The sequence below is a fragment of the Nocardiopsis potens DSM 45234 genome (genome assembly GCF_000341105.1).
In the GTDB taxonomy this organism is placed as follows: domain Bacteria; phylum Actinomycetota; class Actinomycetes; order Streptosporangiales; family Streptosporangiaceae; genus Nocardiopsis_A; species Nocardiopsis_A potens.
In genome coordinates this window covers 1-115343 of the sequence record NZ_ANBB01000025.1, presented here as the reverse complement: position 1 = coordinate 115343, position 115343 = coordinate 1, and the positions used below count along the sequence as shown (strand labels likewise).

Here is a 115343-nt window from a genome sequence, read left to right as displayed (position 1 = left end):
CGCGGTCGTCCACCGCCGAGGGGAGGGGCCGGGCGGCCGCGGACCGCCGGGAGCGGAGAGGGCGGGCCCCTCCGCTCCGGGCCGCGGGCAGGGCCCTAGCGGCGCGGGCGGCGCCGGCCCCGGGACGCCCTGGGCGCCGGGGACGCGGGGGCCGCCTCGGGAATGCGGGCCGGAACGCCCGAGGGGGCGCGGGCACCGGTGAGCCGGGCCAGTTCGGGGTCGTCCGGCCGGACCCGTGCGACCTGCGCGTCGATGCCGGCGCGCTCCATCAGCCGCGCCATTTCCCGGTGCTGCTGCGGCAGTACGAGGGTGACCACGGTGCCCGACTCTCCGGCCCTGGCGGTCCGGCCGCCGCGGTGCAGGTAGTCCTTGTGGTCGGCGGGCGGATCGACGTTGACCACGAGGTCGAGGCCGCCCACGTGGATCCCTCGGGCCGCCACGTTCGTCGCGACCAGCGCGGTGACCTCGCCGTCCTTGAACTGGCGGAGGGTGCGGGTGCGCTGCGGCTGCGAGCGGCCGCCGTGCAGCCTGCCCGCGCGGACGCCGCTGGCGAGCAGGTGATCGACCATCGCGTTCACCGCGCGCTTGGTGTCCAGGAACATGATCACCCGGCCGTCGCGGGCGGCGATCCGGGTCGCGGCCGCCTTCTTGTCCGCGGCGGAGACCTGGAGCAGGTGGTGCTCCATGGTGGTGACCGCGCCGGCGGAGGGGTCCACCGAGTGCACCACCGGATCCTGCAGGAAGCGGCGTACCAGGGCGTCGACGTTGCGGTCCAGGGTCGCGGAGAAGAGCATCCGCTGGCCGTCCGCGGGGACCTGCCGGAGGATGGCGGTGACCTGCGGCATGAAGCCCATGTCGCACATCTGGTCGGCCTCGTCGAGGACGGCGGCGTCCACGTCGTCCAGCATGCAGTCGCCGCGCTCGATCAGGTCGCGCAGCCGCCCCGGGGTGGCCACGACCAGCTCGACGCCCTGGCCCAGTGACCGGGCCTGGCGGGACAGGGACATGCCGCCGACCACGGTGGCCAGGCGGACCCCCACCGAGCGCGCATAGGGCTCCAGGGAATCGGTCACCTGCTGGGCCAGTTCGCGGGTGGGGGCGAGGACCAGTGCGCGGGGGCGCCGGGACCGGGCGCTTCCGCCGCGGAGCCGGGCGAGCAGGGGCAGGCCGAAGGCCAGGGTCTTGCCGGAGCCGGTCCGGCTGCGGCCCAGGACGTCCCGTCCGGTGAGCGAGTCCGGCAGGGTCGCGGCCTGGATGGCCGACGGGGTGCTCAGGCCTTGGCGGCCGAGCGTGTTCAAAAGCGGTGCCGGGAGACCGAGCTCCTGGAAGGAGGCGGCCGGGGGCAGCGCCGGGGTCACCGGCTGCGGGGCCGCGAAATCGTCCCGGGTGACGGGGCGGGACGGCCGCCGGCCGCCCCTCGGCCTTCCGCCGCCGCGCCTCTTGTTCGTACGGACCGTGTCGTGCATATGGGACCTCTCAATGAGCGGCGCCCACCAGCTAGAGGAGGAGTACAGAACCCTCTGCGCTTGGAGATGTCGGGTGATGCGCCGGGAGAATGCGCCTGAACTGGGCGCATGGGCGCCCGTGGAGGGCGCGGGGGAACCCGCCGGCCGGCACCGTTTCTCGGCGGCCGGAGCCGGGCGGGTTCGGGCAGAACGAACGGGGCCCGCCCTCCGAAGAGCGGGCCCTGCGAAGACCGGGAGCTCGAAACGCCCCTAGGCCAGAGTGATGTTCTCGGCCTGCAGCCCCTTGGGGCCCTGGACGGAGTCGAACCGGACCGCCTGGCCTTCGGCCAGCTCACGGTATCCGGAAGTCTGAATGTTGGAGTAGTGCGCGAAGACGTCGGCGCCGCCGCCGTCCTGCTCGATGAAGCCGAAGCCCTTTTCCGCACTGAACCACTTGACCGTACCGGTCGCCATGTCTTCTCTTCCCTGCTCTGCTGATTTCAGGAAGATCCGCACCGTGCGGCCCTCCCATCGCTACGGCGATGATTTCCCGAGTCGAGATAACGATGGAGAGGACCTGGCCACCGGGCCGGTCGAAACAAAAGTCAAGCGGGAACCACTACTGCAACTCCGGCCAACCTAGCACACGGATCCCGATCCGGACGGCGGCACCGCGCCGCGGTGGGATGACTCACCCCGGCGGAACGAGGCGGCCTTCTCCGCGGCCGGGGAACTCCTCGGCCGCACCGGCGCCCCCGCCGCAGAGGCGGCCCCTCCCCGGAAGCGGCCCGGAAACCGGGGCACCACGGCGAGTTCGGTCACCTCACCGGAGTGACCGCGGTGCCGTTCGGGTTCGGCGGCGGGTTCGTCACCGCCCCCGCCGGGCGCGGTCCTGGCCCATGCGGTGCCGAGCACCCCGGCCCCGCCCCTCGCCCGCGACCCGCGCAGCGGCACCGGGAGGCCCCGGCCGAATTCGACAGAGAAAAGGGTGACGCACATCCGGAAAAACGGATTACATATTTTACCGAAAATGGATGTGATTCACAACACAGTATTTTCCGGTGATTTCACCGAACGATTTTCAGCGCCCCCGTGTCGCACCGTTCACCTGCACCTGACACGGGAACAGAGGGAGCGCACAATGGTGAACCGGAACAGGATCGCACTTCTCGCCGCCGCCGGGGCCGCTGCCGCCCTGCTCGGTTTCGCCGGGGCTCCGGCCGCGCTGGCCGACGGCCCGGACACCCCCCGGAGCACGGTCGTGGAGATCGAGGCCCTGGAGTGGCCGGAGTTCCGGGGCGGCGCGAGCGCCTGGCAGATCGGGGTGGCGCAGCACCTGCTCAGGGCGTACGGCCACTACGACGGCGGGGCGACCGGGGACTTCGGCGCGGAGACCGTCGACGCCGTCCTCGCCTACCAGGAGGCCGAGGACCTGCCGGACAGCGGCGCCCTGGACGCCGAGACCTGGAACGACCTCCGCGACGACCTCGGCGAGGTCGGCCCGGGCGCCACCGGCGACCGGGTCGCGGCGGTGCAGTACGCCCTGGTCCACGGCTACGGCTACGACCTGGAGGTCGACGGGCGGTACGGCCCCGGCACGGCGGGGGCGGTCACCGAGTTCCAGACCGTCCAGGAGATCGACGCCGACGGCGTCACCGGGCCGATCACCTTCCGGGCCCTGATCGCCGGCGGAGTCTGATCCCGGACGGGCGGAGGGGGAGGGGCCGGGCGGTCCCTCCCCCTCCGCCCGGCGGGGGCGCCCGACCTGCCGGGAAGGGCGGGCGCCCCCGGGTCAGCCGACCCTGATGACGTGCTTGCCGCGGACCCCGCCGGCCTCCAGGGCGCGGTGCGCGGCGGCGACGTCGGCGAGCGGGCGGACGGTGTCCACCACCGAGCGCAGCTCGCCGCGCTCCGCGTACCCCTCCGGCTCGGCCGGGTCGAGGCCGTCCGGCGCGTAGGCGAGCCTCCGCGGCCGGACCACGACGTACTCCGCCGTGCTGCCCGAGCCCGCGCCGCTGCGCCTGACCCGGGTGGGCGGTCCGCCGCCGCGGCGCTGAACCGGCGCCGGCCCCTTGCCGGGCGGCACTGCGCCGTCTACCGTTGCATGAACACAACGTTTGCAGGCTCACAAGAGAGGTGCGGATGCGCGGCGAGGAGCGGGAGCGGCTGGCCGGGGACATGATCGATCTCTGGCGGGCCGTGCCCTCGGAGGTCGTCGCGGCGCTGCAGAGCGCCGAGGGGGACGGCATGTCGATCCGCGAGTTCGCGGTGCTGTACCTGATCTCCGAGTCCGGCCGGCCCACGCAGCGGATGCTGGCCGAGCGGATCGGCCGCTCGGACTCGGCGGCCAGCCGGCTCGTCGACCGGCTCGCCGGGCAGGGCCTGGTGCGCCGGGAGGAGGATCCGGACAGCCGCCGCTCGCGCCGGGTCGCCATCACCGAGGAGGGGGCGGCGCTGCTCCGCAGGCTGGAGCGGATGCGGGTGGAACCGCAGGTGCGGATGGTGGAGGAGCTCGGCGCCGAGGACCGCGCGGCGGTGGTCCGGGCGTTGGGCCTGCTCGCCGACGCCGCCCGGAAGCGCAGCGGGGCGCGCCGGGCCGCCGCCGAAGGGGCCGGGGAGGCCGAAGAGTAGCGGAGGACAGGAGGCAGGACGATGACCGAGCGGACGACCTGTGCGATCGTCGGCGGCGGCCCGGCCGGAATGGTGCTGGGGCTGCTGCTGGCCCGCGGCGGCGTTGAGGTGACCGTGCTGGAGAAGCACGGGGACTTCCTCCGCGACTTCCGCGGCGACACCGTGCACCCGACCACCATGCGGCTGCTGGACGAGATCGGCCTCGGCGAGCGCTTCGCCGAGCTGCCGCAGAGCAGGATCGACGAGGCCGCCTTCCGCGGCGCCGACGGCCGCCGGCTGGTCCTCGCCGACTTCAAGCGGCTGCGCGTCCCGTTCCCCTACATCGCGATGGTCCCGCAGTGGGACCTGCTCGACCTGCTGGCCCGCGCGGCGTCCGAGGAGCCGTCCTTCACCCTGCGGATGGACGCCGAGGCCACCGGGCTGCTCCGGGAGGGCGGCGGGGTGGCCGGTGTCCGGTACCGGAACCGCCGCAGCGGCGAGGAGCACGAGCTGCGCGCCGCCCTGACCGTGGCCGCGGACGGGCGGCACTCGGCGCTGCGCGCCGCGGCCGGGCTGGTGCCGCGGGAGTTCCGGGTCGCCTTCGACGCCTGGTGGCTGCGGCTGCCGCGGCGGCCCGGGGACGAACTCGGGGCGCTGCAGCCCAACATCGGGGCGGGCCGGATGGCCGTGGCGATCCCGCGCGAGGGCTACTTCCAGATCGCCTACCTCGGCCCCAAGGGCGACGACGCGCGGATGCGCGCGGCGGGGCCGGAGCGGTTCCGCGAGCAGATCGCGGCCTGCCTGCCGCAGTTCGCCGACCGGGTCGGCGAGATCGCGTCGATGGACGACGTCAAGCACCTGGACGTCCGGCTGGACCGGCTGCGCCGCTGGCACACGCCGGGGCTGCTGTGCATCGGGGACGCCGCGCACGCCATGTCCCCGGTGGGCGGGGTCGGGATCAACCTGGCGGTGCAGGACGCGGTCGCCGCCGCGTCCCTGCTGGCCGGGGCGCTCCGGCGCGGCCGACCGTCCCCGCGCGAGCTGTCCCGGGTGCGCCGCCGCCGGCTGCCGCCCACGGTGCTGGTCCAGGGGATGCAGCGGCTGCTGCACCGGGCCATGCTGGAGCCCGTACTGGCGCGGCGGCGCTCCGGCCCGCCGGCGGCGGCCCTCCGCCTGGTCCAGCGGCTGCCCTGGCTGTCGGCGCTCCCGGCCTTCCTGATCGGCACCGGAGCCCGCGCCGAACCCACCCCGCCCTTCGCCCGCCGCCGCCCGACCGCATCCCGCTGAACCACCGGTGCCGCCCCTCCCGCAACGGCCGAACCGGGACGGGCGGCGGCGGGCCGGGCGGACGCCCCGCCGGCCCTGCCCCGTCTCGCAGAGGCACCGGGCCGACCGGGGCACGGCCCGGCCCCGGATCAGGGCAATGGCAGCAGGGCGGGACGGACGGGACGGGCGTCCCGGACGACCCCGCCCGCCCTGCTCGATCCCCCACCCGACCTGCGGAGGAACCGGTCCGGCCGGGACACGGCCCCTACCGGTGTCCCCCTCGCCCCGGACCGGCGCCGTGACCGTCCCTCCCGGCCCGCGCGGGCCGGGGCCCGCTCCGGTCCGCGCCCCGGCGGACCGCGGGCACGGGCGGCGGCCGCGCGGGTCGGGCGGGAGCCCCACCGGTCCGCGCGGCCCCGGCGGGAGCCGGGAGCGGTCGGCTCCGCCGCATCCCACCCACCCGCCCCGCTTCGGCGGTTCCGCCGCCGGCACGGGCGGAGCGGCGCCGGCGCGGCCCTTCGCTCCGAACGGGCCGACCGGCCGGTCAGCGGGCGGGGCGGCGTGCCATCCTTGCCCTGGGCGGTCCCCGGCGCGGTCGGAGGTGCGGCGGGGCGGATCCCGCCCGCGGAGGAGAGAGAGCATGCTGCTCGGAGAGCCGACCGGAGTACGGAGCGACCTTCCCGCGGTGCGGGTGGGCGAGGACGCCCTCGACCGGGAGGGGCTGTGGGAGGCGGCGTCCGCGGTGGCCGCGCGGATCGGCGGGGCCGCCGCAGTGGCGGTGCACGGCGAGGCATCGCTGCGCACGGTCGTCGCCGTCGTCGGCGGCCTGCTGGCGGGGGTGCCCGTGGTGCCGGTCCCCGCCGACGCGGGCACCGCCGAGCGGCGGCACATCCTGCGCGACTCGGGAGCGGCCCTGTGGGCCGGGCCCGACCTGGACGAGGTGGACCTCCCCCGGCTCCCGGTGGACCCGGCCGAGCGCGCCCCCATCCGCTCCGGCGCCGAGCCGGACCCCGGCGCCACCGCGCTGATCATGTACACCTCCGGCACGACCGGGGCGCCCAAGGGCGTGCTGATCCCCCGGCGGGCCGTCGCCGCCTGTCTGGACGGCTTGGCCGAGGCGTGGGCATGGACCTCCGGCGACGTCCTGGTGCACGGGCTCCCGCTGTTCCACGTGCACGGCCTGGTCCTGGGCATGCTGGGCGCGCTGCGCACCGGCAGCCCGCTGATCCACACCGTCCGCCCCCGGCCCGCGGCCTACGCCGCCGCAGCCGAGGCCGGGGGGACGCTGTTCTTCGGGGTGCCGACGGTGTGGTCGCGGATCGCCGCGGACCCGGCGGCGCTGCGTCCGCTCTCCTCGGCCCGGCTGCTGGTCTCGGGCAGCGCGGCGCTGCCCGAGGGCGTCGCCCGCGCGGTCCGGGAGGCCACCGGCCGGGCCGTGGTCGAGCGGTACGGCATGACCGAGACGCTGATCACCCTGGCGGCCCGGGCCGACGAGCCGCCGCTGACCGGGTGGGTGGGCCGCCCGATCGCCGGCGCCGAGGCGCGGCTGGTCGGCGAGCGGGGCGAGGAGGTCCCCGCCGACGGGCGGAGCATCGGCCACCTGCAGATCCGCGGCGCCACGCTGTTCGACGGCTACCTCGGGCTGCCCGAGGAGACCGCGAAGTCGCGGACCGCCGACGGCTGGTTCGCCACCGGCGACGCGGCCGCGACCGACGCCGAGGGCCGGTACCGCATCGTCGGCCGCACCTCGGTGGACCTGATCAAGAGCGGCGGGTACCGGGTGGGCGCCGGGGAGGTGGAGGCCGCCCTGCTGGACCACCCGTCGGTGCGCGAGGCCGCCGTGGTCGGCGAGCCCGACGACGACCTCGGCCAGCGCATCGTGGCCTACCTGGTCGGCGACGGCATCGTGGAGAAGGACGTCATCGACTTCGTCGCCGCCCGCCTGTCGGTGCACAAGCGCCCGCGCGAGGTTCGCGTGGTGGACGGGCTGCCCCGCAACGCCATGGGCAAGGTGCAGAAGTCCCTGCTGTGACCCGCCCGTCGCCGCGCTCTTCCGCCTTCCCTCCCAGGGCGATGATCTCGACGTTGCCTCCCTATCAGAGCGCCTCGTCGTCAAGTGGCCGTTGCAACGGTGAAGGTCCAAACGGGCGGCGACGGCACAGGAAGGGACGAGGCCGGGCACCCCACCCGAGCGCGGCGCCCCGCGAAGCGAAGGTCAAGACGAGCGGCGACGGCAGCGGTAGGGACGGGGCGCGGGTGTCGGCCGGGCACAGCGCCTCACGGGGCCAGGGTTCAAGCAGGCAGCGACGACGGCGGTGGGGAACCAGCCGGTCGGTCCAGCGCGGCGCCCCGCGGAGCGAAGGTCAAGACGAGCGGCGACGGCAAGGGTAAGGGCGGGGCGCAGGCCTCACCCGAGCGCAGCGCCTCACGGGGCCAGGGTTCAAGCAGGCGGCGAGGGCGGGAGGGGGCGGGCGCCGCGTTCACCGGCCCGGCCCGGTACGTGGCCCCGACGGGAAGAGGCGGCGCCCCGGCGAAGGCGGGGGGTGGGCCCGCCCGCGCCCCGCCCACCAGGGGGCCTTATTCCTGTATGCCCGGTTCGCGGCGGGGAACGGGCGCAGGCGGGGGCGCCCTGCGCACCTCCGCAGCACCCCGATTACATCTACCAGCGAGTAGTAGCCCCCGAGGGCCCCACCACCCCCTCGCCGGTTACCCAGAGTGGCCAAACGAGGCCTCCCGGGAGAACAAAAGCGGCATTCCGCCCCCACTCCCGCCCCTCCCGGGTTCCGGCCCCTGCTTTGCGACCTTGCGGGCGGCTCGAACCCCCGATCACCGGCCCGATCAGAGCGATTCGGGCCGCCAGGGGCCTGTTCCGGGCCGGGATGCGCGCCCGGGAATCACCGGGGTGCTCTCGCGGTGCGCAGGGCGCCCCACCCCACCATCACCCTACGTATTCACCCAGGTCGGAGAAGGGGGGTGGTTTCAGCGGCGGCCGGCCCCGGACGCCCGGGGCGGCGCAGGCGCGGCGATCCCGCCCCTCTGCCCGCCCCGACCACTCCCGCCCCGCTCTGCCGCACCGGACCGACCAGCCGGTCCCCCTCTCGCCCTCGCCGCCAGTCTGAACCGCCACCCCGTGAGGCCCGACACTCGGGCGACCACCTGCACCCGGCCCCTACCGGCGCCGTCGCCGCCCGTCTTGACCTTCGCTCCGCGAGACGCCGCACCCGACCGACCAGCCGGTCCCCCACCACCGCCTTCGCCGCCAGTTTGAACCCTCGCCCCGCGAGGCGCCGCACCCGACCGACCGGCCGGTGCCCCTCCCCGCCTTCGCCGCCAGCTTGAACCCTCGCCCCGCGAGGCGCCGCACCCGACCGACCGGTGCCCCTCCCCGCCTTCGCCGCCCGTCTGAACCTGCACTCCGCGAGGCGCCGCGCCCGGGTAGGGCCCGACCACGCCCCCACCGCTGCCGTCGTCACCGCCGTCCCCTGCAGTAAGTACGTCCGCGGAAAGGAGGACCACGGCCGGGAGACCCGCCGAGGAGAGACCGCAGAGTCAAGACCGCCAAGGGCGGCCTCAGGCGGTGATGCCCGTGAGGACCGTCTCCTCGAAGGACTGCAGGGCGTGGTGGACCGCGCCCAGGACGGCGCCCTGGTCGCCGGTCTGGGAGAGGGCGACCTCGGGGGTGAAGAGGAGGCGGTCGGCGAGTTCGGCCTCCAGCGGGGTGCGCAGCAGGTCGCCCATGAGGGAGACGCCGCCGCCCAGGACCAGCATCTCCGGGTCGAGGACGAGGAGCATGGGGGCGATGCCCTCGGCGAGGCGGCGGGCGAGGCGGGCCAGGACGCGTTCGGCGGCGGGGTCGCCGGCGCGGGCGGCGTCGGCCAGGGCGGGCAGCCGGGCGCCGCCGGCGGCCTCGCGCAGCCGGCGCAGCGCGGCCGTGCCGCCGGAGCGGTCCAGCTCCTGCTCGGCCATGGCGGCGATCGCGTCGGCGTTCACCCGGGCCTCCAGGGCGCCGAACCCGGCGGGCGGGCGCCGCCGGCCGGGCATCCGGGTGTAGCCGACCTCGCCGCCGGCGCCGTGGTGGCCGCGGAGCAGCCGGCCGCCGACGGTGACACCGGCGCCCAGGCGCTCGCCGAGCAGGAGCAGCACCACGTCGCCCCGGCCCCGGGCGGTGCCGATCGCGTGCTCGGCGAGCGCGGCCAGGTTGGCGTCGTTCTCCATCCGCAGCGGGCAGGGCAGGACGCCGGCCGCCCAGCCGGCGAAGTCCGCCCGCTCCCACCCCGGCAGGGCCGGGGCGACCGCCACCCCGCGGCCGTCCGCGGCGACCACGCCGGGGGTGGCCAGGGTGGCGGCGTAGACCGGGGCCGCGCCGTCCGCGCCGCGCATCGCGTCGGCGACGGCGCACCGGGCGAGCTCCAGGCGCTCGGCGGCCGGGGTGGCCGGGTCGGCCGCCCGCCGCCCCCAGGCGCGCGGCCCGCCGCGCAGGTCGGCCCGGCAGGCGGTGACCTTGTGCGCGCCGACGTCGATCCCCAGCACCCAGCCGGCCTCGGCGTTGAACGCGTAGGTGCGCGCCGGGCGGCCCGGCGAGCGGCGCCCGCCCTGCGGGACACCCTCGGCCTCCACCAGCCAGCCCTGCCCGGTCAGCGACTCGGCCAGCGCCTCCACCGTGGGCCGGGACAGGCCGGTCTCGGCGGCGATCCCGGCGATCCGCTGCGGTTGGGCGGACCCGCGCAGCAGCCGCAGGACGTGCGCGGTGTTGGCCCGGCGGATCCGGGCCATCGATCCGGCCGGCGGTCGGGGCACGGCTTCCTCCTCCACTCCGGTGCGCGGGCGCTGTGACCGTTGACACATCCGCGCCGCTCCTGTTCGATTAGTAAACCCTTTTTCGTAAATGCGCGCTCCCCCCAGGAGGCTCCATGGGCCGCCCGCGACCCCCCGCGCGAATCCGGACCGCGGCCGCCGCGCTGGCCGCACTCGCCCTGACCGGCGCGGCCGGCTGCGCCGGCAGCCTCCCCGACGCCGGCGAAGGCGCGGTGGTGACCTTCGCCGTCACCCGCGCCTCCGGCGGGAACATGGCCGGGATCATCGAGGACTTCAACGAGGCCAACCCGGACGCCAAGGTCCGGCTGGTGCACCTGGCCGCCGACGCCGACGCCCAGCGCACCGCGATGGTGCAGGACCTGCAGGCCCGCACCGGCCGCTACGACGTGCTCTACACCGACGCGGTGTGGACCGCCGAGTTCGCCGCGCGCGGCTGGCTGGAGCCGCTGGACGCCGAGCGGTTCGCCGGGTCCGACATCCTGCCCGCCGCGGCCGAGACCGGGATGTACCGGGGCCGGCTGTACGCGGCGCCGTTCGCCACCGGGACCGGGATGCTCTACTACCGCAGCGACCTGGTCGAGGACCCGCCGACCACCTGGGAGGAGCTGATCGAGGGCTGCCCGATCGCCGAGGCCGAGGGGATGGACTGCTACGCGGGCCAGCTCAGCCGGTACGAGGGGCTCACCGTGAACGCCACCGAGGCGATCGCCTCGGCCGGCGGCGAGATCATCGACGAGCGGGGCCGGGTGGTGGTGGACTCCGCCGAGGCCCGCGCCGGCCTGGGCTTCCTCGTCGACGGCCTGCGCGAGGGGCGCATCCCGCGGGCCGCGCTGACCTACATGGAGGACGAGTCCCGGCTGGCGTTCCAGCGCGGCGAGCTGCTGTTCATGCGGAACTGGGCGTTCGCCTGGCCGGCCATGCAGGAGCCCGGCCCGGAGTCGGAGGTGCAGGGGAGGTTCGACGCGGTGCCGCTGCCCGGCGACGGCGGCCCCGGCACCGGCACCCTGGGCGGCAACAACCTGGCGCTGTCCGCCTACAGCGGGCACAAGGAGGAGGCGCTGCGGTTCATCGAGTACCTGCAGAGCGAGTCGGTGCAGCGCGACTGGATGGCCGAGACCAACACCCCCACCTCCTGGGCGTCCAACTACGGCGACGAGGAGCTGATGGCGGGCGCCCCGCACCTGGTCCGGCAGTACGCGGCGCTGCAGTCGGTGCAGCCGCGGCCGGTCTCGCCCCGCTACAACGACGTGACCAACGCGGTGCAGCGGCACGTGCACGCCGCGCTGACCGGCGAGAAGTCGGTCGATGAGGCGGTCACCGACCTCCAGGAGGAACTGGAGACCGCGGTGGAGGGGGTGGCCGGACCGTGAGCGCGCCCTCCGCTTCCGCCCGCGCCCGCCGCGGCGAGCGCGCCGCCGAGCGCCGCCTGGCCTTCTGGCTGCTGGTGCCGGCCCTGGCCGCGCTGGGGCTGGTCGTGGCCTACCCGGTGGCCTCGGCGGTGTACCGGTCGTTCTTCGACGACCCGATCGGCGCCGAGCCGTCCTTCGTCGGCCTGGCCAACTACGCCCAGGCGCTCATCGGCCACGACCGGGAGGAGTTCTACGCGGCGCTGTCCAACACCGTCTTCTTCACCGCGGTCAGCGTGGTGCTGGAGACCCTGATCGGGCTGGGCATGGCGCTGGTGATGCACCGCGCCTTCCGCGGCCGGGGCATCGTCCGGGCCGCGGTGCTGCTGCCCTGGGCGCTGCCGACCGCGGTCAGCGCGGTGATGTGGGGGTGGATGCTGCAGCCGGACGGGATCGTCAACGCGCTCACCGGGGCCGAGGTGGTCTGGGGCGGCGGCGAGTGGCCGGCGAAGTGGTCGATCGTCTTCGCCGAGGTGTGGAAGACCGCGCCGTTCGTCGCGATCCTCATCCTGGCCGGGCTGCAGACCATCCCGCCGCACCTGTACGAGGCGGCCGCGATGGACGGGGCCTCGGCGTGGCGGCGGTTCACCTCGATCACGCTGCCGCTGGCCAAGCCGGCCCTGGTGGTCGCGGTGCTGTTCCGCACCCTGGACGCGCTGCGCATGTACGACCTGCCGCAGATCCTCACCGGCGGGGCGAACGACACGGCGACGCTGTCCATGCTGGTGGTGCAGGCCGCCACCGGGGAGCTGAAGCAGGGGTACGGCGGCGCGCTGTCCACCATCACCTTCCTGTTCGTGTTCGGGTGCGCGTTCCTGCTGATCCGCACCCTGGGCGCGAACGTGTTCCGCCCGGCGGAAGGAGCCTCCCGATGACCGCGACCGCACCGGCGCGCGCACCGCGCCGCAGCGCCGCGCGCCGCCGCCTGCCCGGCTGGGAGAAGTGGGTGATCGGGGCCGGGATCGTGCTGCTCGTGCTGTACTGCCTGGCGCCGTTCTACTGGATGTTCGTCTCCAGCCTGAAGGGCCCGGCGGAGATCACCACCGACCGGCTCTGGCCCGAGGACCCGACGCTGGTGAACTACCGGGGCGTGTTCGGCGGGGCGAACGACTTCGGCTACGCGGTGCGCAACAGCGTCGTGATCGCGGTCTCCACCACGGTGCTGGCGATGGCGATCGCGACGGCGTCCTCCTACGCCCTGGCCCGGCTGCGGTTCCGCGGCCGCAACCTGCTGCTCGCCCTGGTGCTGGCCTGCTCGATGTTCCCCGGGGTGGCCATCGTGACCCCGCTGTACCGGCTGTTCAGCGACTGGCGCTGGATCGACGAGTACCAGGCGATGGTGGTGCCCAACATCAGCTTCGCGCTGCCGCTGGCGATCTTCGTGCTCACCACGTTCTTCCGGGAGATGCCGTGGGAGCTGGAGGAGGCGGCGCGGGTGGACGGCTGCGGGCCGGTGGGCGCCTTCGCCCGGGTGATCCTGCCGCTGGCCGCGCCCGGGGTGGCCACCACCTCCCTGCTGGTGTTCTTCGCGGCCTGGAACGAGTACCTGATCTCCAGCGTCGTCTCGATCACCCTGGCCTCCACGCCGGTGACGGTGGCGCTGGCCAAGTTCGCCGGGGACACCGAGTTCCAGCAGCCGTTCGGCTCGCAGATGGCGGCCGGCGTGGTGGTGACGCTGCCGCTGGTGGTGCTGGTGCTGCTGTTCCAGCGGCGCATCGTGCAGGGCCTCTCGGCCGGGAGCCACCGGTGAGCGGCGGGCCGGGCCGGGCGGGATCGGGAACGGACGGATCGATGGGGAGGTCGGCCATGGCGCCGGTTCGGGTACTGGTGGTGGGCGCGGGGTCGCGGGGCTCCGCCTATGCGCGCTGGATCCGGGAGCACCCGGAGGCGGCGGAGGTGGTGGCGGTCGCCGAGCCGCGGAGGGAGTACCGGGAGCGGCTGGCCGGGCTCGCCGGGCTGGGGCCCGAGGCGTGCTTCGCCGACTGGCGGGAGGCGGCGGCGCTGCCGCGCCTGGCCGACGTCGCGCTGGTCTGCACCCTGGACGACGCCCACCTGGAGCCCGCCGTCGCGCTCGCCGGGCGCGGCTACCACCTGCTGGTGGAGAAGCCGCTGGCGCAGACCCGGGCCGACTGCGAGGCGATCGTGGACGCGGCGCGGCGCGCCGGGGTGCTGCTCGGCGTCTGCCACGTGCTGCGCTACGCGCCCTACACCCGGGTGCTCAAGGGCATCCTGGACTCCGGTCGGATCGGCGAGATCGCGAGCGTGGAGCACCTGGAGCCGGTGGGGTTCTGGCACCAGGCCCACTCCTATGTGCGCGGGAACTGGCGGCGCACCGACGAGGCCGCCCCGATGCTGCTCGCCAAGTCCTGCCACGACCTGGACTGGCTGCGGTACGTCGTGGGGCGGGAGGCGGTGGCGGTCTCCTCCTTCGGGTCGCTGCGGCACTTCCGACCGGAGGCGGCTCCGCCGGGCGCCGGGGAGCGGTGCCTGGAGTGCGCGGTCGAGCCGGACTGCCCCTACTCCGCGCCGCGCATCTACGGCCGGTTCCTGGAGCAGGGGCGCACCGGCTGGCCGCTGGACGTGCTCGCCCCGGACCCGACCCCGGAGCGGGTGGCCGAGGCGCTGCGCACCGGCCCCTACGGCCGCTGCGTCTACCACTGCGACAACGACGTGGTGGACCGGCAGGTGGTGGCCCTGGAGTTCGAGGGCGGGGCGACGGCGTCGTTCACCATGACCGCGTTCAACCGACCCCGCCCGCGGCGCACCACGGTCTTCGGCACCCGCGGGGAGCTGCACTGCGACGGCGAGGCCATCACGGTCCACGACTTCCTGACCGACTCCGCCGAGACCGTCGAGGTCTCCGCGGAGAACGACGGCCTGATCGACTCCGGGCACGGCGGCGGCGACGGCGGGCTGCTCGCGTCCTTCCTGGGCGCCGCCGCCCAGGGCGACCCTGGCCTGGTCGAGACGAGCGGCGAGGACGCGCTCGCCTCGCACCTGCTGGTCTTCGCGGCCGAGCGGGCCCGGACCGAGCGGCGGGTGGTCTCCCTCCCCGAGTGAGCCCCTCCGCCGCGCCGGTTCCGCGCTCCCGCCGCCTTTGCGCCGGCCGGGGGCGCGGGACCGGCGCGGACGCGGAGCACCGGACGCGGACCGCCGCCGGCCGGTCACCGCCCGGAAAATGCGAAACCGACTAACCGCGCTAAACGCAAAACAATGCATTTTCTTCCGAAGATACGACTTTCGGGACATCGACGGTTTTCCGTATCAGTCCGTTTATGGCAGGGTGTGACCCGTCCGATTCGGCGGCCAGGCCGCCGAAAAAGGCGCCGATAAGGGCGCGGCCGACTCCGGAGCGCTCCAGCCACCCCGCCCACCACGGGTTTCTCGGCGTTTTCCGGCGCAGCGAACCGAATACGAGACGAAGTAAGGAAGCCGCCGCGCATGTCCCCTTGCGGAGACCCCCGTACCCGCCTGCCCGGCGCGACTCCGGAACGGCGCCGGTGATCCGCTCGCGACTGCGCCGCCTCTTCGACGGCCGCACCCCCGAGCGCCCCTCCGGCCCGCCCGCCGCACCGCCCGCGGCGGCCCCTCCCCCGGCGGCCCCCGCCGCACCGCAGGCCCCCGCACCGCCCGCGCCCGCCGCCCCGGCCCCCTCGGCTCCGGCCCCCGCTCCGGCCGCGCCCCAGCCGCCGCCCGGGCGCACCGCCCCGGCCGCGCCGCCCGCCGGCCCCGCCCCGCTCTCCGCCCTGTGCGACCGGTTCGCGATGCGCATCCTGGTCCTGGCCGAGCAGCAGCGCGAGGCGCTGGACGGGCTGGAGCGCGACGAGCAGGACGCCGACCGCCTCAAGCGGCTCTACGACATCGACCACGCCACCGCCCAGATGCGGCGCGCCGCCCGCGAGATGCGCGTCCTGTCCGACCAGGGCGACGACGACCTGGGCGGCCGGGACGCCTCGCTGATCGACGTGGTGCGCATGGCCGCCGCCTCCATCGAGGCCTACCCGCAGGTGTCGGTGGGCAGCGTGGCCGACCTGTCGGTGCCGGCCTACGCCGCCGACGACGTGGCGTCGCTGCTGGCCCCGCTGCTGGACAACGCCGCCCGCTACTCCCCGGGCCCGGTGAACGTGAGCGCGCACCCGCTGGAGACCGGCGGCGCGGTGTTCCGCATCACCGACTCCGGCATCGGCATCGGCGAGGCCCGGCTGGAGGCGCTCAACGCCGAGTTCGCCGGCCCGGTCCCGCCGGTGGATCGGCTCACCGACAACCACACCGGCTTCGCCGTGGTGCACCGGCTGGCCCGCAGGCACGGCGTCACCGTGCACCTGGCGGCGCGCGCCGCCCCCGGCGGCACCACCGCCTCGGTCTCGCTGCCGGCCCGCCTGGTCGGCGAGGCGGTGGACCGGCCGCAGGTGCTGGGCGACCGGCCCGGACCGGCGCCGGGCCGCCCCGCGCCGCCGAGCGGCCCGCTGCTCTCCCCCGCCCTGCCCGGCCCGGGCGGCGCGCCGCCGCCCGAACCGCCGCCCCCGCCCCGCCCGGCCGCCGGCGAGCTGCCCCGGCGCACCCCGCGCAGCCTGCGCGCCGACGGCGCCGGGACCCGGGAGCGCCCGCCGCAACAGGGCGGCCCGGTGCCGGACGGCCCCGCGGCGGCCGGGTCGTTCGCCGACGACCTGGAGGCGTTCGCCTCCGGCGGAGCCGCGCCGGAGGCCCCGAAGCCCCACGACCCCCCTGAGAACGAGGTGCCCTGATGGACGGCGCGCTGGACGGGCCGCGCAGCCCCCGAGACTTCGCCTGGCTGGTGAAGGACTTCGCCGCCTCCACCCCCGGGGTGGCGCACGCCCTGCTGGTCTCCTCCGACGGACTCCCGCTCATCGTCTCCGAGGGGCTGCACCCCGACACCGCGGACTCGCTGTCCGCGATGACCAGCGGGCTGCTCAGCCTCGGCCGGAGCATCGCCGAGCACGTCGACGAGCCCGGGTGCGACCAGATCATGCTCAAGTTCCCGGCCGGGCACTTCCTCTTCATGGGGATCGGCGGCCTGGCCGGGCTGGCGGTGCTGGTGCGCGAGGGCGCCGCCCTCGGCGCGGTCGCGCACGAGATGACCCGCCTGGTGGAGAGCGTCGGCCACGTGCTCACCCCGCGGCTCCGCGACGACCTGCGCGGCCTGGCGACCGGTCAGGGCGCCTCGTGAGGCCGCCGCACGGGCCCGGCCCCGGGGGCGCCAACCCGTGGGTGCGCCCCTACGTGCTCACCGGCGGCCGGACCCGAACCCGGCAGCGGCTGCACGTGCACACCCTGGTCTCGGTGCCCTACTACGACCCCGGCTACGCCGACCTGCTCCCGCCCGAGGCCCGCTCGCTGTACGACACGGCGCACACCGCGGTCCAGTCGATCGCCGAGCTCTCCGCGCACTGCAGCGTCTCGCTCGGCGTGGCCCGGGTGCTCCTCGGCGACATGGCCGCCCGCGAGCGGCTGGTGGTCAACCCCGAGGCCTACACGTCCCCCTACGACCCCCGCCTCCTGGAGAGAGTCATCGATGGGCTTCACCAGCTCGCCCGCTAGCGCCCCGCGGCTCGCCTCGGCCAAGATCGTCGTCGCGGGCGGCTTCGGGGTCGGCAAGACCACCATGGTGAGCGCGGTGTCGGAGATCCCCCCGGTGAACACCGAGGCGTGGATGACCCAGGCCGCCCGGACCGTCGACCCGCTCACCGGCGGGTCGGGCAAGGTCACCACCACCGTCGCGATGGACTTCGGCCGGATCACCCTCGCCGAGGACCTGGTGCTCTACCTGTTCGGCACCCCCGGCCAGCCCCGGTTCTGGCAGATGTGGGACGACCTGAGCCGCGGCGCCAGCGCCGCCGTGGTGCTGGTCGACACCCGCCGGCTCGACGCGTCCTTCCCCGCCGTGGACTACTTCGAGAACGACTCCGACGTGCCGTTCGCGGTCGCGGTCAACCTGTTCGACGGCGAGCAGACGCACCGGCTCGACGACGTGCGCGAAGCGCTCCGGATCTCCCCCGGGGTGCCCCTGCTGGCCTGCGACGCGCGCAGCCGGGAGTCGGTGGTGCGGACCCTCGTCGCGGCGCTGCGGCACACCATGGACACGGCGGCCCCCGAGCGCGGCGGCGCGGCGGCCCGATAGCGGTGCGGGCCCTTCGGAGCGGCCCGGTGGACAGGAGGAGAGCGCGATGCGCAGAGTACTGGTGGTCGGTTCCGGGCAGTCGGGCATGCAGCTGGCCCTGGGGCTGCAGGCGCACGGCTACGAGGTGACGGTGATGTCGGCCCGCACCCCCGAGGAGATCCGCGAGGGGCGGCCGATGTCGACGCAGCTGATGTTCGCCCCGGCGCTGCGGATCGAGCGGGAGATGGGCCTGGACTTCTGGGCCGACCGCACCCCCCGGTGCGTGGGGTCCCGGCTGAGCATGGCCCCGGCCCCCGCGCACCTGGCCGCCCGGTTCCACCTGACCTGGGACGAGGAGGACTACGCCCAGTCGGTGGACCAGCGGGTGAAGATGTCGGCCTGGCTGGAGCTGTTCGAGTCCCGCGGCGGCGAGGTCGTCTACCACACCGCGATGACCTCGGAGCTGGAGGAGCTCACCCGGCTCTACGACCTGACCGTGATCGCCGCGGGCAAGGGCGAGCTGGTCGAGCTGTTCGACCGGAACGACGCGCACTCCCCCTACGACCGCCCGCAGCGGATGCTGTCGGTGATCTACCTGGAGGGGATGCGCCGCCCCGCCGACGACCCCGACCCGCGGCTGCACGTGACCTTCTTCCCCGGCACCGGCGAGGTGGTCAGCATGCCCGGCCTCACCACCGGCGGCCGGCCCTGCGAGATCCTGATGTGGGAGGCGGTGCCCGGCGGGGCGTTCGACTGCTGGCAGGACCGGCCCTCGCCGGAGGCGTTCCTGGACCGCACCCTCGGCATGCTCGCCGAGTACGCGCCCTGGGAGCACGAGCTGTTCACCGACGCGGCCCCCACCGACCGGCGGTGCACCCTGTTCGGCGGCTACGCCCCGATCGTGCGCCACCCGGTGGGGCGGCTGGCGGCCGACTCCCACGTGCTGGGCATGGCCGACGTGGTGGTGGCCAACGACCCGATCTCCGCCCAGGGCGCCAACAACGCGGCCCGCTGCGCCGACGTCTACCTCAAGGCGATCCTGGAGCACGGCGACCGCCCGTTCGACCCCGCCTGGATGCAGCGGACCTTCGACCTGTTCTGGGAGCACGCCGAGCACTCGACCCGGTTCAGCAACATGATGCTGAACCCGCCCGAGCACGTGCAGAAGGTGCTGGGCGCCGTCGCGGACAACCCCGCGGTCGCCCGCCGCCTGGTCTACGGCTACAACGAGCCCTCCGACCTCCAGCACTGGCTGTACACCCCGGAGCAGGTCGACGCCTACCTCGCGTCGGTCGCCGACCAGGCGACGACCCCGTCCGCCTGATTGCGCATAGCAGAACTCATTGCGTCATGGACAACTCTCGCTGAGAATGTGCGTGTGGTACCCGGCCGCTCGTCGTCGGGTCCCGGGCGGTGCCGCCGGCGCCGCCCGGGGCCGTCAGGGGTGTTGTGCATGACGCTGCCAAGTGACCTGGAGATCGCGCGCGAGGCCGCGCCGGAGCCGCCGGCCCGGATCGCCGAGCGCATCGGCATCGGACCGGAGCTGGTCGAACCGTACGGCGACGGGGTGGCCAAGATCCGGCTCGGCGCCCTCGACCCGGCGGGGCCGCTCGGCTCCCGGCCGCGCGCCAAGTACGTCGTGGTCACCGCGGTGACCCCCACCCCGCTGGGCGAGGGGAAGACGACCGTCACCGTGGGCCTGGGCGACGGGCTCAACCGGATCGGGCGCAGCACCGCGGTGGCGATCCGGCAGCCGTCGATGGGGCCGGTGTTCGGGATCAAGGGCGGCGCCGCGGGCGGCGGCTACAGCCAGGTGGTGCCGATGGAGCGGCTCAACCTGCACCTCACCGGGGACATCCACGCGGTGGGCGCCGCGAACAACCTGCTGGCCGCGCTGCTCGACAACCACCTGTACCGGGGGAACGCCCTGGGCATCGACCCGGACACGGTCTCGCTCCGGCGGGCGCTGGACGTCAACGACCGGGCGCTGCGCACGGTCGACACCGCCGTCGGCCCGGCCGTCGAGGGCGAACCGCGCCGGACCGGGTTCGACATCACCGCCGCCTCGGAGGTGATGGCGCTGCTGGCGCTGGCCCGCTCGCTGCCGGACGTGCGGGAGCGGCTGGGCCGGATCATCGTGGCCGAGGACCGCGCGGGGCGGCCGGTCACCGCCGAGGCGCTGGGCGCGGCCGGCGCGATGGCCGCGGTGCTGCGCGAGGCGGTCAAGCCCAACCTGATGCAGACCCTGGAGCACACCCCGGCCCTGGTGCACACCGGGCCGTTCGGCAACATCGCGACCGGCAACTCCTCGGTGATCGCCGACCTGATCGGGCTGCGCGCCGCGGAGTTCCTGGTGACCGAGGCGGGGTTCGGCGCCGACATGGGCGCGGAGCGGTTCTTCAACATCAAGTGCCGGGTCTCCGGGGAGGCCCCGGACGCCGCGGTGGTGGTGGCGACGGTGCGGGCGCTCAAGGCGCACTCGGGCCGGTACGAGGTGGCCGCGGGCCGGCCGCTGCCGGAGGAGATGCTCAAGGAGGACCCGGAGGACGTCCGGGCGGGCGGGGCCAACCTGCTCAAGCAGATCGAGAACTGCCGGCTGCACGGCGTCACCCCGGTGGTCGCGGTGAACGCCTTCCCCACCGACCACGCGTCGGAGATCGAGGCGGTGCGCGACCTGGCCGCCGAGGCGGGGGTGCGCAGCGCGGTGTGCACCAACGTCGCCGACGGCGGCGAGGGCGCCCGCGACCTCGCGGCGGCGGTGGCCGAGGCGGCCGAGGAGCCCTCGCGCTACGCGCCGCTCTACCCGCTGGACGCGTCGCTGAAGGAGAAGGTGGAGACGGTCGCCCGCGCCGTCTACGGCGCCTCCGGCGTCACCTACTCCGAGCGCGCCGAGCGGCAGCTGCGATCCTGCGAGCGGAACGGGCTGGGCACGCTGCCGGTCTGCATCGCCAAGACCCACCTCTCGCTCTCCTCCGACCCGGCCCTGCGCGGCGCCCCCACCGGGTGGACCCTCCCGGTCCGCGAGGTCCGCCCCTCGGCCGGCGCCGGGTTCGTCTACCTGATCTGCGGTTCCATGCAGACCATGCCCGGCCTGGGCCGCACCCCGGCGGCACTCGGCATCGACCTCGACGACCAGGGCCGCATCACCGGCCTGTTCTGACCGGGGGCGCCCCGCCTCTCCCGATGATCTCGACGTCGTCGCCCCGGGGCGGGGCCGTCCGTCCGCCGATCCCGGTGCGGACTGGACGGACAATCCTGGACATGTATCATCCAGGACCATGCGGATGGGAGAAGGCGTCGAATGGGCGCTGCACACCTGCCTCAACCTCACCTGGACCGAGGCGGGCCGGGCGGTGCCCGCGTCGCGGCTGGCCGCCTACTACGAGCTGCCCGCCGCCTACCTGAACAAGCAGCTCCAGGCACTGGCGCGGGCCGGCCTCGTGGTCTCCGCGCCGGGGCCGCGCGGCGGCTTCCAGCTGGCCCGCCCGCCCGAGCGGGTCACCCTGATGGACGTGGTCGCGGCCATCGAGGGCGCCGAGCCCGCCTTCCGCTGCACCGAGATCCGCGGGCGGGGGCCCGCCGAGGGCGGCCCCTTCCCCACCTCGTGCGTGATCGACCGGTCGATGCGGACCGCCGAACTCGCCTGGCGGCGCGAGCTGGCCTCGCGCACCCTCGCCGACATCAAGGCGGAGGTGGAGCGGGAGGCCCCCGAAGCCCCGGCGCGCTTCCGCGACTGGCTGTCCCGGAAGGGGGCCTGACCGGCAATGCCCCGACCCCGACACTTCGGCGCGGAGCCATCCGGGACATTTCCCATCCGGGTAGTGGGTTCACTGGAGGGCGGAGCCCGGTGCGGCCGCGCGAGCCGGACGGCGCCCCGCCCTCAGCCCGATCCGCCGCTCTCCGCACCGGTGCGAACGCCCCGGCCCCGAGGACACTCCCCTCCCGGCGACCCGGACGGCCGGACCTCGCCGCACCTTCCCCGAACGAACACCCCCGCTCACTCCCCTTTTTTTGAAAGGAAATCCTGGATGTTCCCTATCCAGATGATCGGATCGAGCCGCGGACCGGCGGCACCGGACAGCGCGAGGAAGGCCGCATCGTGAAGCGGAGCACGGGAACCGCCGCACCCCGCGCGACCCCCGCGTCCGCCCGGCCCGGGCACCGGGGCGGGAGCCCCGCCGTATGGACCGTCGCACTCGGCATCTTCACCCTGATGACCTGCGAGCTCCTCCCGGTCGGCCTGCTCACCCCGGTCGGCTCCGAACTGGGCGTGGCCTCCGGCACCGCCGGGCTGATGGTCACCGTGCCCGGGCTGGTGGCCGCGGTGAGCGCGCCCGCGGTCAGCGTCGCCGGAGGCAGGTTCGACCGGCGCGCGATCCTCGCGCTGCTGATCGGCGGCACGGCCGCGGCCAACCTGGTGTGCGCGCTCGCCCCGCACTTCGCCGTGCTCCTCGCGGCCCGGATCGCGGTGGGGGTCGCCATCGGCGGCTTCTGGGCGCTGGGCGGCTCACTGGCGACCCGCCTGGTCCCGGCGGAGAAGGCGCCGCGGGCCACCGCGGTCGTCTTCGGCGGGGTGTCGGTCGCCTCCGTCGCCGGGGTGCCCGCCGGAACGCTCCTCGGCGACCTGGCCGGCTGGCGGGCCTCGTTCGCCGCCCTCGCGGTCCTCGGGGCGCTGGCCACGGTCCTGCTGGTCTCGCTGCTGCCGGCGCTGCCGCCCGAGCGGCCGGTGGACCTCGCGACGCTGGGCCGCCTGCTCACCGCCGACCCGGCGGTGCGCACCGGGGTGGCGGTCACCCTGCTGCTCATCGGCGGCCACTACGCGGCGTTCACCTTCGCCCGGCCGCTGCTGGGCGGGTTCTCCGGGCTGCAGGCCGAACACATCGGGCTCGCCCTGTTCGGCTTCGGGGCCGCCGGGATCGCGGCCAACTTCGTCCTGGGCCCGCGCACCGCGCGGGCGCCCAAGACCGTCCTCGTGCTGATCTCCGGCGCGCTCGCCGCGGTGCTCGCGCTCTTCGCCCTGTTCGGCGGGGCGGCACCGGCCGGGGCGGCGCTGATGCTCGGCTGGGGGCTCGCCTACGGCGCGGTCTCGGTCGCCCTGCAGAACTGGATGCTCGCCGGCGCACCGGAGGCCGCCGAAGCGGCGACCGCGCTGATGGTGTGCGCCTTCAACCTGGCGATCGCGCTGGGGGCACTGGCCGGCGGGGCGGTGCTGAACGCCTCCGCCGAGCCGGCCGTGCTCTGGTGCGGCGCCGGGCTCGCCCTCGCCGCGGCGGCGGCCATGGCGGCGGCCCGCCGCCCCGGGACCGCACCGTGATCCCGCACCGCGAACCCATCGGGGCGCGGCCGGACCGCGCCCCGCACACCCCCGAATCCTCTCGAAAGCACACGGAAGACAGGAGCACCGCAATGGCACCCGCCATCTCCAACCCCGACGGCCTGCACGACCCCACCGGCTTCGGCTACAGCCACATCGCCGAGGTCTCCGGCGGCCTGGTCCTGATCGCCGGGCAGTACGCCTCCGACGCCGAGGGCGGCGTCGCGGCGGAGGACTTCGCCGCACAGGTCGAACTGGCCTTCGCCCGCCTGGGGACCGCGCTGGAGGCGGCCGGGCTGGGCTACGCCGACGTCGCGGCGCTGCGCACCTTCGTCGTCGACCACGACCTGGACCGGCTCGCCGTCATCGGGCGGGTCATCGCCGGCATCTGGGGCGACCGGCCGCCGGTGCAGACGCTCACCGGCGTCGCCTCGCTGGCCCTCCCCGGGATGCTCTTCGAGGTGGACGCCACCGCGGAGCGCCCGCCCCGGACCGGCCCGTCCCAGGAGCGGGCCGACGGCTGACACGGCCGGAGGGCGGCCGGACCGCCCCCTCGCACCGAATCCTGCTCCCCTGCGACCGACCCGGGAATCCTCGCCCGGGGGCGCCGCCCCGCTGAGAGACTGTTGGGTATGCGGTCGGTCGCTCAGGGTGTTCGGCCGCCCCGGCCCGCAGCGCCGCAGCGACCCGCGGCACAGCGCCACCTCGTTGAGCCCGGGGTTGCTGCTTTTTCCCGGCCCTGACCGCACGTCCTGCACGGGGCGGCGGGGCCGGTGGGCCGGGCAAAAGCAGCAAGCCGGGGCTCAACACCGTCGTGGCCTCCCGATGACGTTGAGCTCCGGCTTGTCGTCTTTGCCCGGCCCACGGAAGCGACCGCGCTCCACCGGGTGGAAAGGGGGCCGGGAAAAGACGACGACCCTGAGCTCAACAAGGCAGCGCCGTGGTGCGGGGATCAGGGGAGGGCCGGGGCCCCGTGGCGGGCGGAAACCCCCACCGACCCAGGGGCCCGGCCGGGTGACCACCCGCATACCCAACAGTCTCTGAGGCGGCGCCCCCGGGCCGCTGCGGGGCCGGAGAGCACGGAAGCGGCCCCGGTGTTCCGGCTCCACCGGGCCGGTGGAGCCGACCGGGCGCCGCTTCCGAGTCCGGTCAGCTGTAGACGCGCTCCACGAAGTGGGCGAGCTGATCATCGCTGAGGTGGCGGGCCAGGTCCGCCTCGCTGATCATGCCGATCAGCCTCTTGTCCGCGTCGATGACGGGCAGGCGGCGGATCTGGTGGCCCTCCATCTCGGAGAGGACGGCGCCGACGTCGGCGTCGCCGGAGATCCAGCGCGGGGTCCCCTGGCACAGGTCAGCGGCGGTGACCTGCGCAGGGTCGTGCCCGGCGGCGACGCAGCGGACGACGATGTCCCGGTCGGTGATGATGCCGCACATCCGGTCGTCGGAGCTGTCCGGGTCGGAGACCGGGAGGGCGCCCACGTCGAACCGGCGCATCAACTGGGCGGCCCGGTCCAGCGTCTCGTTGGCGGGAATCCAGTGGGCCCCAGGGCTCATGATTTCGGCTGCGGTGGTCATGGCCTTCTCCTGTCGCTGCTCGGGGCGGATGCGGCCCGCCGTCGATGCGGTCGCGCTGCGAGAAGCGGCGGGTCGGGTCTTCCGCCGGTGTCGTTGCACCCCGGCTCCGCACCGGGGCCGGGTGGCGCCACTGCGCCGGAAGGACGTGCTCGTCCCGCTGGTCATCCTCCCCACCGCGGCCGCCGGTCATGGGCGGACCGGCTCCGAAGTGGGCTCCCACTGGCGAAGAGTTGGCGGAGGCGTGGTGCTGCGGGCCGCCGTTCCGGCCGGTCCCGCCGGAGAAGGCGCCGCGGGGGCTCCGCGGCCGGGGCGCGGGCGGGTGTCGCCGGGGGCCGCTAGGGTGCCCGGCATGTCTGACCTCACCTTCCCTCCTGCGCTGGAGGACCTGGCCGGGTTCGGTGGCTCCGACGAACCCGAGTTCGAGATGTTCGACGAGTTCGAGTCGCCCGAGGAGACCGCGGACTGGCTGGACATGTGGACCGGCAACGACGGCGTCGACGGCCGGGAGTTCCGCTGCTTCGGCAAGGACTTCGGCGGCGGCTACCTCGCTCTGTGGCCGGTCCGGGAGGGGCGGCCCCCGGAGGAGCAGCCCGTGGTCTACCTCGGGTCGGAGGGGGACGTGGCGGTGCTCGGCCGCGACGTGGGCTCCTTCCTGTGGCTGCTGGCCCAGGGGGTCGACCCGCACTCCTGCCCCGGGAAGGCGGAGAGCGGGGACCCCGTCGAACCCCGGGAGACCCACCCCGAACTGGCGGAGATCGCCGAGCGGCACGCCCCCGGCGCCCGGCGAGCGCCCAAGGAGATCCTCGCTCGGGCCCGGGAGGAGTTCCCGCACTTCCAAGCGGTGATCGACGCGATGTGCCGCTGACCGGCACCGCGTGATCGGCCCTCCTGAGCGTCTTGCGGAGCGGGAGGCCCCTGCCGAGCCGGGGGCGCCGCCACGGCGCGGAGGTTCTCCGAACGCGGTCCCGCCGCTCACCGTCTCCTGGACCTGTGGGCGGCGGGACCGCGGTGGAGCGCGGAGCGGCCTCAGCCGAGCTCCGCCGACAGGGTGATCTCCGTCCCCGTCAGGGCCTGGCTGACCGGGCAGTTCTTCTTGGCGTCCTCGGCGGCGGCGGTGAAGCCCTCCTCGTCCAGCCCCGGGACCTCTCCCCGGACCGACAGGTGGATGCCGGTGATGCCCTCACCCGGCTGGAAGGTGACGTCCGCCTTGGTCTCGAGCCGGGTGGGCGGGGTGCCGGCACCGGTCAGACCGTGCGAGAGGGCCATGGAGAAGCAGCTGGAGTGAGCCGCGGCGATCAGCTCCTCGGGACTGGTCTTCCCGTTCGCCTGCTCGGCCCGCGAGGGCCACGACACCGGCTGCGAGCCGATGCCGGACGAGTCGAAGGAGACGGTGCCGCTGCCCTTGAGCAGCTCGCCCTCCCAGACGGTGTGCGCGGTGCGAGTGGTCGCCATGTTGGATCCTCCGTTATCTCGTGGACCGCCGCTTCGCGGCCCGCCTCCGGGGCATGCCCGGTCCGGCCGCATCCGGAACCGCCCCGCCGCCGGATCGGCGGCACCCGGGACCTGAAGCCGGCTGAATCCTGCCTCGGCCGGGCAGCCGAGTCACGGCGGATCGCCGTGCGCGGACCGTCTCCGGTCAGCCGAAGGGCAGCCAGTAGGCCTTCTGGTAGTTGGTCGAATTCACGTTCCCGTAGCTGTACACCTTGAATTCGACGGTGGTCCCCTTGTTCACCGGCACGGTGAAGGTGCCCGCGTTCTCGTCGTCGTCGCACTTGGTCTCCACCTCGAAGGAGTCCAGCCCTGGGATGGACACTTTCGCCCACAGCCCCCTCGCGGCGGCCGAACCGCTCGAGTGGGCGATGAAGGCCCGGCCGACGACCAACCCGGCCGTGTCGGCGGTGAAGGTCTGGCCGATGTCCAACTCCGTCATCCGGTTGACGAGGCCGTTCTTGATGTCGAGCGCACCGCTCCAGCCGATCGTCGCGCGGTTCTTGATCCAGATGTCGCCCTCGGACATGCCGTCATAGCCGCTGAAGTAACCGATCAGCGTCCTGCCGTTGACCGCAAGGTCCCCCCTGGCGTAGATCTGCCGGTCGGCGTTGAGCCCCTGGGGGAATTCCACCGCGTTCTGCCCTGCGGCCTGGAGCGTGACCTTGTCCCCGGATTTCACCATGAGGTCGCTATAGGCGTTGACCTTCCCATTGGAGTCCAGGCCCTGCGGAAAGACGACCTGGTTCTGGCCGGACGTCTGGAGCTTGAGCGTATTGTCGTACTTCACCGTGAGGTCGCCGTTGGCATTGGTCTTCCCGGCGACGTCGAGGTTGCCGTTGACGGTGACGTTGCGCGCGGTGATATCGCCCCCGACGACGTGCACCTCGGTGAGGAGGGTGTGCTTCAGCGCAGAGTCGTCGGCGTGGGTGGCGGTGAGCTGATAGGTGGCGGTGGAGCGCAGCCGCCCGGTGTTGAAGATGGTCTGGGTGTTGGCGAGCGGCCGCGGGTCGCCGCCGTTGACGCTCATGGTGTAGGTCACGGTGGGGTCGGGCTGAACCGTCCAGGTCAGGGTGGTGCCGTTCTTCTCCGCCTGGCCGATCGACATGACCGGGGCGACCGCCCGGAAGTCGCGGAGGTAGTAGCCGCTGGGGAACTTTCCCATGGTGAAGGTGCGCTCGGCGATGAGGTCGTTGTCCTCCTTCAGCAGCTGCACACTGGCGGTGGTGACGCCCAGCTTGGCACTGACCGGGATGTCGTGCAGGTGGAAGCGGAAGGTCTCCCCGTCCTTCAGCCCCGTCTTCCCGCCGCCGATGTCGGCGGCCCTGTAGACGCACCGGCCGATTCCGGTCTCGTCGGGGTTCTTCTTCCACGTGTCCGGCGGGGCGGCGGTCCACTTGCACCTGTCCCACTCCGGGGTGAGCAGCGCCGCGTTGTCGTTCCCCCAGTTCGACTTCTCCGCGGTGAAGACCAGGGCGAGCTTGGCGAAGGAGACCGCCTCTCCGGTGTCGTTGGCGACCAGGATCTCCAGCGAGGCGATGCTCGGGTTCTCCCTGGAGGGCGAGACGGCGAGCGGCTCGGGCCGGGAGGCGGCGACGGCGCTGAGCGGGAAGTCGTCGTCCGCGTCGGGGCGGCCGCTCTCGGACTGTGCGGTGGTCGAGTACATCCGGGTTCTCCTTCTCCTCGGTCGGGTTCTCCGTGCGGGCGGCGGGGTCAGGGCTTCTTCCGCTCCGGGCGGAGCCGCAGCAGGCCGGTGCGGACGTGGGTCCGGTTCCTCGGCGCGATGCGCGCCACCGGGTCGGCCGGGGTGAGCGGCACCGGGGCGGTGGAGCCGGCGTCGGTCCAGCTCCAGGTGCCGTGCTCCACTGCGGGCAGGGGCAGGGAGAACGCGTCGACGAGGGGGCGGCCGTCCTCGCCCTTGCGCTCGGAGGCGCGCAGCGTGCCGACGGCGGGGCCGACGTGGAAGACGGCCTCCATCCGGGCCAGCGCGGCCTGCACCGCCTCCGGCTCCAGCCGCAGCTCGGCGGCGGGCAGCACGTGCGTCCAGGCGTGCACCGGCGCCCACGGGTCGGCGAGCAGGGTGAGCGTGTGCGGCGCGGCCTTCAGGCTCTGCCCCAGCGCGGCGCCGTTGGCGCGGGAGCGGGTGTAGACGGTCCCCTTGGCGGGCTCGGGGACCGTGTACAGCGCCTTGTAGGTGTCGGCCCCCGAGGCGATGTAGTAGCCCACCAGGCCGTCGTGGGCCGACCGGGTGGAGCCGAGCAGGACCGGCCAGGTGTGGTCCCGGTAGTCCGGGACGGGGGCGGGGTCAGCGGCGGCGAGCAGCGCCGGGTGGATCGGCACGGCGGCTCCTGCGTCGCCCTCCAGGTCGAGGCGGGCGCGGACCACCGCCAGCGGGCGCCCGAGCATGTGCAGCGACGGGTGGCGGGCGGAGGACTCGGCCTCGGGGCCGATCGTGGTCCGGGCGGCGCCGGCGGCCAGCAGGAACTCCTGCATGGCGGTCCAGGGCGCGGTGTGCCCGGTCAGCCCGTCGCGGATGCCGGCCAGGTGGGTGCCGGGGTCGGCGGCCGCGTACTTCTCCCAGACCAGCTTGGCCGGGGCCGCCGGATCCCGGCGCAGCCCGCCGAGGAGCAGCCCTTCGTGGTCGTAGAAGAGCAGCCCCTGATCGAAGTCGTTGGGGAGCAGCCATCCGCTGATCTGGTCGCCGTCCAGCGGGCGGGTGACCGGGGTGTCGCCGGTGCGGGAGAGCGCGTCGAAGTTGAGCCGGGCCGGCTGGACCAGCCGGGGGCGCAGGTGGACCAGTTCCTTCTTGCGGTACTCGGCGTCGCCGGTGAAGACGATGGCGTCGGCCTTGCCGTTCGGTTTGCCGTTGTCCAGCCTGTCGTCGGGGAGCAGGGTCGCCGAGCGGGTCGGCTTGTCCCGTTCGGCGGGGCCCTGGTGCGGGTTGACGATGTCGATGCTGCGGCCGAACCGGTCGACCACTGCCACTGCCTCGAAGTAGAACTGCCCGGCCCGCAGCGGTTCGAAGGGCGGCGGGGAGAGGTAGTCCTCCGGCTTCGGGTTCTCCGGCCTGTTCATGTTGGGGATGAGCCCGTCGGGCGCCTGCCCGTGCCGGTCCGCGATCAGGGAGGCGATCAGGCCCCGGGAGGGCCGGGTGAGCAGCGGGGTGCGGCCGGTCAGCCGGGCGGTGAAGCCGTCGAGCGCCTGGGCGATCAGGTCGAGGTCGGGGCCGGAGTCCATCAGCTTCTTCAGCGCGGCGGTGAAGGAGGCGGGCTGGGCGGGGACGTCCTCGGCCATGCCGCCGTAGCGGCGCCTGATGTTGTGCACCGCGTTGGCCGACAGCAGGATGCGGCCCTTGATCGCCCTGGGGACCAGCTCGGTGTCGTCGCCGGAGGGGGTGTGCCCGGCGCCGCGCCACTGGTACATGCCGTCGGTGAACTCCCAGTTGCGCTCCTTCTCCTTGCCTTTGCGGCGGTCGTGGTAGGGCACCGCGTAGTAGCGGACCCGCCATTCCAGGTAGATCGGGGTCCAGGGCTGGCGCCAGGACGCGCGCTGGGCGCGCAGCGCCGCGAGGCGGACGTCGCCCGCGGCGTTCCAGTCCACGGCGGTCTCCGAGCTCCGGAAGGTGACGGTGGCGGGCGGGCGCCCGGCGTCGAGCGCGGTGAACTCGGTGAGCAGCGCCTGGAACAGGCCGGAGGGCAGGTCGCGGGCCCCGGGCAGCGCCGCCGCCTTGTCGAGGCCGGTGAGTGCGGGCACCGCGGGGGCGGCACCGTTCACCTTGGCGGCGAGCTGGTGGTCGTCGGCGGCGGTGACGGTGCGGCAGGGCTGGGCGGTGGGGTGCTCGACGAGCCGGTCGGCCTTGGCTCCGCGCAGCATCACCACCGGTTCGGTGGCGGTGTGGAAGGGCGGGCGGGACAGCCGGGTGATGGCGCCCGAGGGGGCGTGCCCCCACTTCTTCGTGAGCTCCTCCGTCTTGGCCTTGACCGCTGCCTTCAGCGCGGCGGGATCGGTGGCGGTGAAGATCTTCTCGTAGCCCTTCAGCTTCTTCTGCAGTTCGGCGACCCGCCAGGCCGCGCTGTCCTTCTGTGCAGGGTCGAGCTGGGGCGTGTACGTGCTGAGGACGGTGCCGAGCCTGGCGTTGTAGGTCTTGCGGAGGTTGGCGTTGGAGATGTACAGGTGCAGCCGGGAGCGCAGCCATGCCACCTGGGCCAGGTACCACCACAGCTCGTAGAGGCGCTCCTGCCGGCGGGCGAGGCTGCGGCGCTCGGCGTCGTGGGCGGCCTGGGTGGCGTTGGCGGAGGCGAGCCAGGCGCGCTCCTCCGGGCGCAGTTGCGAGAAGGGCGGCGGCGGGGTGCCCGGCTTGGCCGGGCGGGCGAGGATGTCCCAGGTGTATCCGCCGTCCACCGGCTCGAACCGGGCCAGGTGGGCGCGGCGCTGGACGGCGGCCCGGGTGGAGGGGTCGGAGTACTTGTCCAGCAGCCCGTACTGGAGGGTCTGCAGCCGGCGGAGGTTCTCCTCTTTGGACCACTCCGCCGGGTCGGTGGCCATCGCCATGGCGCTCAGCGTCTCCGCGGAGCTCTCCGCGACCGCGAAGGTGATCTTCTCGCGCTTCGGTTTCTCCTCCAGGGCGGCGGCGGGGTGGGCGTCCTTCTTCCAGGCGACGCCGACCAGGTTTCCGGCGTAGACCGCGCGCGTGCCCGGGTAGGGGTTCACCGCGGAGGCCTCGGCTGCGGTCCAGCCCAGCCGGGCCAGGGCCTTCTTCAGCTCGGCCGCGTCCTTGGCCGGGGCCAGCGGGTCGCGGGCGGAGTCGCCGTGCCAGCCGACGACCGCGTAGCTCAGGTCCAGCGCGGTGTCGGTCGGCAGTCCTTCCAGGCGGTCGTGGAGTGAGAACACGCCGAGGTTGAAGGGCTGGAACGCGGCGAACTCCAGCAGGCCGGGCCCCAGGGCGGTCAGCGGGGCCGCCTCGGAGGGCTCGGTCAGGTTCTCCGACAGTTTCAGGACGCGCCCGATCCGCTTGGGCACCAGCAGGGAGGGGTCGGAGGCCGACGGGATCGCGTAGGCGGAGTTGTCACCGGCCGGGGTGTTCTCCGGGCGCAGGCAGTCGCTCTGCACCAGCCACCCGGTGGCCGATCGGGTGCTCGCGCCGGAGGGGGTGTGCAGGCGGATCACCAGCCACCGGTCGGGCACCCGGGGCGGCTGCGCGCTTCCGGTGTCCTGGTGGCGCAGCGCGGCGGTGAGCTCCCAGTGCAGGACCACCCCGTTCTCCGGGGCGGCGGGGTCGGTCGGCAGCGGCTCCAGGCCCCGGTGCGCGCTTCCGGCCTCGGCCGCGGAGGAGAAGTCGAACCGGGTGCGGCGGAACGGGGTGCCGCGGACGGGGTCGGTGACCGCCAGGGCGCTCAGCCGGACCGGGACGACGACGGCGTTCGGGTTGGTCATCGGTTCGCCTCAGCTCTCGGGCACGGTGATCTCGGTCCGCTCCGGTGACTGGATCATCTGGAGGGCCAGTTCGGCGGGGGTCGTCCGCGCCGGGTGGGCGGGGTCGACCTCGTTCTCGTTGGAGGGGTTCTTCGGTTTGGCCTTCGCCGGCAGGGCGGCCCACAGCGTGGCGGGCAGGCCGGTGGCGGGCGCGAGGTCGATGATCCGGTCCACGGTGTCGGCCTTGGGCCGGTAGGGGACGGCGGCGAAGGAGGTGTCGTCGTTCTTGGGCAGCGCGGTGCCGAGGTTCGCCTTGTCCAGGTGGCGCATGCTCACCCAGTCGCTCTTGTCGTGCGGGGAGGCACGCTTCTCCATCCCCAGGTGCAGCCCGTGGAAGGGCTCCAGCAGCGAGACGGTCTTCGGGCGGCCCTTGAAGAGCACGAGCAGGACGTCGGGGCCGAGCCGGTCCTGGCGGAGCACGGAGCAGGGGTCCCCGGAGGCGCCGCCCGCGTGCTCGGCCGAGGCCTCGACCCGGAGCCCGGGGAAGGCCGATACCAGTTCCGAGCGGATCAGCAGCCCGGTGTCCGGGGTGGTGCGGTGCGGTTTGTAGGCGTTCCACAGCGCGGTGATCTGGGCGGGGTCATGGGCCAGGCAGAGGCCGGCGGCCAGCGCGCCCAGGGTGAGCGCGTCCAGCCAGTCCGGGTCCACCCGGAACAGGCGCAGGCTCTCCACCGGCAGCATCGAGGCGTGCGGCACCAGGTGGTCGAAGGGGACGGGCCGGAGCAGCCGCAGGCCGTCCAGCCAGGCGCCGAGGGCCGGCTCGTAGCCGGGGGCCTCTTCCTCCTCCGCCGCGTAGACGCTTCCGGTGGCCGAGGCGGGGAGCAGGGCGTGGGCGGCGACGGCGCCGGTCACCGCCGTGTTCGCGGTCAGGGACTCCACCGCCTCCTGGAGGGGCGGGGCCGCGGAGGGGAAGTTGATGTCGCCTTCGCGCAGGTACTTGACCAGGTCCTCGTAGGAGGTCTCGGCGGGGGCCGCCCCCTCCGGCCCTCCCTGCTGGGCCTCGTCCGCTCCCTCCTGCGCGGCGGCCTCGGTGAGGGCCTCCAGGTGCCGCTGCACGGGTTCCCCGGCCAGCACCCGGGCCAGGGCCTCGGCCCCCGGCCCCTCGGTGAAGAGGGCCTCCGGGAGGAGGCCGTCCGCCCCGCCGTCCTGCTCCGGGGCGTCCGCCTCTCCGCCGGCCGGCGCGGGCGGGGGCTCGGCGGCGAACACCACGGCCAGGTCGAGGAGGGTCTTGTGGGCGCGCGCCAGGTGGCGGGCGAGCGCACCGGAGAACTCCTGGTCGGCCAGGGCCAGGCCGCGCCCCAGCGTCCACGCGGCGTGGTGGCCGGTCTCCCGGACGCTGTAGGGGTCGGCGGTCGTCTTCCACCACTCGCCGGTCTGGGTGACCGGCTTGACCGGGAACGGGACGAGCGGGCCCCGGTAGAACACGTAGCCGTGGTCGGCGTCGCCGAAGTGGTGCAGCGGGGCCCAGCCGTTCTCCAGCCGGTGTGCGAGGTGCCGGGTGTAGGCGGTGGGGGTGCCCGCTTCCCGGGCGGTGGGGGACAGCAGCAGGTCGGCGGGACGCTTCTTCCCCGGCCCGACCAGCTGGGCGGCGATGTCGGCGAAGGTGCGCGCGCCGGTGTCGGCGGTGCTGGTGAAGGTCCAGGAGTGCAGGGAGAGCAGCCGGATGTTCTTCTTGCCGACCGCCCCGGTCACATGGGCTTCGTGCCCCTCCAGCGAGACGAGGTGCGCGACGTAGCGGCCGCCGGTCTTGGCGGGCAGCCGGTCGGACATGGCGAAGGCGTACTCCAGCTCGCGCCGCTCGGCGTCGCCCGCGCGGCTCTCGCCGGGCAGCGGGCTGCGCACGTGCGTGCGGTAGGCCAGCACGTCCAGGGAAGGGACGAGCGCCTTGAAGACCGCGGCGCGGGTGCGCACGGTCTGCACCCCGAGCTTCTTCTCCTCGTCGTCGGCGAGGGTGATCGCGGGCAGCGCCAGATCGGCCGGCGGGGAGGAGGGGGTGAGCAGGTCTTCTGCCTTTCCCTTCTCCACTTCGCCCAGGCAGTGCGGGTCGTCGAGCAGCTCGCCCTCGCCGAAGACGAGCAGGGCGAACCAGGGCGTCTCGGCGGGCGCCCCCTTCAGCCGGTTCTCCCAGGGGAGGACCCGCCGCTCCAGGGATATGTGGGGGAGCAGGCAGGTGTAGGCCCCGACCGACCCCCGCGGCGGGTAGACGCCGTGCACGTCGCCCTCGGCGAGGACCAGGCGCGCCCCGGCGATGTGGACGGTCTGGGTCGCGGTCGGCAGGGACGCGGCGTCGGGGTCGCCGCTGAAGACCTCGTGGTCGACGGTGACCGTGTAGGTCCCCCGGGTCGCCTTGGGGACCAGGTTGTCGGAGAACGTCAGCTTTCCCGCGGTCACAGGGCCTCCTCCAGGGCGCCGAGCTCGATCATGGCCTTGCGCAGTTCGGCGCGGGCCGTCCGGTCGTCCACCCCGCCGGGGCGCGCTTCGTCGGGTTTCACGCCGGCGGTGACGGTGAACGGGTTGGCCCGGTAGCCGGTGGGCTCGGTCTCCACCCGGGACTTCTCCACGCTGACCAGCGAATAGCGGAGGGAGGTGCTGGACAGAGCGGGCGGCGGGACGGTGACCCGGGTGCCGGCGGCGTAGGCGATGGTCTGGGTCTCCCCGGGCAGGGAGGGGGAGGTCTGCTTCGGGCCCCAGAGCGCCTGCGGGAAGGCAGCGGACTCCGTCCGGACCCCCCAGGTCACCGGTTTGCCGTCGGGCCCGGTCACCTTCACCTTGTGCGTCGCTGCCTTGCCGCTCACGCCCATCGGCCGGACGGAGAGCGAACCGGTGGCCCCGCCTTCGAGCGGCACTTTCCCGTCGTTGTAGGTGACCTTGGTGGCGGGGGCCGCGCTGCGGGTGGTGAAGGAGAAGCCGTCCACGGACACCACCCAGGCGCCGCCCTTGGAGCGGGTGGTCTTGGCCGGGTCGGTGAGCAGCCCGTCGACCGCGCTGATCCCCAGCGGCTTCTCCGGCAGCTGCTTGGTGCGGAAGTCCGGCCACTTCATCGCCGCGGTCTCGAGCTTCTTGGGTTCGCCGAAGTCCACGGTCTTGGAGAACAGCCCGGCCACCCGGACGGTGACCTCGCCGCCGGTGGGCGGCCCCCACACGTGCAGCAGGGCCTCGATCTCGCCGCGGAAGGTGTGGCTGAGGCCGAGGAAGGTCGCGGTGTAGCTGGCCCCGATGGTGACGCCGATGTCGGCGTCGAAGTAGAGCGGCGCCCACCAGACGGCCACGTTGAACGAGGCGGTGAGCCAGGCGTGCAGGCCGCCGGCGCGGTAGTCCAGGCTCAGCCGGCCGCCCACCATCGCCGCAGCCGGGGTGACGGCGGCGTAGAGCTCGCCGGTGATGGCGACGGCGTCGCTGTAGGCCCAATTCAGCGCGAGGCGCGGCACCGACGGGTAGCGGTCGGGCTTGGCGTAGCGCGGGTGGTAGCCGCCGACGGTGGCCACGAAGTCGCCCGCGTAGCGGCTGCCGGGCAGCCAGAGGAGGAACGCGGCGCCGCCGGTGAGCTTGCAGCTCTCGGAGACCAGCCACGACCCCTCCGCGAGCGCGGCCTCCAGCGACAGCCGGTGTGCGGTGTGCTCGTAGAGGGCGCGGAAGGCCAGCTCGATCCGGGCGATGCGCGGGGTCTTGTCGTCGGCGCTCTTGCGGGTCGGGAACTCTGCACTGGCCCCGCCCAGCACGGCGGCGGTGAACTCCTTGCCGAACTCGACGATGAGGACGGCCTTGGCCTTGAGGGTCTCGGCGACGGCGATGCTCAGCCCGGCGGCGACCCAGATGCCGTCCAGCTCGGGGCGGACGGCGGCGGGGTCCCCGCCGGTGAAGTGGGCGAGGGCCTCGGCGGCCTTGGGCGGGTCGCCAGCGATCTCGGCGATGTTGCCGAGCGCGGTGACGAAGGGGAAGCCTGCGGTCTTGTCGATGGGCGGCGGCGCGACCGCGCTGTTGTAGCCGAAGCCCAGCACCAGGCCGGTGAAGTCCACCGGGGGCGGGCCGCTGACCTTGCCCTCCAGGGCTCCGAAGACGAACAGGGAGGTGAACGCGGGCTTCTTCAGCCGGGCGTAGGAGCCGACGGCCATGAACCCCCAGTCGGCGGCCTTGACCATGATCAGGCCGTCGTAGCCGAACTCGTACTTGCCGTCCTGCGGGTGGACGGCCAGGGAGCCGACCATGCTCAGCGGGGCGCGGGTGTAGCCCACGCCCAGGCCGCGCAGGGCGACCCGGGCGGCCGGCGGGTCGGTGAGGTCGATCGTCAGGCCCAGTCCGGTGGCGTCCATGCCGAATCCGGCCGCGGTGAACGAGGCGTCCAGGCCGATCACCAGCCGCGCGGGGGCGGAGCCGGCGGGCGGCGCGTAGGAGACGCGCAGCTTCTCCACGTGCAGGGGGCCCAGGGTGGTGCGGACGGAGAAGGCGACCGAGCCGATCTCGGCGGCGGCCTGCGGCGGCTCCTCCTCACCCGGTGCCTCGGCCCCGTACCAGGCGGCGGGCGGCCCGGCGGGCTCGGGGCGGTGCACGGCGATGACGCGGCCGTCCGAGCCGTCCACCGTGACCGCGGGGGGTTCTGCGGCCGTGAGGGGCGCCGCCCGGGACGAGGCCGGTTTGCGCAGGACGAACCTGCGGGTCTCGGTGCCCAGCCGCACCATTCCCGCCAGGGTGAACCCGGCCTCCAGGTTCGCGCCGTCCGGCAGTGCGGCGGTCTTCGCCTTCAGCAACTCGTTGAGGTTCCTGATCTCCTCGATGGTCAGCCTCTGCGAGGTGTAGACGGCCTGGGCGATGACCTGGAGGTCGTATTCGGCGGGGATCTGGCCGCCGAGCAGGGGCAGGTCGGCGAGGCGGGCGGTCGGCCCCAGCGGCAGCCGGGCGGAGAGCACGAAGGGGCGCTTCTCGTTCGGTTTCGGCTTCGGCAGGACCGCGACCAGCCAGGAGGAGTCGCCGGGGCCTGCGGTGAAGGCGTGCAGCAGGAAGCGGACGCCGGCGCTGGTCTTCTCGATGCGCAGCTCGAGGCCGTCGATGTGCGGCAGCGGAAAGTCGGACGGCAGGTCCGGAGCCGTTCCGGTGATCTTCTTCAGCAGTGCGGCCAGGGTGATGTGCTTTCCCGCGGGGGCGGAGGCCAGGAGGTCGAAGACCGTCTGGCCGCCGGCCTTGGTGAGCGAGCCGACCAGGGTGAGCACCGGCTGCCCGGGGATCTCGACGGCGGCCCTGGCGTAGAAGTTCACCAGCGCCGAGGGCTTCTTCCCGACCAGCCAGACCTCCAGGACCAGGACGAGGCCGGAGACGCCCAGGTCGGCGGCGGCCGAGAGGGTCGGGTTCCCGACCGGGAATTCCAGGGACACCCCGGTGACGTTGTCGGTCGGTTTGGGGTCGGAGGAGGCGACCAGGAGGGTCAGGACGACCTTCGCCCCGTTGAGCTTCCCGGTCACCCGAAGCTTCGGTGGCTCGACCTCGAGGGCGGACAGCTCCGCGCCCTGCGGAATCCAGGAGCGGATCTCGTCGAGCTTGATGTGGTCTTTCAGCCCGGAGAGCCCGCCCGGAAGGTCGTCCGGAATGCTCAGCTTCTGGGCTTTTTTGAGGTTTTCGAGCCAGGTCTGCACCTGCTGGACGTTCATCGCCATGATGGCCCCGCACGCCGGACCCGCTTCCCGTGGCCGAGGAGGGGCCGCGCCGAATCGCTGGTTTTTTCATCGTGCCTTTTCCACGACCACACCGCCGACCGCCCGCACGGAATTTCGACCGCAGGAAAGGACCGCCGGCACGGGATCGACCGTAAACCGCCGAAGGCGCCGGGTAAAGAGGGAGGAAAAACTCGCCCCCTTCACACCGAAGGTCCTCCTTGTCCACTATGCACTACATTCAGCAATGTCCCCGTGGGTTTCGGCCACCGACCTTTCCCCATTTTCATGGATGAGATATTCGGGACGGCCGGCACCGCCCGCCCCACCCCCTTCCACCATCTCGCCGCACATGCGACCATCGGGGAGCCCATCCCCACCGCCCCTCCCCCGCCGAAGGCGCACCGCGAACGGAGAAAACGAGGAGACGTCCGTGCAGGAAACCCGTATCGCCCCACCGGAAATCGGCGACGAGGCCGAGTTCGCCGAAATCGCGCGCTACATCTCCGACTACAAGATCGCCCTCCGATACGGCGAGACCGGCGCAGGCGCCGCCTACGCACTCGCCGACATCGCTCCCGGCGGAAAGGACGTCCCCAAGAACTTTTCCATGATGTCCTACCTGCTCTGGACGACCCGCCCGAAGCAGGCGGCCTTCCACCCCAGGTGGGCGGAGCGGTTCTCGAACACCTGCATGAAAATCGCGGAACTGAGCAAGAGCGGGAAAGTGAAGCTGTGGAGCGGAACGGACCGGCTCGGAAGCGAGCGCTACCTGCTCACCGAGGCCTCGCTCCGCTGCGGCGACGGATACACCTTCGGGAAGATCAACCGCCTTCCGAACGACGCCAAGGAGGAATGGAGCCACGCCTACACCGACCAGGGAACCCTCGAAGCCACCGGAAAGGCGCTGTGCGGCATGGTTCTCGGCAAACTCGCCGAACTCGCGAAGCCCCCCGGCTAGACGTCCGCTCCCCGATGATCTTGGCGTTGCGGCCCTGTCAGAGCGCTCTGACAGGGCCGCAACGCCAAGATCATCGCCCTGGGGGCTCATCGCGGCGCGGGGAACGGCGGAGGCGGGCGCCGTCCTCGCCCGCCTCCGCGTCCGTGGCCCCCCGGGGCGGTGGTCCCGGGCTCAGCCCTTGACGCAGACCACCTGGCGGAGGTGGGCCACCACCTCGACGAGGTCGGTCTGGGCCGAGACCACTTCCTTGATGTCCTTGTAGGCGGCGGGGATCTCGTCCACCACGCCGGCGTCCTTGCGGCACTCCACGCCCGCGGTCTGCTCGGCCAGGTCGGCCTCGGTGAAGGTCTTGCGGGCCTTGTTCCGGCTCATCCGGCGGCCCGCGCCGTGCGAGGCGGAGTTGAACGAGTCCGGGTTGCCCAGGCCGCGCACGATGTAGGTGCCGGTCGCCATGCTGCCCGGGATGATCCCGTAGTCGCCCTTGCCGGCGCGGATCGCCCCCTTCCGGGTGACCAGCACGTCCACCCCGTCGTAGCGCTCCTCGGCCACGTAGTTGTGGTGGCAGGAGATCCACTGCGCGAACCGCGTCCCCGGGAACGACTTGCGCACCACGCCGCAGGCCAGGCCCATCATCACGTCGCGGTTGCGGCGCGCGTAGTCCTGGGCCCAGAACAGGTCGCGGCGGTAGGCGTCCATCTCCGGGGTCCCGGAGACGAACACCGCCAGGTCGCGGTCGGGCAGGTCCTGGTTGTGCGGCAGCCCGCGGGCCTTGTCGATGTGGTGCTCGGCCAGCTCCTTACCGATGTTGCGCGAGCCGGAGTGGAGCACCAGCCAGACCGCGCCTTCGTCGTCCAGGCACACCTCGAGGAAGTGGTTGCCGCCGCCCAGGGTGCCCATCTGCTTCTCGGCGCGGTCGCGCCGGCGGTGCACGGCGGGGGCCAGGGCGTCGAAGTGCTCCCAGAACCGGCCCCAGTCGGCCGTCTTGAGCCCGTGGATGCGCTGGACGTTCACCGGCGCCTTGTGCATGTGGAAGCCGACCGGGACGGCCGCCTCCAGGTCCGAGCGGAGGCGGTGCAGGTCGTCGGGGAGGTCCTCGGCGGTCAGCGAGGTCTTGACCGCGGTCATCCCGCAGCCGATGTCCACCCCGACCGCGGCCGGCGACACCGCGTCGCGCATCGCGATCACCGAGCCGACCGTGGCGCCCTTGCCGTAGTGCACGTCGGGCATGACCGCCAGGCCGTGCACCCACGGGAGCCGGGTGACGTTGCGGAGCTGGTCCATCGCGGCCGCCTCCACCCCGTCGGGGTCGGCCCACATGCGGATGGGCACCCGAGCCCCCGGCACCTCGGTGTACGACATGACTGATCACCTTCTCGGTCGTTCTTCGATGGGGCGCGGCGCCCCCGCCGCCGCGCCCCACCATGACGCCAGAACCCCGCCGCCCCCGGCAACAGGTTTTCCCGGCGGGCGGGGCTCTTCCGAGGCGGTCCGCTCAGCCGCCGATGGCCGACATCGGGCGGGCCGGCTGCAGGAAGCTGGGGTCGTCGATGCCGTGGCCGGGCCGCTTGGAGGCCACCGCCGCGCGCCACCGCTCGGCGATCTCGGCGTCGGTGCCGCCGCCGCGCAGCAGCGGCCGCAGGTCGGACTCCTCTCGGGCGAACAGGCAGTTGCGGATCTGTCCGTCGGCGGTGAGCCGGACCCGGTCGCAGGCCCCGCAGAACGGGCGGGTCACCGAGCCGATCACGCCCACCGTCTCCGGTCCGCCGTCGACGTGGAACAGCTCGGCCGGCGCGCTGCCGCGGGTCGCGGCGTCGGCGGGGGCGAGGTCGAACTCGGCGGAGAGCCGGTCCAGGATCTCGTCGGCGGTGATCATGGTGTCGCGCCGCCACCCGTGCTGGGCGTCCAGCGGCATCTGCTCGATGAACCGCAGCCGGTAGCCGTGCTCCAGGCAGTAGCGGAGCAGGGCCGGGGCTTCGTCGTCGTTGACGCCGCGCATCAGCACCGCGTTGACCTTGACCGGGGTGAGGCCGGCCTCGGCCGCCCCGGCCAGGCCGGCCAGCACGTCGTCCAGCCGGCGCCGCCGGGCGAGCTTCTCGAAGACGTCGTGGCGGAGCGTGTCGAGCGAGACGTTGACCCGGTCCAGGCCGGCCTCGGCGAGCGCCGGGGCCGTCCGGGCCAGGCCGATGCCGTTGGTGGTCAGCGCGGTCCTGGGGCGGGGCTCCAGGGCCGCCGCCGAGGCGACGATGCCGGGCAGGCCGCGGCGGAGCAGCGGCTCGCCGCCGGTGAACCGGACCTCGGTGATCCCCAGCATCGTGACGCCGATGCGGATCAGCCGGTTCAGCTCGTCATCGGTGAGCAGCTCCGGTTTGGGCAGCCACTCCAGCCCCTCCGGGGGCATGCAGTACGTGCAGCGCAGGTTGCATTTGTCGGTGAGGGAGACCCTCAGGTCGGTGGCCACTCTCCCGTAGGAATCAGCCAGCACGGGCGTCACCTCCCTTTCCGTCCGCGGGGGCCGGCCGGGGGGCCGCCCGCTGCGGTCCGCTCCCGCCGTGCGGGGCGGGACCGCGCCGCCATGTGGTTCCCGACACACCCCACCCTAAGAGACGCCGCCCCCATTCCGGCATGGCGGCTCCGCGTCCGGCCCGGCGGGGAACCTTCCTTCCCGGCCTCCGCGGGGCGTTCTCCGTCATCCGGAACAAAGCGGCCCCTCCCGCGCGGCGCAGGTTTCGGCCGAAGCCACATGCGGCACAGGCCCCGCTCCGCCCCCGCGGGCGGCCCGGCCGCCCGCAGGCGGGCGTCCACAGGTGATCGTCCACAGGCCGCGCGGCGCCCCTTCCGTCCGCACCGCCGGGCGCAGCACACTACCTTCGGACACCTCGACCCGAAGGAGTGCGCATGATCGGTACACGCGAATGGGGACTGCCCGGCGGCCCGGGCGGCTCGCAGCGGCTGCACGCGCGGGCGTGGGCCGCCCAGGGGGCGGAGCCGACCTGGCTGGCGGTGCTGGTGCACGGCTACGGCGAGCACATCGGGCGCTACGAGCACGTCGCGGCGCACCTGTGCGCGCAGGGCGCCGCCGTGTACGGCCTGGACCACCGCGGGCACGGGCGCTCCGCGGGCGAGCGGGTGCTCATCGAGGACTTCGCCGGGGTGGTGGAGGACGTGCACCGCCTGGTCGCCCAGGCGCGCACCGCCTACCGCTCCATCCCGCTGGTGCTGGTCGGCCACTCCATGGGCGGCCTGATCGCCGCCCGCTACGCCCAGACCCACCCCGGCGAGCTCGCCGGCCTGGCGCTGTCCGGCCCGGTGCTGGGCCGCTGGGACATCGTGCCGCACCTGCTCTCCTTCGAGGAGATCCCGGACACCCCGATCGACCCGGCCACGCTCTCCCGGGACCCTGCCGTGGGCGAGGCCTACGCCGCCGACGAGCTCGTCTGGCACGGCCCGTTCAAGCGGCCGACCCTGCAGGCCATCGAGACCGAGCTGAAGCGGATCACCGCGGCCGGGAGCATCGGGGCGCTGCCGCTGCTGTGGGTGCACGGCTCCGACGACTCCCTGGTGCCGCTGGACGGCACCACCGAGGGCGTCCTCTCCCTGGCCGGGGACGACGTCACCGCCCGCATCCTGCCCGGCGCCCGGCACGAGGTGTTCAACGAGACCGACAAGGAGGTGCCGCTGGGCGAGGTGGTCCGCTTCGCCTCCCGGTTCACCGCCCCCTGACCCGGCCGCCGGCGCGCCCGAGGCGGCGGGGCCGGCGGCTTCTCGTTCGCGCCGGGGCGGGGTGCGGGGGCGCGCCTTGCGGGGCGGGCTACTCCTGGTAGAGGGCGTCGATCTCGTCGGCGTACTTGCGGTGGATGATCCTGCGCTTGAGCTTGAGCGAGGGGGTGAGCTCCTCGCTCTCCACGCTCCACTCCCCCGGCAGCAGGCGCCAGCGCTTGACCTGCTGGACGCGGGCCAGGCCGGTGTTGGCGGCCTGCACCGCGCGGGCCACCTCGTCCCGGACCTCGGGGTGCTCGGCCAGTTCGGCCAGGCCCATGCCGTCCAGGCCGTTGGCGGCGGCCCAGGCCGGCGCGGCCTCGCCGTCCAGGGTGAGCAGGGCGACCGGGAACGGGCGCCGGTCGCCGTAGGCCAGCGCCTGGCCGATGAGCGGGTGCTCCTTGAGCCTGCCCTCGATCGCCGCCGGGGCGATGTTCTCCCCGCCGGCGGTGATGATGATCTCCTTCTTGCGGTCCACCACGTAGAGGAAGCCGTCCTCGTCGAGGCTGCCGATGTCGCCGGTGCGCAGCCAGCCGTCGGCGTCGACGAGCGCGGCCGACTCCTCGGGCCTCCCCAGGTAGCCGGAGGTGTTGATCGGGCCGCGCACCAGGATCTCGCCGTCCTCGGCGATGCGCAGCTCCATGCCGTCGGAGGCCGGGCCGACGCTGCCGAACCGGTAGGCCTCCGGCCGGTTCATGGTGACCGCGCCGCAGTTCTCCGTCATCCCGTACAGGTCGCGGACGAGCACCCCCAGGCCGCTGAAGAAGCGCACCGTCTCCTCGGGCACCGGCGCGGCCGCGGTGAGGCAGTAGACCGCGCGGTCCAGGCCGATCAGCGCCCGGATCGGGGCCAGCACCTCGGCGTCGGCGCGGGCGAACCGCTCGGCCAGCCCGGGCTCGCGCTCCCTGCCGTACTGGCCCTGCTCGAAGTAGTCCCGGGCGACCTCGGCGGCCGCCTCGATGGCGGTGCGCTGCTCCTGGGGGGCGGCGGACAGCGCCGCGGTCAGCCCGGCCTGGAGCTTCTCCCACACCCGGGGGACGCCGAACAGCCCGTGCGGGCGGACCAGCCGGAGGTATTCGCCGAGCCGGGAGAGGTCGGGGCAGAAGTAGAGGTGGCCGGCGATGCGCAGCGGGAGGTAGGCGCTGAGCACCCGCTCGGCGATGTGCGCCATCGGCAGGTAGGACAGGGCGGCGGCCCGCTCGGGGGTCCGGTTGGCGCGCAGCGAGATGGTGCACTGGAACAGCACCTGGTGGTGGGTCTCGTAGACGCCCTTGGGGTTCCCGGTGGTGCCCGAGGTGTAGAGCAGTGTGGCGTTGTCCTCGGGGCGGACGGCGGCCATCCGCTTCTCGACCGGGGCCGGGTCGGCGGCGCGCAGCCGGGCGCCCTCGGCGGTGAAGTCGGCCCAGGAGACGTAGCGGCGGCCCGACGGGGCGTCGGCGGGGACCGCGCCGGGGTCGAGCAGGACCACGGTGTGCAGCTCCGGGAGCCGGTCCAGGGCGAGGCTCCAGCGCTTCAGCTCCTCGGCGCCCTGCAGCACCGCGACCCGCGCCCCGCAGTCGGCGGCGACGAAGGCGACCTGCTCGGGGGCGAAGGTGGCGTAGACGGTGAGCGGGACCCCGCCGGCGTGCACCGCGCCGGAGTCGGCGATGAGGTGCTCGGAGCGGTTCGGCAGCATCAGGGCGACCACTTCGCCGGGGCGCAGCCCGGTGTGCACCAGCGCGGCCGCGGCGTCCAGGGCGGCCCGGCGGTACTCCGACCAGGTCAGGGTGGTCCATCCGGCGTCCGGGCCGTCGCCGGCCCGGTCGGAGAGGGCCGGGGCGTCGCCCGCCTCCTCCTCGGTCCTGCGGAACCAGTCCACCAGGGTCTGGCCCGCGATCTCCGCTTCCACATCGGCGCGCTCCGCCAGGACGTCCCTCTGCCGCATGCAGCCCTCCAGCCGCTCGTCGTGACCCAGGTCACCCCGTGCGGCTTATAGGACCATGCGGCGGTTCCGCCGGGCAAGCCCGACCCGGCCCGCCCCGGGACCGCCCGCGGGCTCAGAGGTAGAGCCCGCCGCGGACCGGGGCGGGCAGCGCGACCGCCTCGGCGTAGGCGTCGGCGAGCCGGTCCACCACCTCCCCGAAGACCTCCGGCGGCTGGGTGTAGGCGAGCCGGATGTAGCGCTCCAGGGTGCCCTCGGTGCCGAACACCGGCCCCGGCCCGGGGTGCACGCCGTGCCGGTGGGCGGCCTCGCTGAGCGCTCCGGCGACCGGCTGCGGCAGCGCCACCCAGAGCACCAGGCCGCCGCTGGGGGTGGTGAACCGCCAGTCGGGGAGGCGCTCGCGGAGCCGGGCGGTGAGGGCGTCCCGGCTCCGCCGCAGCCCGGTGCTGCGCTCGGCGCGGATCCGGGTGACGTCGGCGAGCAGCCGGGTCACGATGAGCTGGTCCAGCAGCGGGCTGCTGATGTCGACCCGCTGCCGGATCGCCATCAGCCGCTCCACCATGGGCGGGGTGGTGCGCACCCAGCCCAGCCGCAGCCCGCCCCAGAGCAGCTTGGAGACCGATCCGACGCTGAACACCCGGCCGTCGGTGTCGTAGGCGGCCACCGGGGCGGGCTGGTCTCCGGAGTCGATGGCCAGCTCGGCGACGCTCTCGTCGATGATCAGCGAGCTGCCGGCCCGGCGCGCCTCGGCCACCAGGGCGGCCCGCTCGTCGTCGTCCATCAGCGCCCCGGTGGGGTTCTGGAAGTCGGGGATCAGGTAGGCGGCGCGGGGCCGGGCCCGGCGGAAGGCGTCGGCCGCGTACTCCATGTCCCAGCCGTCGGAGGAGACCCCGATGGTGCGGATCCGCGCCTCCCGGCGGCGCGCGCTCTCCAGGGCGTGCGGGTAGGTGGGGGTCTCCATCAGGATCGCGTCGCCCGGTTCCAGCAGCAGGTCGAGCAGGAGGGTGACCGCGTGCTGGGCGCCGTTGGTGACGAAGATCTGGTCGGGGGTGGTGGGCAGGCCCCGCTCGACGTAGCGCCGGGCGATGGCGTGCCGCAGCTCGGGCAGGCCGCGCGGGGTGTAGCCGAGCTTGCCGACGTGCGCGGGGAGCTGCTCGACCGCCGACCGGGCCGCCTCCTGCAGGCCCTCCACCGCCGGGGAGGCGGCCACGCCCACGTCGTAGAGCTCCGCCTGCGGGACGAACGGCGCGCCGGGGGACGCGCTCGGCTCCGGCAGCACGGTCCAGCTGCCGGCGCCCTGCCGGCTGTCCAGGTAGCCGTTGTCCCGGAGCCAGGTGTAGGCGGCGGTCACCGTGTTCCGGCTCACCCGCAGGGCGGTGGCCAGGTCCCGCTCGGCGGGCAGCCGGGTGTGGGTGGGCACCCTGCCGTCGAGGATGAGGCCGCTGATCGCCCTGGCCACGGCGAGGTAGTAGGGGCGCCCCTGGGCGCTGTCGCCGACCAACCGGGCCAGTAGGACGCCGCTGATCCGTCTTTCGCCGACCATGAGAGGGCCACTTTCGCCGATTGGATCTGTTCTTTCCGGTTCAGATGGCGCCAATATTACGCACATGCCCGGATCTCCGACGAACCCCGCCTCCCGTCCGTCCTCCTCACCCCGCGCCGGCAGGGCCGCCTCCCTCCTCGACGCCGTGCTCCCCCGCCCCCGCCTCAGCAGGCTGGTCCGGCTCTTCGTCGGGCTGCACCTGTTCGGGGCCGGCGGCGCCCTGCTCATCGCCGCCGATCTGGGCAGCTCCCCGTGGGACGTGCTCCACCAGGGGCTGTCCCGGCACACCGGGCTGTCCGTGGGGACCTGGAGCATCATCATCGGCGCACTGCTGATGCTGCTGTGGATCCCGCTGCGCCAGCGCCCCGGACTGGGCACGGTCAGCAACGTGGTCGTGGTGGGGCTGTCGGTCGACGCGACGCTGTGGTGGCTGCCCGACCCCGAGGCCGGCGGGCTGGTGCTGCGCGCCGCCTACCTGGCCGCGGGGATCGTGGTCACCGCGGTCGCGACGGGCTGCTACATCGGCGCCCGGCTGGGCCCGGGCCCGCGCGACGGGCTGATGACCGGCCTCGCCGCGCGCGGCCTGTCCATCCGCGCGGCCCGCACCGGGATCGAGGTCACCGTGGTGGTGCTCGGTTTCCTGCTCGGCGGCACCGTCGGCCTGGGCACGCTCGCCTTCGCCCTGGCCATCGGTCCGCTCGCCCAGGTGTTCATCCCGAGGATGCGGCTGCGCGAACCGGAATGACGCCCCGGGCGTCCCACGGGGTGACGGACGCCACCCGCCCCGGGCCCGCGCCGGGCGCGGGGCATCGAGCCGCCGAGGGGGGTGGGATCGGCGCGCGGCCCCGACCGCCGCGCCCGCGCGCCGGGGGCCGCCCCCGCGGGTAGGCTCTGCCGGACGGGCGCGAAGCGCCCCGAACGGACGATTCGCCCACTCCGGGCGACCCGCATCCGTAAACACCCCCGGACCGGACCGGCGCACCGAACCCGGAGCCGCTGACCAGCACCGTTACTAGAATTCCGGCTAAACCGCCCGGTTTCTGGACACAACGCTTCCGAGGGGGATCCGGGCCGTTCCGAACGCCTCCGGCGGAGAGCCCGCCGGAGCGGTTCGGGGCCCTCTCAGAGTTGGATACGGTACGTCCGGCGACGACGTGATCTTGATCATTCAGGGGGTGAGCCGCGTGTCCGGCCGGATCGAGGACTATGCGCTTATCGGCGACATGCAGACAGCCGCGCTCGTGGGACGCGACGGCTCGGTCGATTGGCTCTGCATGCCGCATTTCGACTCGCCCGCCTGCTTCACCGCGCTGCTCGGCGACGAGCAGAACGGCAACTGGTGGATCCGCCCGACCGACGGCCCGGTGCGGGCGACCCGCCGCCGCTACCGCCCCGACACGCTCATCCTGGAGAGCGAGTGGGACACCGACGAGGGCACCGTCCGCGTCATCGACTTCATGCCGCCCCGCGGCGGCGCCCCGCACCTGGTCCGCATCGTCGAGGGCGTGCGGGGCCGGGTGAGCGTCTCGACCGAGCTTCGGGTCCGCTTCGACTACGGCAACGTGGTCCCCTGGATCACCCGCAGCGGCACCGAGCTGGTCGCCGTTGCCGGCCCCGACTCGGTCTGGCTGAGCACCACCGTCCCGCTGCGCGGGCACAACTTCGTGCACGACGCCGAGTTCACCGTCAGCGCCGGCCAGCGGGTGCCGTTCGTGCTGACCTGGCACCCCTCGCACACCGAGGAGTCCGACCACCTCGACGCGGAGAAGTCGCTCTCCCGCACCGAGCGGTTCTGGAAGCAGTGGGTGGACGACTGCAGCTACAAGGGCGAGTACCGCGAGGCCGTGGTCCGCTCGCTGATCACCCTCAAGGCGCTCACCTACCGCCCCACCGGCGGGATCGTCGCCGCCCCCACCACCTCGCTGCCGGAGGAGATCGGCGGGGTGCGCAACTGGGACTACCGCTACTGCTGGCTGCGCGACGCCACCATCACCCTGGAGGCGCTGATCCGCAGCGGCTACACCGAGGAGGCGCGCGCCTGGCGCGAGTGGCTGGTGCGGGCGGTCGCCGGCGAGCCCCAGCACATGCAGATCATGTACGGCGTCCGGGGCGAGCGGCGGCTGGCCGAGTGGGAGGCCGACTGGCTGCCCGGCTACGAGGACTCCCGGCCGGTGCGGATCGGCAACGCCGCGGTGCAGCAGTACCAGCTGGACGTGTACGGCGAGGTCATGGACGTGCTCGACCTGGCCCGCCGGTGCGGCCTGAACGGCGGCGACCACCTGTGGGGCATGCAGCGCTCGCTGGTCAACTTCCTGGAGTGGTGCTGGGACGAGCCGGACGAGGGCCTGTGGGAGGTCCGCGGCCCCCGTCAGCACTTCGTGCACTCCAAGGTGATGGCCTGGGTCGCCGCCGACCGCGCGGTCCGCGCCATCGAGGAGTTCGGCGAGGAGGGCCCGCTGGACCGGTGGCGGTCGCTGCGCGACACCATCCACGCCGAGGTCTGCGAGTACGGGTTCGACGCCCGCCGCAACACCTTCACCCAGTACTACGGCAGCACCGAGCTGGACGCGGCGCTGCTGCTCATCCCCGAGGTCGGGTTCCTCCCCTACGACGACCCGCGGGTCGTCGGCACCATCGAGGCGATCCGCGACGACCTGATGGTCGACGGCTTCGTGATGCGCTACCGGACCGACCGGGAGGAGGCCGCGGACAAGCTCCCCGGCGACGAGGGCGCCTTCCTCGCCTGCAGCTTCTGGATGGCCAACGCGCTGCTCTCCATCGGCCGGGAGAAGGAGGCCCGGGAGCTGTTCGAGCGGCTGCTGTCGCTCCGCAACGACCTGGGGCTGCTCGCCGAGGAGTGGGATTCCTCCGCCGGCCGCCAGGTGGGCAACTTCCCGCAGGCGTTCAGCCACGTGCCGCTGGTGACCACGGCCCTCAACCTGGCCCACGCCGACGACCGGGTCCGCGGAACCGGCGACTGACCTGCGCCTTCGGGCCCGCCGGCGCGGGCCCGAAGGGTGCCGGAGGGGCCCGGGTGGGAATGATCCCCTCCATGCTGGACTTCACCGGCCAGGGCTGGGAGCAGGTCGGCGCCCTGCTCGTGGCGCTGCTGCTCTGCTCGCTGATCGGCCTGGAGCGCCAGCTCCGGCAGAAGTCGGCGGGGCTGCGCACGCACACCCTGGTGGGGGTGGGCGCCGCCCTGTTCATGCTGGTGAGCAAGTGGGGGTTCGGCGACGTCCTGCAGCTGGAGGACGTCACCCTCGACCCGTCCCGGGTGGCCTCCCAGATCGTCTCCGGGATCGGCTTCATCGGCGCCGGGCTGATCTTCGTCCGCCGCGACACCGTGCGCGGCCTGACCACCGCCGCCACCGTGTGGGTGGTGGCCGCGGTGGGCACCGCGGCCGGGGCCGGGCTGTGGGTGCTGGCGGGGGCGGTGACCGCCGCGCACTTCCTGGTCGCCTACGCCTATCCGGCGCTGATCCGCCGGATCAGCCGGTCCGCGCACTACGCCACGGTGTTCGAGGTGGAGTACCTGGACGGGCGGGGCGCGCTGCGCGGCATCCTCGCCGAGGCCACCCGGCACGACTACACCGTCCGCGACGTGCGCACCTCCCGCGGCGGCGCGGGCCCCGCCGGCCCCGCCTCGATCGAGCTGTCGCTGCTGGTGGTGGGCAGGACCGAACCGAGCCGACTGGCGGCCGCCCTGGCCGAGGTGGACGGCGTCCTCTCGGTGCACACCGCCGACCCCGACGACGTGGAGGGCTGATCCCGAGCGGAGTGCAGGCAGGCGGAGTGCAGGCAGTCGGTCGGTCAAGCGCGACGCCTCACGGGGCGGGGGTTCAAGCGGGCGGCGACGGCGGGAGTGGGCACCGGCCGGTCGGTCCGGCGCGGCACCCCACGGAGCAAGGGTCCAAACAGGCGGCGACGGCGCCGGTAGGGGCAGGGCCGGGCACCCCAGCCGGGCGCGGCGCCTCGCGGAGCGAAGCTTCAAACAAGCGGCGACGGCGGAAGTGGGCACCGGCCGGTCGGTCCGGCGCGGCACCCCACGGGGTGGGGTTCAGACCAGCGGCGACGGCACAGGCAGGGGCGGGGTACAGGTGGCCGCCCGAGCGCGGTGCCCCACGGGGCGAGGCTTCAAGCAGGCAGCGAAGGCGGGGGGCACCGGCCGGTCGGTCGGGCGGGCGCGGCGCCCCACGGAGCGAAGGTCAAGACGGGCGGCGACGGCAGCGGTAGGGACGGGGCGAAGGCGATCGCCCGGGCGCGGCGCCTCACAGAGCCGGGGTTCAAGCAGGCGGCGAAGGCGGGAAGGGGACCGGCCGGTCGGTCGGGTGCGGCAGAGCGGGGCGGGGCGGCAGGGGTGGTCCGGGGTGGCGAAGCGCCGTTCCCGCGTCGCCCGGGCGTCGGGGCCGGCCGGTCTTGAAACCGCTACCCCTCTCCGACCTGGGTGAATACACAGAGCGATGGCAGTGAGGGGCGCCCTGCGCACCGCGAGAGCACCCCGGTGATTCCCGGGCGCGCATCCCGGGCCGGAGCCGCCCCGGGAGGCTCGATCGGGGCCGTTCAGGCCGGTGATCGGGGGTTCGAGCCGCCCGCAAGGGCGCAAAGCAGGAGGCCGGAACTCTGGCAGAGGCGGGGCGGGGGCGAGATGTCGCTTTTGCCCTGCCGAGAGGCCTCGCTTTGGCCACTCTGGGTAACCGCCGAGGGGGCAATGGGGGCTTCGGGGCTTACTACTCGCTGGTAGATGTAATCGGGGTGCTGCCGAGGTGCGCAGAGCGCCCCCACCCCCGCCCGATCCCCGCCGCGAACCCGGCATACGGGATATGACCACCCCCGACGGGAGCACGCGCCGGGCCGGTGAACGCAGCGCCCGCCCCCTCCCACCCTCGCCGCCCGTTTGAACCTTTGCTCTGCGAGACGCCGCGCCCGACCGACCGGCCGGTCCCCCACTGCCGCCGTCGCTGCCCGCTTGAACCCCGGCCCCGCGAGACGCCGCGCCCGGGTGAGGCGCCCGGCCCCGCCCCTACCGCTGCCGTCGCCGCCGGTCTGAACCTGCACCCCGTGGGGCGCCGCGCCGGACCGACCGGCCGGTCCCCTGCCCGCCTTCGTCACCTGCTTGAACCTTCACCCCGTGGGGCGCCGCGCCCGACTGGCCGGCACGCCCCCTTCCGCCTTCGCCGCCCGCTTGAACCCCGACCACGCGAGATGCCGCACCCGACCGACCGGCCAGCACCCCCTCCCGCCGTCGCCACCCGTCCGGACCTTCGCTCCGTGGGGCGCCGCGCCTGGTCGGGCCTCCCGTCCCTCTTCCCTCCCCCGGGGCCCTCGTTGCAGCGGCCGCTTGACGGCAAGGCCGGTCGGGACGGCGACGACGTCAAGATCAACGCCGGAGGGGCCTCAGGTGAGCTTGGGGTCGCCCCACACGCCGACCGCGCCGGAGCAGTCGCCCGACCACTCCACGGTCAGCCGGAGCCGGAGCACCCCGGAGACGTCCGCGCTGATCTCGGCCGGGGACCCGGGGCCCGCGGTGGCCGAGGCCAGCTCCTTGCCGTCGCCGACCACGGTGAAGACCGCCCGGGGCCCGGAGGAGTCGTCGTCGACGCCCACCGTCGCCGCGAACGAGGAGGAGCCGCGGCCCAGGTTGTACTCGGCCGACGGCTTGCCGCAGGCGCCGGAGACGGTCAGCGACTCCTGGTAGCGCACCCCGTCCAGGACCGCCGCCCCCGACCCGTACTCCTGTGCGGGCAGGATGGTGGAGCGGTCGGACAGGGGGCTGCCGGGGCGCTCGTTGATCCGCTCCTCTTCCTCACCGTCCTCCTCCTTCTCCTCGGCCTTCTCCGAGGGGGAGGCGCTCGCCGCGGCGGACGCGGAGGCGGAGCCGCCGCGCTTCGGCTCGGCGGCGGGCGACTCCACCGCCTGCCCTCCGCCCCGGCCGGGCTCCTCCTCGTCGCCCAGCAGCGCCCAGGCGGCGGCCCCGCCGCCGCCGAACAGCGCCAGGGCCAGCACCGCGGCGCCGCCGGCCAGCGCCGCCTTCTTCGCGCCGCTCGCCTTCTTCCCCGCCCCGGCCGCGCCTCCGGCGGCCGCCGGGGGCGCGGCGTGCGGCGGGACGGCGTGCGGCGGGGCGTCCTCCGGCACGGTGTCGGGAGGCCGCGGGGCGGACGGACGCGGAGCGGGCGGCGGCGCCGGGGCCCCCGCCGCGAACGCCGGGCCCTCCCCCCGCCCGGCGACCAGGGCGCGCAGCTCGCGGATCCACGCCCCGGTGCCGGGGCGCTCGTCCGGCTCCACCGAGAACATCGCCAGGATCCGCTCCCGCCGCTCGGGCGGGGCGGCGGCCAGCGGCGGCAGCGCCTGGAAGGCCTGCCGGACCTGCTCCGGCGAGGGCGGCGGGTTCTCCCCGCGCAGCGCGTAGTAGACGATGCCGCCGAAGGCGTAGCGGTCGGTGGCCGGCGAGTACTCGCCGACGAACACCTCGGGCGCCGCGTAGCCGGGGGTGAACCAGGGGGTGCGGGTGACGTGCCGGGCCGAGATCCGGCTCAGCCCGAAGTCGACCAGGGTGGCCTCGCCGGCGTCGCCCAGCATGATGTTGCCCGGCGAGAGGTCCCCGTGCACCACGGGGCGCCCCGACGGGGTGGCCCGGCCGGAGTGCAGGTGGTCGATGACCTCCGCGGTCCGCTCCAGGGCCGCGAGCACCCCGTCGGCGGCCTGCGGGCCGCCGACCGGGTTCTCCTTGCGCCAGGCGCGCAGCGGGACGCCCGCGACGTAGTTCATCACCAGGTACAGCGACCGGGTGGCGGGGTCCGCCCGCCCGGCCGGGTGCTCGCGCGGCCCCTGGAAGTACTCCCGGATCCCCACCACGCCGGGCACGTTGATGAAGCGCAGCAGCTCGGCCTGCTCGGCCCAGCGGGCGCCGAGCTCCCCGAACTGCTGCTCGTCGGCGGCGATCTCGGGGTGCAGCGCCTTGACGATCACCGGTTCCCGGGCGCCGGCGAGCACCACCTCGGCGAGGTGGAGCATGCCCTCGCCGCCGCGTCCGACCTCCCGGACCAATCGGTATTTGTCCGGTCGGTCCTCGGGGCCGACAAACAGCTCAGAGCTCACTGGTTCGCCTGTTCCACGGTGTTCGGCGGGGGGTGACGGGAGAAGCGGGGGCGGCCGCGTCGGCGGCCGGCCTGCGTCCCCGGTCCGGCGTCCGGACACCGGGGGCGGCGGACATCGTAGCGGAGCCCTCCGACCACCGGAGAACCGGGCCGAGTCCCGGGGACGGCCCCGCTGACCGGCCGGGCCGGCCGGTCAGCGGGGGATGCTCTTATGGATGTCAGACGTCGATCCGCCCGGGGCCGGCGCCCTTCAGCTCCTTCTCCAGCTCCCCGAACATGTCCGGGCCGCCGATCGACTTCCCGTTGAGGTAGACGGCGGGGGTGCCGCTGAAGGCGTCCTCGCCGCTGTAGCGTGCCGAGGCCGCGTCGGTCGCGCCGATCAGCCCCGCCGCCAGGGAGCCGTCGGGTGCGCTCCTCTCGGCGCCGGCGGCCTGCGCGGCCGGCATCTCGGCGTCGATCCGCTCGGCGAAGGCCGGGTCGTCGATGCCCGCCTCGGCGCCCCACTCCTTCAGCTCCCCGGGGGTGAAGCCCCCGCTGCCCTCGGCGGGCTGGTTGTCGAAGAGGACCTGCTGGTACTCGACGTACCGCCCGGCCTCGGCCGCGGCCATCGCGGCCACGCCCGCCCGGACCGAATTGGCGCCGAGCGGCTCCGGCCGCCCGGCGAAGATGCTCACCGGCCGGTAGTGCAGGGTGATCTCGCCGTCCTCCGCGAGCCCCTCCAGGTCGGCGCCGCTCTGCGTGTGGAACTGCTTGCAGGCGGGGCACTGGAAGTCCATGTAGACCTCCACCACCGGCAGGCCGGTGTGCTCGGCGCCGTAGACGACGCTGCCGTCGGCCTGCATGGCCTGCATGCCGTCCTCGGAGGTGCCGTCACCGGCCGGCGCGCCGGCTCCGGCGGGGTCCTGCCCGGCGCCGCCTGCCTGCTCCTGCCCGCCGCCGATCGGCAGCAGGAGGTACAGCGCGACCGCGGCGACCAGGACCAGCACCAGTCCGCCCGCGACGATGCCGATGATCAGTGGCGCCTTGGACTTCTTCGGCGCGGGGGGCGCGGTGCCCGCCGGCCCCTGCGGCCACGGCGCCCCCGGCGGTGCACCGTGCTGCGCCCCCGGCGGCGGGAACGGCGGCACGCCCCCGTGCTGCGGCCCCGGGCCGGGCGCCCCCGGTCCCGGAGGCGGGCCCTGCTGCGGCCCCGGCGGCGGTCCGGCGGGAGGCGGCCCCGGCGGCGGTCCGGCCGGGGGCGGCCCCTGCGGCGGAGCGCCCGCAGACGGAGCGCCCTGGAGGTGCGGCGCTCCGGGCGGGACGGGGCCGGGGCCCTGCGGCCCCGGAGGGCCGGGCGGCGGTCCTGCGGGGCCGGCCGGGGGCGGCCCGCCCGGTACCCCGTGCGGGGCGGGCGGTCCCGGCACTCCGGGAGGACTCTGCGGTCCGCCGGGGCCCGGCGGCCGCCCCTCCCCCGGTCGTCCTCCGTCGGGCCGCTGATCCATACGCGCCTCCCTGTGCCTCGTCCGTCGCCGTCGGGTGTGGACCCGGTGCAGAGCCTAGACGCACCCGCCGCCCGCCCCGGGCGGCCCCGGCCCCGGGCTCCGCGCGGCCCGGTCGGCGGACCCGCTTTCGGACCGCCCGCAGGAGGGCGGTGGCCGCGCAGAGGGACGTTCCGCCTGCGGCGGCGCACCGCCCCGGCCCTCGATCCGCCCGCGGAGTCGGCGGTTCCGTGCTTTTTCGTCCCCGCGCGCCGCTAGGTTTGTCCGCATGGCACGACCTTTGAACGAGATCATGGACGAGGGCTGGGCGAAGGCGCTGGAGCCGGTCGCCGGGAAGATCGCGGAGATGGGCGAGTTCCTCCGCAACGAGGTCGCGGAGGGCCGCACCTACCTGCCCGCCGGGGACAACGTGCTGCGCGCCTTCCAGCAGCCGTTCGACGAGGTGCGGGCGCTGATCGTCGGTCAGGACCCCTACCCCACCCCCGGGCACGCGATCGGGCTGAGCTTCGCCGTCGCACCGGACGTCAAGCTCCCCGGGAGCCTGCGCAACATCTTCAAGGAGTACTGCGAGGACCTGGGGCACCCGATGCCCTCCAACGGCGACCTCACGCCCTGGACCGAGCAGGGCGTGCTGCTGCTCAACAGGTCGCTGTCGGTGATGCCGCGCAAGCCCGCCTCGCACCGCGGCAAGGGCTGGGAGGAGATCACCGACCAGGCCATCCGCGCGCTGGCCGCCCGGAACAAGCCGATGGTCGCGATCCTGTGGGGGCGCGACGCCCGCAGCCTGCGCCCGCTCATGCCCGAGGTGCCGTGCGTGGAGTCCACCCACCCCAGCCCGATGGCGGCGCACAACGGCTTCTTCGGCTCGCGCCCGTTCAGCAAGGCCAACGCCCTCCTGGAGCAGCAGGGCGCCGAGCCGATCGACTGGCGCCTGCCCTAGCCGCGCCCCCGGCCCGCACCGGCCCCGGTGTCCGCGCCTCCCCGGGGCCCTCGGAGCGGCACGGGCACCGGGGCGGCGCGGCCGGGCCCCCTCCCCCGTCCGCCCGCGGCGGCACTCGGGCCGCCGCGGGCCCGCGCGGTGCGGCCGTCAGCCCTGGCGGGCGGCCCGCTCCGCGATCTCCGCGTCGCTGATCTCCACGCAGAACTCGTTGCCCTCCGGGTCGGCGAGCACCACGAAACCGCCGCCGCCCTCCCGCCGGAGGTCGGCGACCTGCGTCGCGCCGAGCCCGATCAGCCGCTCCACCTCGGCGTCGCGGCGGCGCTCCCCCGGCCCCAGGTCGAGATGGACCCGGTTCTTCACCGACTTGCCCTCCGGGACCTTGAGGAAGAGCAGTTCGGGGCCGCCGCCGGGGACGATGACCGACGCCTCGTCACCTCCCGGGACGTCGTCGGGGTGGATCCCGCCGTCCAGGACCCGGGCCCAGAAGGACGCGAGCGTGTGCGGGTCCGCGCAGTCGAAGGTGATCGTCCTGATGACCGATGGCAAGTTTCCTCCTGAGGAGACCGGTTCCAGCCGGAAAAGCCGTTTTCTACGGGCTTTCCGTGGCATGCTCCCATCCGGGGCCGCGGCCCGGCATCCGGTTTTTCCGGCCGCCCGCGGCCCCGGCAGACGTCCGCCCCCGACCCCTCGGAGCCCCACTCGATGGCGAAGAAGCAGCTCACCTACGCCGACGCGCTGAAGATCCTCGGCCGGGACGACTCCGCCGTCCTGGACTTCGCGGAGAGGCTGGTCGACGGCGGCCTGGGCGCGGTCGGCGTGCCCGACCTGTTCGGGCTGCGCGGCGAGATGGTGAACAGGGGCCGCCAGGCCCTGGCCTCGCTGCGGGAGAAGGTCGCCGGCACCAGCCGGATGGACCGGATGGAGCGGATCGAGGCCGCGCTGAAGATCATCGCGGTGGAGGCGCTGTTCACCTCGATCGCCGAGCACCTGGAGGAGCAGGGCGCCCCGCTCTCCCTGGACGACCTGGAGATGACCGGCGAGGAGCAGCTGCTCCTGCTGGAGAAGGTGGGCGGCAGGATCCAGGGGGCCGCCCTCGGCCTGCCGCGCGGCCGGCGGGGGGCCGGGCGGAGGCCGGAGCTCTCCCGCCGCCCCTTCTTCCGCTCCACCCTCGACGAGGCGTTCATCCCGCACATCAAGGGCCTGGCCGCCTGGGACGGATTGAACGACACCGAGCGCTCCCGGCTGGCCGCCGCGCTGCGCGACGAGCGGATCGAGGAGGCCGCCGACCGCAAGTACGCCGACTCCTACCTGCGGATCAGCGCCGACCTGCCGGAGCTGCGGCTCTGGGCGGAGATGGCCGAGCGCGAGGAGGCCCGGGACCGGCTCACCGACGTCGCCGACGGCATGGAGGAGCTGCACCGGCTGCTCGACCAGGTGGCGTCCGGGCGCCCGGTGCCGCGCCGGCTGCGCGAGCTCGCCGCCACGAACCGGGCGGTGCTGGACCGCCCCATCCTGCGCGCCGCGGGCACCGACGGCGGGCTCGTCTTCCCCGGCACCGCGGAGGCCTACGTCGCGCCGTCCGCCCGGTTCGCCTACGCGTTCGGCGCCGCCCCCTCCTCCGACGCCTGGTGGGAGGAGCAGGAGCTGCGGGAGGACACCCCCGCGCTGCTGGCCGCGCTGCTCACCGAACCGCGGAGCACGGAGTCGCCGATCGTCGTCCTCGGCCACCCCGGCGCGGGCAAGTCCAAGCTCACCGAGATGATCGCGGCCCGGCTGCCCGCCTCCGACTTCTTCACCGTGCGGGTGGAGCTGCGCGGGGCCGCGCCGAACGCGCCGATCCACCGGCAGATCGACGAGGGCCTGCGCTCGGTCCTGCACGACGACACCTCCTGGCGGGACCTGGCCGACGCGGCCGAGGGCGCGCTGCCCGTGGTCATCCTGGACGGGTTCGACGAACTGCTCCAGGCCACCGGGGTGGACCGGTCCGACTACCTGGAGCAGGTGCAGGAGTTCCAGCGCCAGCAGCAGGCGCTCGGGCAGCCGGCCGTGGTCATCGTGACCGCCCGGACCGTGGTGGCGCACCGGATGCGCTTCCCCGCCGGATGCCCGCTGATCAGGCTGGAGCCGTTCGACGAGGCGCGGGTCGCCCGGCTGGTGGAGGTCTGGAACACCGCCAACGCCGAGGTGTTCGCCGCCGCCGGACTGGCCCCCGCGCGGCCGGAGGACCTGCTCGCCTACCGCGAACTGGCCGAGCAGCCGCTGCTGCTGATGATGCTGCTGGTCTACGACGCCGCCGGCAACGCGCTGCAGCGGGCGGAGGGGGCGGAGGAGGCGGAGGGGCCGCTGTCCCGGGGGTCGCTCTACGAGGAGCTGCTGGCGATGTTCGCCCGCCGGGAGATCACCAAGCACCGGCCGCACCTGAACGGCGCCGACCTGGAGGAGGCCTGCGAGGCGGAGCTGCGCCGGCTGGAGATCGTCGCGCTGGCGATGTTCGCCCGGCACCGGCAGACCGTGACCGCCGAGGAGCTGGAGCAGGACCTGCGGGTGCTCTTCCCCGACGCGGCGGTCCGCCCGGACGACGCCCAGCTGCACGGCGCGATCAGCGACGCCGAGCAGGTGCTGGGCCGGTTCTTCTTCGTGCACGAGTCCCGGGCCCGGCAGCGGGACCGCACCGCCAGCGTCTACGAGTTCCTGCACGCCACCTTCGGCGAGTACCTGGTGGCCCGGTTCGCCGCCGGCACCCTGGACGACCTGGTCGCCGACCACGCCCGGGAGCGCCGCCGCCGGTTCGCCCGGCCACTGGACGACGGGCTGCTCTACGCGGTCGCGTCCTTCGCGGTGTTCTCCGGGCGCGCCCCGGTGGTGGAGTTCCTGGAGGAGCTGCTGCACCGCAGGTTCGACGGCGACCCGGCCCTCCGGGAGGACTACGCCGACCTGCTGCTCTCGCTCTTCCACGCCGCGCCGTTCCCGAGCGGGAACCGCAGCTTCACCGAGTACGCCCCGGCCCGCGCCACCGTGGTCTACCGGCAGGCGGCCTACTCGGCCAACCTGGTGGTGCTGCTCGTCTGCTGCGCCGATGAGCTGGACATGGAGACGCTGTTCCCCGACCCCGGGACCGACGCGACCTGGACCGAGTGGCGGCGGCAGGCGTGGCTGTGGCGGAGCCTGCAGCACGACGAGTGGCACGGCTTCGTCGACACGGTCCGGGTCCGCTACCTGGGCGGCATGGACGGGCCGGTGAGCGCGGTGGTCTCCCGGGAGCGGGGCGGCCCGGTCAACCTGGGCGAATGCGTGGGCTTCGAGATCCGGGCGGACGGGCCGGGGAGCAACGACGTCCTGGACCCGTACCGGATCGAGCTGCCGGACGGGACGGTCACCTCCAAGCTGCTGCGCAGCGTAGCGGTGCGGGCCATCGGCAGCGCGGCGCGGATGATGCTCATGTTCGGCCCCTACCTGCGGTACGTCGGGGACGACCCACTGGCCTGGTACACCGACCCGGAGGTCCCGGACCTCTCCTGGAGCGAGTCGCACGACGTGCTGCTGCTGCGCCTGATTCCGCCCCCCAATGACCCGGAGAGGCGCTTCGCCGCCTTCCACCGCCTGCTCGGCACCAATGCGCTCGGCCGCCTGGAGCTGCTCGCGCTCCGGCAGGCGGCAGAGGACCTCGAAGCCCTCGAAAAGGAGAATTTCGATATCGACCGCGTCGATCTCGAGCGCCTGGTCGTGAAATACCTGTCCGAGGTCAAAACGGTGGTGCACGGCCCGCTGCTGTCAGGATCCTCCCTGATCACCGTTCTGGACCGCCTGGAGCCCTTCCTCAAGCGGTTCTCCCACCCTTCCCCCGAGGATTTCACCAGGGCCCGCAAGCGCATCCTCGACCTGGCGGCCGAGAACGAAGCGGGCCCCGCCGACCCCGGTGAACAGCCGCACCGGCCCCTGAGCGCCCGCGAGCAGAGCGACCACCAGGGCTCCTACTCCTCCTCGTTGTCCTGAGGGCCCCGGCCGCAGAGCAGAATGGCCCCATGAACGGAACCGATCTTCAGCACCTGCGCCGCTGCGTCGAACTGGCCGAGGAGGCCCTGGAGGGCGGGAACTCGCCCTTCGGGTCGGTCCTGGTGTCCGGGGGCGGCCGGGTGCTGGCCGAAGGGCACAACGAGGAGGCCGGCGGGGACGCCACCCGGCACCCGGAGTTCGCGCTGGCCCGGTGGGCGGCGGAGAACATGTCGGCGGAGGAGCGCGCCGCCGCGACCGTCTACACCTCCGGGGAGCACTGCGCGATGTGCTCGGCCGCGCACGGCTGGGTGCGGCTGGGGCGGATCGTCTACGCCGCCTCCACCGAGCAGCTGGTCGGCTGGCTGGACGGGTTCGGGGCGCCGCAGGCCCCGGTGCGGCCGCTGCCGATCGGGGAGGTCGCGCCGGAGGTGGCGGTGGAGGGGCCCGCCCCCGAGCTGGCCGATGAGGTGTACGCCCTGCACGCCCGGTTCCACGGCGCCGGGTGAGCGGTCCCGCGGACGGCCCGGGTGCGGGCCGCCGCCGACCACCGACCACTGAGCCGAGGGCCGCGCCCGTTCCCGGGGCGCGGCCCGCTCCGGTTTCCCGGACGCGTCCGGGGTCTGCCAGGATTCCCCGATGAGCACTTCGGATGAGGCTTCGAACGGCGCGTCGGACGGCGCTCCGGGCAGCGTTCCCGCCGGCGCTCCCGGCGCTCCCGAGACTCCCGGCGGCGTTCCGGACGCCGCCCGGACCACCGTGCGGCGGGCCGACGAGGAGGACCGGCCGCTGCTGGAGCGGCTGGGGCAGCTGTACATGCACGACCTGTCGGAGTTCCGCGGGAAACTGCCGGAGGCCGACGGCGGGTACCCGTTCCCCCGGCTGCCGCTGTTCTTCACCGAGCCGGGGCGGCGGGCCTACCTGATCGAGGTGGACGGCGCGCCCGCCGGGTTCGCGCTGACCCGGCCGCTGGACGACGGCACCGAGTCGATCGGCGAGTTCTTCGTGGTGCGGGCGGTGCGCCGGCTGGGCGTGGGCCGGCGGGCCGCCGAGGACGTGCTGGGCCGGCGGGCCGGGCGCTGGGGCGTGGCGTTCCAGGAGGAGAACCCGGGCGCGGCGCGGTTCTGGCGGGAGGTCGCCGCCTCGGTCGCGGTGGACGGCTGGGACGAGGAGAGCCGGCCGGTCCCCGGGCGCCCGGAGCTCCCGCCGGACGTGTGGATCTTCTTCGAGACCGGCCGGAGGGGCCCGGTGGAGCGGCGCTGACCCCGGCACCGCCGGGCCGGCGGCGCCGGTGAGCATGTCCCGGCGTTCCGCCACCGGGCCGGGGCCGCCGGGAGCGCGACCCGCGACGGCACGCGCTCGGCGCCCCCGGCATCGGGCCATGGGGGCTTCCCGGCCGGAGGCGGCCAGGGCCCGGAGGCCGGTGGCGGACCGCTTCCCGCGCCTCTCGCGCCCGGTTCTCTCCCCGGCGGCCTCCCCGGCGGCGGCGGAGGCTGCGGCCCCGGCCTCCGGGCCCGCCGCCTCCGCCGCTCCTCACGCCTCTCCGGCCGCGCCGGCCGTTCCGCTACTTCCAGTCGCCGGTGCCGAGGACGACGCCGTGGTCGGTGAAGACGTCCGGGTCGCCCTCCTCGAAGGCGGTGCCGGCGGCGACGGCGCCGCCGCCGGGGACGCTCGCCAGCGCGGTGATCGACAGGTCGTACTTGCCGCCGTCCACCGTGTGGCGGGTGGTGGCGCCGTCGGCGGCGCGGTGCACGAAGACGGGGTTCCAGCCGCCGTCCTCGATCCACAGGCCGCCGTCGCCGTCCTCGGCCACCGCGACGTAGGAGCCCTCGGCCTCGCCGTCGGTCTCGACGGTCCAGGACTCGCCGTCGTAGTGGCCGATGAGCGGCCGGTGGTGGTTCTTCTCCTCGCCGTCCTTCCAGAAGACGTGGCCGACCGCCCACACGTCGTCGGCCGCGAGCGCGACCACGTCGTCGAAGACCGCGTTGGCCTCGCCGCCGGGCAGCTCCACCGCGGGCACGTCCATCGGCGTCCACTCGGTGCCGTTCCAGCGGTCCGCGCCGGGCTGGTCGCCGTCGGCGCCGACCGCGAAGACGTCGTCCTCGGCGACGGCGGACAGCGCCCGGTCCACGGTGGGGGCGGGGTAGTCGCGCCAGATCTCGCCGTCGAAGAAGGCCGCCCGGTCCCAGCCGTCGACCGGCCGGGAGAGCATCCACACGGCGTCGGAGGAGACGGCCTCGATGTCGGTGGGCCGCAGCGCCGGGTCGAGTTCCACGGCCGACCAGGAGGCGCCGTCGTAGTGCAGCGCCGAGGCGCCGTCCTGCGGGGAGACGCCGGCCGCCCACACGTCGTCGGCGGAGGCGGCGTCGGCGGCGGAGGGGACCGCCGTCCAGCCCTCGGGGGTGGGCTCCCGGGTCCACTCCGACCCGTTCCAGCGGTGGATCCAGGTGGTCCCGTCGCTCTGGGCCTCGTCGTCGCCGAACGCCCAGACCGCGTCGGGGCCCGCGGCCGCGACGGCGTCGAACGACCCGCCCGCCTCCCCCGATCCGTGGACCTGCTCCCAGGCGGACTGCGCCTGGGCGGGGGCGGCCGCCGCCGCGGCCAGGGCGAGGCCGGCCACCGCCGCCGTCCCCGCCGTGATCATCGGGCGTGCCCCGGCACGTCGCGTCATCGATTCACTCTCCAGTCGCTCATCGGCCGTCGCTCCGCGGATCGCGGATCTCCGGTTGGGACGTCCGAAGAGGGCGTCCTGTTGTCCTCCGGGGGCCGAAAACCCCCGATTCTTCAGGGTTTCCGGCCGCTGACCGACGTGCCGGCGTGCCGCCGGGCCGGGCAGGGCGGGTGGGGCGGGCCGGTCAGCCCAGCACCCGCTCCAGGAACGCGGCCAGGTTGGCCCTGGTCCGCTCGATCTGCTCGGCGGTGGAGAGCGACTCGTCGAGCCGGCCGCCCGCCCCGGGGGTCTTCAGGCCGCGCACGTACAGCGAGCAGCCCAGGTCGGTGCAGGCGTACAGGCCGACGGAGTTGCCCTCGCGGCCGCTCTTGCCGGCCTTGCGCGCGGTCATCAGGGAGACCCCGCCGGAGGGGTGGGTGGTCAGGCAGAGCGAGCAGAGGCTGCGGTGCAGGAAGTTGCGCTTGCGCCGGGCCGGGGAGCCGAAGGCGACGCCGACCAGGCGGCCGCCGTGCTCGGCGACGAGGTGGCCGCGCTCCGGCGATCCCGGGTCGCGCCAGCCGAGGAAGTCCAGGTCGTCCCAGGACGTGTCGGGCAGGTCGCGCGGGAGCGGGGCGCGCCCGGCCTCCCCCTTGGAGCAGTTGACGAACGAGGAGCGGATGTCCTTCTCACTGAGCGGTCTCATGCCTCCGGACGCTAGCGCCGCCTAGGTATCCTAGGCAAAAGATTATTCCCCCTAGGCGAACGGATACGGAGGTGGCAGCGTGCCCCGTGCCGGACTGACGACCGAGCGGGTCGTGGCGGCCGCGGCCGACATGGCCGACGAGGCCGGGCTCGACGCGGTCACGATATCGGCGCTGGCCCGCAGGTTCGGCGTCAAGGACGCCAGCCTCTACTCGCACGTGGCCGGCGTGCGCGACCTGCGCACCCGGATGGCCCTGCTCGCCTCGCGCGAGCTGGCGGACCGGCTCGGCGGGGCCGTGCAGGGCCGGGCCGGCAAGGACGCGCTGAAGGCCTTCGCCGACGCCTACCGGGAGTTCATGCTCTCCCACCCGGGCCGGTACGCGGCGATGCAGGTCCGGATCGACCCGGACGCGGCCGTCCCGGGGGCGGGCGCCGACGCCGACGGGCCCCGCCGGCTGATCGAGACCACCGGCGCCCTGTTCCACGGGTACGGGCTGAGCGAGCCCGACCTCACCGACGCGGTCCGGCTGGTGCGCAGCACCTTCCACGGCTACGCCTCCCTGGAGGCGATCGGCGGCTTCGGCCATCCCCGCGGCGTCCAGGACTCCTGGGAGCGCACGGTCGACGCGCTGGACTTCCTGCTCCGCAACTGGCCGCAGACGCGGTAGCCGGCGGGCCCGCCGCCCCGCAGGCAGGCGACCCCGGACGGACGCCGGACGCCCGCCTCCCCTCCGTGCACCGTCCCCGTCTCCGGAGGCGGCCCTCCTCCTCAGGCTCCTCTCCGGCACGGCGGGGCCGACGCCCCGCACCGCGCGGCGCAGCGGTGGGCGGAGGCCCAGGGGCACCCGGGAGGCGCGGGCCCGCCTCCGGCGGCCCTCCGGTCCCGCCGCCCGACACTCCGCCGCCCGAGGTCCCCGCCGCCTGACGGCGGGCGGAAGCGGCCGCCCCGCCGGTCCGGTTCCCCCGCGCGGGGGAGCCGGGCCGGGCGACTTCGCTCCCCGGACGGAGCCGCGGAGGCGGCGGCCGGACGAGACTGGGGCCATGCCCGCTCCCCGCTCGGCCCCGGCCCCGGATCCGGCGCGCACCCGGCGCCTCGTCCGCGCCGCCGGCCTGCTCGCCGCCGCGCACTGGCTCTTCTACACCGCGGAGAAGGCCTACCTGGCCGCGGTCGGCCGACTCGGCATGCTCGGCTCCCCCGACCCGCCCGCCGCGTCCTACCGGGAGATCCCCGACGTCGCCGCGGCCCAGCTGGGCAACGCGGCCGTCGGCGCGCTGGCCACCGCCGTCCTGCTCCTCGCGCTCACCCGCGCCGGGCGGTCCGTCCCCCGCCCCGTCCTGCTCGGCGCGCTCCTGCTGACCACCCTCGCCACCGCCGGCGCCGTCGCCCTGCTGCTCCCGCACGCCAACTGGGCCCACCTGGCCCTCTCCGTCCTCGGCCTGTGCGCCGCCGCCCACCTGACCTACGCCTCCTTCCACCGCCTCCCGGGAACGGCGCACGGCCGGCCGGGTCCGTGACGGCCGCAGGCGGCCCCGGCTCCCGCCTTTCGGCAGGTCTTCCGCCCCCTCCCCCGTTCGAAGCCCGCCTCAACCGGTTGCGAGCACCGGGAAGTGCCACCGCCACTCCGGGGCCGGGGACGGAGCGGGCTCCGTCCAGGCCTCCCGGCACGGCGCGCCTTCCCGGTGGGCCTCGCGGGGGAGGTATCCGTTCAAAAGCGACCTGGTCCCAAAGCTTCTGTCGAGCAGCCTGGCGCAGTCCGAGATGGGAGAGACCTCCGCCGGAGGCGCCTCCCGGTAGGCGCCGGCCTCCAAGACGAAGGCCCTGCCGTTCGGGAAGTCGACGCCGCAGGCCGCCCGGAGCACGCCCCCCGCGCACAGTGCCGCGTACTCGTGGGAGAGGGCCCCGCCGAACGTGGAGTCCTCGATCAGCACGACAGGTGCGGCCAGACTGAGCAGTGAGGCCAGCCGGAGATCGGTCTCGTCGAAGGCGTCGAGCGGGTCCGGGGCTGCGGGGATTCCCGCGGCGGCCCGCCAGGCGCCTGGGTCGGCGACGTCGAGCGCTCCCTGCGCCACGGCGAGCGCGCCCCCGGTGCCGTACTCCAGTTCCCACGGCGACGGCAGCACCCAGCCCCGCGGCCATCCGGGGCCGCCGACGCGCAGGGCGTGCCCCGAACCGCCGGGGATCACCACGTCGAACAGCGCCGGCACATCGGAGTCGAGCGTGAGCACGCAGCTGAGGTCGAATCCCATCCGGGAATGCTGGCACGCCCCGGGCGGGTACCGCACCCCGGTTCCGGCGGGGCGCGAAGCACCCGGATCCCGTGGGAGCGAACGGTGCGGCTCCCCTCGACGCTCCCCTTCGGGGGTCTACTCCTGGGCGGGCGAGGCCGGCCGGGCCAGGAGTTCACGGGCGAGCACACCGGTCCGCCATTCCTCGATGCGCTCGGGGGGCCAGCCGCGCTCCTCTGTGAGGACCGTATAGACGTCGATGCTGCACAGCGCCGCGTAGGCGTCGACCGCGGCGGGCACGTCCAGGCCACCGCGGAGGGTACCGGGAGCCCAGGCGGAGAACACCCGGATACGGGTCTCGTCGGCCCTGCGGCGGCCGTCCCGGTAGGCCTCGGCGAGTTCCGGTTCGGTGCGGCCCGCCTCGCGCACCAGGGCGATGACATCGCCCGCCTGCTCGAAGAGGCGCCTGTCGCAGGCGGCCATCGCGGCGAGCTGGCGCTGCGGGTCCTCCCCGGCGGCCTCCAGCTCCTCGGCCGTCCGCGGGATCCCGGCGGCCAGGTCGGCCGCGTCGGCCAGCGCCCGGGCCAGGCCGGTCTCGTTGCCGTAGGCCGCATAGACGGTCGGCACCGACACCCCCGCCTCACGCGCCACCTCGCGCACGGTCGTCGCCGCCCACCCCTGGGCGACGAAGAGCCGCCGCGCGGCCTGGGCGATCCCGGCCCGGGTCTGCTGCGCCTGCGCGGCGCGGCGAGTCGTACCGGCGCCGGTCCTTCTCTTCCGCCATGCTTCCCTTTTCCGGTTAACGAGACTCATATTCAATATCTGACACGTAAACCGAATAGCGGGGCGGCCTCGCCGGCCTTCTCCCGAGCCGGAGGCCTCGCTGCCATCGGCTTCGCCACCCTGATCGTCCTCGGAAACGCGGTCGCGGTCCCCGCCGGGCTGCCCACCACCGGTGCCGGAACCGGCGAGGTCTCCGCCTTCTTCGGTGAGCAGGGCGGAGCCGCCGGCCTCTCCGCCGCGCTCACCCCGGCCGCCTGGATGCCGGCCGCGCTGTTCGGCGCCGGGGCGGTCGCCGCGATGCGCCGGGCCGAGCGCGAGCGGGGCGAGACCTGGCCCCTGGTCGGCTTCGCCGGCCTGCTCCTGCAGAACCCCGCGTTCACCGTGGTCGTCGCGGTCCGGCTCGCCCTGGGAGCGACCGGGGACGGTACCTCTGCGACCGCCGGGCTGTGGGCACTGCACGAGGCGGTGTTCACGCTCAACGGCGCCTTCCTGGCGCTCGCCCTGGTCGGGCTCTCCGTCGGCGGCCTGCGCACCGGGCTGATCCACCCGTGGCACGGCACGCTGGGGCTGGCGTCGGCGGCGCTGCCGTTCGCCTCGGCCACCCCCGCCCCGCTGATCGTCGGCGAGGGCGGGCCGCTGGGCCTGCTGGGGCCGGCCGGATGACTGATGTGGGTGGTCTGGCTCCTCGGCTACGGCGCCGCGCTGCTCCGAGCGGGGGCGCCCCGGACCACGCAGCCGGTCACCGGCTGACCCTCCGCCCGCCGCGGTCTTGGCGGTGGTGTCGGGCGGGAACCATATCGGCATCAGGGCGGGGGCCCGTCCGCGGCCCGGCGGCGGGGGGCGCCCTCCGGTGCGGCAGGGGAGGGTCCGATGAAGGCAACCGAGCCGATCGCCGCGGACCTCGGCGACATCGCCCCGGACGCGCTGGGGCTGGCCGGCGGGAAGGCCGTCAACCTGGGGATCCTGATCCGGGCGGGGCTGCCGGTGCCGCCCGGGTACTGCCTGACCACGGCCGCCTACCGGCGGGCCGTCGGCTCGGCGCTGGACGGGGTGATCGCCGAGCTGGCCGCGGTGGCGCCCGCCGACACCGCCGCCCTGGCCGAGGCGGCCCGGCGCGCCCGGGAGCTGGTGCTGGCCGCGCCGGTCCCGGAGGAGGCCGCCCGCGCCGTGCGGGAGCGCGAGGGAGAGGACGGCGGACCGGTCGCGGTGCGCTCCTCGGCCACCGCCGAGGACCTGCCGCAGGCCAGCTTCGCCGGCCAGCAGGACACATTCCTCGGCGTGGCCGGCGCCCCGGAGGTGCTGGAGGCGGTGCGCCGCTGCTGGGCGTCGCTGTGGACCGACCGCGCCGTCGCCTACCGGGCCGCCAACGGGATCGACCACGCCTCGGTCCTCCTGGCCGTGGTGGTGCAGCGGATGGTGCCCGCCGAGGCCGCCGGGGTGATGTTCACCGCGGACCCGGTCGCCGGGACCCGGAACCGGGCGGTGATCGAGGCCGCCCCCGGCCTGGGCGAGGCGGTGGTCTCCGGGGCCGTCGACCCGGACCGGTTCACCGTGGACCTCTCCACCGGGCGGATCCTCCAGCGGCGCCCCGGGGCCCGCCCCGCCCCCGAGGGGCCGGGGCAGACCGGCGCGGGGGCGGGCGGTGGGTCCGGGCGGGGGCCCGCGCTCTGTCTCGCCGATGGGCAGGTGCGTGCGCTGGCGCGGCTCGGTGAGCGGGTGGAGCGGCTCTACGGCGCCCCGCAGGACATCGAGTGGGCGATCGGCCCGGACGGGGCGCCGCAGCTGGTCCAGGCCCGCCCGATCACCACGCTGTTCCCGGTGCCGGTGCGCCGGGCGCCCGGTGGCGATCTGCGCGTCTACTTCAACTTCAGCCTGGCCCAGGGCGTGCAGCGGCCGTTCACCCCGATGGGGATCGAGGCGTTCCGGCTGATGTCGGCGGGGGTGGCCCGGCGGCTCGGGTTCCGCGTGGACGACCCGCGGGACGGCGCGCCCGCGGTGACCGAGGGCGGCGGCCGGCTGTTCCTGGACGCCACCAACGCGGTGTCCAGCTCGCTGGGGCGGACCGTGCTGCCCCGGCTGATGGGCATCATGGAGGCCCGGTCGGCGCAGGTGTTCCGCACGCTCACCGGCGACCCGCGGTTCCCGCTGCGGTACCGCTCGCCCTGGCCGGTGCTGCGCCGGGTGGTGCCGGCGGCGGTGCGCGGCGGGGTGCCGGCGGCGTTCGTCCGCGCCCTGGCCGACCCGGCGGGCACCCGGGCCCGCGCCCTCCGGCTGACCGAGGAGGTGCGGCGGCGCTCCGCCGTGCCGCCGACCGCCGACCCGGTCCGGCTGCTGGACGACGCCGAGTGCCTGCTCATGTCGGTCCTGCCGGTGGTGATGGTGCGGAGCGGGCCGGTGCTGATGGCGGCCGGGGCGGCGCTGCTGGCCGCGATCCGGCTGCTCGGCCCCCGGCTGCGCCCGGGGGAGGTCGCCGAGGTGCTGCAGGGCGTGCCGCACAACGTGACCACCGAGATGGACCTGGCGCTGTGGCGGCTGGCCGAGCAGGTGCGCGCGGTGCCGGCCGCCGCCCGGCCGCTCCTCGACGCCTCCCCGGAGGAGTCGGCCGCGCGGTACGCGGAGGGGACGCTGCCCGAGCCGCTGGCGTCCGGGCTGGACGGGTTCCTCGCGGTGTACGGGCACCGCGCGGTCGCCGAGATCGACCTGGGCGCGCCGCGCTGGTCGGAGGACCCGCGGCACGTCCTCGGCGTGCTCGGCAACTACCTGCGGCTGGAGGACCCGGCGGCGGCGCCCGGAACCCGGTTCGCCGCGGGGGCCGCGGCCGCCGAGGCCCGGCTCGGGCGGCTGGCCGGGCGGGCCGGCCCGGTGCGGGGCCCGCTGGTCCGGTTCGCCCTGGGCCGGGTGCGCGCCCTGGTGGGCCTGCGCGAGCTGCCCAAGTTCACCATCGTGCTGGCGCTCGCCGGGGCGCGGCGGCGACTGCGGGAGGTGGGGGCGGCGCTGGCGGCGGAGGGGGCGCTGGACCGCGCCGAGGACGTGTTCTTCGTGACCCTGGCCGAGGCGCGCGCCGGGCTGGCCGGGGCCGACCTGCGGGAGGCGGCCGACCGGCGCAGGCGGGCGTACGACCGGGAGTCGGCCCGGCGGCGGCTGCCCCGGGTGATCCTGTCCGACGGCACCGAGCCGGAGGCGGTGGCGGCCCCGGCGCCCGCCTCCGGCGCCGCGCTGACCGGAGTCCCGGCCTCGCCGGGGACCGCGTCCGGGCCGGCCCGGGTGGTACTCGACCCGGCGGGCGCCCGGATCGAGCCGGGCGAGATCCTGGTCTGCCCCTCCACCGACCCGGGCTGGACGCCGCTCTTCCTCACCGCCGGCGGCCTGGTGATGGAGATGGGCGGCGCCAATTCGCACGGCGCGGTGGTCGCCCGGGAGTACGGCATCCCGGCGGTGGTGGGCGTCGCGCGCGCCACCGAGCTCATCCCCGACGGGGCCGGGGTCACCGTGGACGGCACCTCGGGGACGGCCGCCGTGGAGGCGGGCGCCTGACCCGGGTGTTCCGCCCCGGGACCTGTCCTCCCGGAGGCCGGCGCGTTCGGCCTACCGGTCGCGGAGGCGGGCGGGGCCGGGGCCGCCGCCCGGCACCGGGGTGCTCGTGCTCCGTTGCGCCCCGGCGCCTCCGGCGCACCGGCCGTGGAGGCGGGCGGAGGAACCGGGTTCCGCCCGGTGCGGGGCCCTTGCGCCCCCCGGGTCCGGCCGCGGCGGCCCCTGCGCCGGGCGGGAGGCCGGCGGGCCGCGCCGCAGGCGTGCTCCCCCCTGCCCCGGAGAGCCGGTGCGCCGTTCCCGCGCGGCGCCCGTCCTGCTGTGGGGGCCCCGGTCCCGCCCGCGGCCCCGCCGCCCGGACCGGCCGCTCCCCCTCGGAGGCGGAGTCTCCCGTGCACGCCCGGGAAGGCGTCCCGGCGGCCCCGGAGGGGCACGGGGCACCGGCGGAACCGCGCCCTGCGGCGCGGCGCCCGGCGAGCGCCCGCGGGCCCGGGCCCCCGGGAGGGGGCGGGGCGCGTGCGGGTCCGGGCGCTCAGGCCGGACCGGTGGCCGCGCGGACCAAGGACGGGACCGCGTCGGCGATCGGGGCGCGCACCACTGCGGCGGCGAGGTCGTCGTAGGGGGTGGGCTCGGCGTTGACCACGATCAGCGGTGCGCCGTGCTCCAGGGCGACGTCGCACAGCCCGGCGGCCGGGTGGACGGTCAGCGAGGTGCCGATCGCCAGGAACACGTCGGCGCCGGCGGCGGTGGCGGCGGCCGCCTCCAGCACCGCCGGGTCGAGCATCTGCCCGAAGGAGACGGTCGCGGTCTTCTGGATGCCGCCGCACACCGTGCAGTGCGGGTCGGACTCCTCGTCCAACCGGGCCAGGACCTCCGGGGTGGGCGTGCGCCGGCCGCAGGAGGTGCACTCCGTCTCGTGCACGGTGCCGTGCACCTCGATGACGCGCTCCGCGGCGACGCCGCCGGCCTGGTGCAGGCCGTCGATGTTCTGGGTGACCAGGCCGAGCAGGCGCCCGGAGCGGTCCAGTTCGGCCAGGGCCCGGTGGGCCGCGTTGGGTTCGGCGGTCCAGGCCGGGTTGGCGCGCCGCATCAGCCACACCCGCCGCCGCACGTCGACGTCGCCCATGTAGGTGTCGTAGTCGAAGAGCGCCGCCGCCCCGGGGTCCCGGGTCCACACCCCCTGCGGGCCGCGGAAGTCGGGGATCCCGGAATCGGTGGAGATCCCCGCCCCGGTCAGCACGCCCACCCGCTCGGCACCGCCGATCAGCGCCTCCGCCTCCGCGAGGCCCGCCTCCAGTGGCATGGACCGATCACCGCCCTTCCGACGCGCCCGTCCGGCGGCGCCGCCGGGGCCGCGCCGCCGCTCCACCGGGACATTGTGCCAGTGCCGGGTCCGCCCCGGCCGCCCCGGAGGGCGGTCCGCCTCTCGCCGCCGCGCGCCCGGCGGGCACTCCGGCGGCGGACCCGGGAGCAGTGGCGGACGCCCCCTTCTCCTTTTGTTCTATGAGAGCTATAACTTATAGATGAGGAGCAGTTCCGTCCGTCCGAGCCCGAGGAGCCCCCATGCCCCCTTCCGGTACCGAACCGGCCGCCGCGGCCGCACCGCCTTCCGCACCGCCCGGCGGACTGCCCGGCGCGGTCGTCTTCTCCGTGCTCGCCGCCGCGCTGGCCTGGGCCGCCGCGTCCCCGCTGTGGCTCGGCGGCCAAGGGCTCGAACACCCGCAGAACAGGCTGTTCATCCAGGTGATGATGGCGACCCCGGCCGCGGCCGCGATCATCGTGCTCTCGGCCTCCGGGGGCCGGCGCGGCCTGCTGCGGACGACCGGGGTGCTGCCGCTGCGGCCGCTCCGCCCGCTGCTGGGGTACTGCCTGGCCGGGCTGGTGCTCTCCCCGCTGATCATGGGCGGCGGCATCCTGCTGGCGGCCCTCGCCGGGGGCTACCGCCCCGACCTCACCGACTTCTCCGCGTTCCGCGAGTTCGCCGAACCCCTCGGTCTGGCCTCCGCCGAAGGGAGCGGAGTTCCGCTGGGCGCCCTGGGCGCCCTCCTCGGCCTGCAGTCCCTCGGCCTGCTGGCCGGCCTGCCGATGTTCCTCGGCGAGGAGCTGGGCTGGCGCGGCTACCTGCTGCCCGCGCTGATGCCGCTGGGCACCTGGCCTGCACTGCTGGTGCACGGCGCGGTGTGGGGCGTCTGGCACGCGCCGGTCATCCTGCTCGGGTACAACTTCGGCCGCACCGACCTGGCCGGGGTGGGCCTGATGACCGTGTGGTGCGTGCTGTTCGGCCTCGTCCTGGGCCTGCTGCGGCTGGCCTCGGGGTCGGTGTGGCCGGCGGTGCTGTGCCACGGGGCGCTGAACTCCTCGACCATGATGGTGGTGGTGTTCGGCGACGCCGACGCCGGACTGGTCGGCTCCGACGCGCTGCCGCTCGGCGTGTGGATCGGCGCCTGCACGGTCATCGCCGCGCTGATCGCGGTCGGCGCCCTGGCCCTCCGGGCCCGCCCGGCGTCGGCCGCCGGCCGCTGAGGCGGGAGAGGCGGGCGTGCACCGGGTGCCCGCCCTTCGCCCCGCTGCACGCCCGGGGCCCGTGCCGCCGCCGCGCTCCCTGCGCTTCTTCGGCTCGGCTCCGGGAGCCGCCCCGCCGCCCGCCCCCGGCCGACCGGCGGACGGATCCGCCCCGGAGGGCGGAGGAAGGGACGGGGCGGGAGGGGCGCTCCGGCGCGGCGCCCCTCCCGCCGGCCTCGGACCGGGTCAGGACCAGTCCAGGTCGACCGGCTCGGACCCGGGGAGGTCGACCGCCTTCTCCGGGGTGCCGGGGTCCTCCGCGTCCAGCAGGTAGATCCCGTTGCCGTCGGGCCCGTCCATCGCGAAGGCGATCAGGTCTCCGGAGGGCGACCAGCTCGCACCGCCGACCGCCGCGCCGGTGCCGAAGACCGCGCGGGGGTCGCCCGCGTCGCGCCCGGCGACGGTCAGCCGCGCCTCGCCGGAAGCGGTCTTCTCCCAGAACAGCATCCGCACGCCGTCGGGGTGCCAGTCCGGGCCGACCACCTCGCCGCCCGGGAACTCGGCCAGGAACTGCGGGTCGCCGCCGTCCGCCGGGACCAGGTAGAGGGTGTCCTCGTCGCCGTCGGTGCCGGCGTAGGCGATCTGGGAGCCGCCGTTCCAGTCGGGGTCCCGGCCGCCTGCGGTGAGCTGCACCGGTTCGCCGTCTCCGGTCCGCACGTGGATGCCGCTCTCCTCCGGGGGACGGCGCGGCGCGTCGTCGGAGTAGGCGATCCGCTCCCCGTCCGGCGCCCATGTCGGCCCGCCCTGCTCGGTGAGGTCCTCGGTGATCCGGCGCGGCTCGCCGCCCTCGGCGCCCACCGAGTACAGGTCGGTCGGGCCGTCCGCGTCGTCGGTGAACGCGATCTCGCCGCGCCCCGGGGACCAGGCCGGTTCGCCGGCGTTCCCCTCCGTCGCGGCGATCCGCTCCGGCCCGCCGGTGCCGCTCACCGTGTACAGGTCCGTGCCGCCGGTGCCCTCCAGGTCGGCGGCGAACACGATCGGCGCCTCGGGCACCCCCGCGGCGCCCGCCTCCGCCCCGGCGGGCGCCGACGCCGCCGCGAAGATCCCTGCGAACACCGCTCCGGCCCCCGCCGCGCCGATGAACGCCTGCCGCGCGTGCCCCCGCCGCTTCGGCTCCGTCCTGCTCATCCCCCTGTGCTCCTTCCCCGTCTCCGCTTCCCTGTCTCAGTCCCCCGCAGGGCGTTGCGGCGCCCCCGGCGCCGTCGGGAGGGAAGACACCCGGTCCCCGCCCTTTGTTGGGCCCTGACCGGGAGCGGACGCCGTGCACACCGATCGGGGTGCGGCGCGTCGCCCTCGCCCTCTCGGGGCGGCATGCCGTCCCTGCACGGGTAGGGAGAGGACCAGACGGCCGGGCGCACCGCCCGGCGCACCGCCACCCCAGGAGGCCCCGTGCCGAACCCCGCCGCCCCGACCCCCGAGATCGTCGCCGAGCTCTTCGCGCACATGCGCATCGACGACCAGGGGCCGCGCGAGTGCATCGCCTTCCTCGCCGAGGAGGTGGGCGAGCTCGCCAAGGCCACCCGCACCGGTGAGCTGCCCGGAATCGCCGAGGAGATCGGCGACGTCGGGATCCTGCTGCACCGCATCGCCCTGCTGCACGGCATCGACCTGGACGAGGCGGTCCGGGCCAAAGCGGACCTGCGCCGGGCCCGCTACGATGCCGATCGGGCGGAGGACTGAACGGGCGTCCGCGGGGCCGGCGCCGGGTGCCTCAGTAGGAGATGTCCGGGGCGACCAGGTTGAAGGAGACCGCGAACCAGCCGCAGCCCACCAGCGCGGCCAGGACCAGCGCGCCGCCCGGGCACCGCGCCCACCCGGCCTTGCGGCGCACGTCGCCGAAGAGGACCAGGGCCGCCGGGACCGTCCCGGCCATGCCCGCGGCCTGGGCGACCTGGAGCGCCCGCAGCAGCAGCGGGGAGACCTCCTGCAGGCTCATGGCCATGCCGATGACCGCCGCCCAGCCGGCGAAGGCGGCCAGCGTCGCCCCCACCGCCGCCCTCGTGGCCGCTCGGGCCGCCCGCCCGGCCCGCTCCCGCCCGGGCGGCCGCAGGCGCCGCCGCAGCACGGCGCCGACGGGCCAGGAGAGCACCACCAGAAGCAGCAGCCCCGTGGAGGCGGCCAGTACCGGCAGGGCCACCGCCGACGAGCGCTCGGGGTCGGCCGGCAGCAGGCTGAACGCCGAGGCGTAGCCGAGGGCGTCGACCCGGCCGTCCTCCACCCGGGCGGTCAGGATCCGCCGGCCTCCGACCTCGCGCCAGACCCAGGGCTCGATCTCCTCGTAGGCGGTGGGGGCTCCGGTCTCGGGCCCGGGGGACACCAGGATGGTGCCGTCCGGCCGGGCCGCCACCCGCGTCTCCTGGGCGAGGTCGACGGTCCTCAGGAAGTTGGAGTGCATCGACCGCGAGGGGACGTAGGTGCCCGCCATCTCCTCGGCGCGCCCCTCGTCCTTCGGGGGCGGCGCCTCCCGGTCCCCTTCCCCGGCGGGGAAGTAGCGGTCGGCGAAACCGGACATGACGGCCTCGCGGAGGCCGACCGTGGCGGCGCCGTCCTTCCCTGTGCTGTTGAAGGCGACGAAGACGCCCGTCCCCTCTTCGGGGTAGAGCTGCATGTGGGTGTGGAAGAAGTTGGTGTCCCCGCCGTGGCCGACGATCCTGCGGCCGTTGCGGTCCTCCTCGAAGAGGCCCAGGGTCATTCTGGGGCCCTCGGCCAGGCCGCCCAGGGTCTCCTCGTCCAGGGCCGGGGCCTGCATGAGCTCGCGCGTCTCCGGTTCCAGCAGGGAGGGGCCGCCGGAGCGCTCGGGGTCCAGGTGGGCGAGCATGAACCGGGCCATGTCGGTGGCCGTGGCGGACAGGCCCCCGGCGGGGGCGCCGGTGACGGTCTCGAAGTCCTGGGGCCTGCCGTCGTCGGTCTCGTACCCCTGGGAGAGCAGCGGCTCCAGGTCCTCGGGGAGGGGCTGGCGGGCGCTGGAGTCGTCCATCCCGATCGGGGCGAGCACGTTCTCGTCGATGTACTCCGCGTAGGGGGTCCCGGAGGCGCGCTCGACGATGTACCCGGCCAGGGTGTAGCCGTAGTTGGAGTAGGCGGGGACCGTACCGGGCTCGTAGACCTGCTCCGGGGGGTCGGTGGAGAGGTGCGCGCGCAGGTCCGGCTCGGCTCCCTCGGGGAGCATCATCCCCGCGACGGCCTCCTCGAACCCGGCCGTGTGCGTGAGCAGGTGGCGCAGGGTGACCGGTTCGTCGAAGGACGTCTCCAGCGGGAAGTCGAGGTACTCGCCGATGTCGGCGTCCAGGTCCAGTTCGCCCGCCTCGACCAGCTGCATCACCGCGGTCGCGGTGAAGACCTTGGTCACCGATCCCATCCGGAAGAGGGTCCGGTCGGGGTCGACCGGCTCGGCGGTGATGTCGCCGGCCGCGGTCTCGCCGTACTCGTAGCCCGTTCCGGTGTCGGCGCGGCCGTAGCCGCGGGCGGTGAGGATCTCGCCGTCGCGGACGACGGCCACGGCGGCCCCCGCTATTCCGGCCGCCTCCAGGGAGGCGGGGAGGAGCCCGTCGAGCCAGGCGCCGACGTCCTCCTCGGTCGGCTCGGCGGTGCCGCCGGGGGCGGGGACCGGGGGCGCGGGAGAGGTGCCGGGCATGGCGGTGCCGCAGCCGCCCACCAGCGCGAGGACGGCTCCGGCGGCGCCCAGCGCCCGGAGGGCCGGGCGGTGCGCCCGGCCCGGGCCCTCCGGCTCCCCGCGGGGGGCGGTCCGGTCGGCGGTCACGGCCGCCCTCCCCGGTCCCCGCCGGGCTCCGGGCCGACGGCGGGGCGCCCGTGCGCCTCCCCCGCCTGCTCGGCCCCGGGGGCTCCGCCCTGCGGCGGGGACGCGGCGGCCGGGTCGTACCCGAGCCTGCCCCGGGTGGCCACCAGGAGCACGCAGGCCGCCGTGCCGAAGGCGAGGAGGATGACGTTGGTGCCGTCGGCGTGGGTGGCCCCGATCGAGGGGAACATGAAGCCCATCACAATCGACATGAAGTTGTTGACGCTGGCGTGCAGCAGGATCGCGATCGGCAGGCTCTCGCCGGTGCGGTTGAACACCCAGGTCATCACCACGCTGATGGCGATGCAGGAGAAGGTGAAGTTGATCGGGTCGGCCCAGGTGCCGTGCGGGTAGCCGCCCCACTCGGTGAGGAAGAGCGGCAGGTGCCAGACCCCCCAGATCACGCCGAGGATGAGCGTGCCGCGCAGCGGCCCGTGGTAGGGCTGTATCCGGGGCAGGGCGAAGTCGCGCCAGCCCGGCTCCTCGGCGATGCCCGTCGTCACGAACTGCAGCACCAGGCCGGGGAGGTAGACCGCCAGCACCATGAGCGGCGGCATCCGGATGTCCCCGCCGGAGAACGGGATGGCGCAGACGATGAGCGCGAGCGGCACGCCCAGTACCGCCAGCGCGTACCAGCGCCAGCTCATCCGCCATTTGAACAGGCGCCCCGCCCAGCGGCGCACCCCCTCCCGGCCGTCGGCGACGGCGGTGACGAGGAAGGCCGAGAAGATCGGGCCGAGGTAGGCGCCGGGCAGCATCAGGAGGAGCTGGGACGCCAGGCCGGGCAGGGCGAAGTCCAGCACGCCCAGGCCGTGGGCGGAGAGGATGTAGGGGATCCAGGCGATCCAGCTCAAGGCGATCGCCAGGGTGAAGAAGCTCGTCATCGGGCGCTGCCGGATCAGGCGGCGCCAGGCGGGCGTTCGGCCGGGGGCCGAAGGGGCGGTCATCGGGGTGCTCCTCCGTTTCGGGTTCGGGGGTTCGTCGCGGAGGCCGCGGGCGCCGCGGCCGGAGCGGGGCGGGGCGTGCCGGCCGGCGCCCGGCATAAGCCCCGCATTCACCCGGTACTCCGTTCTCTTCGCATTCGGACGTGTTCTCTTTCCGGGCCCTGCTCCGGTGCTCGCCGCGGGTCGTCCGCCGGAGGCCTGGAAGCCCGGAAGCCCGATCGGGCAGGGGAAGCGGGGCCGGCCGTGCGCGCGGAGCCGCGGGCGCGGCGGGCCTCCGCACCGGTGCCATGAGGATTTCCGGTCGGACGGGTCCGTGCCCAGTGCCGCGCACCCCGATCGGCCGTGCAGAATGCACGAAAAGGAGGAAAGGCGCATCCGGTCGGAATGCGTCGGCGCACCGCTAAAGTGATCGTCCGTGCCGATCCTCGTCATCACGCTCGTGGGACTGGCCGTCCCCCTCTTCTTCGGCCATCCGACTGTGGCGACGCCCCTGTTCCTCGCGCTCCAGCTCGTCAACTGCCTGCCCCGCACCAGGCGGCTGCGCGGCCGGTGGACGCTGGCCGCCCAAGTGGCGCTGTTCCCCTGGAGCGAGCCGAAGGGGTTCCTGGCCGCCTCCGTGCTGCTGATCGTCCCGGGCCGGCTGCGCTGGCCGGTGTTCGGCGCCGTCGCGGCCGCCGCCGGCCTGCTCTCCGGCACCGGTTTCACCGCCGGGGTGAGCGCGGCGGGGAACACGGTGATCGTGGGGCTGATCGTGTTCGGCCTGACCCGCCTCAGCGACCTGCGCAGCGAGCTGCACGCGACCCGCAGGGAACTGGCCGCGCAGTCGGTGGCCGAGGAGCGCGACCGGATCTCCCGGGACCTGGACGCCGTCCTCGGGTCGGCGCTGTCCGCCGTCATCGGCCTGGCCGGGAAGGGGCGCGCGGCCGAGATAGCGACGCTGGCCCGGGACGCCGCCGCGCGCATCCGGCAGGCCCCCATGGACCGGCCGGCCCGGGTGCGGCGGGCCGACATGACGCCCCGGCTGGCGCTCCCCGTCGTGCTCAGCGGACTGGCCGTGTACGTGGCCGGGGCCCTGCTCTTCATGCTGGCGGACCCGGGCCCGGCCACCGCGGCCGGCTCGGCCATCGTGCTGGCGGTCGTGGGCGTCCACGTCTACCACCTGCTGCCCCGGGGGCCGGAGCGGCGCCACCGCCACGCCGCCTGGACGCTCCCGCTCCAGACCGGGCTGGCGCTGGTGCCCCTGGTCCGTCCCGAGGTCGAGATCGTCCACAGCCTGGTCGCCCTCGCGGCCGCCTCGGCCCTGATCGCGGTGCCCGGCCGCGCCGCCGCCTGGACGCTGTTCACCACCATCGTCCTGAGCGAGCTGCTGGTGCTCCTGGCGACCAAGGACGCCCCCCTGATCGTGGTCCTGGTCGCCTCGGTGGCCACCGTTTCGGTGGCGATGATGCTCTACGGCCTCGCGCTGCTCACCCTGCTCGTCGCCCAGGTGCACGAGGCCCGCCTGGCGCTCGCCGCGATCGCCGCGGCCGAGGAGCGCCGCCGCATCGCGGCCGACGTGCACGACCTGCTCGGCTACGGCCTGTCCGCCATCATCGTCAAGGCCGAGCTCGCCGCCCGCGAGCCCGACCGCGCGGACGCCGAGTTCCGGGACATCGCGCGGACGGCCCGCGGGGCCCTCGCCGACCTCCGCGCCGTCCCCTACGACGACCCGGAGGTCTCGCTGCACGTGGAGGCCGCCTCGGCCCGCGAGGTCCTCACCGCCGCGGGCGTCGACGTCCGGCTCGACATCGGCACCGGCCTGCTCGACGACCGGGTGGACGCCCTGCTCGCCACCGTGCTCCGCGAGGCCGTCACCAACGTCCTCCGGCACAGCCGAGCCCGCACCGCCACCATCCGGGCGGTCTCCACCGGTGCCGGCGTACACCTGCGGGTGGCCAACGACGGCGTCTGCCCCGCCCCGGCCGGCGGCCCCGGCGGGGCGCGGGCGGCCCGGCCCGGGGGAAGCGGCATCCCCAGCCTCACCGCGCGGGTCGCCGCCGCCGGCGGCGAACTCACCGCCGGACCCGTCGGCGACGGCGGCTACGAGCTGACCGTGTCCCACCCCGCCGCGCGCGGTGCGCGCCCCGGCCGCCCGGCGGAGGCGTGAACCGGCGGCGTCACAGCCACCCGGCCTCGGCCGCGATGCGCACGGCGTCCAGCCGGTTGCGCGCGCCGAGCTTGGTGACGACCGCTCCGAGGTAGTTGCGGACCGTGCCCTTGGCCAGGTGGAGCCGGGCGGCGATCTCGGCGAGGTCGTCGCCCTCCCCGGCCAGCCGCAGCACCTCCGCCTCCCGGTCCGTCAGCGGGTTCTCCCGCGCCTCGATGGCGGCCGCGGCGAGGTTCGGGTCGATCACCCGCTCGCCGGCCGCGACCCGGCGGATCGCCCCGGCCAGCTCCGCGGGCGGCGCGTCCTTCAGCATGAATCCGCGGACCTTCGCCGCCAGCGCCCTCCGCAGCAGTTCGGGGCGGCCGAGCTGGGTGAGGATGAGGATGCGGCACCCGGGCAGCCGGTCCAGGATCATCCCGGCCGCCGCGAGGCCGTCGACGCCCGGCATCTGGACGTCGAGGACCGCGACGTCCGGGCGGTGCTCGGCGGCCGCGGCCACCGCGCCGTCCCCGGAGGACACGTCCGCGACCACCTCGATGTCCGGTTCCCCGGCGATCAGCGCGACCAGCGCGCCCCGGATCATGTGCATGTCCTCGGCCAGCAGGACCCTGATCACGCCGTGCTCCCTCGCTGCGGCTGCGGAACGGTGGCTTCGCCGCAGCCGGGGGTCCGGCACCACCCGGCCGCCGGCCCTGCGCCCCGGCCGTTCCGGGCCCGCCGGCGGCCGGCGCGCCCGCGAGCGGCGGCTGCCAGGATATCCACTGCCGCGCACCGGATCCCGGCGCGTCCGGCCCGCCGCCGGACCGCTCGGGCGGAGCACCGGGGCGGCCCCGGGGCGGCGGCCGGGGCGCCCGGGTCAGCGGAACGCCGCGGCGTTCTCCCCGGCCCAGTCGGCGAAGGTACGCGGCGGGCGGCCGGCGACCTGCTGCACGGTGGGCAGGACGGTGCGGCCGGCCTCGGGGCGGTCGGTGGTCATGGCGGTGAAGAACGCGATGTCGTCCTCGCCGTACCCCTCGGCGCGCCAGCCCTCCTGGAGCTCTTCGACGGAGAGCTCCTCCACCCGGACCGGCCGGCCCAGCGCCTCGCCGAGGATGCGCGCCTTGTCCCGGACGGTCAGCGCCTGGGGGCCGGTCACCACGTGGGTGGCGCCCGCGTGGCCGCCCTCGGTCAGGGCGGCCGCGGCGACCGCGGCGATGTCCTCCTCGTGCACCGTCGAGCCGGGCACGTCCACCGCGCCCTCCCGGACGACGCCCTCGGACCGGACCGAGTCGGCCCACTGCAGCGCGTTGGACATGAACTCCACCGGGGCGATGCGGGTCCACTCCAGGCCGCTGCCGGCCACCGCCCGCTCCACCGGCCCGGGTTCGACCGAGCCCATCAGCACCGTCACCCGCCCCACCCCCGCCCGGGCGGCCGCGGCCAGGATCTCCGGCGCGCCCTCCAGCGGCGCCTGGTCGTCGCCGGCGAAGGTGATCAGGTGCAGCGCGGCCGCCCCGCGCAGCGCCGGCCCGAGCGTCCCCGGGTCGGCGAGGTCGCCCCCGACGACCTCGACCCCCGCGGGGAACCGCGCGGCCCCGGGCCGCCGGGTCAGCGCGCGGACGGGGTGCCCGGCGCCGGCGAGCAGCCCGACCAGCCGGCTCCCGACCCTCCCGGTCGCTCCGGTCACAAGGATCATGCGTCCTCCCCTATGTGCGTCCGTCCCCGCCCCGGCCGGGGCGGTCGGGAAGGACGGTAGGGCGGATCGCGGACCTTTCCCGTCCTGATTCCGATCGGAGGCAAGGCGGATCCGGAAAACCGATCGCGAGATCCACTCCGGCCCACCGCCCGTCACGCCCCCTGCACACCCGGCCTCCTAAGAGGAGGACTGCGGATTGACCCGATCCGGTCAGACAGGATCCGGTCCGACTGGCCTGCAAGAACAACATCGCCCAGGCAGAATTCGTTTACCTCGGCTTGAGTCGACTTACCCAGTTCACTAAAATCCACAACAGAGAAAATTCACGAAACATTCACATGCAATCGAGAGGTGACCGCGGACCCGACACTCAAATGTGAACGGCTTTCGGGATTACTTTCAAGTAATCACCACCGCTCCCTCGAGAGAGAAGAGCGCTCCACTCCATGCGCAACAACACCCCTTACTCTGTCCTCGGCCCCCTCACTCTCAGGCGGGACGGGGGCGACATTCCCCTGCCGACCCGCCGCTCCCGTATCGCCCTCAGCCACCTCCTCGCAGACCTAGGACGGTATACGCACAGAGACAGCATCCTCGAATCGCTCGGCGAAGGCCGGGGCCGCCAGGGCGCCCAGGCCCAGCTGCACAAGGCCCTGAGCGAACTCAAAAAGACCGAGGTCCCCATCGAACGACGCGGACAGAACTACCGTCTCATCGCAGACCGCACCGATGTCGACTGCCATGTTTTCGACGACCTGCGCCTCCGGGGGAAAAATACGCATCCGACGGACACCTCGACGAAGCCACCGACTCATTCTCCCAGGCGCTTTCCATGTGGAGGGGAAAGCCATTCTCCGAGCTTGATTCGCCACACCTGTCGGCGAGTTCCGATTTCTGGCAAGAGTTGCACATATCAACCCTGGAAGCCTTCATGGACGTACAGCTCCGACGCGGCCGCCACCAAGAGGTGATCGCTGATCTACGGAAACTGACCCGCCAATACGAGCTCCGGGAGGCCTTCTTCGCCCAGTTGATGGTCGCCCTCTACCGCTCCTTCCGGACGAGCGAGGCCCTCATGGTCTTCGACGACCTGCGGAGCCGGCTACTCGATACCTTGGGCACCGACCCCGCCCCGGACCTCCAGCTGCTCCGGCTCCGCATCCTCCGCCAAGAGCCCGACCCGCCCCTTTCCTGGGCGGCCTGCACTCGATAGGGGTCACGCCATCACCTGCGATCCCGCGAACCGGCGGTACAACTCGTCTCCGGCGAGCAGCTCACCATGCGTTCCCCGGGCCCGGATCCGACCTCCTTCGAAGACGATCACCTCATCGGCGTCGACCACCGTGGACAGCCGGTGCGCGATCAGGAGCACAGTGGTCTCCCCCGCGACCTCCGCGATCGTCTCCCGCAACGCCTTCTCGTTAGCCGCGTCCAATTGCGATGTCGCCTCATCGAGAAGAAGCAGCCGGGGCCTCCTCAACAGCGCTCGGGCGATGGCGATCCGCTGCTTCTGCCCACCGGACAGGTTCGCCCCCCGGTGTCCGACAGGGGTCTCGACGCCCTGCGGCAGCGCGGCGACCGTCTCGGCCAGCCGGGTCTTCTCCAGCACGATCCGCAACTCATCGTCACCGGCCTCCGGAGCCGAGTAGAGCAGGTTCTCCCGGAGAGTCCCCTGAAGCATCGGTGCGTCCTGCTCGACGTAGCCGATCTGCGCGCGCAGACGGCCCAGCGGCCACTCCCGGAGATCCACCCCGTCGAGCCGCACCGCTCCGCCCTCCGGATCGTAGAACCGCTCCAGCAGGGAGAAGGCGGTGGTCTTACCGCCGCCCGACTCTCCAACGAGCGCCACCACGGAACCGGCCTGGAACTCGAACGAGACCCCGTCCAGCACCGGCTCCGCCCCGTAACCGAATCGGACTTCCTCAAAAGCACCCGAAGCCGGCCCCTCCGGCCGCAGCCGCTGAGCACCGGCGCCCTCTGAAGAGGGCTGCTCCACCGGCAGGTCCTCCACCTCGCGTATCCGCCGTACCGCGGCGAGACCGCCCTGCAACTCGGTGACCCCCTGCACCAGGGCACCGAGAGGCTGCGCCATATTGAAGAGATAGAGCAGGAAGGCGATCAGCGATGACACTTCCAGGTCTCCGGCGGCGACCCGAGCGCCGCCCACCCCGAGCACGGCCAGGAACGCCGTCTGGGTGGCCAGGCCCGCCGCCACCCGCGCCACCGCGGTCCACTTCGCAGTGGTCACGGCGTCGTTCATCGCCCGCTCCGCGGCACGGTCGATCCGGCCGCTCTCCGCCGCCTCGGTCCCGCTCGCCTTCATGGTGCGGAAGGCACCCAGCATCCGCTCCAGGCCTGCCCCTATGTCGCCGACCGACCTCTGGACCTTCTCCTGGGCACGTGCGATCCTCGGCATCGCCGTGGCCGCGACGCCGAGGATCACGGAGAAGACCAGGACCGTGATTCCGAGGAGGACCACGTCGAGCACCCCCATCAGCACCACGGCACCCATGATCATGAGGAGTGCGTTGGCCGAATCGACCACCGCACGCGTCGCCACCCTGCTCAGCAAGGTCGTGTCCGCCGTGACCCGGGAGATCAGGTCACCCGGCCGGTCGACCGCCTCCAGCCGAAGCCGCACCAGGTGCCGTGCCATCTGTCCGCGGACCCGGCGCACCACCCGTGCCGCCATCCGTTCGAGCAGGTAGGCGCCGCCGGCGGCGAGGATCCCGCCGAGCACCACCAGGACCGCGAGGGTCGCCACCGGCCCGGGGGCGATCCCTCCTCCACCGACCGCCTCGATGACCTGCTTCGCGGCCATCGGCTGGGCCAGGGCGACCGCATTGCCCACCAGGCCCAGCGCCCCACCGGCGAGCATGGTCCGCCAGTGCGGCCGCAGATGGCGCCAGAGTTCTCCCAAGTCGCTCCGGCCCGGCACCGATGGACCTGCCGTCTCCCGCCGCACTGCGGCCTCCTTCCGTCGTTCACCGGCACAGGTCTCCGGGATTCCCCGGGCGCGGTCACCGCGCATCCGCGGCCCTCAGGGCCGAGCGGGTCGCCGCCAGCGCGCCGAGCAGGGCCGCGGCCAGTCCCGCCGCGCCGAATCCGAGGAGCACCGCCCCCGGGTAGGCCCACAGCGCGGCTCCGAGATCCCCGCCGGCCATCGCCGCGGCCATCCAGGCCGTCGCGAGCCCGCCCAGCAGCCAGGCCGGGACGACGGTGAGGGCCATCTCCCAGGAGACCATCCTGCTCAGCCGGCGCCCGGTCACTCCGATCCGGCGTATCGAGGCCAGCTCGGAGCGGCGGTCGGCGGCCGACAGCGCGAGGGCGTTGACCGAGGCGATCACCAGGAACCCGCCGACCATCGCGGTGGCCAGGGTGCCGAGGTTGTCGATCGCGCCCTGCCGCTCCTGGACGTAGGCGCGGAGGAACTCCTCAGGATCCTCCGCGGAGGCCGTCCCCCGAGCGGACAGGACGGCGGCCGCCGCCTCCGCCGCCCGGCCCTCCTTCTCCTCCCCGACCAGGACGTAGTCGTACCAGCCCCGGGGGGCGTCCCGGAGCGCCTCGGAGGCGACGACGATCCCCTCGCCGCCGCCCTTGTCCCGCTCGAACAGCGCGACCACCGGCAGCACCGTCGGCCGGGAGGCCCCCGCGGTCCGCACCTCCACCTCGTCGTGGAGGCCGATCCCGGCCTGGCGGGCATAGGCCGCTCCCAGGGCGACGCCCCGGCCCGCGCCGACGGAGGCGAGGTCCCCGGTCACCTCGCCCAGGTCCAGCAGGGCACCGGCCCGGCCGGTCACGACCGTCCCCCGGGTCACCTCCGGTGCGCCGCTCCCGCCGGGCCCGCCCGAGCCGGGCGGGGCGGCGTGCGCCCACAGTTCCCGCAGGCCGACCGCGGCGGAGACGCCGGGCGCCTCCTCCAACCGCTCCCGGACGGGTTCCCCCAGGCCGGTGTGGGCGTCCCGCACGATGGGAGTGCGCAGCACCTGGTCGGCGGCGAAGCGCTCGGCGACGTCCTGGGAGTTGCCCAGGGCGAAGAGCGGGAGGCCGGCCAGGGCCCAGCCGGCGATGGCGGTGCCCACCGCGATCGGCACCGCCGCACCGGCGTAGCGCCGGTGGTGGAAGCCGACGTTGGCGGCGGCGAGGTGCCCGGCGACCGGGGCCGCCCAGGAGAGCAGCGGGCGGACGGCGCGGGCCGCGGCGTGGATCGCCCACGAGCCGAGCAGCCCCAGGCCGACGATGACCAGGCCGCTCGCGATCATCCCGTAGGCCCCCCGGAGCACGGCCGGGACCAGCCCGGCCATCCCGAGCGCCTGCAGGATCCCCGCGGCGGCGAGCAGCAGCGCACCGGTGATCCGGCCGACCCGCCGGCGCCCCCGGGTCACCGGGACGGCGGCCTGGCCCGCGAGCACCTCCGCCGGGCGGATGCGCAGCGCGGCACGGGCTGCGAACCAGGCGGCCGCCTGGCCGACGACCAGCGCGGTCACCCCCGCGATCAGCAGGGCGCCGGGCCCGTAGTGCACCCGCAGCACCGGGCTGACCACCCCGATCGCCCGGAATCCCTCCAGTAGGAGGCGGCCGAGCAGCATGCCGGAGAGCGCCCCCGCGGCCACGCCCGCGAGGGAGAGGAGGAAGGCCTCGGCCAGGCAGAGCAGGCGGACCTGCCCCGGAGTCGCCCCCACCGCCCTCAGCAGGGCGAACTGCTCGGCTCTGCTGCGCACCGAAGTGATCAGGGCGCCGCCGATCACGGCGACCGCCATGAAGGCCACGATCCAGATCAGCATGGCCATGGCCTGCGCGGAGGCCCGGTGGTCGGGAAGCGCCTGCTCCAGTTCGCCGCGCTCGGCGCCGGAGCCCACACGGTAGGCGGGGACGCCCGAAGGGCTGTCCACGTCCCCGGCGAGCGCGGACCGCAGCCGCTCATCGAGCGCTGCGGCCACGGCGCCCGGATCGGCGCCGGGCTCCAGGTGCAGGCCGATGGCGTCGGACCTTCCCCCGCCCCGGGCGGCCAGCTCCGCCGCCCGCCGATCGGTGAAGAACAGGGCGCGCTGGTACTCCGTCGGCCCTGCCTCCGCCTCCACGACGCCGACCAGGCGGTGGCCGCGGACGGTCCCGGCGACCTCCACGTCGACCCGGTCGCCGACGCCCGCCCCCGCCTCGGCCGCGGACTCCGCGTCCAGGACCACCTCGTCGGAGGCGTCGGGCGCCCGGCCCTCCAGCAGGAGGAAGGGGGTGAGCCCGGCGCTGGACCAGCCGTGTCCGAAGCGGGCGGTGTCCTCCCAGTCCGCGGGAGGGTGACCGTCCGCGCCGAGGACGAGAGCGGGGAAGGACAGCTCCGGTACGGCCTCGGCCACCCCGGGCAGGCCGCCGGCCTCCTCGACCGCCTCGGGGGTGAACACTCCGGCCTGGCCGGAGGCGACGACGTCGGCGGCCGCGTAGCGCTCCACCGGGGCGGTTGTCCGGGATATCGAATCCTGGACGATGGCGAAGGCCGCGAGCAGCGCCGTCCCCACCGTGATCATGATGAAGGCGCCGAACAGCGTTCCCGGGCTGCGGCGCAGGATGCGCCATGCGATGCCGATCACCGGTGGCCGCCCTTCCGGTCCGGGCCGGCCACCGGAGCCGCCGGCCGCCGGCACCGGAGCCGTGCACCGCTCCCGGTCGGTGCGGTCTTCGTCCGCACGGGCCCCGGCCGGCTCATCGGACCTCCTCCACCAGCGCGGTCATCCGCTCGGCGACGGTGTGCGGCACGGGTCGGCCCATCGTCTCGACGATGCGCCCGTCCACGAGGAAGAGGACCCTGTCGGAGTAGGAGGCGGCCACCGGGTCGTGGGTCACCATGACCAGGGTCTGCCGGTAGACGTCCACCGCTTCGCGGAGCAGCGCCATGACCTCGCGGCCGGAGGAGCCGTCCAGCGCGCCCGTCGGTTCGTCCGCGCAGATGACCGCGGGCCGGGTGACCAGGGCCCGGCAGATCGCCACCCGCTGCTGCTGGCCGCCGGAGAGCTCGTGCGGCAGGTGCGACAGCCGGTGCGCGATTCCGGTGCGCCCGGTGATCTCGGCGACCCATTCCCGGTCGGGACGGCGGCCCGCCAGGCGCATCGGCAGGAGCATGTTCTCCAGCGCGGTGAGCGCCGGGATGAGGTTGAACTCCTGGAAGACGAAACCGACCCTGCTCCGGCGCACCCTGGCCAGCCGCTTCTCCGGTAGCCCGTCGATCTGAACACCGCCCAGGGAGACCGCCCCGGAGGAGGGCCGGACCAGTCCGGCCAGGCACTGCAGCAGTGTCGTCTTCCCCGACCCGGAGGGCCCCATCACCGCGGTGAAGGTGCCTTTCCGGAAACCGGTGGTCACCTCCTCCAGAGCGGAGACCGCCGCCGCGCCCTCCCCGTAGGTCCGGCTCACATTCCGCAGTTCCGCCGCCGCTCCGCTCTCCGCCGCGGCTCTTCCGTCTTCGTTCGGCTCTTCCTGTCCCGTCATGTCTCCGAGTGTTCTCCCGCTCGCATCCCGGCCGCGTCCATCCGCCGAGTGAACCGCCCCTCCCCCCAGAGAGGTACACACCAGAAGGGCGGAGGGCCCGCACCCGGCTCGGTGCGGCCGATAGGTCATCTCTCCCGCCGGGTCACACGCATCGCCGTCACGAACAGCGCGATTTCCTGTTCGTCCTCACCGATCGGCCTTCCCTCGGCTTCGACCCAGGCGTGCGCGCGGAACGGCCGCAGCGCGACGCCGGTGCACCAGTCCGGCCACATTCCACTGGCCCGGCAGAGCAGAGCGGTGGCAATAGAGCGCTCCAGGCACCGGGGGCCCGCGCAGCGCATACTCGTTCCCACGATGACGTCGCGGATCCGGGCGGTCCGCTCGGCCGTGGCCGGAGGCGCTCCCCGAGCGAGGACCTCCAAGACCGCTCTGATCCGGGCGGGCCTGCACCGGGCCAGCAGCCGGGCGACGCCGATGATCGGGAGTGCTTGGATCCGGGCGCTCAGCGGGGGCCGGGGAGCGGTCTCCAGCGCAGTCATCCTAGGACTCATCTCTGACCATCCCTGAAGCCTTGAGCCTGCCGACCACCTTCTGCACGTCGGCCGCGACGACATCGCCGGCGGACGGGTACCTGCGCCGCAGTTCAGCGACCGCCCTTTCGGCCCCTCCCCCCTCCAGCAGGGAGCGGAGCACCACTCCCCCGGTATCGTTCAGCTGCCAGTACCTGCCTTCCCTCTCATCCAGCAGGACGACGCCGTCGGGCGTCTCCGCCACCGTCACCCCGTCATTCAGCGACCAGGCCATCCTCATCCCCGTCTCCGGCTCGTATCGTCGGCCCGCCCGGCCCTTCCACTCCGCGCAGCCACAGCTCGGTCCCGAGAGTCGCGTCGAAGGGCATGAGCGGCCTGGTGTCGGCATGCAGCCCGAGAACGACGTCCCGCATCGCCTCGGCGTCGATCAGCCCCAGCTTCGCCAGCCGGGACTCCCGGCAGAAGCGGTCCAGTCCGGCCCTGTTCAGCCGTATTCCGGTGTAGATCTCCGTGCTCGCGTCGCCCTTGGTCCGGCGCTCGAAGACATGCGGGACCCGGCCCCGCATCGCCTCGGCCAGGACCGGTTTGGGCTGTTCGCCGGCGACTCGGTCCTCCAGCCGCACCGACATGGCCGCCTGGATGACCGCGTCGTCGCAGTAGGGCGCCTCCAGGGCCACGCCGAAGTGCTCCGCGATACGGGAGTTCATCCGCATCGCCCGACCGTTGACCTGCATGAGCCGGAGCATCTCGTGGTTGACCGGGAGCTCGTCCAGGGGCGCGGCGCCGTCCTGTGCCGCCTCCCGCAGCAGTTCGGCGACCCGTCGGATCGCGCGCTCGGTCGACCATGGGGGCATCCTCGGCGCGATCTCCCAGTCGGTGTCCGGGGACGCTCCCCAGGAGCGGTCCCCGGTCAACCGCTCCGCGCACTCGGAGAGCCAGGCTTGATAAGACTTCTTCCGCTCCAGTACCCGGGCGGCGCGCCGCAGGTTCCACCGGTACCGGTGCCGGAATCTCCGGATGTGCGGGAGCGTGCGCAGCGGTGCGCTGCGAAGGAGCGCCGTCAGGTTCAGCACGGAGGGCTGGAAGAGTTCGTCTCCGCCGACTCCGCCGAGATGGTAGCGGGCTCCGGTCCCGGCGACACGCCGGGCGATGTCCTCGTAATGGGAGCGGGCCCGGGCGAAGGAGAGCGGCCCTTCGATGTCGAGACCGGCCTCCTCCAGTGGTGAGTACAGGGCGGGGGCGGTGCCGCGCCGCACGATCAGGTGCCGGGCGTCCGGGAGGGAGCGGCGGCAGCGCTCGGCCCACTGCGCATCGTCGTTGGCGCTGCCGAGCGCCTCGGTGTGCACGGTGACCACCGGGGAGGAGTGCTCGGCGGCGAGGAACGCCAGGCTGGTGGAGTCCATCCCCCCGGAGAGGTCCACGGCCACCGGTTCCCCGCCACCGGTACGGGCTCTGACCGCGGTCTCCAGCGCGGCCCGGACCTGCTCCCCGCCCTCCCTCAGCGGTAAGTCCGGGGAGGGCGGGCTCCACCAGCGAGTGGCCCTGGCCCCACCGTGGCGGAGAAGGGAGAGGTAACTGCCCGGCGGCACCGAATCGACCCCCTTCCAGAGGGTTCCCTCACTCAACGGCCACGGCGGGCCGAAGGGCGCAAGGAGGTGGAGCGGCAGGCGCTCCTCATCGACCTCCGCCTCCCCCGCCCAGGCGAGGGCCTGCGGCCGATCCGCGGCGATGACCGCCCCGCCGATTCGCCTGTAGAAGACATGGCGCGTGGTGGAGAGCGTCCCCTGCACCCTGATGCGCCCGTCGACGGAGGCGATCATGTGGTAGGAACCTGGGACGGCAAGGGAGAGAAAGTCCAGGTCCTCAATGCTCTGGACACCCGCGATCCTGTGCTGCAGTTCCCTGGGGGAGGCGCCGACGACGCCCAGTAGCACGACCCGAGTCCTAGCGGAGCGGGCCTCAACGATGTCCGTTTCCGGCCAGTCGCCGACGATCCAGGGCCGCCCCGACGGGTACTCCAAGACCTTTCCGAAGCGGTCCGCTTCCGTCTTCACCTTCTTCCCGAAGGGCGACAGTCCTTCAGAGTCGGGAAGGATTATGAACGTCATCTGCTCCTCACCCAGGCCCGCGGTGCACTCACCCGAACGCGGGAAACACACCGAGCACGGAAAAGAGGGGCAGGGTGGACGACCTCGGGGCACCACCCCACCCCTCACGGCATCACTCGTCGCCTTCCTCCGAAGGCGTTAGAGCCACCAGCCCCAGCCCGGGCTGTCCACCCAGTTCCCGTCGCGGGTCAGACGGGTGAGCTCAGCGAAGTCACCGATTTCAATGAACTCCGGCGGCTCGTACACCTCCATCGCGTTCTCCATATTTCCTCCTTGTCAGTTGATTCGCAGCGCTTTCCACATATGCACTGAAAAGCACTGAAAAGCAGGATTGCACCCCGACCTCCCTCATGCCTCCCGCCCGGTTCCAGAAGCACTCAAGACCGACTTCCCTTTGACTTCCCGACGACTTCCAGCGGTCCGTTCGATGACCGCCGGCGACGGTGGCACTTCCACTGCCCCTGTCTGCGCCTCGGAGAGACGGTCTCTCCTGCCTCTGGGGGCTAGGACAGAGGGGTGCGGCGGGGGCGGGGTCAGGCCGCCCAGTCGCGGCGGGCGGTGGTGAGGGAGGCGCGGTAGGCGGTGTAGGCGCGCTCGTAGAAGGCGGTGTTCTCCGGGCGGGGGGCGACCGTGCGGGAGCCGGAGGCCCAGCGGTCCTCGTCGACCGGGCGGCCCAGGGCGCGGGCGGCGGTGATCACCGCGCCGCGCGCGCCGACGCCGGGGTCGGCCGGCACCGTGACCGGGCGGTTCAGCACGTCGGCGAAGATCCCGGTCCACTCCGGGGAGCGGATCCCGCCGCCGCAGGCGTACAGGGCGCCGGTGAGGCCGGCCTCCTCCAGGCAGTGCCGGGCGGCGAAGGCCACCGATTCGCACAGGGCTCGCACCAGGTCGGCCCGGGTGTGCTGGAGGGTGAGGCCGGTGAACCGGGCGCGGGCCGCGGCGTCGACGAACGGGGCGCGCTCCCCCGCGCCGGAGAGGAACGGCAGCGCGCGCACCCCGCCCGCGCCGGGGGCGGAGGCGGCGAGCAGCGCGTCGGTGTCGGCCGTGTCCGCGCCGACCAGGTCGCAGGCCCAGTCCAGGCCGGCGGTGCCGACCATCGCCGCCATGGCGCGCAGGTACAGGTCGGGGTCGGGGGCGGCGAGCAGCATGCCGGCCGGTTCGCCCTCCCGGTCGAACCCCGGGCCCTTGCGCAGCACCTGGCAGGCGAGGGTGGTGCCGGCGATGAGCAGCCCATCGCCGGGCTCGCGCACCCCGGCGCCGATCGCGCAGGCCGGCATGTCGAACGGCCCGGCGGTGACCGGGAGCCCTTCGGGCAGGCCGAGCAGCCGGGCGCCCTCCGCGTCGAGGGAGAGCACGGTGCCGGGCGGGGCGGGCTCGGCCAGCAGGCCGCGGCGGTGGGTGAGGCCGCAGGCCGCGATGGCGGCGTCGTCGTAGCGGCGGGTGGCCGGGTCGAGGAAGGGCAGCGAGGCGTCGGAGACGTCCACAGCCACGGTCCCGGTGAGCCGCTGGGCGACCGCGTCGACGCAGTACCCGGCGGTGGCGGCCCGGTCCAGCGCCTCCGGCTCCTCGGCGTCCAGGTGGGCCAGGAGCGCGGCGGCGCAGCCGGGGAACAGCCCGGAGCCGGTGCGCCGGAACACGGTGCGGTCCACCCCGGCCGCCTGCCAGCGCGCCACCGTCCCCGCGGCCCGGCCGTCCAGCCAGGAGATCGCCGGGCGGACCGCCCGCCCCTCCTCGTCGCGCAGCCACAGCCCGTCGCCCTGGCCGGTCAGCGCGAGCGCGGTGACCGGGCGGTCCAGCTCCGCGGCGAGGCGGCGGACCACGCCGGCGACGGTGTCCAGAACCTCCTCCAGGTCCTGCTCCACCCGGCCGTCGGGGAAGCGGGTCGGCTCCGAGGCCGCCTCGGCGTGCGCGACGGAGCGGCCGTCCGGCCCGAAGGCCACCGCCTTGGTCAGCGAAGTGCCGATGTCGACTCCGACGATCATCGGGTCCTCCTTCTGGGAGCCTCCGGCCGGCGGGCCGGGTGGAAACGGGTGGGCGGCGCCGGGCCGACCGGCACCGGGACCCCGGCCCGTTCTCCGCGGCGCGGAGAACGGTGGAAGAGGCGGACGGAGGACCGCGTCCCCGGCCGCCGTGCGCGGGGACCGGGCCGGGGCGTCCTCCGGGCCCCGCAGGCGCGTACGCGGGACCTGCGCCCCGAAACCGCGCCGGGCGGCGACTCCGTGCGCCGCGGGCGCGTACGCGGGGGCCAGGACCTCGGCGCCGGAGCGGGAGTCGGGCTCCGCACCCCGCGGGCGCGTACGCGGGCCGTGCGGCCGCGCCCGCTCTCGGCGGGCCGCGTTCCCGGGCGCCGCCGGGAGCGCGGCCCGCCGTCCCGGGGACCGGCGCGGAGGGCTTCCCGGTGCACCGCTCCGGCCGCCGCCCGCAGGCGCTCCGAGCGGCGTGCGGGCCGGGGGCGGCGCGGGCCGGCCCGTCCGGTGGGCGGCGCTCCCGTCGGGGCGGGCCGCCGCCCGGGGCGGGTCAGCGGCGGAACCGGTCCAGCACGTCGGGGTTGGCGACGTTGGCCAGGTCCTCGCCGCGCACGTACCGGCCGACCTCGGCGGCGACGATGCGCGCCGCGCGCTCGGCGGTCTGCCGGCTGGCGCCGGCCAGGTGCGGGGTGGCGATGACGTTGGGGGCGTCGCGCAGCGCCCAGTCGGCGGGCGGCGGCTCGACGTCGTAGACGTCCAGGGCCAGCGCGCCCAGGCGGCCCGAGCGGAGCAGGCCGGGCAGCGGCGCGTAGTCGAGCAGCCCGCCCCGGGCGCTGTTCACCAGGACCGCGCCCTCCGGCATCAGGGCGAGCTTGTCGGCGTCGATGAGGTGCCGGGTCTGCTCGGTGAGGCGGGCGTGCAGGCTCACCGCGGCGCTGCGGCGCAGCAGGTCGTCCAGCTCGGCCGGCTCGGCGCCGTCCGCGGTGATCTTCGCGGGGTCCGCGAACGGGTCGGAGACCAGCACCTTCGCGCCGAAGGCCACCAGGACCCGGGCCACCCGGGAGCCGATCGCGCCGTAGCCGACCAGGCCCACGGTGGTGCCCTCCAGCTCCACGCCTGCGTTGGCGTAGGCGTAGTGATCGCCGCGCCAGGTGCCCTCCAGCAGCTCCGCGGAGGAGGTGGAGATCCGGCGCATCGCGGCCAGGAGCAGGCCGACGGCGAACTCTGCGGCGGCCGCGGCGTTGCGCCCGGGGGCGTAGGTGACCGCGACCCCGGCGGCGGTGGCCGCCTTCAGGTCGATGTTGACCGGGCCGCCCCGGGACACCGACACCATGCGCAGGTCGGGCGCGGCGGCGAACACCTTCTCGGTGAACGGCGCCATCTGGGTGACCGCGAGCTCGGCGCCGGCGACCGCCTCGATCACCTGCTCCTCGGTGCCGCTGGCCTCCTGCACCCCGCCGACCGGGCCGAACGGCTCGATCGGCCAGGGCAGGGAGAGCTCGGCGAAGTCGGGGTCGCCGTCCTGCCCGGGGGCGGTGCCCAGCTCCGCCCGCACCGCCGAGGTCAGCAGCCCGGTGCCGACGAACTCATCTCCAGCAGCGAGAATCCGCAACGTTGTCCCTTTCATCAGATTCCTTCCGAGGATCCCTCGGCCTCCGGGCCGGGAGCGCCTCCTGCGGTGTCCTGCGGCGGGGAGGGGGCGGTGCCGGTCCGCGGCCCCTCCGCCTCCTTCGACCGGTTCGGAGCCGCCGCCGGGCCGCCCCCGCCCTGGTCCCGGGCCCGCCGGCCCGTTCCCATCGTTTCAAGCGGCCGCCGGGGCGGCCCGGTGGGGCCGGTCCGGCCTGCCCGGACCGGAGCGCCGCATCCTGCCCGGGCGGCCGCGGGGGACCGCCGCCGCCCGCCGGCTCGGACCCGCCGGTCCGGGGCCGGCACGGCGCCGGCGGGGCCTCAGCGGCCGCCGGCCCCCGCCGCTCCGGCCCCGGCGTGCTCGTTCTCGTACTCGGTGATCCGGGCGACCTTGGCGGCGCTCGGCGAGGCGGCGTCGAAGCGGTGCCCCAGCCACTCGGTGAGGATCTTCTCCGCGGCGTGCGGGCCGATGACCCGCGCCCCGAAGGTGATGACCTGGCAGTCGTTGGACTTGATGGACCGCTCCGCCGAGTAGGAGTCGTGCGCGACCGTGGCGCGGATGCCCGGCACCTTGTTGGCGGCGATGGCCACGCCGATGCCGGTGCCGCAGACCAGCACGCCCCGGTCGGCCTCGCCGCGGGCGATCATCTCGGCCGCCGCCGCGGCCGGGACCGGGTAGGCGGTGTCGTCGGCGGTGTCGCTGACGCCCACGTCGACCACGCCGGCGACCCGCGGGTCGCCCTGCATCAGGTCGCGCAGCCGGTCCTTCAGCTCGACGCCGGCGTTGTCGGCGGCGACCACGATGCGCAGCGGCTCCTCGCCGCGCTCCTGCTCAGCGCTCATCGGATACCTCCTCGGTGGGAACGGGCCGGAGCCCGGTGGTGTCGGCGGGGTGTCCGCCCGTGCTTCTTCCGTCCGGAGCGGGGCCGGTGGCGGGGCGCCCGGACGGAGTGCTCCGCCCGCTCCGCCCCCGGTCCGCCGGGATCCCTGCGGCCGAGGGCGGGGCTCCGGCGGCCCGGAGCGGGCCTTCCGGTCGGCGGACGTGCCGACCGGCCCGGGCGCCCTCCGGGCGTCCGGCGGCCCTCCCGGCGCCGGTCCCGGCGCTCCGGGAGCGCGTCCGGCGCGGCGGGGCCGCTTCCGGGGCGGGGCCTCCGGTGCTCCGGTCGGCGGGCGGGTTCACGGTGCGGGCTCCTCGGCGCCGGTGGCCGCCGACTCCGCCAGGGCGGCGCGGGCGGTCTCGGCGACCGCGCCGACCAGGTGGGCGAAGGAGGTGGCACCGGGGTCGGGGTGGCCCTGGCTGCGGGCGGCCAGCCGGGCGGCGCGGCCCTTGGCCGGGAGCAGGCCCGCGGTGCCGCGGGCCGCCTCGGCGGCGCAGTCGGCGGCCTCGCTCCAGGCCGCGACGGCCTCGGCCGGGCCCGCCGCCGCACCGGCCCGGGCGGCGTGCGCGGACAGCTCGGCGCGGAACGGCCCGATCGCGTCCAGCATGGTCTTGTCGCCCGGTTCGGCTCCGCCCAGCTCGGTGAAGGCGGCGACGGCGCCGTCCACCGCCCGGGAGAGGGCGACCGGGCCGATCTCGGCGGGGTCCAGGCCGGCCAGCCCGGCGCCGGTCTCGGTGAGCAGCACCCCGTACAGTGCCCCGGAGGCGCCGCCCGCCGCGTCGGCGAAGGCGGTGCCGGCCGCGAGCAGCGCGCCGGAGACCGGTTCGCCGCCCTGCTCGGCGGCGCGGGCCGCGGCGACGGCGGCGCGGATGCCGCGGGTCATGCCCAGGCCGTGGTCGCCGTCGGCGGCGACCGCGTCCAGCCGGCCGAGCTCCTCCTCCTGCTCCTCCAGCCGGACCATGGCCGCGGTGAGCGCCCGGTCGACCGGTCCGGCGACCGGGGAGTCGGCGGGCCGCTCCAGGCCGGCGTCCTCGGTGCGCTCGGTGGCGACCGGCTCCAGGACCGCGCCGGTGCTGCGGTAGCCGGGGGTGTCGCAGGGCGCGGCGTAGAGCTCGGCGAGCTCGTCGTCGAGCACCATCGCCGACAGCGAGAGCCCGGCCATGTCCAGCGAGGTGACGAACTCGCCGACCTGGCTGTCCAGCACGGTCAGCCCGGCCTCGGCCAGCCGCCGGTGGATCCGCGGGAAGGCGGCGAACATCTCCTCGTACTTGGTCCGGCCCAGCCCGTTGAGCAGGACCGCGATCCGGGCGCCGGAGGGCAGTTCGGGCAGCAGGCCGTCGACGAGCTCGTCGGCCAGCGCCTCGGCGCCCAGCCGGCCGACGGTGCGCACGCCCGGTTCGCCGTGGATGCCCAGGCCCAGTTCCATGGCGTCCGGGTCGACGGTGAACAGCGGCTCGGCGGCGCCGGGCAGGGTGCAGCCGCCGAACGCGGCGCCGAAGGTGCGGGTGGCCGCGTTGGCCTTGGCCGCGGCGGCGTGCACCGCGTCCAGGTCGTCGCCGCGCTCGGCGGCGGCCCCGGCGACCTTGAAGACCAGCAGGTCCCCGGCGACGCCGCGGCGGCGCTCCGGGTTCCGGGCCGGGCCGCTGGCGATGTCGTCGGTGACCAGGACGGTGCGGCTGTCGACGCCCTCGGCGGCCAGCCGGCGCGCGGCCAGCCCGAAGTGGAGCACGTCGCCCTGGTAGTTGCCGTAGGAGAAGAGCACGCCGCCGCCCTGGTCGGCCTCGCGGGCGGTGCGGTAGACCTGCTCGGCGCTGGGGCTGGTGAAGACGTCGCCGACGACTGCGCCGTCGGCCAGGCCGGGGCCGACCAGCCCGGCGAAGGCCGGGTAGTGGCCGCAGCCGCCGCCGATGACCACGGCGACCTTGCCGGGGCGGGGGGCGCGGCGCGCCACCACCCCGTAGGCGCCGGGGACCTTGCGCACGGTGCGGCCGTAGGCGGTGGCGAAGCCGTCGAGCCAGTCGCGCTTGAAGGTGGTGGCCTCTCCGAGGACGGTCATGCGCGCACCTCCTGGGCCGGGCGCTCGCCGCCGAGGCGGCCGAGCAGCCTGAGCCGGGCGTCGTCGTTGCTCGCGGCCACCTCGGCGGCGAGTCCGAGCGCCTCGGGCTTGGGCGGGTAGGCGGGGTTGGGCAGGGCGATCACGGTCAGCCCGGCCGCGGCGGCGGCGCGGATGCCGTTGCCGGAGTCCTCCACGGCCAGGCACTCGGCCCCGTCCCGGCCCAGCCGGGAGGCGGCCTCCAGGTAGACATCGGGGCTGGGCTTGCCCCGGGCGACCTCGGCGCTGGAGACGGTGGCGGTGAAGCAGGAGGCCAGGCCGTAGGCGTCCAGCACCGCGTCGATCACCGGGCGGGCCGCCGAGGAGGCCAGTGCGATGGGGGCGGCCGCGGCGACGTCGCGCACCATGGCGTCGGCGCCCTCCAGCATCGGGGCGCGGCCGTCGGCGATGGCGGCGATCATCCCGTCGACCACGGCCTTCTCGGCCTCGGCGGCGCGGTCCGGGACCCCGCTGCGCTCGGCGAGGTAGGCCGCCCATTCAGGGGCGCTCTTGCCCTGGCAGGTGGCGGTGTCGGCGGGGGTCCATTCGACGCCGTGCCGTGCCGCGTAGGCGGTCCAGTTCTCCTCCCAGAGGTGCTCGCTCTCGACGAGTACCCCGTCCATGTCGAAGACGACCGCGGCCAGTGTCATCGATACAACCCCTTTCACAAACTCAACGCGAAATTAACATGCTAGTTGTTAGTTGTCACCACCCGGGATGCGAAGAAGCGCGCGGAGCCCTGCGGGGATGCGCGATCCTGGTCGGTATGAGCAAGGAGACGCACGGCGGAAGCACCCGCTCACGGACCATCAGGCAGCAGCGGATCACCGACTACGTGATCAACCGGGGGTCGGCCTCGGCGGCCGAGCTGGTCGAGCTGACCGGGGTCAGCCTCATGACGGTCCACCGCGACCTGGACGAGCTGGCCCGCCGCGGCCTGCTGCGCAAGTTCCGCGGCGGGGTCTCCGCACTGCCCTCCACCGTCTTCGAGAGCAACGAGGAGTACCGGCGCGGCGCGCACGTGGAGGCCAAGGCGGCCATCGCGCGGCGGGCGGTGGAGCAGGTGGAGCCGGGCATGTCGGTGCTGCTGGACGACTCCACCTCCGCCCTGGAGCTGGCCCGGCTGCTGCCCGAGGTGGGGCCGCTGACCGTGGCCACCAACTACCTGGGCGCGATCGAGGTGCTCAAGCGGGCCGACGAGATCCGGCTGATCTGCATCGGCGGGGACTACTCCGGCACCCACGACTCCTTCATCGGCATGGCCTGCATCGAGGCGGTGGAGCGGCTGACCGTGGACGCCGCCTACGTCTCCACCTCGTCGATGACCCCGGAGATGACCTTCCACCAGGAGCCGGAGATCGTGATGGTCAAGCGGGCCATGCTGGCCAGCGCCCGGACCAGGGTGCTGCTGATGGACTCCAGCAAGATGCCGCGGCCGGCGCTGCACCGACTGGCCCCGCTCTCCGACTACGACCGGCTGATCGTGGACGCCGACACCCCCGCCGAGCTGGTCGAGGAGGCCCGCCAGCACGTGGAGACCGAGGTCGCCCCCTGGTGAGCCGGTCCCGCCGCGGGCGCACCGGGCCCGGTGCGCCCGGCCGTGGAATGTTACGGCAATAGAACCGGCTCACGTATTGCATGTTAATTTAACAAGGTCCATGATGTGCCCCGGATCTCGTCTGGAGGACACATGACCACTACCCCTGTGCCGCCCGGCGCCGCCGAGCGCGGCCCCGTCACCCGCCTGCTCGCCCGGGCGGGGCTGCCGATCCCGCTCGCGCTGGGCTACCTGGGCCTGCTGATCTTCATGATCGGCGACGGCATCGAGTCCGGCTTCATCGCGCCGTTCATCGCCGCCAACGGGGCCGGCGACGATATCCGGGCCTCCTACGTCGTCACGATCTACGGCGTCGCCGTGATGCTGGCGTCCTGGCTGTCCGGGGCGCTGTCGGAGCTGTGGGGGCCGCGCCGGGTCATGTTCATCGGCCTGGTGATCTGGCTCGCCTGCCACGTCGGGTTCCTCGTCGTCGCGGCGTCCGGGAACTACCCGCTGATGCTGCTCTTCTACGGGCTCCGCGGGTTCGGCTACCCGATGTTCGCCTTCGGCTTCCTGGTGTGGATCACCGCGGTGGCCCCGGCCAGGCGGCTGGGCGCGGCCGTCGGCTGGTTCTACTTCGCCTTCACCGGCGGCCTGCCCACCCTGGGCGCGCTGGTCGCCAGCTTCACCAACCCGCTCCTGGGGCACTACGGCACGCTCTGGCTGTCGCTGGGCGTCATCACCCTGGGCGGCCTGGTCTGCCTGCTCGGGGTGCGCGAGCGCACCGGCTACTCCCGGCTGGCCCCGCCCGAGGTCAAGCCGGTGCAGAGCCTGATGTCCAGCATGGCCATCGCCTGGCGCAACCCGCGGGTCGGCATGGGCATGGTGGTCCGCGTCATCAACACCGCGCCCGAGTTCGGCATGCTGGTGCTGTTCCCGACGATCTTCGCCGAGCGGATCGGCTTCGGCGAGAGCCGCTGGCTGCTGCTGGTGTCGGTCATCTACGGCACCAACATCTTCTTCAACCTCATCTTCGGCGTGATCAGCGACCGGCTGGGCTGGCGCAACACCATCTTCTGGTTCGGCGCCCTGGGCTGCTCGGTGACCACGCTGCTGCTCTACTTCGTGCCGGTCGCCGCCGGCGCCGACCACTACTGGCTGGCCCTGCTGGTCGGCGCGGCGTACGGCGCGACGCTGGCCGGGTTCGTGCCGATCTCGGCGCTGCTGCCCTCGCTGGCCCCGGAGAACAAGGGCGGCGCGATGGCGCTGCTGAACTTCGGCGCGGGCGCGGCCGCCTTCGTCGGCCCGGCCATCGTCAGCCTCTTCCTCGGCCCGCTGGGCGCCGGCGGCGTGGTGATCGTCTTCGCGCTGCTCTACGTCGCCGCCGCGGTGATGACCTGGTTCCTCAAGCTCCCCGAGAAGACCCAGGCCGCGATGGAGGCCGGCGCCGACCTGCAGGAGATCGCCGGCGAGACGGCCGCCGCGCCGCGCTCCCCGGCCGGCTGAGCCGCCCCTCCCCCGGGCCGCCCGGACGCCGCTCCGGGCGGCCCGCCCGCACGAGACCCGCCCGAATACCCGTCCTTTGCCCTGTTTTTCCGCGCTGACCTGGTGGTACTGTCCGAGCACCCGCGCAACGGCGGCGGGGTGCGCAGCGGAGTCCGGCAAAGAGTGTAAAAATCGACCAACATGAAGCAGCCGCCGTACATCCTCGTCGTGAACGGGACGAAGGTCAGGCGCCCGGTGTTCGTGCTGGGCGCCCCCCATTCCGGGGTCGGCCTCCTCGCCCGCGCACTCGGCCGTGCGCCCGGCCTCCTGCTGGGCTCCGGGCACACCGCCGTGATGAACGCGGTGTACACGGTGGCCCGCCGCCCCTCCGTCGCCGAGGAGCGCGCCTCCGGGACCGCCGCCCTGCTGCGCGACGCCTTCGCCGAGTCCTGGCAGCTCACCCCGGGCAACTGCGAGCGCTGCCCGGACGCCCGCCGCCCCGCCCGGGAGACCGCCGAGCCCTGCCCGCACGCCTCCGGCACCACCGCCTACGGCGACGCCAGCCCCGACCTGCTCTACACCGCCCCGGTGCTCGCCTCGGCCTTCGGCGACGCGGCGTTCGTGCAGATCATCCGGGACGGCCGGGACGTGGTCGCGGACATGCTCGACGACGAGCGGGAGACCGCCTGGTTCCGCCCGGGCGGGATGAGCCTGGACGGCGAGCTGCCGCACCCCTTCTTCGGTGTGGAGACCGAGGAGGAGCGCGACCGCCACCCCTCGCTGTCGGAGGCCGCCAAGTGCGCGATGCGCTGGCGCGGCGCGGTGCGGCTGTCCGCCCGGCTCCGCTCCGAGCTGGGCACCGACCGGCTGATGACGCTGCGCTACGAGGACCTGGGCGGCCGCGAGGTGGAGACCGCCGAGCAGCTGCTCGCCTTCACCGGCATCCGGGTCTCCGCGGTGGAGCTGGTGGAGGCCGGAGCCGCCCCGCCCGGGTCGCACCGCACCCGCCTCACCGCCGAGCAGCGCGCCGACGTGCACGCGGTGGCCCGCACCGAGCTGTCCCGGCTGGGCTACACCAAGCGCTCCGCGGGCGCCTCCCGCTGATGCCCGGCGGAACCGGAGAGGGAGCACCCGTGCCGTCGACGTCCCTGACCCCCGAACCCCTGCCCGGAGGCCCGGCGCGGCCGCCCCTGGACCTGCGCGCCGCCGCGCTGTCGGCCGCCTTCCTGGTGCTGCTGGTGCTGCCGGCGCTCTCCCCGTGGTTCCTCTTCTCCTTCTCCGCTTGGTTCATCCTCGCCCTGGCCGCGGCGGCCGGGGCCACGGGCCTGCTCGCCCCGGACTTCCGCTACGGCGCGGTGCCGCTGCTGGGCGGAGTGCTCGCCGCCGCCCTGGCGCTGCTCTGGGGCGTGGACTCGCTGCTCACGGTCTACAACGGCCTCATCACGGGGGTGGTCTTCGGCGCGTTTCCCTGGCTGCTGGCCGGCGCGTGGGCCCGGCACCGGCGGTCGGTGGCCCGGGAGTGGGAGGCGCTGGAGCGGGCGGAGGAGTCCCGGCGGCACGAGGCCGAGGCGGCCAGGATGCGCGAGCGGAACGCCATCGCCGAGGAGCTCCACGACGACCTCGGGCACTCGCTGAGCCTGGTGGCGCTCAACCTGGGCCGGCTGGAGCTCAGCCCGGAGCTCGGCGAGGAGCACCGGGAGGCGGTGACCCGGGCCCGGCGCGAGGTCGGCGAGGCGGTGGAGCGGCTCGGCGCCTCGGTGGAGCTGCTGCGCGGCGACGCGCCGCCGCCCGCCGAACCGCCCGCGGACGGCATCGCCGGCCTGGTCGCCAACGCCCGCGAGGCGGGCGCCCGGATCGAGGTCGAGGACGAGCCCGGCGCGGAGCGGCTCGCGGAGTTCGGCGCGGCCGGCGTGCACCGGGTGGTCCGGGAGGGGCTGACCAACGCGCTCAAGCACGCGCCCGGGCAGCCGGTGCTGATCCGCTTCGCCGGCCGGGGCGGAAGCCTCGCCGTCACCGTGCGCAACCCGGCCCCCGCCCCGGCCGGGCCGCGCCCCGGAGGTTCGGGGCTGGCCGCGCTCCGCGAGCGGGTGCGCGCCCTGGGCGGGACGATGAGCGCCGGGCACGGCGGGGGCGCGTTCACCCTGGAGGCGGTGCTGCCCCTCGGCGCGGACCGGCCGGCCGGCGCGCCGCCCCCGGAGGAGCCGGCCGACGAGGAGCCCCGGCTGACCGCCGAGATGCGCGGCCGGCTGGAGAAGACCCGCCGCAGGAGCGCGCTGCGGTTCGGCGCGGCGCTGGCCGCGCCGGTCGCCGCGGTGGCCCTGGTCGCCGCGGCCGCGCAGGCGGTCAACGTCCGGGAGGCCTCCCGCTCCCTGCTCTCCCCCGCCGCCTACGACGCCATCGCCCTCGGCGACGACCGCGCGGCGACCGAGGCCCTCCTCCCCGCCCACCAGGCCGACGTGGTGGACCCCGACCCCCCGCCCGGCGAATGCCGCTACCACGCGGTCACCGCCGACCCGCTGGACGACGCCTTCGGCGACTCCTACCGAATCTGCTTCACCGGCGACCGGGTCTCCGCCAAGGACCTCCTGACCACTTCGGCCCCTTGACGCACCGGCCCTCCGGCCCCGCCTCCGCCCGTTCCGGAAGGGGACGCCCTCGGGCGGGGCCGCCCGTCCGCGCCGATGGTCCGCCGTCCGGGTCCGCCGGGGAGCCGCAGGCCCGCCCTCCCGGGGGCGGGCGCACCGCCCCGGAGCGGTCTCAGTCGGGCCGGGTCTCGCGCAGGTAGGCGAGGACGGCCTGGACCCTGCGGTTGCGGGAGGGGTCCGGGCAGGTGCCCAGCTTGGTGAAGACCGCGTTGATGTGCTTGGTGACCGCGCTGCCGCTCAGCACCAGTTCCGCGGCGATGCCCGCGTTGGAGCGGCCGGCGGCCATCAGCCCGAGGACCTCGCGCTCGCGCGGGGTCAGGCGGGCGAGCACCCCTGGAGGGGCGGCCTCCGCCTGCGGACGCCCCTCGGCGGGAGGCCCGCCGTGCACCCGGGCGAGGCCGGGTCGCGGCCGCTCCGGGCGCGGCGGGGCCTGTCCTCGGGGCATCAGCCGTCCTCTTCCACCGCGTCGACGTCGGACAGGACCGCGTAGACGGCCGCGTGCACGGGGACCGCGCCGGGGGCGGGGTCGGAGCTGAGGCGCAGATAGCGTTCGAGGACCCCGGCCAGGTCGTCGCGGAGCCCGGCCAGCTGCTCGGCGGTGAGCCGCAGCGGGTTGCTCGACATGGCGGACCGCCCGCGCCAGGCGTCCGGCAGGCGGTGCCGCCGGTCGATGAAGGTCCGCACGATCCGCGCGTCGCGGTCGAGGACGGTGCGCGCGAACGCGTCCTGCGTCTCGGCTTCCGCGGGCTCGTCGCCGGCGCTCGGCGTGTAGCCGATCCCCTGGGGGACGAGGCGCCACGGGCGCGCCCGCCCCCTGCCTCCCCCGGTCTCCTCGGCCAGCCCGTACTTGCCGAGCAGGCCGAGGTGGTAGGAGCAGGTCTTCGCGGAGAGGCCCAGGCGCTCGGCGGCGGCCGTCGCCGTGATCTCGCCTTCCTCGCGCAGCAGGTAGAGCAGGTCCAACCGCGCCGGATGGGCGAGCGCCCGCAGCCGGAGCGGTTCGGAGGCGGTGTTCTCGGAATGAGCGTTCTCGGAAGGGATGTTCTCAGAAGACATGTTCCCATGGTGGTCTTCCCCGGGAACCCCCGTCAACCTGCACGAACGTGCACCCTTTTCCGCAGAACCCGGTCCCTGCGGAGCCCGGACCACCGGCACCGCTCCCCCTTCGCGTTGATCTCGGGGTTGTTGCCGTCTCAAAGTGCAGGTTCGAGCGGGCAGCGAAGGCAGGGAGGGGACCGGCCGGCCGGTCCGGCGCGGCGCCTCGCGGAGCGAAGCTTCAAACAGGCAGCGAGGGCGGGCAGGGGACCGGCCAGTCGGTCAAGCGCGGCGCCCCACGGAGCGAAGCTTCAAACAGGCAGCGAAGGACAGGAGGGGCACCGGCCGGTCGGTCCGGAGCGGCATCTCGCGGGGCGAGGGTTCAAGCCAGCGGCGACGGCAGCGGCAGGGACGAGGCGCGGGCGGTCGCCCGGGCGCGGCACCTCACGGCGTGGGGGTTCAAGCGGGCGGCGAGGGCAGACAGGGACACCGGCTGGTCGGTCGGGTGCGGCACCTCGCGGAGCCGGGGTGCAAACCGGTGGCGAGAGCGAGCGGGCGCGCCCTGCGCACCTTCGCAGCACCTCGATTACATCTACCAGCGAGTAGTAAGCCCCAAGACCTCCACCACCCCCTTCCCGGTTACCCAGAGTGGCCGAACAGAGCCTCTCAGGAGAACAAAAGCGACATCTCACCCCCGCGCCGCCCCTGCCCGGGTTCCGATCCCCTACTTCCCGGCCTTGCGGGCGGCCCGAACCCCCGATCACCGGCCCGATCGGGACGATTCGGGCCGCCAAGGGGCCGATCCGGGCCGAGATGCGCGCCCGGGAATCACCGGGGTGCTCTCGCGGTGCGCAGGGCGCCCCACCCCGCCATCACCCTGCGTATTCACCCAGGTCAGAGAGAGGCAGCGGTTTCAGGGGCAGCCGGCCACGACGCCCGGGCGACGCGGGAACGCCGCCCCGGCCCGCCCCGGCCCGCCCCGACCGGCCCCGCCCCGCTCTGCCGCGCCCGACCGACCGGCCGGTCCCCTTCCCGCCTTCGCCGCCCGCTTGAGCCCCGGCTCCGTGGGGGGCCGCGCCCGGGCGACCGCCTTCGCCCCGCCCCTACCTGCGCCGTCGCCGCCCGTCTTGACCTTCGCTCTGCGGGGCGCCGCGCCCGACCGACCGGCCGGTGCCCCTCCCCTCCCTCGCCGCCAGCCTGAACCGCCACCCCGTGGGGCCCGCGCCCGGGCGACCACCTGCCCCCGCCCCTGCCTCCGCCGTCGCCGCCCGCTTGAACCCCCGCCCCGCGAGACGCCGCGCTCGGCTGGAGTGCCCGACTCGGTTCCTTCCGGCGCCGTCGCTGCCATCCCCTGCGGTACTTCCGCGGAAAGGGGACCCGCAGCCGGGAAGCCCGCCGGGAGTAAGACCCCGGGCGGGGTCCAGTGGGTCCTCGGGGCCGTGGGGTGGGAGTCGCTGCGGGCGACCTCGCCGCACAGGGTCTCGATGCGGGCGCGTTCCTCATGGGGCGAGTGTCCGCCCGGCAGGCCTCACCCCTCCGGCGCCCCTCACGCCTGCGGCGAGGCGTCCATCCAGGCGCGGGCCTGCGCCCAGGCGGGGCTCGCCGGGTCGATCACCGCGAAGTGGTCGACGCCGTCCAGGACCCGCAGCTCCACCGGGTCTCCGGCGGCGCGGGCCGCCTCGGTGTAGGCGAGGCTCTGCTGCAGCGGGACGCGCTGGTCGCGGTCGCCGTGCAGGACCAGCTGCGGCAGGCCGAAGGGGACCTGCGCCACCGGTGAGGCGGCGCGCAGCTCCGCCCCACCAAGTTCAGAGCCGAGGAAGTCGGCGACGGCGCCCTCGCCCAGGCCGCGCCGGTGGGCGTCGGCCAGGTCGGTGACCGGGGCCAGGCAGACCACCGAGGTCAGCGGCGACCCCGGAGCGGCCAGCAGCGCCAGGTGACCGCCGGCCGAGTGGCCGACCGCGACCACCCGGTCCGGGCGGTCCGCGGAGCCCTCGGCGGGCAGTCGCTCCGCCAGCAGCGCCAGGGCGGCGCGCACGTCGTCCAGGGTCTGCGGCCAGCCGCCGCCGTCGGAGCCGGTGCGCCGGTACTCCGTGTTCCACACCCGCCACCCGGCCGCGGCCAGGTCGGCGCCGAGCGGGTCCATCAGGTCGGCCGCCCGGATGTCCCGCCAGAACCCGCCGTGCAGCAGCACCGCGACCGGCGCGGGCCGGCCGTCCGCCCGCCGCTCCGGGCCACCGACCTCGATCCTCTGACTGGGGTGCGCCCCGTAGCGCAGGACCTCCGCCCGCAGCGGGGCCTGTTCTCCGTTCTCCGGTTCCATGCCGCCATCCTTCCACCGCCGGGTTCCTGCACACCGTTCCTCCGAACGAAGACCGGCTCCCTCCCCCGGCCCGCCCGGGCCACCGGACCACCCGCCCATTCCGCTCCACCGCGCGCGGCCCTCCACCAGGCGCCCATGCCGCTTCTCCGGACGGAGACCACCGCCCCAGCCGCCCGGGCCTCCGTTCCCGCCGGGCGCGGCCGTCCGCCGATGCCCGGGCGGGGCTCTCATGGGGCGTTCGGCCGCGCGGTCCACCGAATGTCGGGGGCCGCCGGACCGACCGCGGTTCCCCGAGGCCCGCCGGGGCTTCCCGGAAGGACTTCCCGCCCTCCTGCGGCGCCGGGTCCGCGGGCGGGCCGGCCTCGGTGCCGCCCCCTCCGGTCGCCCTTCCCGGGAGGTTCGCGGGTGCACCGGTTCAGCGCCGGGTCTCGGGGCGCCAGCGGCGGTGGGCCGGGCCCTGGTCGGGGTGGCGGAGGAGCTCCAGGCGGGGGCGGGGGCCGTCGGTGCGGCCGGTCGGCGGCCGGCGGGAGCCCCGGGAGAACTGGACCGGCCAGTCGGCGCCGGGGCCGGTGTAGTCCTGCTCGGCCGCGGCGTGCAGGGTCCACTGCGGGTCGTAGAGGTGGGTGCGGCCCAGCGCGCACAGGTCGGCCCGGCCCGCCAGGATCAGCGAATTGACGTCGTCGTAGGAGGAGATCGCGCCGACCGCGATCACCGGGATCCCGGTCTCGGCGCGGATCCGGTCGGCGAAGGGCACCTGGTAGCTGCGCCCGTAGGCGGGCTCCTCGTCCGCGACGACCTGGCCGGTGGAGACGTCCACGGCATCGGCGCCGGCCGCGGCGAAGGCGCGGGCGATGCGCACCGCGTCGCCGCCGCCGATGCCGCCCTCGGCCCAGTCGGTGGCCGAGATGCGCACAGCCATCGGCCGTTCGGCGGGCCAGGCGTCGCGCACCGCAGCGAAGACCTCCAGCGGGTAGCGGAGCCGGGCGTCCAGGTCGCCGCCGTAGCGGTCGGTGCGCCGGTTGGTCAGCGGGGAGATGAACTCCGACAGCAGGTAACCGTGGGCGCAGTGCAGTTCGAGCAGGTCGAAGCCGGCCCGGGCGGCCGATTCGGCGCTGCGCGCGAACCGCTCCCGGATCTCGTCCATGCCGGCCCGGTCCAGCTCGGCCGGGACCTGGTTGACGCCGGGCCGGTACGGGATCGGCGAGGGCGCGACCACCGGCCAGGCCCCCTCCTCCAGCGGGTCGTCCATCCCCTCCCACATCAGCCTGGTGGCGCCCTTGCGGCCGGAGTGGCCCAGCTGCACGCCGATCGCGGCGGTGCTGGAGGCGTGCACGAAGTCGGTGATCCGCCGCCACGCCGCCTCGTGCCCGGGGGTGTACAGGCCGGCGCAGCCCGGGGTGATGCGCCCCTCCGGGGAGACGCAGACCATCTCCGTCATCACCAGGCCGGCTCCGCCGAGCGCCTTGGAGCCCAGGTGGACCAGGTGGAAGTCGCCGGGGGTGCCGTCCTCGGCGGAGTACATGTCCATCGCCGAGACCACGATCCGGTTCTTCAGCTCCAGGCCGCGCAGCCGGAACGGGTGGAACATGGCCGGCCGGGGCCCGGGCTCCTCCGCATTCCCCGTCTCCCCCGCCTTCCCCGCCGCGGCCTCCTCTTCCGGCCCGGTGGCCCCGGCGGTCCCGGCGGCGCGTGCGAAGGCGGCATCGACGGCGGCGACGAAGCCGGGGTCGCGCAGCCGCAGGTTCTCCCGGCCCACCCGGCGGCTCCGGGTGAGCAGGTTGAACGCGAACTGCAGCGGCTCCTGGCCGGTGTAGCGGCCGATGTCCTCGAACCACTCCAGGCTGGCCTGGGCGGCGCGCTGCAGGCTCTGCGCGACGGGGCGGCGCTCGGCCTCGTAGGCCTCCAGCGCCGTGTCGGGGTCGGGGTGCTCGTGCAGGCAGGCCGCCAGGGCCAGGGCGTCCTCCATGGCGAGCTTGGTGCCCGAGCCGATGGAGAAGTGCGCGGTGTGCGCGGCGTCGCCGAGCAGCACCGTGCGGCCCCGCCGCCAGGTGCGGTTGCGCACCGTGGTGAAGGAGCGCCAGCGGGCGTTGTTCGGGATGAGCCGGTGGCCGCCGAGCACCCCGGCGAAGAGCTCGGCGCAGCGCCGCACCGATTCGGTGTCGTCGGCGCCGGGCGGCAGGCCCGGGTCTCGGAACCCGGCGGCCCGCCACACCTTCTCGTGCATCTCCACGATGAAGGTGCTCTCCCGCTCCGAGTAGGGGTAGGCGTGCGCCTGCACCACCCCGTACGGGGTCTCCAGGACGTGGAAGTTGAAGGCGTCGAAGACCAGGTCGGTGCCGAGCCACATGTACCGGCAGGCGCGGTGGTCCAGGGCGGTGCCGAAGTGGGCGGCGTGCGCGGTGCGCACCGCGCTGCCGGCGCCGTCGGCGGCGACCACCACGTCGTGCTCGCGCTCCAGCTCCTCCAGCGGCGGCGCCTCGGTGCGGAAGTGCAGTTCGACGCCGAGCTCGGCGCAGCGGTCGCGGAGGATCCCCAGCAGCACCCGGCGGTCCACCGCGGAGAAGCCGTGCCCGCCGGAGGTGACGGTGGCGCCGCGGTGGTGCACGTCGATGTCGTCCCAGCGGGCGAAGGACTTGGTCAGCGCGGCGTGCACGTCGGGGTCGGCGTGCTCGATGCCGCCGAGGGTCTCGTCGGAGAGCACCACCCCGAACCCGAAGGCGTCGCCGGGCGCGTTGCGCTCGTAGACCGCCACCCGGTGTCCGGGGTCGAGCCTCTTCACCAGGGCGGCGAGGTACAGCCCGCCGGGGCCGCCGCCGATGCAGGCGATGCGCATGGGGACTCCGTGACTGGTCGGGCGGCCGGGCGCCGCCGGTGTGCTCGGTTCCGGGCCGGGCGGCTCAGCCGCTCTCGCGGAGCTTGAACCGCTGCAGCTTGCCGGTCTCGGTGCGGGGCAGCGCGGCGGTGAACTCCACCGCCCGCGGCGTCTTGTAGGGGGCGATGCGCTCCTTGACGAAGGCCTTGAGCGCCTCGGCGGCGGCCTCGTCGGAGGGGGAGCCCTCGGCGGGGACGACGACGGCCTTGACGATCTGCCCGCGCTCGGTGTCGGGGACGCCGACGACCGCGGCCTCGGCCACGTCCGGGGAGCGCATCAGCACCTCCTCCACCTCGATGGCGGCGATGTTGTAGCCGGCCGAGACGATCATGTCGTCGGAGCGGGAGCGGTACCAGAAGTAGCCGTCGGCGTCGCGCACGTAGGTGTCGCCGGTGATGTTCCAGCCGCCGCGCACGTAGACCGCCTGCCGGTCGTCGTCGAGGTAGCGGCAGCCGACCGGGCCGCGCACCGCGAGCCGACCGGGCGTGCCGTCGGGCACCGGGCGGCCGTCGTCGCCGAGCACCTCGGCGGTGAACCCGGGCACGGGGCGCCCGGTGGCGCCGGGCCGGACGTCCTCGTCGGCGGCGGAGATGAAGATGTGCAGCATCTCGGTGGCGCCGATGCCGTCGATCAGCCGCACCCCGGTCTCCTCGTACCAGGACTGCCAGACCGCGGCGGGCAGGTGCTCGCCGGCCGAGACGCAGCGTCGCAGCGAGGACAGGTCGCGCCGGCCGGCCTCGGCCAGCATCGCCCGGTAGGCGGTGGGCGCGGTGAACAGCACGGTGACGCGCTCCTCCTCGATCGCCCGGGCCAGCCGCTCCGGCCCCGCCTTCTCCAGCAGCAGGGTCGCGGCGCCGGCGCGGAGCGGGAAGATGAGCAGGCCGCCCAGTCCGAAGGTGAAACCGAACGGCGGGCTGCCCGCGAACAGGTCGTCCCGGCGCGGCTTGAGGACATGGGCGGAGAAGGTGTCGGCGATGGCCAGCACGTCGCGGTGGAAGTGCACGCACCCCTTGGGCCGGCCGGTGGTGCCCGAGGTGTAGGCGATCAGGGCGACGTCGTCGGCGGCGGAGGGCAGCGCGGCGAAGGGCGGCTCGCCCTCGGCGGCGGCCCGCTCGGCGAGCTCGGCGGGGTCCTGCGGCCCGCCGCCGCCGTAGAACGCGATCTCGGTGCGGCCGCCCAGGTCGCCGGCGGCGCGGTCGGCCGCGGTGTGCAGGTCGGCGGCGAACCGGGCGTCGCACAGCGCGTGCGAGACGCGCGCCGCGCGCAGCACCGCCTCCAGCTCCTCGGCGCGCAGCACCGGCAGCACCGTCACCACCACCCCGCCGGCCTTGAGGACCGCCAGCCAGCAGGCGGCCAGCATCGGCGAGTTGGGGCCGCGCAGCAGCACCCGGTTGCCGGGGCGCACGCCCATCTCCTCGACCAGCAGCCGGGCGATGCGGTCGGTGCGGGCGCGCAGCCCGCCGTAGCTCCACGCCTCGCCCGCCCCGCCGCGGATGCAGGGCCGGTCGCCGCCGTACCGGTCGATGGTGCGGTCCAGCAGCTCCTCGGCGCAGTTGAGCCGGGCCGGGTAGTGCAGTTCGGGCAGGGTGAACAGCAGGCGCGGCCACTGGTCGGCGGGCGGGAGGCGGTCCCGGGCGAAGGTGTCGGTGTAGGCGGACGGGGAAAGACTCGGCTCCATCGCGGTCTCCTGCTGGTCCGACTGTCGGTTCTGGTCAGGCGTCCGGTGGGCGGCGCCGGTCGGCGCGGCGGAACATCTCCCGCGCGATGATGCCGCGCTGCACCTCCGAGGCGCCCTCGTAGATGCGCGGGGCGCGGACCTCGCGGTAGAGGTGCTCCAGCAGGTGCCCGCGCTGCAGGGCGCGGGCGCCGTGGATCTGCACGGCGGCGTCGACCACGTACTGGGCGGTCTCGGTCGCGTGCAGCTTGGCCATCGCGGCGCGCTCGGTGGGGGTGGCGCCGTCCGGGGCGCCGCCGTCGGCCGCGGTGTCCTGGGCTTCGGCGGCCCAGTAGACCAGCAGCCGGGCGGCCTGGGTGCGGACGGCCATCTCGGCCAGGGTGTGCGCGACGGTCTGCTGGTCGCGCAGCGGCCCGCCGAAGGCGTGCCGGGCCGCTGCGTGCCGCTCGGCGGCGTCCAGTGCGGCCTGCGCCATGCCCACGGCGAACGCGCCGACGCTGGGGCGGAACAGGTCGAGGGTGCGCATCGCGACCCGGAAGCCGCGGCCCTGCTCGCCGATGAGGTCGCCGGGGCCCACCGGCACGCCGTCGAAGACGAGCCGGCCCAGCGCGTGGTCGGCGAGCATGTCCAGGTGCTCGCCGTGCAGGCCGGGGCGGTCGGCGGGGACCAGGAACGCGGAGACGCCGCGCGCCCCGGGGTCGGGGCCGGTGCGGGCGAAGACGGTGTAGAAGTCGGCGTCGGGGGCGTTGGAGATCCAGGTCTTCTCGCCGTGCAGCCGCCAGCCCCCGTCCCTGCCGGGGCGGGCCTCCAGCCGCAGCGCGGCCGCGTCGGACCCGGCCTCGGGCTCGCTGAGCGCGAACGCGGCGACCGCCTCGCCGGCGGCGGCGCGCGGGATCCACTCCTCGGCCTGCTCGGGGGTGCCGGACTGGAGCACCGGGTAGGCGCCCAGGCCCTGCAGGGCCAGCGCGGTCTCGGCGGCGGTGCTGACCCCGGCGGTGTTCTCCCGCAGCAGGCACAGCTCCAGCGCGGAGGCGCCCTTCTCCGGGAAGAGCCGGGCCAGCAGGCCGGCATCGGCCAGCCGGCGCAGCAGGGCGCGGTCGACCCGCCCGGCGTGCTCTCCGTGCCCTCCTCTCCCCCCGCCGTGCGCGGGGGCGCCGGAGGCGAACGCGCGCTCGGCGGCGGCGCGGACCGACGCGGCGAAGCCGCGCTGGTGCGGGCTGAGCGTGAACGCCATTGCGCCCTCCCCGGGTCGCCGATGGTGCGCCTCCGAATATACCGAGTCCGTGACGGCCGTCAATGGTTCGTCACTCGCGGGTTCCCGGCGGTATCGTGCAAGCGTGACGACGGCACCCGACACGGCACTCGACGGCACCAACGGCACCGACGGAGCCCCCGGGGAGACTCCGGACACCGCGGGGCGGTCCGGCGGGGAGCGGCGCAACCGCCGCCCCCGCTCCCTGATCGTCTCCTTCTTCGGCGGCTACGGCCGGGAGGTCGGCGGCTGGGTCTCGGTGGCGGGCCTGATCTCGCTCATGGCCGGCCTGGACGTGGACGCGCCCGGGGTCCGCTCGGCGGTCTCCCGGCTCAAGCGGCGCGGGCTGCTGGAGTCCGAGCGGCGCGGAGGCGCGGCCGGCTACCGGCTCTCCGAGGCGGGCGTGCGCATCCTGGCCGACGGCGACCGCCGCATCTTCGAGCGCCGCACCGCCGAGCTCGCGGCCGGGTGGGTGCTGGTGGTCTTCTCCATCCCCGAGGCCGAGCGCGGCCTCCGGCACCGGCTGCGCTCCCGGCTGACCTGGCTGGGCTTCGGCAGCACCGCCGCCGGGGTGTGGATCGCCCCGGCCCACCTGGCCGACGAGGCCCGGCGCGCCCTGACCGAACTGGGCGTGCGCGAGTACGCCCAGCTGTTCACCGGGCAGCGGCTGGGCTTCGGCGACCTGGCCGACGCGGTCGCCGACTGGTGGGACCTGGACGCCCTGCAGGGCATGTACCGCGCCTTCCTCGCCGAGTACGAGCCGGTGCTGGCCCGGCGCCGCCTCTCCGGCGAGGACGGCGGCCCCGCCGCCGCCTTCGCCGACCACCTGCGCGCGGTGGACGCCTGGCGCCGGATGCCCTTCCTCGACCCGGGCCTGCCCCCCGAGGTGCTCCCCTCCGACTGGTCCGGCACCCGCGCCGCCCAGGTCTTCCTCGACCTGCACGCCCTGCTCCGCCCGCCGGCCCTGGAGCACGTCCGCGCCGCCACCGGGAGCTGAGGGCCCCGCGGGCAGGCCCGGACCCACCGACTGCCCGGCGGCCTTTCCCCGGGCGCCTTTCCCCGGACACCGGGGATCTCCCGCCCGCCGCGCGGTCGAAAACCGCGGATGCAGGCGGGCACGGACGGGCAGACGGGCAGATGGGGGAAGCCCGATGGGACGGCCGGTCGCGCTCCCGACGGCACGCCCCCGCACCGCCTGGTTCCGACCGCCCCCGGGCCCGCTTCCCTTCTCCCGCCGGCGGTCTAGGATCCACCCCATGCCCGACGCCCCGGAGAGGAAGACCGGGCCGCTCGAACGGTGCGGCGACGTGTACGGCCTGCTGGACCAGATCCGGCTGCGCCCGTCCGTGTGGGTGCCGGGCGGGTCCCTGCACGACCTGCAGAACATCCTGATCGGCTACGACGCGGCCCTGGTGGTCAACGGCCTGGAGCGGTCCGCCTTCTGGCCGACCGGCCCGTTCGCCGACTGGCTGCACGAGCGGTACGGCTGGTCGATGAGCACGGGCTGGGCCCGCGCCATCGAACGCGAGGCCGGCGCCGAGGAGCCGCTGCGGGCGTTCCTCCGACTGCTCGACGAGTACCGCACGGAAGGCCGCTGACCTGCACGGATCTCTCGCCGTCCGCGGCACCTCACGGGGTCAGGGTTCAAGCAGGCGGCGACGGCGGGTGGGGGACCGGCCGGTCGGTCCGGTACAGGCCCCACGAGGTGAGGGTTCAGACCAGCGGCGACGGCGCAGGAAGGGACAGGGCCGGGCACCCCGGCCGAGCGCGGCGCCTCGCGAAGCGAGGGTTCAAGCAGGCGGCGGGAGCGGGAGGGGCCGGCGCCGTGTTCGCCGGCCCGGCAGGGCACGTGCTTCCGGCGGGAGAAAGGCGGCGCCCCGGTGAAGGCAGGGCGGGCGCTCACCCACACTCGACTGGGGGGTTATGCCTCATATGCCGGATCAGTGTCGGGGTCGGGCATGTACGGGGGCTCCCTGCGCATCTCCACGGCGACCCCGATGACATCTACGCGCGAGTAGTAGCTCCTGAAGCCCTCATTCTTCCCCAATGATTACCCAGAGCGACAAAGAAGAGCTCTACGGGAGAACAAAAGCGACATCTCACTTCCGCCTTTGACCTTCCCGGGGTTCGGCCCGCCGGTTTCCGGCTTTGCGGTCGACATGAACCCCCGTTCCTCGGCCCGAACGGCGCCGATCGGGCCCTCAGGGGCCGAATCCGGCCCGAGATGCGCGCCCCGGCGCCGCCAGGGTGATGTGGAGGTGCGCAGGGCACCCCACCCAACCATCACCCTGCGTATTTGCCCAGGTCAGGAAAGAGGTAGGTTTCCACGCGGCCGCCCGAGGCGACGCGGGAGCGGCCATCCCGCCGCCCTGGCCCGCGCCGCCCCCTCGACCGCCCCGCCGCGCCTGACCGACCGGCCGGTCCCCCTCCCGCCGGCGCCGCCGGCCTGAACCTCAACCCCGTGAGGCGCCGCGCCCGACCGGCCAGCCGGTCCCGCCGGGTGGCCGGGGCTCGGCTGGCTGCGCTGACCAGGGCACACCGCCCCATCAGAGGGCTAGGCGTAGGTCACCAGCGGCCGGGGCTCTCCGCCTGCGGTGCGGTGGAAGTCGGCGAGGTCGGTGAGGAGGGAGCGGAGCGTCTCGGCGTCCTCGGGGAGGCGGGCGGTGAAGTCGGGCCAGCCGGTGAAGTGGAGTGCGCCCGGCGTCTCCACCAGGCCGGTGACCGCGTCCCAGAAGGCGTTCCAGTTCCGGCCGTAGAAGGCGGGGAAGCCCAGCTCCCGCTTGAGCAGCCGGTGCAGGCCGTCCGCGTCGGCCACCCCGGAGAGGTCGATCCGGACGGTGACGCCGGACAGGTCGTCGCCGAAGGTCGCGACGCTCCCGGGGCGGGTCTCCCGGACCGCTTCGACCAGGTCGAGCAGGCCGGCGGCGTCCTCCGGCCGGTGCTCCACCAGTGCGCTCCAGCCCACGATGTGCAGCTCGTGCGGGATCCGCGCCCGCTCCTGGGCCGGCAGGCGCAGGTCGGCCCAGGTGCGCGGGGCGCAGGCCTGCACCGCCAGCCGGGCGGCCACCACCCGGACCAGGGAGGCGCCGTCGAGCTCCTCGGGTGAGACGTCGATGATCATTCCGCCGCCCCCTCCCCCGCGCCGGGGCGGACGGCGGCGGCCGCGTGGCAGGCCAGGCGGCCCGTGGCGCGGGCGGTGACCCGCCCGTTCGCGATGCGGACCGCGGCCTCGGTGCCGTCGCCGGGGCCGGCCACGCCGGCCGCGGCGGCGATCGCGCCCTCCGGGTCGCACACCACCTGGAGCCGGGGCAGCGCCTCGGCGGGGACCGCGCCGCGCAGGCAGCCGGTCAGGTCGGCGACGGCCAGCCGGGCCAGCGGGAGCAGTTCGGCGGGGGCGTCGGCGGTGATCGCGGCGGTGACCCGGTCGCCGGGGCGGGCGGCGCGGACCGCCTCCTCCACCGCGCCGGCCCGGTGCACCCCCAGCACGCACAGCACCCCGTCGGCGGCCAGGTCGGCGGGGGCGGCGGCGACCAGGTCGGCCGCGTCCGGGGGCGACCAGGGGTCGTCGGCGCCCTGCACCGGGGGCGGGTAGGCCGGTTCCGGCCACGCGTCGTCGGGGTAGACGCCGTCCAGGTGCTCGCAGGCGCGGACCACGTCGAACGGCTCGGTGAACCCGGGGGCCGCGGCGGCGGTGCGGCTCGCCCCGTGCAGCAGGGTGAGCGCGGCCTCGGCGGTGCGCACCCCGCGGGCCGCCCGCTCCGGGCCGAGCCGCTCCAGGGCCAGCCCCAGCAGCAGCGCGTCCACCTTCATCAGCTGGGCGAACGCGTGCCGGGCGGGCTCGTCCGCCTGGACCTCGGGGATGAGGTCCTCGTCCATCCGGGCCTCGCCGGGGCGGCCGTCGGAGCCCGCCAGCGGGAGCCGGGACATCCAGGCGCGGGCGAAGGCGCCGAGCGCCTCGCGGACGGTGCGGCCCGGAGCGGGGGGCGCCGGGGCGGGACCGCGTTCGGCCCGCTCGGCCAGTACCGCGAAGTACAGTGCGCGCTTACCGGGGAAGTTGGAGTAGACCGCTCCGCGGGTGAGCTCGGCGCGCTCGGCGATGGCGTCCACCTTGGCGTCGCGGAACCCCCGCTCGGCGAACTCCGCGGCCGCCGCGGCCAGCACTTTCGTCCGGGTGACCTCTTGCAGCTCCGCCCTGCTGAGCCTGGCCATCGCGCTCCTCGCCGCCGCTTTGCCGATCCGCACCGCCCAAGATATCGTCATCATCCAGATGATGGGATCATCTAGAGGGGCGGGAGCGTGTGGCGCGCATCGGGGACGGCGACGACCTGCTGAAGTGCTCGTTCTGCGGCAAGAGCCGGCGGCAGGTGCAGCGGCTCATCGCCGGCCCGGTCGGGGTGTGCATCTGCGACGAGTGCGTCGAGCTGTGCAACGAGCTGGTCGACGAGGAGTTCGGCGAACCCGCGGCCCCGGTCCCGGCCGACCTTCCCAAGCCGCGTGAGATCTATGAGTTCCTGGATTCGTATGTGATCGGTCAGGAGCAGGCGAAGAAGGCCTTGTCGGTGGCGGTGTACAACCACTACAAGCGGGTGCGTTCGGAGGGGGAGCGCCCGCGCGATGAGGACGTGGAGATCGCCAAGTCCAACATCTTGCTGCTGGGGCCCACGGGGTCGGGCAAGACGCTGCTGGCCCAGACGCTGGCCAAGATCCTCAACGTTCCGTTCGCGATCGCCGACGCCACGGCGCTGACCGAGGCGGGGTATGTGGGCGAGGATGTGGAGAACATCCTGCTGAAGCTGATCCAGGCGGCCGATTACGACGTGAAGAAGGCCGAGACCGGGATCATCTACATCGACGAGGTGGACAAGGTCGCCCGCAAGTCGGAGAACCCCTCGATCACCCGGGACGTGTCGGGTGAGGGGGTGCAGCAGGCTTTGCTGAAGATCTTGGAGGGGACCACGGCCAGTGTTCCGCCGCAGGGCGGGCGCAAGCATCCGCACC

At 74.9% G+C, this 115343-nt stretch carries 90 protein-coding genes; 42 read left to right on the top strand and 48 right to left on the bottom strand.

Annotated features, from left to right (window positions below):
• Positions 1–95 precede the first annotated feature (95 nt).
• Together D459_RS0110150 and D459_RS0110145 are read right to left on the bottom strand one after the other, a co-directional pair.
• Positions 96–1466 (bottom strand): DEAD/DEAH box helicase, encoded by a 1371-nt coding sequence (locus D459_RS0110150; protein ID WP_026120246.1) that lies wholly within the window; start codon positions 1464–1466, stop codon positions 96–98.
• Between the two features lie 249 nt (positions 1467–1715).
• On the bottom strand, positions 1716–1919 hold the full coding sequence (locus D459_RS0110145; protein WP_017592894.1) for a cold-shock protein: 204 nt from the start codon (positions 1917–1919) through the stop codon (positions 1716–1718).
• A 667-nt stretch (positions 1920–2586) separates the two neighbouring features.
• Here D459_RS0110145 and D459_RS0110140 point away from each other — a divergent pair.
• Positions 2587–3144, top strand: coding sequence for a peptidoglycan-binding domain-containing protein (locus tag D459_RS0110140; RefSeq protein WP_017592893.1), 558 nt, complete (start codon positions 2587–2589; stop codon positions 3142–3144).
• Positions 3145–3237: 93 nt separating this feature from the next.
• On the opposite strand, the gene D459_RS36830 is transcribed toward D459_RS0110140, so the two are convergent.
• Complete coding sequence (locus tag D459_RS36830) at positions 3238–3426, bottom strand: zinc-binding dehydrogenase (protein ID WP_040709693.1); 189 nt, start codon at positions 3424–3426, stop codon at positions 3238–3240.
• A 161-nt stretch (positions 3427–3587) separates the two neighbouring features.
• Between D459_RS36830 and D459_RS31285 the strand changes: the two genes are divergently transcribed.
• The 3 genes from D459_RS31285 to D459_RS0110120 all read left to right on the top strand — a co-directional run bounded on the left by D459_RS31285 (position 3588) and on the right by D459_RS0110120 (position 7353).
• A complete protein-coding gene (locus D459_RS31285; protein ID WP_017592891.1) occupies positions 3588–4076 on the top strand; it encodes a MarR family winged helix-turn-helix transcriptional regulator in 489 nt (162 codons plus the stop codon).
• 21 nt (positions 4077–4097) lie between these two features.
• The gene (locus D459_RS0110125; RefSeq protein WP_017592890.1) at positions 4098–5342 is read left to right on the top strand and encodes an FAD-dependent oxidoreductase; all 1245 of its coding nucleotides are present in this window, start codon (positions 4098–4100) and stop codon (positions 5340–5342) included.
• Positions 5343–5961: 619 nt separating this feature from the next.
• Positions 5962–7353 carry an acyl-CoA synthetase gene (locus D459_RS0110120; RefSeq protein WP_017592889.1) on the top strand — a complete coding sequence of 464 codons (1392 nt, stop codon included), beginning with the start codon at positions 5962–5964 and terminating at the stop codon, positions 7351–7353.
• Positions 7354–8891: 1538 nt separating this feature from the next.
• Here the strand turns inward: D459_RS0110120 and D459_RS0110115 are convergent.
• Positions 8892–10118 carry an ROK family transcriptional regulator gene (locus tag D459_RS0110115; protein ID WP_026120245.1) on the bottom strand — a complete coding sequence of 409 codons (1227 nt, stop codon included), beginning with the start codon at positions 10116–10118 and terminating at the stop codon, positions 8892–8894.
• Between the two features lie 113 nt (positions 10119–10231).
• Here D459_RS0110115 and D459_RS0110110 point away from each other — a divergent pair, with 113 nt between their 5' ends.
• The 13 genes from D459_RS0110110 to D459_RS0110050 all read left to right on the top strand — a co-directional run bounded on the left by D459_RS0110110 (position 10232) and on the right by D459_RS0110050 (position 23498).
• Entirely contained in the window at positions 10232–11506 is a 1275-nt protein-coding gene (locus tag D459_RS0110110) for an ABC transporter substrate-binding protein (RefSeq protein ID WP_017592887.1), read from the top strand.
• Entirely contained in the window at positions 11503–12417 is a 915-nt protein-coding gene (locus D459_RS0110105; RefSeq protein ID WP_017592886.1) for a carbohydrate ABC transporter permease, read from the top strand. Before D459_RS0110110 ends, D459_RS0110105 begins: the two co-directional genes overlap by 4 nt.
• Positions 12414–13292, top strand: coding sequence for a carbohydrate ABC transporter permease (locus tag D459_RS0110100; RefSeq protein WP_017592885.1), 879 nt, complete (start codon positions 12414–12416; stop codon positions 13290–13292). Before D459_RS0110105 ends, D459_RS0110100 begins: the two co-directional genes overlap by 4 nt.
• Before the next feature lie 56 nt (positions 13293–13348).
• On the top strand, positions 13349–14602 hold the full coding sequence (locus D459_RS0110095) for a Gfo/Idh/MocA family protein (RefSeq protein WP_017592884.1): 1254 nt from the start codon (positions 13349–13351) through the stop codon (positions 14600–14602).
• 440 nt (positions 14603–15042) lie between these two features.
• The gene (locus D459_RS33585; RefSeq protein WP_017592883.1) at positions 15043–16287 is read left to right on the top strand and encodes a sensor histidine kinase; all 1245 of its coding nucleotides are present in this window, start codon (positions 15043–15045) and stop codon (positions 16285–16287) included.
• Positions 16287–16730, top strand: coding sequence for a roadblock/LC7 domain-containing protein (locus tag D459_RS0110085; protein ID WP_017592882.1), 444 nt, complete (start codon positions 16287–16289; stop codon positions 16728–16730). Before D459_RS33585 ends, D459_RS0110085 begins: the two co-directional genes overlap by 1 nt.
• Positions 16727–17101, top strand: a complete 375-nt coding sequence (locus D459_RS0110080) for a DUF742 domain-containing protein (protein ID WP_017592881.1) — start codon at positions 16727–16729, stop codon at positions 17099–17101. Before D459_RS0110085 ends, D459_RS0110080 begins: the two co-directional genes overlap by 4 nt.
• The gene (locus tag D459_RS0110075) at positions 17076–17681 is read left to right on the top strand and encodes a GTP-binding protein (protein WP_017592880.1); all 606 of its coding nucleotides are present in this window, start codon (positions 17076–17078) and stop codon (positions 17679–17681) included. Before D459_RS0110080 ends, D459_RS0110075 begins: the two co-directional genes overlap by 26 nt.
• 46 nt (positions 17682–17727) lie before the next feature.
• Positions 17728–18984, top strand: a complete 1257-nt coding sequence (locus D459_RS0110070) for a styrene monooxygenase/indole monooxygenase family protein (RefSeq protein ID WP_017592879.1) — start codon at positions 17728–17730, stop codon at positions 18982–18984.
• A 129-nt stretch (positions 18985–19113) separates the two neighbouring features.
• Entirely contained in the window at positions 19114–20820 is a 1707-nt protein-coding gene (locus D459_RS0110065; RefSeq protein WP_017592878.1) for a formate--tetrahydrofolate ligase, read from the top strand.
• A 118-nt stretch (positions 20821–20938) separates the two neighbouring features.
• Complete coding sequence (locus D459_RS0110060; protein WP_017592877.1) at positions 20939–21418, top strand: RrF2 family transcriptional regulator; 480 nt, start codon at positions 20939–20941, stop codon at positions 21416–21418.
• A gap of 341 nt (positions 21419–21759) precedes the next feature.
• Positions 21760–22974: an MFS transporter gene (locus D459_RS0110055; RefSeq protein WP_017592876.1), complete on the top strand. Its 1215-nt coding sequence runs from the start codon at positions 21760–21762 to the stop codon at positions 22972–22974.
• Between the two features lie 92 nt (positions 22975–23066).
• Complete coding sequence (locus D459_RS0110050; protein ID WP_017592875.1) at positions 23067–23498, top strand: RidA family protein; 432 nt, start codon at positions 23067–23069, stop codon at positions 23496–23498.
• A 625-nt stretch (positions 23499–24123) separates the two neighbouring features.
• Here the strand turns inward: D459_RS0110050 and D459_RS0110045 are convergent.
• Entirely contained in the window at positions 24124–24549 is a 426-nt protein-coding gene (locus tag D459_RS0110045; protein ID WP_017592874.1) for a CBS domain-containing protein, read from the bottom strand.
• Between the two features lie 349 nt (positions 24550–24898).
• On the opposite strand from D459_RS0110045, the gene D459_RS0110040 reads away from it, so the two are divergent.
• A complete protein-coding gene (locus D459_RS0110040) occupies positions 24899–25414 on the top strand; it encodes a hypothetical protein (RefSeq protein ID WP_017592873.1) in 516 nt (171 codons plus the stop codon).
• A gap of 161 nt (positions 25415–25575) precedes the next feature.
• Here D459_RS0110040 and D459_RS0110035 read toward each other — a convergent pair whose 3' ends face one another.
• From D459_RS0110035 to D459_RS31275, 5 genes are all read right to left on the bottom strand, one after another.
• Complete coding sequence (locus D459_RS0110035) at positions 25576–26001, bottom strand: OsmC family protein (protein ID WP_017592872.1); 426 nt, start codon at positions 25999–26001, stop codon at positions 25576–25578.
• A 184-nt stretch (positions 26002–26185) separates the two neighbouring features.
• Positions 26186–27703 (bottom strand): hypothetical protein, encoded by a 1518-nt coding sequence (locus D459_RS0110030; RefSeq protein WP_017592871.1) that lies wholly within the window; start codon positions 27701–27703, stop codon positions 26186–26188.
• Positions 27704–27750: 47 nt separating this feature from the next.
• Entirely contained in the window at positions 27751–31470 is a 3720-nt protein-coding gene (locus D459_RS0110025) for a hypothetical protein (RefSeq protein WP_017592870.1), read from the bottom strand.
• Positions 31471–31479: 9 nt separating this feature from the next.
• The gene (locus tag D459_RS0110020; RefSeq protein ID WP_017592869.1) at positions 31480–33900 is read right to left on the bottom strand and encodes a hypothetical protein; all 2421 of its coding nucleotides are present in this window, start codon (positions 33898–33900) and stop codon (positions 31480–31482) included.
• A complete protein-coding gene (locus tag D459_RS31275; protein WP_017592868.1) occupies positions 33897–37148 on the bottom strand; it encodes a DUF6603 domain-containing protein in 3252 nt (1083 codons plus the stop codon). Before D459_RS31275 ends, D459_RS0110020 begins: the two co-directional genes overlap by 4 nt.
• A 436-nt stretch (positions 37149–37584) precedes the next feature.
• On the opposite strand from D459_RS31275, the gene D459_RS0110010 reads away from it, so the two are divergent.
• Positions 37585–38112 carry a hypothetical protein gene (locus tag D459_RS0110010; protein WP_017592867.1) on the top strand — a complete coding sequence of 176 codons (528 nt, stop codon included), beginning with the start codon at positions 37585–37587 and terminating at the stop codon, positions 38110–38112.
• 171 nt (positions 38113–38283) lie between these two features.
• Here the strand turns inward: D459_RS0110010 and D459_RS0110005 are convergent, their stop codons facing one another.
• Entirely contained in the window at positions 38284–39471 is a 1188-nt protein-coding gene (locus tag D459_RS0110005) for an RtcB family protein (protein ID WP_017592866.1), read from the bottom strand.
• 133 nt (positions 39472–39604) lie between these two features.
• Positions 39605–40594 (bottom strand): GTP 3',8-cyclase MoaA, encoded by a 990-nt coding sequence (moaA, locus tag D459_RS0110000; RefSeq protein WP_026120244.1) that lies wholly within the window; start codon positions 40592–40594, stop codon positions 39605–39607.
• Positions 40595–41007: 413 nt separating this feature from the next.
• Between moaA and D459_RS0109995 the strand changes: the two genes are divergently transcribed.
• Entirely contained in the window at positions 41008–41832 is an 825-nt protein-coding gene (locus tag D459_RS0109995; protein WP_017592864.1) for an alpha/beta hydrolase, read from the top strand.
• 88 nt (positions 41833–41920) lie between these two features.
• On the opposite strand, the gene D459_RS0109990 is transcribed toward D459_RS0109995, so the two are convergent.
• Positions 41921–43792 carry an AMP-dependent synthetase/ligase gene (locus D459_RS0109990; RefSeq protein ID WP_017592863.1) on the bottom strand — a complete coding sequence of 624 codons (1872 nt, stop codon included), beginning with the start codon at positions 43790–43792 and terminating at the stop codon, positions 41921–41923.
• Between the two features lie 112 nt (positions 43793–43904).
• Positions 43905–45332 carry a MocR-like transcription factor YczR gene (yczR, locus tag D459_RS0109985; protein WP_051065392.1) on the bottom strand — a complete coding sequence of 476 codons (1428 nt, stop codon included), beginning with the start codon at positions 45330–45332 and terminating at the stop codon, positions 43905–43907.
• A 64-nt stretch (positions 45333–45396) separates the two neighbouring features.
• Here yczR and yczE point away from each other — a divergent pair, with 64 nt between their 5' ends.
• The 3 genes from yczE (at position 45397) to D459_RS0109970 (ending at position 49098) form a co-directional block, all read left to right on the top strand.
• Positions 45397–46077, top strand: coding sequence for a membrane protein YczE (yczE, locus tag D459_RS0109980; RefSeq protein WP_051065391.1), 681 nt, complete (start codon positions 45397–45399; stop codon positions 46075–46077).
• Positions 46078–46516: 439 nt separating this feature from the next.
• The gene (locus D459_RS0109975; protein ID WP_040709691.1) at positions 46517–48313 is read left to right on the top strand and encodes a glycoside hydrolase family 15 protein; all 1797 of its coding nucleotides are present in this window, start codon (positions 46517–46519) and stop codon (positions 48311–48313) included.
• A 71-nt stretch (positions 48314–48384) separates the two neighbouring features.
• Complete coding sequence (locus D459_RS0109970; RefSeq protein ID WP_026120241.1) at positions 48385–49098, top strand: MgtC/SapB family protein; 714 nt, start codon at positions 48385–48387, stop codon at positions 49096–49098.
• 1628 nt (positions 49099–50726) lie between these two features.
• On the opposite strand, the gene D459_RS31270 is transcribed toward D459_RS0109970, so the two are convergent.
• Both D459_RS31270 and D459_RS34225 read right to left on the bottom strand, forming a co-directional pair.
• On the bottom strand, positions 50727–52376 hold the full coding sequence (locus D459_RS31270) for a protein kinase domain-containing protein (RefSeq protein ID WP_017592858.1): 1650 nt from the start codon (positions 52374–52376) through the stop codon (positions 50727–50729).
• A 268-nt stretch (positions 52377–52644) separates the two neighbouring features.
• Positions 52645–53553, bottom strand: coding sequence for a DsbA family protein (locus tag D459_RS34225; RefSeq protein ID WP_241484992.1), 909 nt, complete (start codon positions 53551–53553; stop codon positions 52645–52647).
• 619 nt (positions 53554–54172) lie between these two features.
• Between D459_RS34225 and D459_RS0109955 the strand changes: the two genes are divergently transcribed.
• Positions 54173–54844, top strand: coding sequence for a uracil-DNA glycosylase (locus tag D459_RS0109955; protein WP_026120240.1), 672 nt, complete (start codon positions 54173–54175; stop codon positions 54842–54844).
• A gap of 147 nt (positions 54845–54991) precedes the next feature.
• On the opposite strand, the gene D459_RS0109950 is transcribed toward D459_RS0109955, so the two are convergent.
• A complete protein-coding gene (locus D459_RS0109950) occupies positions 54992–55390 on the bottom strand; it encodes a VOC family protein (RefSeq protein ID WP_017592856.1) in 399 nt (132 codons plus the stop codon).
• A 156-nt stretch (positions 55391–55546) separates the two neighbouring features.
• Between D459_RS0109950 and D459_RS0109945 the strand changes: the two genes are divergently transcribed.
• The 3 genes from D459_RS0109945 (at position 55547) to D459_RS0109935 (ending at position 60097) form a co-directional block, all read left to right on the top strand.
• Complete coding sequence (locus D459_RS0109945) at positions 55547–58837, top strand: NACHT domain-containing protein (protein ID WP_017592855.1); 3291 nt, start codon at positions 55547–55549, stop codon at positions 58835–58837.
• A gap of 29 nt (positions 58838–58866) precedes the next feature.
• A complete protein-coding gene (locus D459_RS0109940) occupies positions 58867–59343 on the top strand; it encodes a nucleoside deaminase (RefSeq protein WP_017592854.1) in 477 nt (158 codons plus the stop codon).
• A gap of 130 nt (positions 59344–59473) precedes the next feature.
• Positions 59474–60097, top strand: a complete 624-nt coding sequence (locus tag D459_RS0109935) for a GNAT family N-acetyltransferase (protein WP_020380110.1) — start codon at positions 59474–59476, stop codon at positions 60095–60097.
• A gap of 301 nt (positions 60098–60398) precedes the next feature.
• On the opposite strand, the gene D459_RS0109930 is transcribed toward D459_RS0109935, so the two are convergent.
• Together D459_RS0109930 and D459_RS0109925 are read right to left on the bottom strand one after the other, a co-directional pair.
• Positions 60399–61505 carry a hypothetical protein gene (locus D459_RS0109930; protein WP_152522937.1) on the bottom strand — a complete coding sequence of 369 codons (1107 nt, stop codon included), beginning with the start codon at positions 61503–61505 and terminating at the stop codon, positions 60399–60401.
• Positions 61506–61689: 184 nt separating this feature from the next.
• Positions 61690–62187, bottom strand: a complete 498-nt coding sequence (locus D459_RS0109925; RefSeq protein ID WP_017592851.1) for an FBP domain-containing protein — start codon at positions 62185–62187, stop codon at positions 61690–61692.
• A 79-nt stretch (positions 62188–62266) separates the two neighbouring features.
• Between D459_RS0109925 and D459_RS0109920 the strand changes: the two genes are divergently transcribed.
• A complete protein-coding gene (locus D459_RS0109920; RefSeq protein ID WP_017592850.1) occupies positions 62267–62854 on the top strand; it encodes a TetR/AcrR family transcriptional regulator in 588 nt (195 codons plus the stop codon).
• A gap of 373 nt (positions 62855–63227) precedes the next feature.
• Complete coding sequence (locus tag D459_RS33580; RefSeq protein WP_017592849.1) at positions 63228–63701, top strand: hypothetical protein; 474 nt, start codon at positions 63228–63230, stop codon at positions 63699–63701.
• Between the two features lie 69 nt (positions 63702–63770).
• Here D459_RS33580 and D459_RS0109910 read toward each other — a convergent pair whose 3' ends face one another.
• Together D459_RS0109910 and D459_RS31255 are read right to left on the bottom strand one after the other, a co-directional pair.
• Positions 63771–64433, bottom strand: a complete 663-nt coding sequence (locus tag D459_RS0109910; RefSeq protein WP_017592848.1) for a hypothetical protein — start codon at positions 64431–64433, stop codon at positions 63771–63773.
• Positions 64434–64550: 117 nt separating this feature from the next.
• Positions 64551–65225 (bottom strand): TetR/AcrR family transcriptional regulator, encoded by a 675-nt coding sequence (locus D459_RS31255; RefSeq protein ID WP_081620508.1) that lies wholly within the window; start codon positions 65223–65225, stop codon positions 64551–64553.
• 228 nt (positions 65226–65453) lie between these two features.
• Between D459_RS31255 and D459_RS31250 the strand changes: the two genes are divergently transcribed.
• Positions 65454–65858, top strand: coding sequence for a hypothetical protein (locus D459_RS31250; protein WP_017592846.1), 405 nt, complete (start codon positions 65454–65456; stop codon positions 65856–65858).
• Positions 65859–66065: 207 nt separating this feature from the next.
• Positions 66066–68729 carry a PEP/pyruvate-binding domain-containing protein gene (locus D459_RS0109895; protein WP_017592845.1) on the top strand — a complete coding sequence of 888 codons (2664 nt, stop codon included), beginning with the start codon at positions 66066–66068 and terminating at the stop codon, positions 68727–68729.
• 526 nt (positions 68730–69255) lie between these two features.
• Here D459_RS0109895 and D459_RS0109890 read toward each other — a convergent pair.
• The gene (locus D459_RS0109890) at positions 69256–70026 is read right to left on the bottom strand and encodes an SIR2 family NAD-dependent protein deacylase (protein WP_017592844.1); all 771 of its coding nucleotides are present in this window, start codon (positions 70024–70026) and stop codon (positions 69256–69258) included.
• Positions 70027–70286: 260 nt separating this feature from the next.
• Between D459_RS0109890 and D459_RS0109885 the strand changes: the two genes are divergently transcribed.
• The gene (locus D459_RS0109885; protein WP_017592843.1) at positions 70287–71246 is read left to right on the top strand and encodes a CPBP family intramembrane glutamic endopeptidase; all 960 of its coding nucleotides are present in this window, start codon (positions 70287–70289) and stop codon (positions 71244–71246) included.
• 225 nt (positions 71247–71471) lie between these two features.
• Here D459_RS0109885 and D459_RS0109880 read toward each other — a convergent pair whose 3' ends face one another.
• Positions 71472–72413: a TolB family protein gene (locus D459_RS0109880; protein ID WP_017592842.1), complete on the bottom strand. Its 942-nt coding sequence runs from the start codon at positions 72411–72413 to the stop codon at positions 71472–71474.
• 261 nt (positions 72414–72674) lie between these two features.
• Between D459_RS0109880 and D459_RS31245 the strand changes: the two genes are divergently transcribed.
• A complete protein-coding gene (locus D459_RS31245; protein ID WP_017592841.1) occupies positions 72675–72965 on the top strand; it encodes a MazG nucleotide pyrophosphohydrolase domain-containing protein in 291 nt (96 codons plus the stop codon).
• Positions 72966–72996: 31 nt separating this feature from the next.
• Here the strand turns inward: D459_RS31245 and D459_RS0109870 are convergent, their stop codons facing one another.
• Positions 72997–75045, bottom strand: coding sequence for a serine hydrolase domain-containing protein (locus D459_RS0109870; protein ID WP_017592840.1), 2049 nt, complete (start codon positions 75043–75045; stop codon positions 72997–72999).
• Positions 75042–76028 carry a CPBP family intramembrane glutamic endopeptidase gene (locus D459_RS31240; RefSeq protein ID WP_152522936.1) on the bottom strand — a complete coding sequence of 329 codons (987 nt, stop codon included), beginning with the start codon at positions 76026–76028 and terminating at the stop codon, positions 75042–75044. The genes D459_RS0109870 and D459_RS31240 overlap by 4 nt, the downstream gene beginning before the upstream one ends.
• A gap of 412 nt (positions 76029–76440) precedes the next feature.
• On the opposite strand from D459_RS31240, the gene D459_RS33575 reads away from it, so the two are divergent.
• Complete coding sequence (locus D459_RS33575) at positions 76441–78171, top strand: sensor histidine kinase (protein ID WP_017592838.1); 1731 nt, start codon at positions 76441–76443, stop codon at positions 78169–78171.
• A gap of 10 nt (positions 78172–78181) precedes the next feature.
• On the opposite strand, the gene D459_RS0109855 is transcribed toward D459_RS33575, so the two are convergent.
• From D459_RS0109855 to D459_RS36825, 3 genes are all read right to left on the bottom strand, one after another.
• On the bottom strand, positions 78182–78787 hold the full coding sequence (locus D459_RS0109855) for a response regulator transcription factor (protein ID WP_017592837.1): 606 nt from the start codon (positions 78785–78787) through the stop codon (positions 78182–78184).
• A gap of 240 nt (positions 78788–79027) precedes the next feature.
• Positions 79028–79846, bottom strand: a complete 819-nt coding sequence (locus D459_RS0109850; protein ID WP_040709689.1) for an NAD(P)H-binding protein — start codon at positions 79844–79846, stop codon at positions 79028–79030.
• 563 nt (positions 79847–80409) lie between these two features.
• Positions 80410–80628 carry a hypothetical protein gene (locus tag D459_RS36825; RefSeq protein ID WP_017592835.1) on the bottom strand — a complete coding sequence of 73 codons (219 nt, stop codon included), beginning with the start codon at positions 80626–80628 and terminating at the stop codon, positions 80410–80412.
• Here D459_RS36825 and D459_RS36820 point away from each other — a divergent pair.
• Positions 80583–81059: an AfsR/SARP family transcriptional regulator gene (locus tag D459_RS36820; protein ID WP_241484994.1), complete on the top strand. Its 477-nt coding sequence runs from the start codon at positions 80583–80585 to the stop codon at positions 81057–81059. The two genes, D459_RS36825 and D459_RS36820, sit on opposite strands and share 46 nt — an antisense overlap.
• Positions 81060–81062: 3 nt before the next feature.
• Here D459_RS36820 and D459_RS0109835 read toward each other — a convergent pair whose 3' ends face one another.
• The 12 genes from D459_RS0109835 to D459_RS0109780 form a co-directional block, all read right to left on the bottom strand.
• The gene (locus D459_RS0109835; protein WP_338044404.1) at positions 81063–82811 is read right to left on the bottom strand and encodes an ABC transporter ATP-binding protein; all 1749 of its coding nucleotides are present in this window, start codon (positions 82809–82811) and stop codon (positions 81063–81065) included.
• Between the two features lie 55 nt (positions 82812–82866).
• On the bottom strand, positions 82867–85431 hold the full coding sequence (locus D459_RS0109830; protein ID WP_017592832.1) for an ABC transporter permease: 2565 nt from the start codon (positions 85429–85431) through the stop codon (positions 82867–82869).
• A 112-nt stretch (positions 85432–85543) separates the two neighbouring features.
• Entirely contained in the window at positions 85544–86326 is a 783-nt protein-coding gene (locus tag D459_RS31230) for an ABC transporter ATP-binding protein (protein ID WP_081620505.1), read from the bottom strand.
• A 125-nt stretch (positions 86327–86451) separates the two neighbouring features.
• On the bottom strand, positions 86452–86865 hold the full coding sequence (locus D459_RS0109820) for a lasso peptide biosynthesis B2 protein (protein WP_017592830.1): 414 nt from the start codon (positions 86863–86865) through the stop codon (positions 86452–86454).
• A gap of 1 nt (position 86866) precedes the next feature.
• Complete coding sequence (locus tag D459_RS0109815) at positions 86867–87130, bottom strand: lasso peptide biosynthesis PqqD family chaperone (RefSeq protein WP_017592829.1); 264 nt, start codon at positions 87128–87130, stop codon at positions 86867–86869.
• Positions 87111–88676, bottom strand: a complete 1566-nt coding sequence (locus D459_RS31225) for an asparagine synthase-related protein (RefSeq protein WP_161634163.1) — start codon at positions 88674–88676, stop codon at positions 87111–87113. The genes D459_RS0109815 and D459_RS31225 overlap by 20 nt, the downstream gene beginning before the upstream one ends.
• A gap of 426 nt (positions 88677–89102) precedes the next feature.
• Positions 89103–89228, bottom strand: coding sequence for a lasso RiPP family leader peptide-containing protein (locus D459_RS35375; protein WP_017592827.1), 126 nt, complete (start codon positions 89226–89228; stop codon positions 89103–89105).
• 269 nt (positions 89229–89497) lie between these two features.
• Positions 89498–90946, bottom strand: coding sequence for an FGGY-family carbohydrate kinase (locus tag D459_RS0109800; RefSeq protein WP_017592826.1), 1449 nt, complete (start codon positions 90944–90946; stop codon positions 89498–89500).
• Positions 90947–91481: 535 nt separating this feature from the next.
• A complete protein-coding gene (locus D459_RS0109795; RefSeq protein WP_026120238.1) occupies positions 91482–92543 on the bottom strand; it encodes a 2-hydroxyacid dehydrogenase in 1062 nt (353 codons plus the stop codon).
• A gap of 335 nt (positions 92544–92878) precedes the next feature.
• Positions 92879–93400 (bottom strand): RpiB/LacA/LacB family sugar-phosphate isomerase, encoded by a 522-nt coding sequence (locus D459_RS0109790; protein ID WP_017592824.1) that lies wholly within the window; start codon positions 93398–93400, stop codon positions 92879–92881.
• Between the two features lie 333 nt (positions 93401–93733).
• Positions 93734–95491, bottom strand: a complete 1758-nt coding sequence (locus D459_RS0109785) for a dihydroxyacetone kinase family protein (RefSeq protein ID WP_017592823.1) — start codon at positions 95489–95491, stop codon at positions 93734–93736.
• The gene (locus D459_RS0109780; RefSeq protein ID WP_017592822.1) at positions 95488–96177 is read right to left on the bottom strand and encodes an HAD family hydrolase; all 690 of its coding nucleotides are present in this window, start codon (positions 96175–96177) and stop codon (positions 95488–95490) included. The genes D459_RS0109785 and D459_RS0109780 overlap by 4 nt, the downstream gene beginning before the upstream one ends.
• Before the next feature lie 116 nt (positions 96178–96293).
• Here D459_RS0109780 and D459_RS0109775 point away from each other — a divergent pair, with 116 nt between their 5' ends.
• From D459_RS0109775 to D459_RS33565, 4 genes are all read left to right on the top strand, one after another.
• Positions 96294–97085 carry a DeoR/GlpR family DNA-binding transcription regulator gene (locus D459_RS0109775; protein ID WP_017592821.1) on the top strand — a complete coding sequence of 264 codons (792 nt, stop codon included), beginning with the start codon at positions 96294–96296 and terminating at the stop codon, positions 97083–97085.
• Between the two features lie 132 nt (positions 97086–97217).
• Positions 97218–98570: an MFS transporter gene (locus D459_RS0109770; RefSeq protein ID WP_026120236.1), complete on the top strand. Its 1353-nt coding sequence runs from the start codon at positions 97218–97220 to the stop codon at positions 98568–98570.
• Positions 98571–98750: 180 nt separating this feature from the next.
• On the top strand, positions 98751–99653 hold the full coding sequence (locus tag D459_RS0109765) for a sulfotransferase (protein WP_017592819.1): 903 nt from the start codon (positions 98751–98753) through the stop codon (positions 99651–99653).
• Positions 99654–99682: 29 nt separating this feature from the next.
• Positions 99683–101155 carry a sensor histidine kinase gene (locus D459_RS33565; protein WP_017592818.1) on the top strand — a complete coding sequence of 491 codons (1473 nt, stop codon included), beginning with the start codon at positions 99683–99685 and terminating at the stop codon, positions 101153–101155.
• 151 nt (positions 101156–101306) lie between these two features.
• On the opposite strand, the gene D459_RS37565 is transcribed toward D459_RS33565, so the two are convergent.
• From D459_RS37565 to D459_RS0109730, 6 genes are all read right to left on the bottom strand, one after another.
• Positions 101307–101639, bottom strand: a complete 333-nt coding sequence (locus D459_RS37565; RefSeq protein ID WP_081620504.1) for a response regulator transcription factor — start codon at positions 101637–101639, stop codon at positions 101307–101309.
• On the bottom strand, positions 101639–102247 hold the full coding sequence (locus D459_RS31215) for a helix-turn-helix domain-containing protein (protein ID WP_017592816.1): 609 nt from the start codon (positions 102245–102247) through the stop codon (positions 101639–101641). The genes D459_RS37565 and D459_RS31215 overlap by 1 nt, the downstream gene beginning before the upstream one ends.
• 1525 nt (positions 102248–103772) lie before the next feature.
• Positions 103773–104546, bottom strand: a complete 774-nt coding sequence (locus tag D459_RS0109745; protein ID WP_017592815.1) for an alpha/beta hydrolase family protein — start codon at positions 104544–104546, stop codon at positions 103773–103775.
• Between the two features lie 415 nt (positions 104547–104961).
• A complete protein-coding gene (locus D459_RS0109740; RefSeq protein ID WP_017592814.1) occupies positions 104962–107379 on the bottom strand; it encodes a bifunctional salicylyl-CoA 5-hydroxylase/oxidoreductase in 2418 nt (805 codons plus the stop codon).
• 64 nt (positions 107380–107443) lie between these two features.
• Positions 107444–109096, bottom strand: a complete 1653-nt coding sequence (locus D459_RS0109735; protein WP_017592813.1) for an AMP-binding protein — start codon at positions 109094–109096, stop codon at positions 107444–107446.
• A gap of 34 nt (positions 109097–109130) precedes the next feature.
• Entirely contained in the window at positions 109131–110327 is a 1197-nt protein-coding gene (locus D459_RS0109730) for an acyl-CoA dehydrogenase family protein (RefSeq protein ID WP_017592812.1), read from the bottom strand.
• 103 nt (positions 110328–110430) lie between these two features.
• Here D459_RS0109730 and D459_RS0109725 point away from each other — a divergent pair, with 103 nt between their 5' ends.
• The gene (locus D459_RS0109725) at positions 110431–111342 is read left to right on the top strand and encodes a PaaX family transcriptional regulator (protein WP_017592811.1); all 912 of its coding nucleotides are present in this window, start codon (positions 110431–110433) and stop codon (positions 111340–111342) included.
• Between the two features lie 259 nt (positions 111343–111601).
• Positions 111602–111943 (top strand): hypothetical protein, encoded by a 342-nt coding sequence (locus tag D459_RS0109720; protein ID WP_017592810.1) that lies wholly within the window; start codon positions 111602–111604, stop codon positions 111941–111943.
• Between the two features lie 956 nt (positions 111944–112899).
• Here the strand turns inward: D459_RS0109720 and D459_RS36520 are convergent.
• Together D459_RS36520 and D459_RS0109710 are read right to left on the bottom strand one after the other, a co-directional pair.
• Positions 112900–113466 carry a barstar family protein gene (locus D459_RS36520; protein ID WP_017592809.1) on the bottom strand — a complete coding sequence of 189 codons (567 nt, stop codon included), beginning with the start codon at positions 113464–113466 and terminating at the stop codon, positions 112900–112902.
• Positions 113463–114554: a TetR/AcrR family transcriptional regulator gene (locus tag D459_RS0109710; protein WP_017592808.1), complete on the bottom strand. Its 1092-nt coding sequence runs from the start codon at positions 114552–114554 to the stop codon at positions 113463–113465. The genes D459_RS36520 and D459_RS0109710 overlap by 4 nt, the downstream gene beginning before the upstream one ends.
• 89 nt (positions 114555–114643) lie before the next feature.
• Here D459_RS0109710 and clpX point away from each other — a divergent pair.
• On the top strand, positions 114644–115343 hold a 700-nt coding region (gene clpX / locus D459_RS0109705; protein WP_017592807.1), incomplete at its 3' end, for an ATP-dependent Clp protease ATP-binding subunit ClpX.

Bases quoted from the DNA above. Each gene is read 5' to 3' on its own strand.
- D459_RS0110150 (WP_026120246.1), bottom strand. From the start codon at position 1,466: ATGCACGACACGGTCCGTACGAACAAGAGGCGCGGCGGCGGAAGGCCG.
- D459_RS0110145 (WP_017592894.1), bottom strand. From the start codon at position 1,919: ATGGCGACCGGTACGGTCAAGTGGTTCAGTGCGGAAAAGGGCTTCGGC.
- D459_RS0110140 (WP_017592893.1), top strand. From the start codon at position 2,587: ATGGTGAACCGGAACAGGATCGCACTTCTCGCCGCCGCCGGGGCCGCT.
- D459_RS31285 (WP_017592891.1), top strand. From the start codon at position 3,588: ATGCGCGGCGAGGAGCGGGAGCGGCTGGCCGGGGACATGATCGATCTC.
- D459_RS0110125 (WP_017592890.1), top strand. From the start codon at position 4,098: ATGACCGAGCGGACGACCTGTGCGATCGTCGGCGGCGGCCCGGCCGGA.
- D459_RS0110120 (WP_017592889.1), top strand. From the start codon at position 5,962: ATGCTGCTCGGAGAGCCGACCGGAGTACGGAGCGACCTTCCCGCGGTG.
- D459_RS0110110 (WP_017592887.1), top strand. From the start codon at position 10,232: ATGGGCCGCCCGCGACCCCCCGCGCGAATCCGGACCGCGGCCGCCGCG.
- D459_RS0110100 (WP_017592885.1), top strand. From the start codon at position 12,414: ATGACCGCGACCGCACCGGCGCGCGCACCGCGCCGCAGCGCCGCGCGC.
- D459_RS0110095 (WP_017592884.1), top strand. From the start codon at position 13,349: ATGGCGCCGGTTCGGGTACTGGTGGTGGGCGCGGGGTCGCGGGGCTCC.
- D459_RS0110085 (WP_017592882.1), top strand. From the start codon at position 16,287: ATGGACGGCGCGCTGGACGGGCCGCGCAGCCCCCGAGACTTCGCCTGG.
- D459_RS0110075 (WP_017592880.1), top strand. From the start codon at position 17,076: ATGGGCTTCACCAGCTCGCCCGCTAGCGCCCCGCGGCTCGCCTCGGCC.
- D459_RS0110070 (WP_017592879.1), top strand. From the start codon at position 17,728: ATGCGCAGAGTACTGGTGGTCGGTTCCGGGCAGTCGGGCATGCAGCTG.
- D459_RS0110065 (WP_017592878.1), top strand. From the start codon at position 19,114: ATGACGCTGCCAAGTGACCTGGAGATCGCGCGCGAGGCCGCGCCGGAG.
- D459_RS0110060 (WP_017592877.1), top strand. From the start codon at position 20,939: ATGCGGATGGGAGAAGGCGTCGAATGGGCGCTGCACACCTGCCTCAAC.
- D459_RS0110050 (WP_017592875.1), top strand. From the start codon at position 23,067: ATGGCACCCGCCATCTCCAACCCCGACGGCCTGCACGACCCCACCGGC.
- D459_RS0110045 (WP_017592874.1), bottom strand. From the start codon at position 24,549: ATGACCACCGCAGCCGAAATCATGAGCCCTGGGGCCCACTGGATTCCC.
- D459_RS0110040 (WP_017592873.1), top strand. From the start codon at position 24,899: ATGTCTGACCTCACCTTCCCTCCTGCGCTGGAGGACCTGGCCGGGTTC.
- D459_RS0110035 (WP_017592872.1), bottom strand. From the start codon at position 26,001: ATGGCGACCACTCGCACCGCGCACACCGTCTGGGAGGGCGAGCTGCTC.
- D459_RS0110030 (WP_017592871.1), bottom strand. From the start codon at position 27,703: ATGTACTCGACCACCGCACAGTCCGAGAGCGGCCGCCCCGACGCGGAC.
- D459_RS0110025 (WP_017592870.1), bottom strand. From the start codon at position 31,470: ATGACCAACCCGAACGCCGTCGTCGTCCCGGTCCGGCTGAGCGCCCTG.
- D459_RS31275 (WP_017592868.1), bottom strand. From the start codon at position 37,148: ATGAACGTCCAGCAGGTGCAGACCTGGCTCGAAAACCTCAAAAAAGCC.
- D459_RS0110005 (WP_017592866.1), bottom strand. From the start codon at position 39,471: ATGTCGTACACCGAGGTGCCGGGGGCTCGGGTGCCCATCCGCATGTGG.
- D459_RS0109995 (WP_017592864.1), top strand. From the start codon at position 41,008: ATGATCGGTACACGCGAATGGGGACTGCCCGGCGGCCCGGGCGGCTCG.
- D459_RS0109990 (WP_017592863.1), bottom strand. From the start codon at position 43,792: ATGCGGCAGAGGGACGTCCTGGCGGAGCGCGCCGATGTGGAAGCGGAG.
- yczR (WP_051065392.1), bottom strand. From the start codon at position 45,332: ATGGTCGGCGAAAGACGGATCAGCGGCGTCCTACTGGCCCGGTTGGTC.
- yczE (WP_051065391.1), top strand. From the start codon at position 45,397: ATGCCCGGATCTCCGACGAACCCCGCCTCCCGTCCGTCCTCCTCACCC.
- D459_RS0109970 (WP_026120241.1), top strand. From the start codon at position 48,385: ATGCTGGACTTCACCGGCCAGGGCTGGGAGCAGGTCGGCGCCCTGCTC.
- D459_RS0109955 (WP_026120240.1), top strand. From the start codon at position 54,173: ATGGCACGACCTTTGAACGAGATCATGGACGAGGGCTGGGCGAAGGCG.
- D459_RS0109945 (WP_017592855.1), top strand. From the start codon at position 55,547: ATGGCGAAGAAGCAGCTCACCTACGCCGACGCGCTGAAGATCCTCGGC.
- D459_RS0109940 (WP_017592854.1), top strand. From the start codon at position 58,867: ATGAACGGAACCGATCTTCAGCACCTGCGCCGCTGCGTCGAACTGGCC.
- D459_RS0109935 (WP_020380110.1), top strand. From the start codon at position 59,474: ATGAGCACTTCGGATGAGGCTTCGAACGGCGCGTCGGACGGCGCTCCG.
- D459_RS0109930 (WP_152522937.1), bottom strand. From the start codon at position 61,505: ATGACGCGACGTGCCGGGGCACGCCCGATGATCACGGCGGGGACGGCG.
- D459_RS0109925 (WP_017592851.1), bottom strand. From the start codon at position 62,187: ATGAGACCGCTCAGTGAGAAGGACATCCGCTCCTCGTTCGTCAACTGC.
- D459_RS33580 (WP_017592849.1), top strand. From the start codon at position 63,228: ATGCCCGCTCCCCGCTCGGCCCCGGCCCCGGATCCGGCGCGCACCCGG.
- D459_RS0109910 (WP_017592848.1), bottom strand. From the start codon at position 64,433: ATGGGATTCGACCTCAGCTGCGTGCTCACGCTCGACTCCGATGTGCCG.
- D459_RS31255 (WP_081620508.1), bottom strand. From the start codon at position 65,225: ATGAGTCTCGTTAACCGGAAAAGGGAAGCATGGCGGAAGAGAAGGACC.
- D459_RS31250 (WP_017592846.1), top strand. From the start codon at position 65,454: ATGCCGGCCGCGCTGTTCGGCGCCGGGGCGGTCGCCGCGATGCGCCGG.
- D459_RS0109895 (WP_017592845.1), top strand. From the start codon at position 66,066: ATGAAGGCAACCGAGCCGATCGCCGCGGACCTCGGCGACATCGCCCCG.
- D459_RS0109890 (WP_017592844.1), bottom strand. From the start codon at position 70,026: ATGCCACTGGAGGCGGGCCTCGCGGAGGCGGAGGCGCTGATCGGCGGT.
- D459_RS0109885 (WP_017592843.1), top strand. From the start codon at position 70,287: ATGCCCCCTTCCGGTACCGAACCGGCCGCCGCGGCCGCACCGCCTTCC.
- D459_RS0109880 (WP_017592842.1), bottom strand. From the start codon at position 72,413: ATGAGCAGGACGGAGCCGAAGCGGCGGGGGCACGCGCGGCAGGCGTTC.
- D459_RS31240 (WP_152522936.1), bottom strand. From the start codon at position 76,028: ATGACCGCCCCTTCGGCCCCCGGCCGAACGCCCGCCTGGCGCCGCCTG.
- D459_RS0109850 (WP_040709689.1), bottom strand. From the start codon at position 79,846: ATGATCCTTGTGACCGGAGCGACCGGGAGGGTCGGGAGCCGGCTGGTC.
- D459_RS36825 (WP_017592835.1), bottom strand. From the start codon at position 80,628: ATGCGTATTTTTCCCCCGGAGGCGCAGGTCGTCGAAAACATGGCAGTC.
- D459_RS31230 (WP_081620505.1), bottom strand. From the start codon at position 86,326: ATGACGGGACAGGAAGAGCCGAACGAAGACGGAAGAGCCGCGGCGGAG.
- D459_RS0109820 (WP_017592830.1), bottom strand. From the start codon at position 86,865: ATGACTGCGCTGGAGACCGCTCCCCGGCCCCCGCTGAGCGCCCGGATC.
- D459_RS0109815 (WP_017592829.1), bottom strand. From the start codon at position 87,130: ATGGCCTGGTCGCTGAATGACGGGGTGACGGTGGCGGAGACGCCCGAC.
- D459_RS31225 (WP_161634163.1), bottom strand. From the start codon at position 88,676: ATGATCGCCTCCGTCGACGGGCGCATCAGGGTGCAGGGGACGCTCTCC.
- D459_RS35375 (WP_017592827.1), bottom strand. From the start codon at position 89,228: ATGGAGAACGCGATGGAGGTGTACGAGCCGCCGGAGTTCATTGAAATC.
- D459_RS0109800 (WP_017592826.1), bottom strand. From the start codon at position 90,946: ATGATCGTCGGAGTCGACATCGGCACTTCGCTGACCAAGGCGGTGGCC.
- D459_RS0109790 (WP_017592824.1), bottom strand. From the start codon at position 93,400: ATGAGCGCTGAGCAGGAGCGCGGCGAGGAGCCGCTGCGCATCGTGGTC.
- D459_RS0109785 (WP_017592823.1), bottom strand. From the start codon at position 95,491: ATGACCGTCCTCGGAGAGGCCACCACCTTCAAGCGCGACTGGCTCGAC.
- D459_RS0109780 (WP_017592822.1), bottom strand. From the start codon at position 96,177: ATGACACTGGCCGCGGTCGTCTTCGACATGGACGGGGTACTCGTCGAG.
- D459_RS0109775 (WP_017592821.1), top strand. From the start codon at position 96,294: ATGAGCAAGGAGACGCACGGCGGAAGCACCCGCTCACGGACCATCAGG.
- D459_RS0109770 (WP_026120236.1), top strand. From the start codon at position 97,218: ATGACCACTACCCCTGTGCCGCCCGGCGCCGCCGAGCGCGGCCCCGTC.
- D459_RS0109765 (WP_017592819.1), top strand. From the start codon at position 98,751: ATGAAGCAGCCGCCGTACATCCTCGTCGTGAACGGGACGAAGGTCAGG.
- D459_RS37565 (WP_081620504.1), bottom strand. From the start codon at position 101,639: ATGCCCCGAGGACAGGCCCCGCCGCGCCCGGAGCGGCCGCGACCCGGC.
- D459_RS31215 (WP_017592816.1), bottom strand. From the start codon at position 102,247: ATGTCTTCTGAGAACATCCCTTCCGAGAACGCTCATTCCGAGAACACC.
- D459_RS0109745 (WP_017592815.1), bottom strand. From the start codon at position 104,546: ATGGAACCGGAGAACGGAGAACAGGCCCCGCTGCGGGCGGAGGTCCTG.
- D459_RS0109740 (WP_017592814.1), bottom strand. From the start codon at position 107,379: ATGCGCATCGCCTGCATCGGCGGCGGCCCCGGCGGGCTGTACCTCGCC.
- D459_RS0109735 (WP_017592813.1), bottom strand. From the start codon at position 109,096: ATGGAGCCGAGTCTTTCCCCGTCCGCCTACACCGACACCTTCGCCCGG.
- D459_RS0109730 (WP_017592812.1), bottom strand. From the start codon at position 110,327: ATGGCGTTCACGCTCAGCCCGCACCAGCGCGGCTTCGCCGCGTCGGTC.
- D459_RS0109720 (WP_017592810.1), top strand. From the start codon at position 111,602: ATGCCCGACGCCCCGGAGAGGAAGACCGGGCCGCTCGAACGGTGCGGC.
- D459_RS36520 (WP_017592809.1), bottom strand. From the start codon at position 113,466: ATGATCATCGACGTCTCACCCGAGGAGCTCGACGGCGCCTCCCTGGTC.
- D459_RS0109710 (WP_017592808.1), bottom strand. From the start codon at position 114,554: ATGGCCAGGCTCAGCAGGGCGGAGCTGCAAGAGGTCACCCGGACGAAA.